The following is a 115,343-nucleotide window of genomic DNA, read 5'->3' on the forward strand; positions in this document are numbered from 1 at the left end:
CTTCGGGACTCGTCCCGTCATCGTTCGGTGCGAGCTGAGGCTGGAGAGCCGGGCGAGGGCCCGCTCGTGTGCCGGACGGGAGTTCGGTCTTCGGGACTTGTCCGGCCACAGCGGGTTTGGGACGTGTCCGTCACCGGCGTTCCCTTTCCCGGCCGGGAACCCCGAGTCCGCGCCTACCGGGCGGGCGGTCAGGGCTGCGCGAGTCGCCCGGCCGTCGACCGGCGCGTTCCGGCGCCCGGCGCGACCGGGCCGCTGTTCGCCGCCGAGTGGATGAGTGGGTGTGCCCGCCCGCCGGTGATGGCGAGCAGTTCGGGCTCGCGTTCGAGGCTCGACGAGTTCCGTGACTGTGGCGGCCCGGATGGTGGCCGCGACCCCACCCGCAGGACTCGGCGATTCCCGCGCCACATCGGTCTGAGGCGGCGCCGGGCCCTTCCGCCGCCCGCCGGCTCTCGCGTCTCGCTCCCCGCGACCCGCCCGGACGCCGCGGCGGCAGAGCAGCCGCACGGGCCTTCACCACTCCCGCGCGATTCCCGCCGGGACACGCCCGCGAGCCGTCGCCGTCAGGCGCGAGGCCGTCCCCCTCCCCACCCGCGAGGCGGCTGACACGGCGCGTTCCCACAGCGCGCCATCCGTTACGATCAGCCGCCATGTGGTGGGTGGTCGGAGTCGTCGCGCTGATAGTCCTGGCGTCTACCTACCTGACCTGGACCGCGACCCGTGTCGAGCGTCTCCACCGGCGCTCCGCCGCCGCTCGGGACGCCCTCGACGGGAAGCTCGACGCGCGTGCCCTCGCCGCCGCCGCGCTCGCCGCGAAGGCCCGTCCCGCCCTCGGCCGTTACGCCGACGCCCTCGACGCCGCGGCCCGTGCCGCGCTGGAGTCCGTCGACGGGCAGCGCGAGGCAACGCACAACGACCTCACCCGCGTCCTGCGCGAGCTGCCGCTCGAACCCGACGATCCCGAGCTCGCGGCGATCGCGCGCGCCAACCGGCGCCTGTCGATCGCCCGGCAGCTGCACAGCGACGTCGTCCGCGATGCCCGCTCCAGCCGCTGGCGTCCGTTGGTGCGCGTCTTCGGGCTCGCCCGGCGCCACCCCGAGCCGCGCTACTTCGACATCGACGATCCGGCGTGACCCACGGCACTCGCCCAGAGAGTGGCCAATGTCCTGGGTATTGGCCAGGCGGTGTGACCTAGATCAAGAAGTACGATGGGGGTGTTCGAAGACCCCCACCAGCAAGGAGTGCGGCCGAGTGTCCACCGACGACAGCACCACCGCGACCACCGGAACCGCCCGGGTCAAGCGAGGCATGGCCGACATGCTCAAGGGCGGCGTGATCATGGACGTCGTCACCCCCGATCAGGCGAAGATCGCCGAGGACGCGGGTGCGGTCGCGGTCATGGCCCTGGAGCGCGTCCCGGCCGACATCCGCGCGCAGGGCGGCCTGGCCCGGATGAGCGACCCGGACATGATCGACGGCATCATCGAGGCCGTCTCGATCCCGGTCATGGCCAAGGCCCGCATCGGGCACTTCGTCGAGGCCCAGGTCCTCCAGTCCCTCGGCGTCGACTACATCGACGAGTCCGAGGTCCTGTCCCCGGCCGACGAGGCCAACCACATCGACAAGTGGCCGTTCACCGTTCCGTTCGTGTGCGGCGCCACCAACCTCGGCGAGGCCCTGCGCCGCATCTCCGAGGGCGCGGCGATGATCCGCTCGAAGGGCGAGGCCGGTACCGGCAACGTCATCGAGGCGACCCGCCACATGCGCCAGATCCGCGCCGACATCCGTCGCCTGTCGACCCTCGACGAGACCGAGCTGTACGCCGCGGCCAAGGAGCTGCGCGCGCCCTACGAGCTCGTCGCCGAGATCGCCGGCTCCGGTCGTCTGCCGGTCGTGCTGTTCACCGCCGGCGGCATAGCGACCCCGGCCGACGCGGCCATGATGATGCAGCTGGGTGCCGAGGGCGTGTTCGTCGGCTCCGGCATCTTCAAGTCGGGCGACCCGGTCAAGCGGGCCTCGGCGATCGTGCAGGCCACGACCTTCCACGACGACCCCGACGTGATCGCCAAGGTCTCGCGCGGGCTCGGCGAGGCGATGGTCGGCATCAACGTGAGCACGCTTCCGGAGTCGGAGCAGTTCGCCAAGCGCGGCTGGTAGCCACCCGGTTCTTCTTCGAGGAGGGCGGTCCCGGCAGGGGCCGCCCTCCTCCGTGTTCACCAGATGAGCCAGGTGCGCGCGGCCGGGCGGTTCAGGGCGACGACGGTCGTCAGGGCGAGCGCGAAGACGACGAGTCCGCCGCAGATGAGCGTTGCCGAGCCGGCGTTCTGCGCGGGCAGGACGCCGACGGCGGTCGCGGCCATGGTGACGACCTGGGTGGCGACGGCGGTGCCGCGGGCGCGGCGGCTGCGGCGGCCGAGTCGGCGGAAGCAGGCGAGGTCGACCGCCGAGATCGTCAGGACGGCGGCGAGGATGAGCGCGATCAGGCCGGACGGGAAACCCGAGCGGGCCAGGCCGTTCCACAGGGCGGCGAGCACGCAGGTGGACACCAGGCCGATGGCCGCCTGTATCCACAGCGCGATCTGGGCGAGCCAGACCGCCGAGGGCTGGAAGTCGTCGTCGAGCATGCGCACCCCACCTCCGTAGCGCCGAGGATAGGGGTGCGGGATCCCTTGCGCCTCATCCGTTCGGGGTCAGGAAGCGGGAGAAGGGAAGAACCGGCGACGGGACTCGGGGCGCAGCAGACACCACGCGGTGTACGCCGCCGCGAAGAGGCCGGAGATCATCAGCGCCAGTGCGAGCGCGTTCATGACGACCTGGATCCGGAGCATGGTGCGCGCGTCCTTGACGGGCTTCGGGGCGCGGAGGGGGCGGTGGGCATGAGCACGGGGCACCTCGGGCGGGGGGACGCGGGTTATTCGCTGAACCATTTCCTCGCGGGCGCGCTGAACAGCATCCCGATGACGACCACCGGCAGGATCAGCCCCGCGAGGAGCATGGGGTTGCGCTGGATGAGCAGGGCGACCACGCCGTTGGCGATGACGAGGCCGGCCAGGACGAGGGCGAAGGTGCGCACCCATCGTTTTCTGCGGGGCACGTTGAGGGCGAGTACGCAGGCGGCGACGGCGAAGACGAGCGCGATCAGGGCGACGATCATGAGCCCGTCGACGTCGTTGTGGCTGAGCCCGGCCTTGGTGCGGTCGTCGGGCGACTCGTCCATGAACACCGAGCCGAGCGCGTTGAGCACGCCCGCGCAGGTGTTCAGGGCGAACATCAGCCACAGGCAGATCTGGACGGTCAGGACCTGGCCGGGCTTGGCGGGCGCCGCCGTCTTCTCGCTGGACACGAACTACCCCCCGACTGCCGGCCTAGTGGTGGAACCACCTGCGCGAGACGCGCGCGAGGAGGTTGCCGACCACGACGAGCGGGACGATCAGGCCGAGCAGGGCGCCGTAGACGGGCGAGTCGACGACCCAGATCGCGGCGACGTTCGCGGCCATCAGCGCGAACTCGGCGAGCAGGATCAGCACCCACAGGATGCGCTTCTGGGTGCGCAGGAGCAGGGCGAACAGCAGCCACAGCAGGGCGGCGACGCCGGCGGCGGCCACGACCGGCCAGTGCTGCTCGCGGACGAAGGCGGGCACGGCGTCGGGTACGGCGACACCGGCGGGGACGCCGAGGACGTGGACGGCGAACTTCTCGATGTTCGAGATCTCGCCGAGGCCGGTGACGACGGGCCAGGCGGCGACGCCGGTGAGGAGCAGTACGGCGATGCCCTGTACGTACATGAAGGTGCGAGCGACCTTCGCCTGCTGAGGCATCGGGTTGTACGTCTTGGCCATGACCGCTCCTTGAAGATGGACACTCGCTGATGTGGCAGGGTAGCGGGTCGCACAACAGAGCGCAGCCCGGGGAGGCGTGCGGAGGCCCCCTGCGTAGGCTGCGGGTGTGGATCTCACTATCGGTGTGCTCGCACTCCAGGGCGACGTGCGCGAGCACCTTCTGGCCCTCGCCGAGCTCGGTGTGCTGGCCAGGCCCGTGCGGCGGCCCGAGGAGCTGGATTCGGTGCACGCCCTCGTCGTTCCGGGCGGCGAGTCGACGACGATGAGCAAGCTGGCCGTCGACTTCGGGCTGCTCGAACCCGTCCGCGAGCGCATCGCGGCGGGGATGCCCGCCTACGGCTCCTGCGCGGGCATGATCATGCTCGGCACGACCGTCCTCGACGGCCGGCCCGACCAGCGGACCTTCGGCGGGATCGACATGGTCGTGCGCCGTAACGCCTTCGGGCGGCAGGTCGACTCCTTCGAGACCGACGTGGTCCTCGACGGCATCGAGGGACACGCGTTCCGTACCGTGTTCATCCGCGCGCCCTGGGCCGAAGAGGTCGGTCCGCAGGTCGAGGTGCTCGGGCGAATCGAGGGCGGGCCGGCTGACGGTAGGATCGTCGCGGTGCGCCAGGGCCGGGTGATGGCGACCGCGTTCCACCCGGAGGTCACCGGGGATCTGCGTGTGCATGAAGCCTTTGTTGACCTGGCGCGGGGCGTATTGATCGGCAGCGCGGACGAATAGGGGAACCATGAGCGGCCACTCCAAATGGGCCACCACCAAGCACAAGAAGGCCGTCGTCGACGCCAAGCGCGGCAAGATGTTCGCCAAGCTCATCAAGAACATCGAGGTCGCCGCGCGTTCCGGCGGAGGTGACCCCGCGGGTAACCCGACGCTCTACGACGCCATCCAGAAGGCCAAGAAGAGCTCGGTCCCCAACGACAACATCGACCGCGCGGTGAAGCGCGGTTCGGGTCTTGAGGCCGGCGGCGCCGAGTACATGACGATCATGTACGAGGGCTATGGTCCCGGCGGTGTCGCCGTGCTCATCGAGTGCCTCACCGACAACCGCAACCGTGCGGCGGCCGAGGTGCGCGTGGGCCTGACCCGCAACGGCGGCAACCTCGCCGACCCGGGCAGCGTCTCCTACATGTTCACCCGCAAGGGCGTGCTGATCGTCCCGAAGTCGGACGGTCTCACCGAGGACGACCTGCTGCTCGCCGTGCTCGACGCGGGCGCCGAAGAGGTCAACGACCTCGGCGACGCCTTCGAGGTCATCAGCGAGGCGACCGACCTGGTACCGGTCCGCACGGCCCTGCAGGACGCCGGTCTCGACTACGACTCCGCCGAGGCGAGCTTCGTCCCGAGCGTGACGGTCCCGGTCGACGCCGACGGCGCGCGCAAGGTCATCAAGCTGATCGACGCCCTTGAGGACTCCGACGACGTGCAGAACGTCTGGAGCTCGATGGACATCTCCGACGACGTCGCCAAGGAACTCGACGAGGACTAGCCTCGCGGCACGTTCTTCGCCCAAGCGGCTCCGGCGATCGCCGGAGCCGCTTCGGCGTGCCCGGGCCGTCGGCGGGTTAGCGTCCGCGCATGCGCGGGTCGAGGAAGACCGGTTCGTCGATGACGTAGAGCCAGCCGCCGTCGGGCTGCCGCCGGGCCACTTCGACGGAGGTGCCCGTCGTGGTGACCGGGCCGTCGGGGCCGTCCTCGACGGCCTTCCACTCGCCGGCGAGGAGGGCGATGTCGCCCGCCTGGACGATCCGCAGGGTCGTCTCCTCCAGTCTGGGCCGGTCGGCGAGCATCTCGGTGAAGAACTCGGCGATGCCGCCGCCGCGCCGGAGTCCGGCGTTGAGCGAGTGGTAGACGGCGCCGTCCTCGTAGAGGGCGGCGAGGGCTTCGGCGTCGCCGTCGTTGCTGTGGGCGACGAAGCGGGCGTGCAGGTCTTCGAGCCGTGGAACGCTCACCGTCGGGTCCTTTCGGGTGCGGGTCGGTGCGGTGAGGTTAGGCCGGTCCCGGGCGGCCCGGCTTGTAAGGAATTCGCCTCGCGCACGCAGCCGCAGGGCTGTGCCCGTTCGAGGTAGCGGCCGAGCGTGGTGCCGGTGAACTCCCGCAGGTCGCGCGCCAGGTGCGACTGGTCGAAGTACCCGGCGTCGAAGGCGGCCTGCTCCCAGCGGCCTTCTCGGCGGATCCGGCGCAGCACGCGGTTGAGGCGCACGAGGCGGGCGAAGGTCTTCGGCGCCGACCCGAAGTGGCGGCCGAAGCGCCGCGACAGGTGCTGCCTGCTCCAGCCGACCTCGGCGGCGAGGCCGGCCATCGGCACGCGCCCGCCGGTCTGGCAGATCCGCCGCCACACCCGGTCCAGTTCGGGGGCCGGTGCCGGGCCGCTCGCGTCGGCGAGGAGCCGGTCGAGGATCGGCCAGCGGTGCCGCCACTCGCCGGCCGCCCGCAGTGCCGCGACCAGGTCGTGTGCGCGGTGCCCGAGCAGCTCGGTGAGGTCGACGGCCTCACCGCGGGTCTCGGCGGCGCCCGGACCGAGGAGGCGGTACGCGCCGGGCGGGGTCAGGTGCACGGTGATCCATGAGCGCGGGCGGGCCGTCGTGCCGGGCACGACGCACGGGCGGCCCGCAGGCGTCACGAAGGCGTCGGGTCCCGTGTCGGGCTCGGTCAGGTTCACCACGATCGAGACCGAGGGTTCGGCGGGCACCAGGAGGCCGCCGACGTCGACGGTCTCCTCGGTGCCGCCGTAGCCGGGCGGGTAGACGAGACCGCGCACGGCCGGGTGGGGCGCGGCGGTGCGCCGGAGGGAACCGGTCATGGGAGTGCCTCCACCGGGTCGCCTTGCGGGATAAGGGATTGTCGGGGCTTGCGCGGGCCGTCTACCGTTCCGCCCATGGCAAAGCTCAATCAGATCATCGCCGTGGAGAAGAGCGTCAAGGCGAAGGCGGCGCAGGAGCTCGGCGACGCCCAGCGCGAGGTGCAGAAGCCCACGCTGCTCTCCGGTATCGCGCGCAATTACCAGCCCAAGGACGAGGAGGGCGAGCAACTGCCGCCGGAGTCGACCAGGGTCCAGGTCCGCGCCGACGAGGTCTTGAAGGGGCTGGGGTCCAGTCTCACCCGCCTGTTCGACGTGACCGCCTCGAAGGACGCCACGAACAGTGTCGCGACGGCCGACGTGGTCGTCGACGACGAGGTGCTGCTGTCGAACGTGCCGGTGACCTACCTGCTCTTCCTGGAGAAGCAGCTGACCGAGCTGCACGCCTTCGTGCGCAAGCTCCCGGTGCTCGACAACGCCGAGTCGTGGGTCTTCAACGACTCCGCCGACTGCTGGTCGACCGAGCCGGTCCGCACGGTCCGGACGAAGAAGGTGCCGTTCAACCACGTCAAGGCCGAGGCGACCGAGAAGCACCCCGCCCAGGTCGACGTGTACTTCGAGGACGTGGCGATCGGTTACTGGACGACCGTCAAGTTCTCCGGCGCCCTGCCGGCCAAGCGGGTCTCGGTGCTCATCGAGCGGATCGAGAAGCTGCAGCACGCGGTGAAGTTCGCCCGTGAAGAGGCCAACAACACCGAGATCCTCGACCGGAAGGTCGGTGACAGGGTCTTCGGCTACCTGCTGCGGTAGCCGTCATGTACTCCCCGGTGCGCCGTGAAAGCGCGCCGGGGTGCGCGAGAGCGCAAGCTGAAAATGAGTCTCACATCTGATCGCGGTAGAGATGGCGGTTCGAGTCCGCTCCCCGCCGCCACACGGCGGGGTGGCCCAACTGGCAGAGGCAAGCCGCTCAAGCTCAGATTCTCGCTCTAGATTCAGCATCGCCACCCGGCGCCGGACGACCCCGTTCCGGCTTCATCATCGAGGTTGCGGGTTCGACTCCCGTCTGGGCCTCCACCTGGCCCGGTAGCTTCAATGGCAGAGCGCGATGTGTTGTGACATCTGACCGGCACGGAAATGCGAGGCGCGGTACGGGTGGCCCAGGCCCCCAGGAGCCGGGAAAAGCTCCTGGGGGCCGCTTTGTCGCACCGGCCGGGTACTTTCGCCCGATGTCGTCGCCTTTTCTCCTGCACGAGGCCACCGTGCCCTCCGGGATCCTCGTCCACGCGGCGGAGCTCGCCGACGTGGGCGGTGAGCGTGTCGTCGTCTGCACCGAGGCGGCCGGGCGCGTCTCGACCTGGAACCCCTCGACGGGCGAGTGGCGGCCGGTCGGGCTCGCCCCTCCGGGCGACGTCGACGCGCGTGAGGTCGCCAGGTTCACCTCGGTGGGGGCGCTCGACGGGCGTGCGACGCTGCTGGCGGCCGGTGACGAGCACGACGGGCATGTCGTCGCCTGGGATCTGGAGACGGGCGCGGTGGTGCGCGGGCCGCTGGTGGGGGAGTACTTCGCGGGCGCGTGGTCGGTGCTGCTGGCCGAGGTCGAGGGCCGCCCCTTCGCGTTGGCCGGGAACGCCGGGCCGGGGCTGACCTTCTGGGAGCTGGACACCGACGGCGCCCAGGCGGTGCACCTGGCCGGTCCCACCGACGGGACGACCTCGCTGGAGTTCGGTGAGCTGGCCGGGGGACCGGTCGCGGTGTCGGCGGGCCATGACGGGGTCCGGGTGTGGGACCTGCGGAACCCGGGTGCGATCCGGAGCGTCTTCTACGCCGACGAGCACGCCTACCGGGGCGCCGGGATCAGCCGCGTGGACGGCCGGGAGATCGTGGTCGCCGCCGTCGGTTCGGTGGTCGAGCTGCTCGACCCGGAGTGGAACGAGCCGATCGGTGAGCCGCTGACCGGCCACGACGGAGTGATCACCGCGCTGGCCCTGACCGAGGTCGGCGGCCGCGCGCTGGCGGTGACCGCCGCTGAGGACCGGACCGCGCGGGTATGGGACCTCGCGGCGGGCGCCCCGGTCGGGGAGCCGCTGACCGATCACGGGAAGGCGATCGCCGGTGTCTCGACGGGGGAGCTGGCCGACGGCCGCGCCGTCGCGGTCACCGCTGGCGGCCGCGACGGCGTCGTGCGGATCTGGGATCTGGCGGCGATCGTGGCCTAGGACGCCGCGGCCCGCCGCCAAGGGGTGACGCGGGCCAGGGTGAGGCCGTAGGCGGCGATCCAGACGACCCACAGGAGCCAGCCGGTGAGTCCGATCAGCCCGAGCGGCCCGGCGTGGTCGATGACCAGCGCGGCCAGGCTCGCCGAGGTGAACTGGAGGGCGGCGCCGGTCATGCCGAGGGCGGCGTGCCAGCGGGGGATGAGACCGGCGCGCAGTCCGGCCAGGGACAGTCCGACCATGGCCAGGGCGAGGAAGGTCCCGTTGAGGGTGAACACGGCGTCGTGCAGCGACCACAGGGCCCGTGCGGCGTCCTCGGAGTGCTCGGTCGAGGCCAGTGCCAGCCGGATCGCGATGACGACGGCGAAGAGGGCGTTCTGCAGGATCAGGCCGGCCAGACCGGCGAGCGCCCAGGCCTGGCGGCGTTCGTGTTCGGCATCCCACAGGGCCCGGACCGCGCCCGCGCCGAACAGGGCGGCGAGCACCCAGGTGAGGGGCGTGAGGGCGGCGGCGAGGCCGACGGCGGTCCGTTCGCCGGCGAAGAACGCGAGGACCTCGCCGGTCTCGGTCCCGGTGACGGGCATCCCGGCGGGGACGAGGACGGCGTTGCCGAGGACGATCAGTGCGGCGAAGCCGACGCCGGCGAGGCCGTGACTCCGGGCGAGTTCCGGAGTATTGAGTTTACGTGGCATATATTGAATATAAGAAGCGGAAAGCTAAAAGGTCAAGGATGAGCGAACGCCGAAAATACGACTCGCTGCGCAGGACCGAACAGGCGCTGCTGACCCGCGCCGGGATCGCCGAGGCCGCCCGGCGGCTCTTCGTCGCCCAGGGCTGGGCCGCCACCACCGTCCGCGACGTCGCCAAGGAGGCGGGCGTGTCGGTACCGACGGTCTACTCCGTCTACGGCGACAAGCCCGGACTGCTGCGGGCACTCGCCGACTCCGCCGACCTCACCGCCGACCTCGCCGCGCAACTGACCGCGCTGGAGGACGCCGACGGCCCCGGCGCGCAACTCGCGGCCATGGCCGCCTACGACCGCCGCCTCTACGAACGCGCCGGCGACGTCATCGCCCTCATCCGGGAGGCGGGCCGGACCGACGACGCCTTCGCCGCCGCCTACCGCGACGCCCGCGCCCGCGGCGACCAGACCCGCGTACACGTCTTCACGTCCTGGCCACAGGGCGCGCTCCGCCCCGGCCTCGACGTGACCGAAGCCGTGGACGTGTACGCGGCGATCTGCAACATCGACGCCTACGCCACGCTCACCGTCGAACGCGGCTGGACGCCCGAACGCGTCGAACGCTGGTGGGCCGACGCGCTCGGACGCGAACTGCTCGCCTAAGCCGTCACCGTCTCCACCGAGCCCGACATCAGCGCGTGCGTATCGCGGTAACCCAGGCGCCGGTACAGCCGGTGCGTGGCGTCCTCGCCCTCCATCGAACCCAGCGACACGAACGGATGCCCGGCCGCCAGCAGCGTCCGCGTCACCCACGCCGTCATCGCCGAGGCCAGACCCTGCCGCCGAGCCGACGGATGCACCGTCACCGAGGCCAGGAACGGAACGTCCGGCGCCGGACCCGACACCGCCCCGCAACCGATCGGTGTCACCCCGTCCTCGCCGTAGACACCGAACCAGGCCTTCACCTGCTCATCGGCGGTCCGCGTCGACGCGTCGGCGAACGCCTCGTCGAGCAGCCGCTCGATCCCGGCCCGGCCCGCCTCGTCGTTCCGCAACCAGGTCACCCGCTCCTCGCCGGGCACCGGCTCGGGCGGCGTGTCGGTGTAGAACCAGCGCCACTCGCCGACCCGCGCCGGACGCAGGCTCTCCGGCAGCCGCAACATGATCTCGCGGGACATCATCATCCGCTGCGGCGGCTCATCCCGCAGCACGGCCTCGACCAGCGCCGCCGCGGCCGCGGGCTCCCCGTCGGCCAGCAGCAGCCGCCGCCCGTGATGCACACGGCCCCAGGCGATCGCCCCGTCGAGGGAGTACCCGTAACCGTCGTCGCCGGTGGTCGTGAAACAGGCGACGAAACGCGAATTGTTCGCCGCGGCCCGCACGGCGTCACAGCCGCGCAGCTTCGTGTAAGAGATGGACACGAATCTGATCCTTACCCCTGCCCGCGAAGATCGTCAATGGACGAAGGGCCGGTTGAGATTCACCGCACTGCCGCGCCGATCGCAACCGGGACAACAGGTGCGCGTCGCACGCGGCCCTGTCGGCCCGCACGGGTAAGGTCACGATCGAACCTGTGTACGCCAACGCCGCCCGGCGGCCGACGACGAGGAAGGGGATCGGGGTGCGGGTACTCGGCGTCGACCCCGGCCTGACCCGCTGCGGCGTCGGCATCGTCGAAGGCGAACCCGGCCGCCCCTGCCGCCTGCTCGTCGGCGGCGTCATCCGCACCGACCCGGGCGCCGAACTCGCCGACCGGCTCCTCGCCCTCGACGGCAAACTCGCCGCCCTCGTCGCACGCCACGAGCCCGACGCCGTCGCCGTCGAACGCGTCTTCAGCCAGCACAACGTCAGCACCGTCATCGGCACCGCCCAGGCCTCCGGCATCGCCATCCTCGCCGGCGCCCGAAGCGGCCTCCCCGTCACGACCTACACGCCCAGCGAGGTCAAGGCCGCCGTCACCGGCTACGGCGACGCCGACAAGAACCAGATCACCACCATGGTGACCCGCATCCTCCGCCTCGCCGAGGCCCCCAGACCCGCCGACGCCGCCGACGCGATCGCCCTGGCGATCTGCCACATCTGGCGCGGCGGCGCCAAGGCCAGACTCACACCGAAGACCGGCAAGACCGGCAGAACGGGAGTACGACAGTGATCGCGAGCGTCCGCGGGCAGGTGCTCGCCCTGGCCCCCGACGCGGCCGTGGTGGACGTCGGCGGCGTCGGCTACTCCGTGCGCGCCACGCCCGGCACCCTCGCCGGGCTCGCCGTCGGCACCGAGTCGACCCTCCACACCAGCCTCGTCGTCCGGGAGGACTCCCTCACCCTCTACGGCTTCGCCGACGCCGACGAGCGCGACCTCTTCGAACTCCTCCAGACCGCCAGCGGCGTCGGCCCGCGCCTGGCCCAGGCCGCGCTCGCCGTGCATCCGCCCAACGCCGTCCGCCGCGCCATCGCCACCGGCGACTCCCGCACCCTCACGCAGATCCCGGGCGTCGGCAAGAAGGGCGCCGAACGTCTCATCCTCGAACTCAAGGACCGCATCGGCCCCATCGCCGACACCGGAACCGCGCCCACCGCCCGCGAGGTCCGCCCGCAATGGCGCGAACAGGTCCAGCAGGGCCTCATCGCCCTCGGCTGGACCCAGAAGGACGCCGCGAGCGCCATCACGCGGCTCGCCGACACCGTCGGCACCGCCGAAGGCGAACGCCCCGACGTCCCGTCCCTGCTGAAGCAGGCGATCCGGATGCTGGGCAAGACGCGATGACCGACGACTTCGACGACATCCGCGAGTTCGAGTTCGACGACGGCGGCGGCGGCGAACTCGGCCTCGTCTCGGCGCGCGTCCAGCCCGGCGACAACGACGCCGAGGCGGGCGTTCGCCCCAAGACCCTCGACGAGCTCATCGGCCAGATGCGCGTCCGCGAGCAGCTCGAACTGCTCCTCGCCGGCGCCACCGGCCGCGGCACCCCGCCCGACCACATCCTCCTGTCGGGTCCACCGGGCCTCGGCAAGACCACGATGGCGATGATCGTCGCCGCCGAACTCGGCGTCGCCCTGCGCACCACCTCCGGGCCGGCGATCGAGCGTTCCGGCGACCTGGCGGCCGTGCTGACCAGCCTCGGGCACGGCGACGTGCTGTTCATCGACGAGATCCACCGCATGGCGCGGCCCGCCGAGGAACTGCTCTACACGGCCATGGAGGACTTCCGCGTCGACGTCATGGTCGGCAAGGGCCCCGGCGCCACCGCCATCCCCCTCGACCTCGAACCTTTCACGCTGGTCGGCGCCACGACCCGCTCCGGCCTGCTCACCGGCCCGCTGCGGGACCGCTTCGGCTTCGTCGGCCAGCTCGACTTCTACGGCACGGGCGAGCTGGAGGCGATCGTCACCCGCTCCGCCCGGATCCTCGACGTTCCCGTCGAACCCGACGGCGCCGTCGAGATCGCCGGTCGCTCGCGCGGAACACCCCGCATCGCCAACCGCCTCCTGCGGCGGGTCCGCGACTTCGCGCAGGTCCGCGCCGACGGCGTGATCACCCTCGACGTCGCCAAGTCCGCCCTGGCCGTCTACGACGTCGACGAGCTCGGCCTCGACCGTCTCGACCGCGCGGTCCTGTCGGCTCTGGTCGAGTCCTTCGGGGGCGGCCCGGTCGGCCTCAACACCCTCGCCGTGGCGGTGGGGGAGCAGCCCGACACCGTCGAAGAAGTCTGTGAACCCTTCCTGGTCCGGGCCGGCCTGCTCGCGCGCACCCCCCGGGGCCGTGTCGCGACCGCCCTCGGCTGGCGCCACCTGGGGAAGAACCCGCCCACCGGCCTGTTCGGCGTGGTCCAGGACGAGCTGTTCGACACCGGCTCGGATGGGTGAAACGGGTGACTTCGGCGACCCCGAAAGATGAAAGCCCTCTCTCCGGGCCCCGCGCGTGGTAATCGTGGCGAAGCTGTGACCCGTGTCGCTTCAAGCCGTGTTCGGGCGAGCGACTAGACTTCCCGCGATCGTTCGTAATCATCGAGTGCGTTCGGAAGGTAGTCGTGCTACAAGCTGCAGGTGAGTCCGGCGGGGGCAACAACTTCATTCTCATCGGGTTGTTGGCCCTGATGTTCATCGCGATGTACTTCTTCATGATCCGTCCCCAGAAGAAGCGTCAGCGCGAGCAGCAGGAGATGCAGCAGGGCGCGGGCCCGGGCTCGAAGATCGTCACGATCGGCGGCCTGCACGGCACCATCGTCGCCGTCGACGACGACACCGTGACCCTCGACATCAGCGACGGTGTCCAGGTCGTCTTCGCGCGTCAGGCGATCGGCCGGGTCCTGCCCGCCGAAACGGCCGACGAGACCGTCGACGAGGTCGAAGAGACCGTCGAGGAGACCGAGGCCGAGCCGGCCGCGGTTGCCGACTCCAGCGTGCACCCCGACGAAGCTCCGAAGAAGAAGTGAATCCGGCGCGCTACGGTTACTCCCCGTAGCGTCCGACATGGAAGCACCCCGTTCGCCGGTCCACCCCCATGGCCAGGCGCCACCCCCGTGTCGGTGAATGCGCGACGTACGCCGGACGCGCCCTTCGCCCTCGGGCGGGGCGACGTCGGCGCCGCGCCATGTCGCCGACCGAGACAGCAGCAAGGAGAGAGAAGACCGTGGCTCGTGGACCTTCGGGAACACCTCAGACCGGCCGGTTGAAGGTACTCCCATATTTCTTCGCCTTCGGTGCCTTGCTGCTGGTGCTGTGGCTGATCGCCGTGGGCGGCGCGGGATGGAAGTTCCCGACGCCCAAGCTCGGCCTCGACCTGCAGGGCGGCATGAGCATGACGCTCACGGCGACCCTTCCGGGCGGTGCGACGCCCGACGCGGAGAAGATGGAACTGGCCCGCCAGATCATCGACGACCGCGTCAACGGCACCGGCCTGGTCGAGCCCGAGATCGTCATCGAGGGCAGCAACAACATCGTCGTGAACGTCGCCGGCAAGGACGCCGACACCGATCAGCTGCGCAAGGTCGGTGACCCGGCAACGCTCCGCTTCCGCGAGGTGCTGAAGCAGACCGCCGGCTCGGGCACGCCCGAGGACATCGTCGACCCGTCGGCCTCCGGCGACCCGTCCGCGTCCGCCTCTCCCGGCGACGAGGACAAGGAGAGCGCCGACCCGGAGTCCTCGGCCGACGGCAGCGAGACGCCGCCCGCCGAGACCAAGCCGCAGGAGCCGACCGCCGACCAGGAGCAGATCCGCAAGGAGGTCGCCACCCTGGTGGGCGCGGACGTCTACGCGCAGGCCGAGGCGCTCACCGAGCCCGCGGCCACCGAGGCCGACCTGGAGATCTACAAGGCCTTCGGCGACCTGACCTCCGCGCAGGTCGCGGCGCTCCCGCTGAACATCCAGTACAACATCCCGACGATCACCTGCGACCAGCTCAACGGCCGCGCGCCGGGCGCGATCTCGGCTGTCGACCAGCAGGTCGTCGCGTGCAACAAGCCCGACTCCGAGGAGATCGCGAAGGGCCAGGCGGCGTTCGTCAAGTCGCTGCTCGACGTCGCCAAGGTGGTCGGTGAGGACGTCTCCGACGCCGGCGCCGGCCCCGACTCGCAGAACCCCGGTTCGTGGATGGTGAACATGGAGTTCACCGGCGGCGGTTCCGACAAGTGGTCCGCGCTGACGCAGGCCACCGTCGGCAAGCAGGTCGCCATCGTCCTCGACAACCTCGTCGTCTCCGACCCGGAGATCCGCGAGGCCATGAGCGGCTCGGCCCAGATCACCGGCAACTTCAACACCGAAGAGGCCAAGACCCTCGCCGAGCAGCTGAAGTACGGCGCCCTGCCCGTCGCGTTCAACGTCGACACCATCGAAGAGGTCAGCGCCACCCTCGGCACCTCCCAGATGGAGGCCGGCCTGCTCGCCGGCTTCATCGGCGTCGCGCTGGTCATCGTCTACTGCCTGCTGTACTACCGGCTCCTGGGCCTCGTCGTGATCGCCAGCCTCGGCGCCTCGGCGCTGCTGATCTACCCGTCGATCGCCCTGCTGGGCAAGCAGATGGGCTTCACGCTGACCCTCGCCGGCATCACCGGTTTCATCGTGGCCATCGGCATCACCGCCGACTCCTTCGTGGTGTTCTTCGAGAGATTGAAGGACGAAGTGCAGGAGGGCCGCTCGATCCGCAGCGCCGTCCCGCGCTCGTGGGCCCTGGCCCGGCGCACGATCATGTCGGCCAACACGGTCTCGATGCTGGCCGCGATCATCCTGTACTTCCTGGCGATCGGCGCGGTCAAGGGCTTCGCCTTCACCCTCGGCCTGTCCACCGTCATGGACATCGCCGTGGTCTTCTTGTTCACCCACCCCCTCGTGGCCTGGCTCTCCCGCTTCAAGCTGCTGGGCTCGCCGAAGCTCGCCGGCCTCGGGGTGGCCCGCCGACGGGCCGGCGGCACGATGCGCACGAAGGAGAGCTGACGTCATGTCGGACAAAGGCACCCCCCGCGTCAGCGTCTTCAGGAAGCTCTACCGCGGCGACACGCACTTCAACATCGTCGGCCGCCGCAAGACCTGGTACGTCATCTCGGCGGTCCTGCTGGTCATCATCGTGGCCAGCATGGCGATCCGGGGCTTCAACCTGGGCGTCGAGTTCGCCGGTGGCAACCAGTTCACCGTGCACACCGTCGAGGGCGTCTCGCTGACGGAGGCCGAGGAGTCGATCGCCGGCACCGGTGCCGAGGTCGCGTCCTCGCAGACGGCGGGTACGGGCGCCGACGCGAAGTACGTCATCAAGACCGGTCCGCTCGACGACGCCGAGAGCCAGGAGGCGCGCGCCGCCCTGGCCGAGACCCTCGGGGTCGACGCGGGCGAGATCACCGTCTCCGAGGTCAGCTCCTCGTGGGGCAAGAGCGTCAGCCGCCAGGCCCTCATCGCCCTCGGCGTCTTCCTGGTGTTCGTCGCCGGGTACCTGTGGCTGCGGTTCGAGCGCAAGATGGCCATCGCGGCCCTCATCGCCCTCGCGCACGACGTCCTGCTCACCGCGGGCGTGTTCTCCATCGTCGGATTCGAGGTGACACCGGGAACGGTGGTCGGCCTCCTGACGATCCTGGGTTATTCGCTCTACGACACCGTCGTGGTGTTCGACCGGGTTCAGGAGAACACCAGGGGACTGCTCGGCGAGTTCAAGTCCTCCTACGCCGAAGCGGCCAACAAGGCCCTCAACGAGACCCTCATGCGGTCGATCAACACGTCGATCATCGGTCTGCTGCCGGTGGCCGGTCTGCTGTTCGTCGGCGTGGGCATCCTCGGCGTCGGCACCTTGAAGGACCTGGCGCTCGTGCTGTTCGTCGGCATGCTGACCGGTGCCTACTCGTCGATCTTCCTGGCGACGCCGAGCCTGGTCGACCTCAAGTACCTTGAGCCGCGCGTCCGGGAGCACGACCGCAAGGTGCACGAGAAGCGCCGTGCGGCCGAGCGCAAGGCCGCCGCGAGCGAGGTCGCCGTCGAGGTGGCCGCCGAGGAGCCGGACGGCGACATCGAGGACGGCGACGGCGAGGTCATGGCGGGCTCCGGTTCGCGCAACGGAACGTCCCGCACGGCCGGTGCGGCGCCCCGGCCGGGCGCGCGTCCCGACTCGCGGAAGCGCCGGCCCCGCAAGCCCTGACGAGTACGCGTTAAAGGCCCCCTCCGTCCACGGAGGGGGCCTTCGCGCGTTCTCAGACGTTGCCGTAGGGGTTGCGGAAGTCGATGAGCCGCACGCCCCGGACGAGCTCGGCGAGGCCCGCGTCGACGCTCACGCGCGGGGTGAAGCCCTTCGCGCGGATCTTGGCGTAGGAGACCTCGTAGTCGCGCATGTCGGCGTCGGTGCCGACCTCGGCGAAGTGCAGGTAGTAGTCGACGTGGTCGAGGAGGCGGCGGGCCAGGTCTTCCTTGGTGAGGTTCATGTCCTCGCTGCCGACGTTGTAGGCCTCGTCGACGACGTCGTCCCAGCGGTCGAGGGCCCACACCATGGAGCGGGCGAGGTCGGACACGTGCAGGAAGGTGCGCTTGAAGCCGCGCTCGTAGACGATGAGGCTGCGGTTGGCGACGGCCTGGTAGGCGAACTCGTTGGGGAGCAGGTCGAGGCGCATGCGCGGGGACACGCCGAAGGCGGTCGCGTAGCGGAAGGCGACGGCGTTGCCGGCGTCGAGGATCGCGGTCTCGGCGGCGGCCTTCGTCTCGCCGTAGAGCGTGATCGGCGCCCGGGGCGTGCCCTCGTGGCACAGGTAGTCCGGGACGCGGCCGTAGATGCTGCCGGTGGAGGCGTAGAGGAGCTTCTGGTCGGGGCGGCGGGCCCGCAGGAGGGTGTGGGTGCCCTCGACGTTGACGCGGGTGGCGAGCCGGGGGTCCTTCTTGCAGGCCGGGTAGCCGACGATCGCCGCGAGATGGACGATCGCGTCGACGCCGTCGACGGCCGCCGTGACGGCCTCCTCGTCGCAGATGTCGCCCTGGACGAAGTCGAAGCGTTCGTCGGTGGCGGCGGCGAGCAGGCCGTGGCCGCCGTAGCGGAGGGAGTCGAGGACACGCACCCGGTGGCCTTGGGCGAGGAGCATCGGGACGAGGGTCGAGCCGACATAACCGGCTCCGCCTGTGACGAGGACACGCATGGACGGTGAGCCTATCGGGCGCCTTCGCCGCAGCCCACGGGCCCTGTCGGGGGCCGCCGCCGCGTTCGAAAAAACTTCGAACGAATGTTCGCGTGTCCCTTGCGGTTCTGTCGGACCCGGGGTTTACTATCAAGGTGTTCGAACAACGGTTCGAACACCTCCCGGGAAGAAGCTGTCGCGGGCCGAGGCCCGGGGGAATGCTCCACCAGTTGGCGAGCCGTACCGAGTGTGCCGCTTCGCCGGCCGGCCACCGCACCGATGGATCTGGTCCGCCTCCCACCGACCCCCGGCGGATCGGGTCCTTCACCCAGCGGTGGCTCGTCGGCCGCGGTCACGCCTGCGCGGCGGCCCGCTGCGGCCGGATGTAGCGGGGGAGAGACAACCCCGGGGAAGCGTTGCATCCGGCCGCGGCTCGCCAGCGCACTTCACCTTGCCGGTCGCCTCCACGGGCGAGGGGCGCACCTGTCCGGGTGCCCTTCGTGTCGTCGGCTCACCGGTCCTACACACCTGTCATCCATCACCAGCCTCAGACAGGGGGATCTTCCGTTGAAGACAGCCGTCACGCACCGCCCGGACGCGTACATCAACACCAGTCCGCACACCGAGTTGGCCGTGCCCGCTCATTCCCTACCGCAACGGTCGCCCCTTGAGCTGCTGATCCTTGCCCGGCGGGGCATCAGCGACGCGGTGGACGAGCCCCACGATGGGCTCCGGTACGCCACGGCGCACCTGGCCGCCCTGCGCGCCGCCGCCGCGGTCCTCGCCGCCCGAGCCCGCCCGGCCCCACGCCGCCGCAGCCGGCCCCAGAACGTGTGGGAGCTGCTGGCCACGGTGGCCCCCGAACTCAGAGAATGGGCGGACTACTTCTCGCACACCGCCCTCAAACGCGCCGCCGCCCAAGCCGGCGTCGCCCACGTCGTCACCGACCGGGAGGCCAACGACCTCGTCCGCGACGCCGACCGCTTCGCCGTGGTCGTCGCGGAAGTCCTCGGCCTCCGCAAGGCGTGAGCGCCGCGCCACCCCGCCTCCACCGAATCCTGGCCGGTGGGGGCGGGGTCGCGGAGGCGATGGCGGTGACTTCGATCGCGGGGGCGGCACCGGTGCGCGTGATCGCGACCTCGTGGGCCCCGCGGACTCCGTGGGGCAACGCGCCAAGGAGACCGCATCGCGACGGCGCCCTCGCGGGTTCCGCGCCGCACGGCTGCACGCGGACGGCCACGCCCCCATCGAGACCGCGTCCCCGCGGGCTCCGCTGGGGCGCGGCGGGCATGGCGCGGCCCGACGGTCCGGCAGCGCGCCCGGGGCTCGCCTTCGGCGACGCGTGCCCGGGCCGGTTCCCGTCGCCGCGATGTTCCGGCGCCGGGACACGGCGGCCAGCGCGGCTCGCGACTCGGCCCGCGTCGGGAGGCGTGATGACCGCTCGTGCGGGTTCCGGCGTGCGGTCCGGCACGGCGACTTCCCGCCGGCGTCGCGTTCGCGGCCCCGGCAGTCACTCGGTCGTCGGGTTCCACGAGGCGGGGCGATGTTCGGTGAGTCATCGGCTGGAACAGCGGCGGTTCCGCCGCTCCCTCCCGAACCGCACGGCGCCTGCCCGACGGGCGGTGGGGAGTCCACCACCGCGGCTGGTCCGGCGATCCCGCCGGACCGTCCCGAGCGGAGTCGCACGACCGCCCGCACGAAGGCGCGCCCACAGGTCACGGACCGACGTCCCCGGAGCATCGTGGCGGCGCGTTCGCGTCTCCAGACCGGGGCGAGGTGGAAGTCCGCCACGCGCGGCTGGTCCGCTTCGGGCCGGTGGTTCACCGAGCCTCCCGTCGTGGGAGTCGAGGTGACGCGGACGGCCCCGGGCACCCCCGTCGGCGGGTCCGGCATCCGGCCTCCAGGTCGAGGGCGACGCGGTGGATGGGGCCGCGCCCGCCCCACGACGTGAGACACGAGCACTAACGCGACGACGACACCCGGCACCCCCGCCGGTGGCACCCGCCGCGACGAGACGGCCGGGCGGTAGCAAGCCGCCCGGATGGGGAGGCGGCGGCCGTCGCCGGTGATGTCAGCTGACGGGGGTCACGCCAAGTTCGGTGGTTGCTTTGTCCGTGGTCGAAGAACGCGAGGAACCCGGGACACCCGTCCCGCCCCTCGCCACACCCACACGCCATCACCCGGCGACCTCCGACCTCACCGCCTACGCCGCCCTCACCGCCCGCACCGACCCGGCGAACAGCGCGGGCACGGCTCAGCCCGGCCGTCGTTTGCCGCCGGAACCCGCCGGTGTTCAGTTCGCCGCCTGCCATCGTTTGCCGCCGGTGTCCGGGGGCCGAGGCGCCGAGCGTCTTTCGGGGGCGGCCGTCGCCGTTTCGTCAGCGTTCGCGCCGAGGCCGCCTTCCGAGGCTTCCGCGTTCGACAGCCGCTCGGAAGCCGCCGCCGAGCCGGCTGAGGCTTCCCGGTCTGGGCACGACGGTCTGCGTCCGGGTGGCGCCTGGCCGGTGCACGCCGCGAAGTCGGGCGATCTCGCCGTGGAACCGTCTTCGGGCAACGGGCTTTCGTCTCTCGCCTCCGTCGAGGACCCCGTCGCGTTCGAAAGCGGTGGGGACGTCGAGAGGGTGGCGGCGGCCCTTTCGCGAGCGTCCTGCGGTTCCACCGCCGAACCATCCGCCATGCCCGCCATGCCCGCCGGCCCCGCCGCCTCCGCAGGCGTCGGTGAAGACGCACCCGGGGCAGGGCACGCCACCCCACCTCCCGGCTGGGTCACCGTCGCTCGGAGACAGCCGGGGACCGGCAGCCAGGCCGATCGAAACCAGCCTGCGGCGGGAACGCCCGCCAGGTGGAGCCATCCCGCGCCCGGAGCCCCGGTCGCCCGGTCCGCCACCGAACCCTCCGCCACCAACGCATCCCGTCCCACCCCCACCCCACCCCTCCGCCCGGGCCTTCGCGTTGTGCGTCCGCACGCGGACACGGGCATGGGCTCCTGGCCGGAAACCGTCACCCCCCTCCACCGTCGCCCCACCGCCCCGGCCACCCCGTCGCCGTCCCGCCCGGCGTCCGCCCCAACCCCCATCCCCACCACTACGGGCCCCCTGGCCACCGTCCCCCTACGCAGGGCCAGTGAGCTCCCCGCGCCGGACACCACCGACGGTTCCGCCCTCCCCGTCGTCGACGGGCTGGGCGGCCTCCTGCCGTGGGGCGGGCTGCGGCGGGGGGCCGTCGTCGGTGTCGCGGCGGGGGCCGCGCCGGGCATGACGACCCTCCTCCTCGCGTTGCTCGCGGGCCCTTCGGCGGCCGGATCGTGGTGCGGGATCGTCGGGGGTGGGGGCGAGCTCTCCGCCCTGGCGATCGCCGAGGCGGGCGTCGACGCGTCGCGCCTGCCCTTGGTGCCCGATCCCGGCGCGAAGTGGCCGGAGGTCACCGCGGCCCTCCTCGACGGGCTCGACGTCGTCGCCGTCCACGTCCCGCAGGGCCTCACCCCGCAGATGTCGCGGCGGTTGTCGGCGCGCGCCCGCAAGCACAAGGCCGTCCTCGTCCCCTACGGCGCCGACCCCGACCGGCTGGCGGGCGCCGACGTCGTCCTCCGCGTCGTCGGCGGCGAGTGGCGCGGTTTGGGCTCCGGGCGTGGACGGTTGAGGGAGCGGGACCTCGTCGTCTCCTCCCGGGTGCGGGGCCGGCCGGTGCGCGCGACCATGCGCGTTCCCGGCTTCGGCCCGGCCGAGGACATGGCGCGGGTGGTCTCGCTGATGAGAAGGGAGACCGGACGGTGACTCGGTCGATGGTGTTGTGGTGTCCGCATTGGCCCGCCGACGAGAGCTTCGAGCGCGTCGCCGCCGCGCTCGACGAGGCGACCCCCGGGGTGGAGATCCTCCGCCCCGGCCTGGCGGCGTGCCCGGCGCGCGGCCCCGCGCGCTTCTACGGCGGGGAGGAGGCCGCCGCCGAACAGCTCATCGACGCGGTGGTCGCGCTCGCCGGGGAGTACGACGAAGCGTCGGCGGCCGCGGCGAGCCTGCGGGAGTGCCAGGTCGGCATCGCCGACGGCCTCTTCGCGGGCTGGCTCGCCGCCCGCGCGGGCGTGATCGTCCCGCCCGGCGGCGACGCGGTCTTCCTGTCCGACGTGGACGTCGCCGCGTCGGGACGGCCGGAGCTCGTCGCCCTGCTGCGGCGGCTGGGTGTCTACACGCTCGGCGCCTTCGCCTCGCTGCCCGCCGCCGACGTCCTCGACCGCTTCGGTTTCGACGCCGCCTACGTGCACCGGCTTGCCGCGGGGGAGCCGCCGCGGCCGACGGTGACGCGCAAGCCCCCGCCGGAGCTGACCGTCGACGCCGAATGCGACCCGCCCATCGACCGCGTCGACGCCGCCGCCTTCACCGGCCGCGCGCTCGCCGAGCAGTTGCAGCGCCGCCTCGCCGCCTACGGCCTGGCCTGCACGCGCCTCATCGTGCAGGCCACGACCGAGGGCGGCGAGCAGCTGACCCGCACCTGGCGCCACGACGGGATCCTCTCGGCCGCCGCGGTCGCCGACCGGGTCCGCTGGCAGCTCGACGGCTGGCTCACCGGCGGCTCAACCGGCGACGGCGGCGCCCGCCCCACCGGCGGGATCGTGCGGATCACGCTCATGCCCGACGACGTGATCCCCTACTCCGGCACCCAGACCGGCCTGTGGGGGGAGGCGGGGGAGGGACGCGACCGCGCGCACCGGGCACTCACGCACGTCCAGGGCATCCTCGGTCCCGACGCGGTCGTCACCGCCGAACCCGGCGGCGGGCGCGGGCAGCGCGAGCGGACCCGCCGCGTCCCCTGGGACACCACCGACGGCGAGCCGGACACCTCCGGCGAGCCGTGGCCGGGCAGCCTCCCGGCGCCGAACCCGGCGGTGGTGCTGGCCGAGCCGCTGCCGGTCGAGCTGCTCGACGCCGACGGCGCGGCGGTCGGCGTGACCGGCCGCTGCCTGCTGACGGCCGCGCCGAGGCGGGTGCGGATCGGCCGCGGGGAACCGGTCGAGGTGACGACGTGGGCGGGCCCGTGGCCGGTCGCCGAACGCTGGTGGCGGTCCGACGCCCGCCGCTACGCCCGTCTCCAGCTGGGCCTGTCCGACGGGCGGGCGCTGCTGGTGCGCGTCGAGTCGGGTTCGTGGTGGATGGAGGCCAGCTATGACTGACCGCTACGCCGAACTCCACTGCCACTCGTACTTCAGCTTCCTCGACGGGGCCAGCTCGCCCGCCGAGCTGGTCGACGAGGCGATCCGGCTGGGCCTGACCGGTCTGGCCGTCACCGACCACGACGGTTTCTACGGCGTCGTCCAGTTCGCCGAGGCGGCCCGTGAGCGCGGCCTGCCGACGGTGTTCGGGGCCGAGCTCAGCTTCGAGCTGCCGTCGCGCCAGACCGGTGTGGCCGACCCGGCGGGGCGGCACCTGCTCGTCCTGGCCCGCAACCCGGAGGGCTACGCGCGCCTGTCGGCCGCGATCGCCGCCGCCTATGAGGAGTCGATCGGGGGCGCGAAAGGCCGCCCGGTCTACGACCTGGAGGCCCTGGCGGGGGAGGCCGGCGGCGACTGGCTGGTCCTCACCGGCTGCCGCAAGGGCTTCCTCCCCTCGGCCCTGGCCAGCGGCGGCACCGGCGGGGCGACGCGGGAACTGGACCGGCTCACCGCCCTCTTCGGACGCGGCAACGTCGCCGTCGAACTCACCGACCACGACCTGCCCGACGACGACGAACGCGTCGACGCGCTCGCCCGGATCGCCGCGAACCTCCAGGTCGCCACAGTCGCGACCAACAACGTCCACTACGCCCACCCCTCCCGCCAGCCCGTCGCCGCGACCCTCGCCTCCATCCGCGCGCGCAGCCCTCTCGACTCCCTCGACGGTCACCTGCCCGCCGCCGCGGGCGCGCACCTGCGCGGCGCCCGGGAGATGTACGCGCGCTTCGCCGACCACCCCGGCGCCGTCGAACGGGCCGCGGAGTTCGCCGCCGCGTGCGCCTTCGACCTGGACCTGATCGCGCCCCGCCTGCCGCTCTTCGCCCCCGAAGGCCACACCGAGATGTCCTGGCTGGCCACCCGCGTCCTGCAAGGCGCCCGCGAGTACTACGGCCCGCCCGGCTCACCCGCCGTCGAAGGCGCCTACAAACAGCTGGAGACCGAACTCGCCGTCATCGACGAACTCGGCTTCCCCGGCTACTTCCTCATCGTCGACGACATCGCCAAGTTCTGCCGCGACAACGGGATCCTCTGCCAGGGCAGGGGATCGGCGGCGAACTCGGCGGTCTGCTACGCCCTGGGCATCACCAAGGTCGACGCCGTCAAGTACGACCTCCTCTTCGAGCGCTTCCTGTCGCCCGACCGCGACGGCCACCCCGACATCGACCTCGACATCGCCTCCGACCGCCGCGAAGAGGTCATCCAGTACGTCTACCGCAAGTACGGCCGCGGCCACGCCGCCATGGTCGCCAACGTCATCTCCTACCGCCCCCGCTCGGCCGTCCGCGACGTCGCCAAGGCCCTCGGCCACACCGCCGAACGCGCCGAAGGGTGGAGCAAGCAGCTCGACCGCGGCAAACGCGTCACCGACTCCGAGGTCGACGAGATCCCCGCCGACGTCACCGCGCTCGCCGACGACATCGGCCGTTTCCCACGCCACCTGGGCATCCACCCCGGTGGGATGGTCATCTGCGACCGGCCGATCGCGCAGGTGTGCCCGGTGGAGCCGGCCACGATGCCCGACCGCACGGTCCTCCAGTGGGACAAGGACGACTGCGCCAGCGCGGGCCTGGTGAAGTTCGACCTGCTCGGCCTGGGCATGCTCACCGCCCTGAGCAAGGCCGTCGAGCTGGTCGAGCGCCACCACGGTGTCCACATCGACCTGGCGCTGCTGCCCAAGGACGACCCGGCGACGATGGCGATGCTGTGCGAGGCCGACACCGTCGGCGTGTTCCAGGTCGAGTCGCGGGCGCAGATGTCGACCCTGCCGCGCCTGCGCCCGGAGAACTTCTACGACCTGGCCATCGAGGTCGCGCTGATCCGCCCGGGCCCGATCCAGGGCGGCTCGGTGCACCCGTACCTGGCCCGCCGCGCGGGGGAACCGTGGCGGCACAAGGTCCCGAAGAAGCTGCTCGCGACCCTGGAGAAGACCTGCGGTGTGCCGCTGTTCCAGGAGCAGCTGATGCAGATGGCCATCGACATCGCCGACTTCGACGCCCGCGAGGCCGACGCCCTGCGCCGGGCGATGGGCTCGAAGCGCTCGGAGGAGCGCATGCAGGCGCTCAAGGCCCGGCTGTACGCGGGGATGGAGCGCAACGGCGTCGTCGGGGCGCAGGCCGACGAGATCTTCCAGCAGCTGCACGCCTTCGCCGACTTCGGTTTCCCCGAGAGCCACGCGATCAGCTTCGCCTACCTCGTCTACGCCAGCGCCTGGCTCAAACGGCACTTCCCGGCGGCCTTCACCGCGGCCCTGCTCAACTCGCAGCCGATGGGCTTCTACAGCCCCAACACCCTCATCGCCGACGCCCGCAGGCACGGCATCACCGTGCTGCGCCCGGACCTCAACCTCAGCGGAGCCGACGCCGTCCTCGAAGACCTGCCCGACACCGGCGAGCAGCCCGTCGCCGACCTGAGCCTCGACCCCTGCGCGCGACTCACCGAGATCACCGCCCGGCCCGTTCCCCAGCCCGCGATCCGCCTCGGCCTGTCCTCGGTCCGCGCGATCAGCACCGCCACCGCCGAACGCGTCGAGGAGGGCCGGCCCTACACCGGCATGACCGACCTGGCCCGCCGCGCGGGCCTGACCACCGCGCAACTGGAGAACCTCGCCGTCGCCGACGCCTTCGCCTGCTTCGGTCTCAGTCGGCGCGAAGCCCTGTGGGCGGCCGGTGCGGCGGCCCGCGAACGCCCCGGCACCCTCCCCGGCACCGCCACCGGTCTCACCGCGCCCCCGCTCCCGCCGATGAGCCAGGTCGAGCTCGCCGGGGCCGACTTCTGGGCGACGGGCGTCTCCCCGCAGTCGCATCCGGTGGAGTTCGTGCGCGCGACCCTCGACGAGGCGGGCGTCCTGCGCGTCGCCGACCTCGCCGAGGCCGGTGACCGGATCCGCGTGCGGGTCGCGGGACTCATCACCCACCGCCAGCGCCCGCCGACGGCGGGCGGGGTCACCTTCCTGAGCCTTGAGGACGAGACGGGGATCCTCAACGTGGTCTGCTCCGCCGGGTTGTGGCGGCGGCAGCGCAAACTCGCGCGGACCGCCGTGGGCGTGATCGTGCGCGGGATGGTCGAGAAGAAGATCACCCATGGCGCCGAGGACGACGCACGGCCGCCCGGAGTGGTGATCAACCTCGTCGCCGACCTCCTCGAACCACTCGATCTGCCGCTGCGGCCGGGACCGTCCCGCGACTTCCAGTAGCCGTTCGAGTGCTGTCCGATGTGCGTCATATAGGTACGACTACCAGGTGTCACCGCAGTTGAGGGGCTTGTCAACGGTCATCGCGGGGCTGAACGCTGTCGGATCCTGCATTGTGGGCGAGCGCGCACGCTGGCGAAACTGTGAGGCCGACCGAGTGTCCACGACCGACAAACCACCTCCTGCCCCCTCCTGGAGGCCCCATGACACCGGTAGCGCCGCCCGGGCGGGCCCAGTACCCGCCCGGTCCCGACGACAGACCGATGCGAGCCGACGCACGCCGCAACCGCGCCAGGATCCTGGCCGCAGCCGAAGAAGTGTTCACCGCCAAAGGATCCGGAGCCTCCACCGAGGAGGTCGCCCGGCTCGCCGGAGTCGGGATCGGCACGGTCTTCCGGCATTTCCCGACCAAGGAGGACCTGCTCAAGGCCATCGTGACCGCCAGCGTTCTGCGCCTGGCCGAACAGACCCAGACGCTGCTCGCCGAAGGCGAACCGCAGGAGGCGTTCTTCGCCTTCTTCGCCGGGATGGTCGAGCAGGCCGCGGGGAAGAAGGCGATCGTCGACCTGCTCGGCGACGCCGCCGCCGACCTCGATTCGGCGAATCCCGTCAACGCCTGGCGACAGGCGATCGAGGCGCTGCTCTCGCGCGCGCAGCGCTTCGGGGGAGTACGTGACGACATCGGGCCGCCGGAGGTCCTCGCGGTGCTCCTGGGCACCTGCCAGGCGGCGCTCTCGGTGGGGTGGGACGACGCGCTACAGGAGCGTGTCCTGACGATCGTCTTCGACGGGCTGCGGCCGCGCTGAGCGGCCGGATCCTTGGTGCGCGGGGAATCGAGCCGAAAAACTACACGAACGATCGTGCTAATATTTCGGCGAAGGAACCACCCCGTGCACCAAGGAGACCCCATGAGCCTCGCCATCGCCCTCGTCGGGGGCACCTTGAACACCACGTCCCTCGCCAGCCGCCGCCTCGCCGGGCGGGGCGCCTTCGCGCTGTTCAGCAGGCCGCTGCGCCGCGGGCGGCTCCGGGAGGGCGAGACCGAGCGGATCGCCGAGGCCCGCACCTCGACGATGACCGTCGAAGGCAAGACCGTGCGCACCTACCGATGGGGCGACGGTGCGCGCCCGGTCCTGTTCGTGCACGGCTGGTGGTCGCGGGGTTCTCGCGTCGCGCCCTTCGTTCCGGGCCTGCTCGCCCGCGGATACAGCCCGATCTCCTTCGACGCGCCCGGGCACGGCGAGTCGAGCGGCCGCAGCACGACGATCCTGGAGTACCGCGACATCATCCGCCGCCTGCACGCCGAGCACGGCCCCTTCGAGGCGGTGATGGCGCACTCCTTCGGGCTCGCAGCGTCCTTCTTCGCGCTGCGCGACGAGGTGAAGGCCGGCCGCCTCGTCGGCATCAGCGGGGTCGGCGAGTTCGGTTACCTGCTCGACACGTTCTCCGGGGCGCTGCGGCTGCGGGAGACGGTGTCGGGGGAGTTGCGCCGGCGGATCGAGGAGGACCTCTTCCCGGGGCGCCCGGAGATCTGGCGGCGCTTCTCGGCGACCTACCGGCCCGAGGAGGTCGCGCTCCCGATCCTGCTGATCCACGACGACGGCGACGCGATGGTCTCCGTCGAGCAGTCCCGGCGGGTCGCGGCCGCCTACGGCGAGCAGGTGAGGCTGATCGTCACCAACGGCCTGGGGCACAACAAGATCGTGACCGACCCGGCGGTGGTCGACACGGTGCTGGGATTCATCGAGGGCTAGCCCCGCGCCGCCCCAGTATCCGCGTGATGGCCCGCGTCGCCCATTCATAGGGACGCGGGTCGTTCGCGTCGCGCAGCAGGGAGTCGCCGTTGGCGCCCTCCATGATCGCGATGAGCTCGAAGGCCACCTGCGGGCCGTCCGGGTCGGCGGGCAGCTCGCCCTTGGCGATCGCGGCCCCCACGGTCGCCTCGACGAAGTCGGTCCACTCGATGCGGGCGGCGACGATCGCGTCGCGCACGGGACCCGGCCGGGAGTCGAACTCGGCGGCCACGGCGAAGAAGAAACAGCCGCCGGGGAACACCCGCGTGCGCGAGTAGGCGAGCCAGTTCTCGCACAGCGAGCGCAGGCGCGGCAGCCCGTCGTCGAACTCCATCGCGGGCACGGCGATGTGGTCGAGGAAGATCCGCCGGGCGGCGCGGACGGTCGCGAGCTGGAGCTCCTCCTTGGAGCCGAAGAGCGCGAAGACGCCGCTCTTCGACAGCGACAGCTCGCTCGCCAGCCGGCCGATGGTCAGGCCGCTGAGGCCCTCGACGGAGGCGAGGTCGGCGGTGTGGCGCAGGACCAGGCGGCGGGTCTGGTTGCCGCGCTCGACGCGTCCGTCCGCCGATGGGGTGTCCACGACCGGCCTCCTTTCCAAGGGATGGGTCAAGCCTAGTGAACGAACGGTCGTGCCCACGGGAGTGTTCCCGGTAGGGTACCCGTCGTCCCGGGCTCAAGTACTTGAACAGGCTTCAAGTAGTTGCTACATTCCTTGTGGCGAAAGGAATTCCCATGACAGACCTGCCCGCCCGCGAGGCCCTCGCCGAAGTCGCCCGAGTCCGCCGCCGCATCCGCTCCCTGCGCTGGTGGCACGTGGCCGCGGGCCTCGTCACCGCCGTCAGCCTCACCGTCTACTACGTCGCCATGGCGGCCTGGCCCGACGAAGTCGACGTGTTCGTCCTGCCGTGGCTGGCGGTGACGGCCGGGATCCTGCTGCTCATCCGATGGCGGATGCGCGCGGTGCCGCGCGAGGCGGCCCGGCTGGAGGAGAAGGCCGTGTGGATCAGCGTCGGACTGGCCCTGGTCACCATCGCCGTCAACAACCTGCTGCTGCCCCCGGGCCTGTCGGTCTGGATCGTCCTGACGGGCGTGCTGCCGGCGCTGCCGTTCCTCTACGCCGCCTGGCGGGTGGGCCGCCGGTGAGTCACCCGCGCCATCGCCTCGACGAGGTGATCCACACTCCCGTGCGACTGTCGATCATGGCCGCGCTCGACGCCGCCGAGCGCGTCCATTTCGGGCTCCTGCGGGACACCGTCGAGGTCAGCGACTCGCTGCTGTCCAAGCACATCGTCAACCTCGAAGAGGCCGGATACGTCACGGTCACCAAAGGCCACGAGGGCAGACGGCCGCGGACCTGGTACGCGCTCACGCCGCTCGGGCGCGAGGCCTTCGCGACCTACCTGGCCACCCTCGACGAGATCGTCGGCCGCGTGTCTCAGCCGCCGTTGAGGTAGGCCAGTACGGCCAGGACCCGCCGGTTGTCGTCCTCCGACTGCGGCAGGTCGAGCTTGCGGAAGATGTTCGCGGTGTGCTTGCCGACGGCCTTCTCGGTGATGAACAGGCTCGCCGCGATCGACGCGTTCGACCGGCCCTCCGCCATCAGCCCCAGCACCTCGCGCTCGCGGGCGGTGAGCGCGTCCATCGCGTGCTGGCCTCGGCCGCTCAGCAGCTGCGCGACGACCTCGGGGTCCATGACCGTGCCGCCGGAGGCGACGCGGTGGACGGCGTCGATGAAGGTCGCGATGTTCGACACGCGGTCCTTGAGCAGGTAGCCGACGCCGCCGGTGCGGTCCGACATCAGCTCGCGCGCGTAGAGCTGCTCGACGTACTGGGACAGCACCAGCACGGGCAGGCCGGGGATCTGCTGTCGCGCCTCGATGGCCGCGCGCACGCCCTCGTCGGTGAACGTCGGGGGCAGCCGCACGTCGACGACGGCGACGTCGGGCCGGTGCGTGAGCAGCGACTGCTGCAGTGAGGGGCCGTTGTCGACGGCGTCGACGACCTCGATGTCGTGGGCCGACAGGAGACGGATCAGTCCGTCCCGCAGCAGGGCGTGGTCCTCGGCCAGTACCGCTCGCACAAAGACTCCATCGGTCGGTGTCAACGCTTAACGACCGAAGCGTATCCACTCCCCGCGCACGCCTGTACGGGCCTTAGCCGCCTGCCCGAACGGGCGAGGTGCGGGGCATGGACGACCGCCCGAACGGACCGTCGGCCAACCCGGGCGCGAGCCGAGACTGGAGGGGTGACGCGGAGCCCGCGAGGCCCGGTCCGGCGGCCCCCGGTGATACCGGCGCGCACCGCTGTGAGCGGTGACGCCGGGCCCTTCGCGCGCCTGCTCGTCCTCCAGCGCACCGCCGGGAACCGCGCGGTGACCCGCGCCCTCCAGCGCTGCGGCCCGGCGAAGCCCGACTGCGACTGCTCACCGGAGGAACACGAACGCGCCGAAGCCCCCGTCCAGCGCCTCACCGCCGAGGAGAAGGCCGCATCCCTCACCTCACCCGACTTCGCCGGCGAACCCCGCCTGGAAGCGGCCTTCGACAACAGCCCGCCGATGCGCTCGGGGGAGCGCGGTGACCCGGTGGGCCGAATCCAGGGCGTCCTGGTCTCCGACGGTTTCGGCATGCCCCGGTCCACCAAGCCCGACGGGAGCATGGACGGCGTCTTCGGCGGCGAGACCCGTGACGTCGTGCGCGGCTTCCAGGAGAAGCACGAGCTGCCCGCGCCCGACGGCGTGATCGGCCACCAGACCCTCGGGAAACTCGACGTGCTCGCCGGGAAGAAGGGGAAGGGCGGTGGCGGCAAAGGACCGGCGCCGTGCCCGCCGGGAGGCACCGTCGACCCGGGCACCGACCTGCCGCCCGGGATCGGGACGCCGACGGTGAACCTCATGTCCCCGAACGCGATCGCCTCGGCCGTCGGCAAGCCGGGCGCGCCTCCGCTGGCCGCCCACCGCGTCAACGGCGGTAAGGAGTTCACGTTTCCCCCGGTGGCGGTGACGGCCGTGGACACCGGTGGATCGTGCAAGAAGTGCGTCGCCGACTGGGCGCCGCCGGTGCCGCCGGTGGAGCTGTTCATCGGCACCGGCACCTTCACCGACGGCAAGCGCTTCTTCGTGGGGCGCCCGGGCGACGCCTCGGGCTGCGACACCGGCCCGCTGCCAGACCTGCTCGACGTCCGCAAGGTCATCGACCCCGCGCTCACCGGGAAGCTGCTCGCCGGGGAGATGGAGCACTGGACGGACTTCCTGCGCTCCTGGCAGCTGGTCGTCGGGCGCCTGCTCGGCAACGTCCGGCGCCTCACGCCCGCCCGCAGTCACCTCACCGGCGCCGACCTGGCCGACTGCCGCGGCAAGGTCGGCGACTTCCTCCTCGACGCCAACGGCTTCCCCGCGGGTGCCGCTCCCGGCACCACCGTCGTCGACGGCTTCGGCGGCTTCGTGCCGGGGCCGCTGGGCGACACCGACGCTCAGGGCGCGGCCGTGCGCGACGCCCCCAACGGACCGCACCGGGCCACGTCGACACCGCCGGGAAGCCGTCCCGAGCGGCCCAACATCGACACCGCGAAGAACCCCTTCGGCTGCAAGGCCTTCTTCGCCGCCTTCAAGGCCGACGCCCTGCCGGGCGTGCCCGGCGCGCCGAGCACCGACGTGATCAAAGACCTCGGCGACCCGCCGAAGCAGCCCTGGCACCTACTCTGAGCCGCGCGGCGGCAGCAGGTCGACGTCCAGGTCGCAGGGGATCTCGATGGTCACGATCGTCGGCCCGCCCGCCGGGCTCTTCACCGACAGCGTCCCGTCGAAGGCCGACAGGCGCTTGGCGACACCGTCGAGACCGCCGCCGGGCGTGATCGCGGCCCCGCCCGGTCCGTTGTCGCCGACCAGGATCGCCAGCTCGCCGCGCACGTACATCACCCGCACCCAGGCGCGTTCGGCGTGGCCGTGCTTCGTGGAGTTGGTCAGCAGCTCGGCGATCGCGAAGTAGGCCGCCGACTCCACCGGCTGCGGCGGCCGGCCGCTGAGGCTGATGTCGACCTCCACCTCGCCGGAGTGGTTGAGCGCCAGCGCGCGCACGGCCCCGTCGAGGCCGCGGTCGGCCAGCAGCGGCGGGTGGATGCCGCGGACGAGGTTGCGCAGTTCGACCAGGGCCTCGACGCTGTTGTCGCGGGCCTCGGCGAGGAGTTTCGCGGCGGTCTTCGGGTCGCGCTCCATCATCTCCTCGGCCATGCCGAGGCTCATGCCGAGCGCCACCAGGCGGGCCTGGGCGCCGTCGTGCAGGTCGCGTTCGATGCGGCGGATCTCGGCGGCCTGCGTGTCGACGGTCTCGGCGCGCGAGACGGTCAGCACGCGGACGCGGTCGGCGAGGCGCGTCTCGGTCGTCGGGCCGAGCAGGGAGGAGGAGAGCAGCCCGTAGGAGCGCATGATCTTCGGGCTGAGCCAGAACCACAGCCCGAGGTAGAGCAGGCCCATCGGGATGCCGTAGACGGCCGCGGAGGTGGTGTCGTGCACCTCCAGCAGGCCGGTGATCCCGAACATCTCCACGGCGGCGTTGTCGGGCAGCGCGTTCCACCACACGGGCATCGTCAGCGCGCCGAGCGCGGCGACGAACAGGGTCCAGTTGATGATCATCAGGCAGATCCCGGCGGTCCCGTTGACCCACAGCCACGCGTGGTCGCGCCAGGTGGCGGGGTCCTTCAGGGCGGCGAAGACGCGGGCGTGCAGGCCCCGGTCGGGGTCGCGCAGGTAGGGGCGCTCGATGCGGATGCCGAGGCGGTTGCCGATCCACAGCCGGTGCAGGTCGGTGAAGTTGCGGGTGAACAGCGCCAGGGCCAGCAGGAGGGGCAGGCCCACCCACGCCGTCACCAGGCCGAGCGACACGATCACGAAGATCGCCAGCACGATGCCGCCGATCGAGGTGAACGTGAGCATGAACGACATGCCCAGCAGCTCAAGCCGGCCGGCCGTGCGGACGCGGTCTTCGGGGATCGGGTCGGTCTTCACATCGTTCATTGTTCCCGTCAGGCGTCACCGGCGGCGGTGGGCCTAGCCCCCCTGGTGTTCGGGCGCCTGAGCCCCGGGCGATAGGGCGCCTGAGCCCAGTGGCGCGTCCCTGTTCCCCGGCGAGTCTTGGGCGCGACACCGGAGTTTCGTCCACTGGGGACGGTCGGAGGGGAGCAATACGATGAGCAGGTCCGTGACCACGCGCATGGCGCAGTGGAGCGCACGGCACCCGGGCTGGGCGGTCGGACTGTGGCTGGTCTTCGTGGCCGCCACGTTCGCCCTCGGCAGCGTGATGGAGACCAGGCAGGCCACCGGTTCGGAGAACGGCGTCGGCGAGTCCCAGCACGCCGACCAGATTACGGAGTCGGGCGACTTCCCCGACCCCGACACCGACAACGTACTGATCACACCGCTCGCGGGAGGCTGGGACGCCCAACAGGCCACCGCCGCGGCCGAGGACGTCGCCGCCCGCATCGACGCCCACCCCGAGGTCGCCGAAGTCGGCGCCCCCGTGCCCTCCCCGGTCGGTGAGGGCGTGCTCGTGCCCATCACCTTCGGCGAGGACGTCGACGGAGAGGAGACCCTGCCCCTCCTCGACCCCGACATCGCCGCCGTCGCCGCCCAGAACAGCGACCTGCGCGTCGAACTCATCGGCGGCTCGTCCATCGACAAGGGCATCAACGACCTCGTCGACAGCGACCTCGGCAAAGCCGGCATGATCAGCCTCCCGCTGACCCTCGGCATCCTGCTCCTCGCCTTCGGCGCCATCATCGCCGCCGGCGTGCCGCTGCTGCTCGCGCTGTCGGCCGTCATGTCGGCGATGGGCCTGTGGGCCGTCGCCTCCCAGGTCTTCCCCGACCCGGGCACCGTGATGCACGTGATCCTGCTGGTCGGCATGGCCGTCGGCGTCGACTACTCACTGTTCTACCTCAAGCGCGAACGCGAGGAACGCGCCAAAGGCCGCGCCCACCTCGACGCCGTCGCCATCGCCGCCGAGACCTCCGGCCGCTCGGTCATCGTCTCCGGCCTCGCCGTCATGGTCTCCATGGGCGGCCTGTACCTGGCCGGCGACCCGGTCTTCAACGGCCTCGGTTCCGGCGCGATCATCGTCGTCGCGGTCGCCATGCTCGGCTCGCTGACCGTGCTCCCGGCCGTCCTCTCGAAGCTCGGCCGCGCCGTGGACCGTCCCCGCGTCCCCTTCATCTGGCGCCTCACCAACCGCGCCTACAACGCCGACCACCAGCCCCGCCTGTGGCCCACCCTCCTCAAACCCGCCCTGCGCGCGCCCAAGACGACCCTCGTGCTCGCCCTGGCCGCGATGGCCGCCCTCGCCTTCTTCGCGCTGGACATGCAGCCCAAGAACAGCGAGCTGGAGGACTTCCCGCCCGACATGCCCACCATCCAGGCCTACGAGCGGCTCACCACGGCCTTCCCCAGCGAGGGCAACACGCACTGGATCGCGGTCAAGGCCGACGCCGCCAGCGCCGAAGCGGTCGCCGACGCCCTCACCGACCTCAACACCAGGGCCGCCGGTGGCGAACTGTTCGCGCCCGCGGCCGAACCGGACCTGGAGGTCTCGGGCGACCGGACCGTGACCGTCATGGCCCTCCCCGTCCCCTTCAGCACCGGAACCACCGGTGCGGAGGACTCCCTCCACACACTGCGCGACGAGCTCGTGCCCGCCACGGTCGGGAAGATCGCCGGAGCCGACGTCGCCGTCGGCGGCGGCATCGCCGGCGACATCGACTACGTCGAGCACCAGCGGCGTGCGCTGCCCCTCGTCATCGGCTTCGTCGTCCTGCTGACCTTCCTGATGATGGCCGTGGCCTTCAAGTCCATCGTCGTCGCGCTGGTCACCGCCGCCCTCAACCTCGTCTCCGCCGCGGCCGCCTTCGGCGTCCTGGTCCTGGTGTTCCAGAAGACCTGGGCGGAGAACCTGCTCGACTTCAACTCCAACGGGCACGTGGTCACCTGGATCCCGCTGTTCCTGTTCGTGATCCTCTTCGGCCTCTCGATGGACTACCACGTCTTCGTGGTCAGCCGCATCCGCGAGGCCGTCAAGCAGGGCATGAACACCCGCGACGCCGTCGCCTACGGCATCACCCGCACCGCCGGCGTCGTCACCAGCGCGGCCATCGTCATGGTCGCCGTGTTCGGGGTCTTCGCGACCCTGAGCATGCTGGAGATGAAGCAGATCGGCGTCGGACTGTCGGTGGCCATCCTGATCGACGCCACCGTCATCCGGATCTTCCTGCTCCCGTCGATCATGACCCTGCTCGGCCGGGCCAACTGGTGGCCCTCGCGGCTCGGCCGCTTCACCCCCGGGACCCCGGCCGCGCCCGAGCGCGTCGAGGCCCTCGCCGGAGCGGGCCGCTGACCCCCGCTCCACACGCCGACCGCGGCCCGGGCACCGGGCCGCGGTCGGCACGTCACGCGAACCTGCCAAAGTAGGGCGATGACAACTGCGCCCAACGCCGTCACCGCGCTCTTCCGCGCCGCCATCGGCGGCGACAGCGATGGCATCGACGCCGCCACCAAGAGACTCGACGGGGACGGCTGGGCCGGCTCCGTCCGCCACGTCTTCGCCGTCTTCGGGCAGGCCGTCCAGCGACGCTTCCCGCCCGGCTACACCCGCGCCGACATCGTCCACTTCGTCGCCGACGTCCGCGCCGCCAGCCACGACCCGGGCTCCATGTCGGCCGACATCGCCGAGGAACTCGTCCGCGTCGCCCTCGGCGAAGCCGACCTCGACCCCGAACTCGGCTTCGAAGAGGTCATCACCCCGCAGATCTCCCTGGCCGTGGCGATCCTGCGCGAAGAACGCCTCAGCGACGCCGAACTCGACGAGTTCTTCACCGACGTCGAACTGCAGGTGGAGGGCTGGCTCGCCGCCGACCGCGAAGCCTGACGACGCAGCGCGCGACGAGACCCCGGCGACCGGTGAGCGGATAAGCTGCCCAGCAGCAGCCGCATCGCCGAAAGGGAGCCAAGTGCACCGCATCCTCGCGCACACAACCCCGCGCAACGTGGTCGTCTGGTCGGTGCTCGACGCAGAACTCGCCGCGCACGACGAACCCCTGACCATCGTCGACGTCGGCGGCGGCACCGGCGGCATGGCCGTCCCCCTCGCCGAGGCCGGCCACGCGGTCACCGTCGTCGACACCAGCCCCAACGCACTGGCCGGGCTCACCCGCCGCGCCACCGAGGCCGGTGTCGCCGAGCGCATCCAGGCCGTCCAGGGCGACGCCGACGCGCTCGCCGACGTGATCGAGCCGTCCTCGGCGCACCTCGTGCTCTGCCACAACGTCCTGGAAATGGTCGAGGCGCCCGACAAGGCCATGGGTTCGGTCGCGTCGGTCCTGCGGCCCGGGGGAGCCGTCAGCGTCCTCGTCGCCAACCGCGCCGCCGCCGTCCTCGCCCGCGCCCTCGGCGGGCACCTGCGGCTCGCCCAGGAGATCCTGACCGACGCCGACGGGCGCGCGGGCAACCGCGACACTCTCTCCCGCCGCTTCGAACTCAGCGGGATCACCGCGCTGGTCGAGCAGTCGGGTCTGGTCGTCGAACAGGTCCACGGGGTTCGCGTCATCGCCGACCTCGTGCCCGGCGGCTCCGACACCGAAGGCGCCACCGCCGACGCCCTGCGCGACTTCGAACTGGCCACCGCCGCCCGCCTGCCCTACCGCGACATCGCCAGCCAGCTGCACATCTTCGCCCGCCGGCCGCTGCCCACCGGGGACGGCGCATGACCGAGCTCGACACCTTCCCGCCCAGGTACGGGACGGGAAGCCTCGCCGACATCCTCCCGTCGGCCCTGGCCGTCCTCGGTGTCCCCGGCAACCCCGACGCCCTCGGCCTCGGCGAAGGGCCACTCTCCGGCGTGCGGCGGATCGCCGTGCTGCTCGTCGACGGCCTCGGCTACCGGCTGCTGAAGTACGCCTCGGCCGTCGCGCCGACGCTCGCCGACTTCACCTCCGGCCGCATCGGTGCGCTGCGCCCGCTGACCGCCGGCTTCCCGTCGACCACGCCCGTCAGCCTCGTCACGCTGGGCACGGGCATGCCCCCGGGCGCGCACGGCGTCGTCGGTTTCACCCTCAACATCCCCGACACCGAGCGCGTCCTCAACCACATCCGCTGGAACGGCGACCCCGATCCCATGCTCTGGCAGCCCCTGGACACGCGCTTCCAGCGCGCGGCGGCCGACGGCGTGGCGGTCACGGTCGTCAGCCGGCCCGAGTACGACGGTTCCGGCCTGACCACCTCGGCCTTCCGCGGCGCCCGCTACCGGGGCGCGTCGGGGCCCGACGAGATCGCCGCCGGGATGCGCGAGGCCCTCGCCGAGGGCGACCGGTCCTTCGTCTACGGGTACATCCCCGACGTCGACGCCAACGGCCACTACCACGGTGTCGACTCCCCGCAGTGGCGCTCGGCCGTCGCCCGCGTCGACCGGCTGCTGACCATGCTCGCCGACGGGCTGCCCGCCGACACCGCCCTCATCGTCACCGCGGACCACGGCATGATCGACGTGCCCGACGAGGCCCGCGTCGACATCACCGCGCACCCCGAGATGCGCCGGGGAGTCCGGTTGATCACCGGCGAGCCGCGCGTCCGCTACGTCCACACCCTGCCGGGCTCCGCCGGTGACGTCGGCGACACCTGGCGCGCCGTCCTCGGCGACCGCGCGCTCGTGCTGACCCGTGAGGAAGCGATCGACACCGGCTGGTTCGGGCCCGTGCCGCCCGGTAACGCCGCCCGCCTCGGGGACCTCATCGCGGTCTGCACCGGGCGCAACGTGATCCTCAACGTGCCCGAGGCCGACATGGAGGCCACCTCGCTGCTGCGCGCCTACCACGGCTCGATCACCGCCGCCGAGATGGAGATCCCCCTGCTGACCTTGCGCGGAACCGTCACACCCCCGGGCTAGATTGCGCAGGTGACCAGCGGGATCCTGCACGTCGACATGGACGCCTTCTTCGCCTCGTGCGAAGTCGCGCGCCGCCCCGAGCTGCGCGGCCGGCCCGTCATCGTCGGCGGTCTGGGCGCCCGGGGAGTCGTCAGCGCCGCGAACTACCCGGCCCGCGCCTACGGCGTGCACAGCGCGCTGCCCATGGCGATGGCCCGGCGCCGCTGCCCGCGCGGGGTGTTCCTGTCGCCGGACTTCACCGAGTACAAGCGCGTCTCGGACTCGGTGATGGCGATCTTCCGGGACGTCACGCCGCTGGTCGAGCCGCTCTCGGTGGACGAGGCCTTCCTCGACGTCCGGGGCGCCCGGCGGCTGTTCGGCGAGCCCCGCGAGATCGCCGAGGGCATCCGCGAGCGTATCTTCGCCGAACACGACATCACCTGCACCGTCGGCGTCGCGCCCACGAAGTTCATGGCCAAGCTCGCCTCCACGAAGGCCAAACCGGACGGGCTGCTGGTCATCGAGCCCGACGGAGTGCTCGCCTTCCTTCACCCCCTGCCCGTCTCTGACCTGTGGGGTGTCGGGGAGAAGACGGCCTCGTCGCTGGCCAGGCTCGGGCTGCACACCGTCGGCGACGTGGCCGCGCTGCCCGTCGCTCGCCTGCGGGCCGCCGTGGGGCAGGCCGCCGCGCTGCACCTGCACGAGCTGGCCTCCGGCCGTGACCCGCGCACGGTGAATGTGACGCGCGAGGAGAAGTCGGTCGGCGCCGAGACGACCTTCGACACCGACGTGTCCGACCCCGACGTCCTGCGCCGGGCGCTGCTGGAGCTGTCGAACAAGGTCGGCTCGCGCGCCAGACGCGCCGGGTACGTCGGCCGCACCGTGACCGTCAAGATCCGCTTCGACGACTTCCGCACCATCACTCGCAGCCGGACCCTGCACACCCCCACCGACGTCGCCCGCGAGTTGTTCACCCTCGCCAACGCCCTGCTGACGGAGCATTCGGGCGGTGCCGCGCTGCGGCTCATCGGGGTCCGGCTGGAAGGACTCGTCGAGACCGGACGGGTCGCCAGGCAGCCCGCGCTGGGTGAACGCGAACACGGTTGGCGGGACGCCGAGCAGACCGTCGACAGCCTCCGGGAGCGTTTCGGGGCGAAGGTTGTCCGACCAGCTAGCCTGCTAGACCCCGCGGCGGGCGATCACTAGGTAAAGTCGCATTGACATCCGGGTACCGGATGCGTGTGACCGACCGTAGACTGGCGTGTAGACACCCCAACAAGGTGCCTACGCTCCAACGTTCCCTGTCGGATGGCCGACGTCGCAACCGGGGAGGAGTGCCGTGCCGCTTTCCGAGCATGAGCAGCGATTGTTCGAGGAGATCGAGCGGTCGCTCGCCGACGACCCCAAATTCGCCTCCGCGGTCCGCGCAAGCGACCCACGTCATCACGCCAAACGCCGACTCGTCGTCGCAGGCCTCATCGTGCTGGCCGGACTCGCCCTGCTCGTCCTGGGCGCCGTCAACCGGTTGATCCCCCTGGGCGTCGCCGGCGCCGTGGTCATGTTCGGCGCACTGTTCGTCCTGCGCCCCCCACGCCGCAACCGCAAGGGCCGCCTGCGCTCCGTCGGCGGGACCGCGTCCCGAAGGACCTCGCGCCGGGGATCCCTCGCCGACCGTCTTGAGGAGAAGTGGCGCCGCCGCGGACTGCGGTGAGGCCAGGGGAGTGGTGAGGCTCAGCGAACCGGTGGGTTCCGCGGGCCTCGCGGTTTCTGGCGGTGGGTCGGCGCCGTGGTTCCCACCGACCGTGAGGGACCGATCGGATCAACGACGGTGCGCGGCCGCACACCCCGCCTCCGGCTCAGGAGTCGAGCCCTTCCACCTGCTCGGCGAAGCCCGGCCCTGGTACGTCCTGAACAGCACCGGCACGGCGTGGGTCCCTTGCACATACGGCTGACTCGACACGCACCCGGGCAACGCCCGGCCATGACGGTTCCGCGCAGCCGCTGCCATCGGTGGAACACCCCCGACGCCCAGGCCGCCCAGGTCCCCACCCGGGCGGCCCGCTGTCGTCTCGCGTCTCTTCGCCGCGTGCCCCTGTGCGCGGCGGTGCGGCCGGTGCGGCCGCCTTGCCCGATCCGTCGGGCCACCGCGGTCAGAACGCCGCCGTGGCCAGTTCGCCCACCGCCTTGTCGACGGCCGAGAGGATCTCGCGGATCGTCGGCGTGTGGCGGTCGGCGATGGCGAAGAGCTGCTTGCGCAGCGCCGCTCCGCCCGTCGAGAGGTGCAGCGCCCCTTCGAGCTGCATCACGTACAGCAGCCCGCAGAGGGCCGCGTAGCCCGCGTCGGGCGCCACCACGCCCGTCACGGTCCTCCGGAGCGCCCCTCGTGCCCTCGACACGTACGCCTCCTGTGTGGGCACGTGCCGGGTCACCGGCAGCAGCCCCAGACGGCGGGTCGTCTTCGGCATCAGGACGCCGACGGTGACCATCTCCGCGCACACGCGCTCGTACATCCCGGGGTGCCACGTCATGATCCAGTCATAGGCACCACGTGTGCTGCCGGTTCCCCGGATCTCGGCGACGGCCTGTCCCTCCATGCCCTCGCCGATGAGCCCGGGGGCCGGCCGGTCGCCGGCCTGATCCCGCTGCCACGCGCTGATCCGGCCGTGCGTGCCGTCGATCAGGCCCCGCAGGGCCAGATCGATCAGCAGCGACCCGGCCAGTCCCGCCGACAGCGAGGGCACGTGGATGAGCGGCTTTCCGCTTTCTTCGTGTGAGAGCAGGAACAGCTCGTCGCGCACCGGCAACCGGTCGTCCACCGTTTACTCCCGTCCGTGCTCGCGGCCGATTCCCCGCAATCGGTCGTGGGTCCCCTGGTACGCGCTGATCCTTGGCAGATAAGCCTTCTCGACGCTAGCCACCATTGTGTAGTTGGGGTCGCACACATTGCCGACCGGGGCCTGCCCCGCCTGCCCGACGAGCTGGTAGGCGTCCAGCTGCTCCAGACCGGTGAGGTCGCCGACCCAGCCGACGAGGTCGTGTTGGCTGATCCGGAACGCGTCCTCCAGTGGACGCGCCGAACCCGTCGACATCAGCTCGGTGTCCGACTCGAACCGCGGCCAGGGCGTGCTCACGCCCTTGATCAGGTCCACGACGACGACCGTGTTCATCGCCGCCTCGACGGCGACGCCGGTGACCTCTCCGGCTCCCTGGCGGCAGTGCCCGTCGCCGAGGGCGAAGAGCGCGCCGTCCACGTTCACTCCGAAGTAGACGGTCACCCCGGCCCGCAGCTGCGGGCTGTCCATGTTCCCGCCGTGCGCGTCGGGCACGATCGTCATGCGCGACTCGCCCGCGCCCGGAGCGACGCCGACGGTGCCGTGCATCGGATCCAGCGGCAGTTCGACGGTGAAGTCGGACTTGCGCGCGTGGTAGCGCACGACGCCCGCGGCGACGTCCACGTCGTACTTCCACACCCGCTCTTCGAGCGGCGCCTGGAGCGTCGCGGTGTGCGAGGTGCTCGTCAGCGCGCCGAAGTGGGGGAACGTCGACGACACGGCCCAGTCGCGCGCGGGCGTGATCGACGCGAAGTGCAGGGCGAGGGTGTCGCCCGGCTCGGCGCCGTTGACGTGGAACGGCCCCGACACCGGATTGAGGTATGGGAACGTGCACACCTGCGTCGGCAGGTCGTCGACGCCTCGCACGGCCCCACCGAAGCAGTCCTCGGTGTAGACGCGCAGGACGTCGCCGGGATTGATCCGCAGGACCGGCTCCCGGTTCCCACCGAAGGTGTACGCGAGCTGTTCGAGCGTCGGGCGGTAGGTGTGGACCTCGGTCATGCGCTCTCTCCGCTGAAGGCCGGACGTTTGTCGGGTTCCGGGCTGTCCCCGCCGGTGATCGGCGCGGGCAGCTTCGGGCCACGGCCCATGATGTACAGCGTGATCAGGACGATGAAGCCGAGGCCGAGCCAGCAGAGCCCGACGATCTGCGCGGCCAGGTTCGCGTGGATCACCACGGCCGTCAGAATCCCGAAGCCGATGACCGGCATCACCAGGTGCGCGAAGTAGCGCTTGCTCTTCAGGCGCCCGATGTAGTGCCACACCACCGAGACGTGCAGGGCCAGGAACGCGATCATGGCACCGAAGTTGATCAGCCCCGACAGCGTGCCGATGTTGTCGCCGATCTTGTCGGCGTCGACCACCGCCCACAGGCCCACACCCAGCGAGACGGCGGCGACCAGCAGGATCGAGTTCGTCGGCACACCGTGCTTCACCGACACCTTCGACAGGAAACGCGGCAGCTGACGGTCCCGCGACATCGCGTACAGCAGACGCGAGGTCGCGACCTGCGCGACGAGCGAGTCGGCGAAGCCCCAGGCGATCGCGGTCGCGGCCAGCGTCAACGTGGCCAGCCACTTCCCGCCCGCGGCGAGCTGGGCGGCGTCGTAGAACGCGACACCGTCGGCGTCACCGTTGGCGATGATGTCGGCGGCCTTCTCGGCCGGGACGTACATCGCCGCCACCCAGGTCTGCGCGACGAACAGCAGGCCCGCGAGGCCGAGCGCGCCCGCCATGGCCCTGCCGATCTGGCGCGCGTTGCCCTTGCTCTCCTCGGCGAGCATCGAGATGCCGTCGAAGCCCAGGAAGGACAGCACGGCGACCGACGCGGCACCGAAACCGACGCCCCAGGTGAAGGTGTCGCTGTTGTAGAAGGCGTCCCACGAGAAGCCCTCACCGCGGCCTTCGATGAGCCCGTTGATCCCGATGACCAGGAAGATCGCCAGCACTGCGAGCTCGCCGAGCAGGAGCAGTCGGGTGACGCCCATGGTCAACTTGATGCCGAGGATGTTGACGATCGTGTTGAGGAGCAGGAAGCCCACCAGCCAGGCCCACACGGGCACCGAGGTGACGATCCCGTTCATCGCGACGCTGGCGATCACGTACAGCAGCGACGGCACGAGGATGTAGTCGAGCAGGATCGACCAGCCCGCCAGGAACCCGACCGGCGGCTTGATGCCGCGCCCGGCGTAGTTGTACACCGACCCGGCCATCGGGAAGGCCTGCACCATCTGCGAGTAGGACCAGGCGGTGAAGATCATGGCGGCCATACCGACGAGATAGGCGAGCGCGACCATGCCGTGCGCGGCCTGGAACACGCTGCCGAAGATGCCGAACGGCGCGATCGGGACCATGAAGATGAGGCCGTAGAACATCAGATCGGCGAAACCTACCGTCCGCCGAAGCTCCTGGCGGTAACCGAACCTCTCGATCCCTTCGGGGTGAGTCACGAAGTGGATCCTTTCTTGTCGAGGGGGGAAGACACGACAACGCGCCACCCCCGTTGGGCTGTCCTCCCAGGTGAGAAGTGGCGCGGATCGGAACGTGTTCGTGCGGTTGCTGAATCTAGCTATCACTTACCGGATAGGGAAAGTTGGAGGATCCGCTATGGACAGTCCAAGCTGGACACGTCTGGGCAGGTGAACGGAGGGATGTTGACCGGAAGGCGGATTCTATTCACTGAATAAGGTGCGATCACCGAGTGATTCACCGGATGCGCGCGGTGTCGGGAGCAGGACGCGAACAGGGCGTGGAACCGACCCGGTTCCACGCCCTGACCTCGCCTTTCACGCTCCGGTGGCGCTAGGCCCGCCGGAAGCCGCGCGACACCTTCCGCGCCAGCCGCATCCGTGCGCGGCTGACGGAGTTGACCGTCCTGGCCACCGCGCGCGAGACGTTCTGCCGCCACGAGCGGAGCACCGACGGCGGTGCCAGCCGGATCCACATCCCGCGTCCGCGCCCGGTGTGCGTACCGAGCTCGGCGCGCACCGACTTCAGCGCGCTCGACAGGTCCTGCCTCGGCGGCGGTTCCGCCGCGTAACGCGCCTGCTCCTCCGCCGAGGCCAGGAACCTGACGCCGTCGGCGGCGGCTCCGGTGAGCTTCGGTCTGGCGATGAGCCGGTCGGCGGTGCCTCGCGGCGTCTCCGAGGGCCCGCCGGGGAAGTCGTAGTCCACAAGCGTGTCCTGCAACTCCAGCCACGCCTGATGCGCCGCCTCGGCCGGGTCCTCACCGGCCCGCAGCCGGCGTCTGCGCCGCGACGCGCGGTTCAGCGACGGGGTCGCCAGCAGGAACAGCGCGGCCACACCGCCACCGAGCCAGTACGGCCACACCGGCGGCTTGTCCGCGCCCGCGCCGGCCGCGCCGGCACCGGTGTCGCCCAGGGCCGGGTCCAGGAAGTCGGTCGGACCGCCGCTGGGGCCCCCGGCCGGGTTGTTCGGGTCCTGGGACGGACCGCCGTTGCTGTTGCCGGTCTCGTCGTCGACGCGGTTGGGGTCCGGCGCCCACGGGGTGTCGACCGGGCCGCGGACACCGCTCGACGGCGTCGGGTCGAAGGAGACCCAGCCGTAACCGGGGAACCAGACCTCGACCCACGCGTGGGCGTTGAAGTTGGTGACCACCAGCGAACCGTTGACCGGGTTGCCCTTGGTGAAGCCGATGACCGCGCGGGCCGGGACGCCCGCCGAACGCAGCAGCCACACCATCGCCGCCGCGTACTGCTCGCAGAAGCCGCGCTTGTTCTCCAGGAAGTCCTCGATCGCGGTCGCGGCCGAACCCTTCTCGGTCGTCTTCTGGTAGGCGAAGCCGTTCTCGATCGAGAAGTGGTCGTTGATCGCCATGGCCCGGTCGTAGTCGTTGGTCATGCCCTCGGTCAGCCGGTCGGCCAGCTGCTGCACCGACTCGACGTTCTCGACTTGCGTGTTGAGCTCGTAGAAGTCGGTGCCCGACTGCGTCGAGGCCGCCTCGCGCAGCAGGTCCGGCGTGTAGTTGTAGCGCCGGAAACCGAAGGAGTAGGTCAGCCCCTCGGTGTTGCGCGAGTTCGAGAAGACCGTCTCGGTGCTCGGGTTGTACAGCCACGACCGGTTGATGTCCACCGACGTCGTCCCGGCGTACAGGGGCAGCGTGCTGCTGTTCATGCTCAGCACGTTCACCTGCGCCTGGTAGTCCTGCCACGTCAACGCCGGGTCGTACTCCGGTCCGGCGATGCCCTCGGCCACCGGATAGGCGCCCTGGTCAGGCGCGTCCGACGGCTTGATGACGTCCCCGGTGAGCGTGTCCAGCACGTACAGGCGCAGGTAGTTGGGACTCGGGTCGTTCGTGGTGACCTGGAGCATCGCGGTCGTCTCGGACTGGTTGAGGTCACCGCGGAGCTGCAACATCGGGTCGATGCGCGTGGCGCCGTTGCCGCCCGAGCTCCCGTCCCCGTTGCCGCCCGTGCCCGTCCCGAAGGAGTCGAGCAGCCCGGCGGTGTTGATCCCCGGCATGATCACCGGGAACAGCAGCGCCAGCACGATCCCGACCGCCGACAGCCAGCGCCCGGTGCTCGCCAGCGGCGAGGGCTCCCACATGTCGATGTTGCGGCCGTCGCCGGTGAAGCGCCTGCCGAAACGGCGGACCCGGTGGATGTTGTCGGTCAGGAGCAGCCACAGGTAGCCCAGCGCCCCCGGGATGAACAGCACCCACGGAACCGGCTCCTGCATCACCGTCATCGGGACGACGTAGAGCACCAGCATCGGCAGACCCGCCAGCGCGGGCGTGCGCAGCCCCATGGTGAACAGGTCCACCAGCACGGCCATCACCCCGACGCCGAGGACCGCCACGAAGATCAGGCCCGGCGAGTCCTGCACCGGGATCGTCGACTCGGCCGCCGACTTCCCCGCCTCGGAGAACAGCTCCCCGAAGTTGCCCGCCGTGGCCCCCGTCGGGATCAGCCCGAGAACCGCGCCCTTCGACGCGCTCGTCCACGTCAGGAACAGCCCGAGCGCGACCAGCTGCGCGCCCAGGACCGCGAGGAGCGGCGCCCGCAGCGTGCGCAGGCCCATACCCGTGCCGACCACGATCGCCACCGCGAACACGATCGGCAGGAACCACTCGAACAGCCCGGCGAAGATCAGCGTCAGCGGGGCCGTGGCGAGCAGGATCGCCGCACCGCCGACCATGGCCACGTTGTGGCGCCGGTTCATGGCGTTCCTCCAGAAGTCGGTCCCGCGGGCGCCGCCGACCCGCCGAGGTGTGTCGCGGCCTCGGCCATCGCCGCCCGGATCGCGAAGCCCTGCCCGGTGCGCCCGACCAGCGGCCACAGGTGCGCCAGGTCGTCGCCGCGCCGGACCGGCACGACCTTCCAGCCCGTCCGCATGAGGCTCAGGACGGTGCCGTGGAAGGCCTCGTCGGCGATCTGCCGCTGCGGGGGAGGCAGCGGCAGCCAGGTGCTGGAGTCGATGAGCAGCGCGATACAGCTCGCGCCCGACATCCGCAGTCCCGCCAGCCGCTCGGCCTCAGCGCCGTCGAGACGGCCGATGACACCGATGATCAGCCCGCCGTGCTCGCCCTGGCGGACCTGGTGGACCAGCTCGTCGAGGTCGCCGTGCTTGCGCAGGCGAACCTCGGCCAGGTGGTCGAGGATCTCGCCCTCGCCGCCGAGTTGCCCGTCCAGGTCGACGGTCTCGGTGACCATGCGCAGCTTGTAGCCGGCACCCTTGAGGTGCAGCGCGATGCTCGCCGTCGCGGCCACCGCCCATTCGAAGCTCGACGTGGGGCCCTCGCCCCGGTGCCCGGCGCCGCGCACGTCCAGCAGGACCGTGGCCCGGCTCTCCCACGGCTGTTCCTCGCGGCGGACCATCAGCTCGCCGGCGCGGGCCGTGGAACGCCAGTGGACCCGGCGCAGGTCGTCGCCGTAGCGGTACTCGCGGGTGGCGACGTCGTCCTCACCGTGGACCGCGACCGACCGTGAACGGCTCTCACCGCTGCCGGCGTACTCGCCGGTGAGGCGGACGTGCGGCAGCGCGGTGATCTTCGGGGTGACCGTCAGGCGGTCGGTGGTGGGGAAGGAACGGGTGACCTCGCACAGTCCGAAGGGGTCGGTCATGCGGATCACGAGCGGGCCGACGTCGTAGCGCCCGCGCGCTTCGGCGCGGACGGTGTACGACACCGAACTGCCCATCAGCCCCGCCAGGCGCTCCAGCACCAGGCGCGGGCGTGACCCAAGGGCGTAGGGCAGCCGGTCCTCCAGCATCAGCGTGCCGGTCGGCATGCGCGCGGAGTTCCGCAGGCGCAGCACGACGCGGGCACTGTGCCCGACCTCGGCGCGCTGCGGGTCGAGCACCCGCGCGCTGATCAGCTTGTACCGGGTCCGCGTCAGGGCGAAGGCGGACAGCAACGGCATGGCGGCGATGAGCGCCGCCACGCGCATGAGGTCCTTCTCGCCGACGACGAGGGCCACCAGCCCGATCGAGACCGCCGCGGCGAAGAAGGCCTTGCCCCGGGTCGTCAGACCACGCAGCGACTCCCTCATGAGCTACCTGCCGTGACCGGCGCGCTGCACGGGGAGGCGGTGCACGAGGTCGGCGACGATGGCGTCGGTGGTGCGGCGCGCGAGCTGTGCCTCCGAGGTCGGCAGCAGGCGGTGGGCGAGGACGGGTACCGCGAGGGCCTGGAGGTCGTCGGGCAGGACGAACTCGCGGCCTTCGAGGGCGGCGACGGCGCGGGCCGTGCGCAGGAGCTGGAGCGCCGAGCGCGGGCTGGCGCCGAGACGAAGGTCGGGTGCCTCCCGGGTGGCGTGGACGAGCGCGACGGCGTACTGCTTCACCGCGTCGGACACGTGCACGTGCCGGGCGGTGTTGATCATCCGGCGGATCACGTCGGCGTCGACGACCGGTCCGAGCTCGTCGAGCGGGTCGGCGCCGCCGTGCACGTTGAGCATCTCCAGCTCGGCGGTGGTGTCGGGGTAGCCGATCGCGACGCGTGCGGTGAAGCGGTCGCGCTGCGCCTCGGGGAGGGGGTAGGTGCCCTCCATCTCGATGGGGTTCTGCGTCGCGATCACCATGAACGGCGTCTGCAGCTGGTAACTGTGGCCGTCGACGGTGACCTGCCGCTCCTCCATGCATTCCAGGAGGGCGGACTGCGTCTTCGGGGACGCGCGGTTGATCTCGTCACCGACCACGAGGTTGGCGAAGACGGCGCCGGGCTTGAACTCGAAGTCGTGGGTGTCCTGGTTGTAGATGGACACACCGGTGACGTCGCTCGGCAGCAGGTCGGGCGTGAACTGGATGCGCCGGACGGTGCAGTCGATCGAGCGGGCGAGGGCCTTGGCGAGCTTGGTCTTACCGACCCCGGGGACGTCCTCGATGAGCAGGTGGCCCTCGGCGAGCAGCACCGCGAGCGACAGCCGGACGATCGCGTTCTTGCCCTCGATGACGCGCTCGATGTTGGCCACCACGGAGTCGGCGGCCGCCTTGAACTCGTGCAGTGCCATCGGTGCTCCAAGATCCTGCCACTGGCCGCTCCGGGTGGGATGAACGGTCATTCGGCCTCCTCGACACGGGGCGCGACGGACACAGGTAGTCGTCGTGCCGTTTCATGGGGGGCAGCGTGCCATGACCGCGCCAGCCGTCCTCCCCGTACGGACTTCTCTGAATAATGTCAGCAACCACCCAGGAAGATGAAACGCCGAAGCGGTCATTTGTTCATAACGAGTTGGGCGACAACCGAAAGGTCGCGACCAGCTGCGATCAAGGGGTCGCTCGGCGTGAGATCCCAGGTGGGGCAGGGGTTCGGGGCCCCCGGGAAAGCCTACGCGCGGTGACCGGATTTCGGGGGGCGCGCGGACGGGGCCCGGGACCGGCCGGCAGGGGGCGCGGCGCGGGGCCGCATTCCGGATAGAGGCCCTGGTCGCCGCGCGCTACACTGCACGCATGAAGGCGGCCCGGCTGCTCCTTAGTAGGCCGTGCTGACGCGAGGCTCATTCCGCGACGGCACGGCATCCCCTCCTGCGCGAGGGGATTTTTTATGCCCTTGAATCGACCTGTCTGTTGAGGTGACAAGACCATGAATGACGTCAATCCCGGCGACATTCCCCCGCACCGTTACGACGCCGGCCTGGCCAACTCCATCGAGGCCCGCTGGCAGGAGCACTGGGCGCAGCACGGGACCTTCGACGCGGTGAACCCGTCAGGACCGCTGTCCGACCCCTCCCATCCGCGCGCGGGGGCCGAGAAGCTGTTCGTGATGGACATGTTCCCCTACCCCTCGGGTGCGGGACTGCACGTCGGCCACCCGCTGGGCTACATCGCCACCGACTGCTATTCGCGCTACAAGCGCATGGCCGGATACAACGTGCTGCACCCGATGGGTTACGACGCCTTCGGTCTGCCCACCGAGATCTACGCCGTGCAGACCGGCCGCCACCCGGCCGGGATCACCGAGGAGAACATCGCCCGCTACCGCGGCCAGCTGCGCCGCCTGGGCATGGGTTACGACACCAAGCGCACCTTCGCCACGTCGGACCCCGAGTACTACAAGTGGACCCAGTGGATCTTCCTGAAGATCTTCAACTCCTGGTACGACCCGGCCGCCGACGCCGCTCGCCCGATCGAGGAACTGGTCGCGTCCTTCGCCGACGGCACCCGTGCGGTGCCCGGCGGACGTTCGTGGGCGGAGCTGGACGAGGTTGAGCGCCGCGAGATCGTCGACGGGCACCGCCTGGTCTACGTCGACGAGGCCCCGGTGAACTGGTGCCCGGGCCTGGGCACGGTGCTGTCGAACGAGGAGGTCACCTCCGAGGGCCGCAGCGAGCGCGGGAACTTCCCGGTCTTCACCCGCAACCTGCGCCAGTGGAAGATGCGCATCACCGCCTACTCCGAGCGTCTGCTGGCCGACCTGGAGGGCGTCGACTGGCCCGACCCGGTCAAGGCGATGCAGCGCAACTGGATCGGCCGCTCGGTCGGCGCGCACATCGACTTCGGCACGTCCGCGGCCCCGATCCGGGTGTTCACGACCCGCCCGGACACGATCTTCGGCGCGACGTACATGGTCCTGGCGCCCGAGCACGAGCTGGTCGACGGGCTGGTACCGGCGGCGTGGCCCGAGGGCACGCACGAGGTGTGGACCAACGGGCACGCGACTCCCGCCGAGGCCGTGGCCGCCTACCGCAAGTTCGCCGCCGCGAAGACCGACGTGGAGCGCCAGGAGGGCGCCAAGGACAAGACCGGCGTGTTCGTCGGGTCCTTCGCGGTCAACCCGGTGACCGGCGCGCGAGTCCCCGTCTTCATCGCCGACTACGTCCTGGCCGGTTACGGCACGGGCGCGATCATGGCGGTGCCCGGACAGGACGAGCGCGACTGGGACTTCGCCGAGGCGTTCGAGCTGCCGATCGTGCGCACGGTACAGCCGACGGAGGGCTTCGAGGGCAAGGCCTTCACCGGTGAGGGTCCGGCGATCAACTCCAGCGCCGAGGGTGTCAGCCTGGACGGCCTGGGCGTCGTCGAGGCGAAGGCCCGCATCATCGCGTGGCTGGAGGAGAAGGGCGCCGGTGTCGGCGCGATCAACTATCGCCTGCGCGACTGGCTGTTCTCCCGCCAGCGCTACTGGGGCGAACCCTTCCCGATCGTCTACGACGAGACAGGCATGCCGGTGGCGCTGCCGGAGTCGATGCTGCCGGTCGAGCTGCCCGAGATCGACGACTTCTCCCCGAAGACCTTCGACCCGGACGACGCCGACACCGCACCCGAGCCGCCCCTGGGCCGCGCCACGGAGTGGGTCGAGGTCACCCTGGACCTGGGCGACGGGCCGAAGAAGTACCACCGCGAGACCAACACGATGCCCAACTGGGCCGGGTCGAGCTGGTACGAGATCCGCTACATCGACCCCGGCGACGAGAACGAGATGGTCTCGCCCGACAACGAGCGCTACTGGATGGGGCCGCGCGACGGCGGGCACATCGGCGGCGTCGACCTGTACGTCGGCGGTGTGGAGCACGCCGTCCTGCACCTGCTGTACGCGCGCTTCTGGCAGAAGGTCCTGTTCGACCTGGGCTACGTCTCGACGGCCGAGCCCTTCCACAAGCTGATCAACCAGGGCTACATCCAGGCGTACGCCTACACCGACAAGCGCGGTGTGTACGTCCCGGCGGCCGAGGTCGAGGAGGTCGACGGGAACTTCTTCTACGAGGGCGAGCGGGTCGAGCGCGAGTACGGCAAGATCGGCAAGTCCCTGAAGAACGTCGTCACGCCCGACGAGATGTGCGACGAGTACGGCGCCGACACCTTCCGCGTCTACGAGATGTCGATGGGCCCGCTGGAGGCGTCGCGCCCCTGGGACACCCGTGCCGTCGTCGGCTCGCAGCGTTACCTGCAGCGCCTGTGGCGCAACGTCGTCGACGAGAACACCGGGGCGGTGCGCGTCGCCGACGCCGAACCCGCCGAGGAGACCTGGAAGATCCTGCACCACACCATCGCCGGTGTGCGCGAGGACATGGAGCACCTGCGGCTGAACACCGCGATCGCCAAGCTGATCACGCTGAACAACCACGTGACCGGCCTGGCCGAGGTGCCCCGCGCGATCGCCGAACCGCTGATCCTGATGACGGCGCCGATCGCGCCGCACATCGCCGAGGAACTGTGGAACCGGATCGGGCACGGCGGCTCCCTGGCCAACACCGACTTCCCGGAGGCCGACGAGGCCTACCTGGTCGTCGAGACCGTCACCTATCCCGTGCAGATCAACGGGAAGGTGCGCGGACGGGTCGAGGTCGCCGCCGGCGCCACCGAGGAGGCCGTGCGCGAGGCCGCGCTGGCCGAGGAGAAGGTCGTGGCGGCCCTGGGCGGCAAGGAGCCGCGCAAGGTCATCGTGATCGCGGACCGGATGGTCTCGATCGTCGCCTGAACCGCGTGAGAACGAGGGCCGCCGGGGAAACCCCGGCGGCCCTTTCCGTCACACCAGGCCGGCGACCTCGCCGTAGCCGGGAAACAGTCCCGCGTCGACCGTCCCGTCGGCGACCGCGGCCATCGTCGCGGTCAAGGCGTGCAGGGTCGCGCGGAACAGCAGCGACCCGGTGCTGATCCGCGCGACGCCCAGCTCGGCCAGCCGCGTGGGGGAGTGGCGTCCGTAGACGAGGTTGAGCGGGGCGCCGGCTCCCGCGACGACGGCCTCGATCTCGCGCTCGTCGTCGAGCGCGGGCACGTAGACACCGTCGGCCCCGGCCTCGGCGTAGACACGCACCCGGCGCAGCGCCTCGGCGAGCGGCGCCAGTTTCAGCCAGTGGGTGTCGGTGCGCGCGTTGACGAACACGCCCGGCGCGGCGGCCTTCACGGCCTTGATGACGGCGACCATGTGCGCGTCGGGGACCAGGCGGTCTTCGCGGCCGTCCTCGATGTTGACGCCCGCGACGCCCAGTTCGGCGAGCTCGGCGACGTGGGCGGCGACCTCACCGGGGTCCTCCGAGAAGCCGTTCTCGATGTCGACGGTGACGTGGACGGGCAGGCGGGTGATGCTCCGGGCGAGGGCGGTGTTCTCGTCGCGGGTCACCCCGGCCGCGTCGGGTTTCCCGGCCGCGACGGCCACGCCGAGGCTCGTGGTTCCCAGCGCGGCATGGGACCGGGCCAGCACGGCGGCGCTCGCGTAGTCCCAGGCGTTCGGCAGGAGCAGGGGTTTCCCGGGGACGTGGAGTTCGGCGAAGGAGGTCATCGCGCCCGCACCGCCTCGACGATCCCCGCGACCAGGGCCACGGCCTGCGCCTCGGCCGGGCAGGGCCGCCGTCCGGTCCCGAACGCGGTCTCCCGCGTGATCGGGCTCAGCACGAGTTCCGCGCCCGCCGGGATCGTCTCACCGCCGACGACCGTGTCGGCCGCCGAGATCCGGCGCAGCACCGGAACCGGCCGGTCCTCGGTGAAGGCCAGGTCCACCGCCTCCTCGACCGGACCCGGCGCCGAGGCGAAGCCGAGCGCGGTCGCGGCCAGCTTCGCCGTCGCCGCGTAGGCCTGGAGCGGCAGCGAGACACGTGCCGCGACCTCCTCGTCGCCGCCGGGCCCGAGCTGAGCCCGCAGCACCTCGACGGCCGCGTCGGTCTCCGCCGAAGGCTCACCGCCGGTGAGGTACCCGGCCGCCACGACCGGTACCGCGGCGGCGAAGGCGTCGAGATCGGTGGCGCCCAAAGCCTCGCCGAGGACCCGCGCGGTCACCTCCCCGGGCAACTCCGCGAGCGGCGTACCGGCGACCAGCAACCCGGCAGCGGTGTCGCGCGCCGCCGTCCGCAACGCCGTGGGATCGAGCGCCGCGATCTCCGCGACGGCGAGGGCCCGCCTCCGGCGATGCGGTTCGCCCTCGGCGAAACGGCCGACGTTACGGCGCACCCACGCCAGCCCGCCGGACTCGTCCTCGCGCGGGGGGACCACGGTGAAACGCTCGTCGTGAAGGACGGCGGCGATCCGTTCGGGATCGGTGACGGTGAAGGTCTCCATGCCCCGAACCCTAGGTCCGGGACACTTCGGCGCACGCCGAACTACATCAGCTCCATGGCGTTGTTCGCGTCCGGAGGTAACTGTTTCGGATTGACCGCCGCCAGCCGCTCGTTGCGCAGCGCCGTCGGCCACGTGTCGTCGAGCGGCACCAGCTGCGAACCGGTCACCCAGCTCAGCAGCAGATCGGCCAGCAGCGGATTGCGGGCCAGCGCGGGCCCGTGCAGGTACGTGCCCATGATCCGGCCCGCCCACGCGCCCTCGGTCGTGCCGTCGTTGCCGATCCCGTGCGTCACCTTCGCCAGCGGCGCGGCGTTCGGCCCGATGAAGGTCCGGCCGCCGTGGTTCTCGAAGCCCGTCAGCGTCGGGACGTGCAGCCGCGGGTCGATCTGCCCGGCGAGCTCACCGACCGCGCGCTTGTCGCCGCGCTGGGAGTGGATGTCGAGCAGGCCGAGTCCGGCGTGCTGCTCGCCCTTCGCCATGAAGCTGGTGCCCATGATCTGGTACCCGGCGCACACCGAGAAGATCACGGCGCCCTTGTTCACCGCGCGGGGAAGGCTTCCGTCGGCGCGGAGCCGGTCGGCCGCGAGCGCCTGGGGGCCGTCCTCGCCACCGCCGATGAGGTAGATGTCGCCCTCGGTCGGCATGTGCTTGTCACTGGTGACCTCGACGATGTCGACGTCGATGCCGCGCCCGATGGCGCGGTAGGCCAGGACCTGGAGGTTGCCCCGGTCGCCGTAGGTCGACAGCAGGTCCGGGTACAGCCAGACCAGGCGCAGGGTGCTCAGCGACGGCCTAGTTGACACGGTCGAACTCCGATCGGATGTCCTGGAAGGCGGTGTAGTTGGCGATGACCTCGACGTTGCCCTCCGGTGCCGCGCGGAGGGCCGCCGCGAAGTTGTCGACGACCGTGAAGTCGATCCCGTTCACCTGGAGACGGACGGCGAGGTCGAAGCGGCGGTCGCCGGTGACCAGGACCTGGCGGCCCAGGACGGGGGAGTAGTCCACGTCGTAGATCCACGAGGTGTCGTAGCCGTCGACCTCGCGCGCGTTGAGGCACAGCGTCACCGGGACGCCCGGGTCGAGCATGTCGAAGGCCTCAAGCCAGCCCGCGGGGTTCTTCGCCAGCAGCAGGCGGGCGCGGCGGCCGTCGCGGCGGACCACGGCGTAACGGCCGGCGATCGAGCGGACCTTCGACAGTTGCGGCACGGCCTCGGTGAGCGGGACGCCGAACTCGGCCGCGATGGCCAGGGCCGTCGCGGCGTTGTTGCGGTTGACCTGGCCGGGCAGCTGGAGACTCAGGGTCGCGCGCTGGCCGGTCGGGTCGACGACCTGGTCGCCGTCCACCGACCACTGCGGCGACGGGCGGGTGAGACCGCAGTTCGTGCAGCGCCAGTACTCGCCGTAGCGGTCGAGGCGTTTGCCGCACTCGGGGCAGGCCCAGGAGTCCTCCTGCCAGCGCTGGCCGCCGGCCACCCACGTCACGCGCGGGACGGCCTGCGCGGCCCAGGTGACCATGGGGTCGTCGGCGTTGGCGATGACGTGGACGTCGGGGTGAGCGGTGAGGGCCGTGCGCCACTTCTCCGCGAGCATCCCGACCTCCATCGCGCGGTCGAGCTGGTCGCGCGAGAGGTTCAGCAGGGCGACGACGCGGGGCTTGGACTCCAGCAGCAGCTGGGCCAGGTAGTGCTCGTCGACCTCCAGGACGGCGTTGCTGGCCTCGGGGGCCTTCGCCAGGGCCGTGGTGTGGCCGGTCGGCATGTTCGCGCCGAAGCTGTTGGTGGCGACCGGCCCGAGCGCGCCGAGGGCGGCGGCGGTGAAACGGGTCGTCGTGGTCTTGCCGTTCGTGCCGGAGATCAGCGCGACCTGGCGGTTCTCGGCGAGGAGGGCCAGGAGACGGGGCTCGACCTTGAGGCCGACGCGTCCGCCGATGACGGAGCCGTCGCCGCGACCGCTCACGCGAGAGAGGGTGGCGGCCGTGCGGAGCAGGGCGGTCGCCAGTCGTGCTCGGGGCGACAGGTTCGTCATCGGTACCGGTCCTTCGAAGAGGCGTCGTGATGCCACGGGAAGTCTGACACACGACGGCCGGACGGCCGCCCGACGGCGGGATAAGGCGGGATAAGAGGACTCAGGTGGAGAGGGAGTGGGCGGGGTCACCGGGGTGGGGACAGGCGGGTGGGCGGGACGGCGAGGGTGCACCGGTCGGTGAGCGCGCGGTGGGGTGTGCGGGACGCACGGAGTGGGACGGGGTGTGCGGCGGTGTCGAAGCGGGGCCTCAGATGGCGGGGTCTGCGGGAGGCACGGGCCGAGCCCCGGGGTGGTGGAGAGGGCTTTCGTCGCCCGGACTCGCGCGTGGTGGTGGCCTCGAGGTCGGCGAGCCGAGCGCTCGGGCGGCGGAGAGCGTGCTGCCGGCCCTCATTTCCTCCCGCGCGGGCGAAGCGAGTGAGGGCGGGCTGAGCGCCCGTGTCGGCAATGCCCATTTCCTCCCGCGCGGGCGAAGCGAGTCCTGGGATTGCGGTGTCCACGGGGTGTGCGAGCCGGAGCGTCGGGAGATGGGGAGGCGTACGGACGCCTCACCCGCTTTCGTGCGGTGGGGTCTCCGGGCGCGAGCCGGGGCCACGTGGGCTTGGCGGCATGCCACCGCCCTCACCTCGCTCTCGCGCCGGGTGACGCGCGGGGTGTGCGAGCCGGGCCTCGGATGGCGAGGGCTCACGGATGGGTGAGGCTGGGCGCGTCGGGGTGGGGTCGGCGCATGGGCGGGCGAGCCGTGCGACGGCGGCGCCGTGGCAGGCGCAGGCCGAGCCCGCGGCCGGCGCGTGTTCACGGATGTGCGAGTCGAGGGCCGGGCGGTGGAGCCTCGCCACGAACAGGCGCCGGGTTGCAGGGGCGGGGTGGCGTGCCCCGGCCGCGTGAGCCGGGTCCTGGGCGGCGAGGGCTCACGGCGCCGCGGGAACCGCCTCTTCGGCCCGGGCCGCGGACAGCCGGTCCCTGCCCCACTCCCCACGCGCCCCCACTCTCCTCCCACACCGCCCTCCACTTCCCTCCCGCGTTTTCCTCCACATCCCTCCCCACCCCGCTCCCCGCACCTCTCCCACCCCCTCCCGCGATCCGCGAGCGCCCGCCACGCCCGCTCGCGCCCATTCCGCCGATCGGGCCATTCCCGGGGTGTGTCCGCCCGCCCGGAGCGCTTTGATCCCTTGCGTCCAAAGCGATCCCGGGTATCGCGAGTCCTCCCCGTTCGCTCGATCGGGTGACGTACCGGTTGTCAACCCGCAGTAGGGCTGTTGATCACAACCCACTTCCCTCCACCGCTCTGACCTGCGCGGATACCCGAACCGCCGGTGAGATTTCGCCGAATTGGCCCTTGTGGGTGGAGGGAAGTGGAGTACAGTGGGGCGAACTGGTGGAGCCGGGAGGCGCCGCCGGCCTCCTCGTTGAAACGCATTGGGGGAAGGGGGAACCGATGTTTCTCGGGACCCACACCCCGCGTCTCGACGAGAAAGGGCGGCTGATTCTCCCGGCGAAATTCCGCGAGGAGCTGGCCGGCGGTCTGGTCATGACGAAAGGGCAGGAACGCTGCCTCTACGTCTTTCCGACCATTGAGTTCACGCGCCTGGCGGAGGAGTTGCAGCAAGCACCGTTGACGAGCAAGGCAGTACGGGCGTACAACCGCGTGTTCTTCGCGAGCGCGCACGACGAGATCCCGGACAAACAGGGTCGCGTCACCATCCCGCAGAGGCTTCGGGAGTACGCCGGACTGAACCGCGACCTTGTCGTGATCGGTGCCAGTACGCGAGTTGAGGTGTGGGACTCCCAGGCGTGGGAGGCCTACCTGGCCGAAAACGAGGAGGCTTTCGCCGACATCGAGGAGGGGGTTCTGCCCTCCGGCCTCTGACGTCGGTTCTCCGGTAACAGGAGACGGCGACCGCGGACGCACCGGATGAAACCGGCGCGTCGAGTCGTCACGAGGGCTCGGCACGACGCGCGACGCGACGGTACGACGGTCACGGACAGGGCCGGCGGACCGCCTCGGCGCCATCGGGCCCGAAAGTCTGGACTGGCAACGAGTTTCGAGTGGTCTCGGCGATGAGCGAACGACAGCGACATAGGGGATCGTCGGGGCCGGCGTACCGCCTGGTCTCCAGCCGCCGAAGCCGGCACCTGGCACTTCTTCCCCGGTGCCAGGGAACGGCTGAAGCGGATGGGGACCAGGCGGTATGACGCGAAAACAGCGGGGGTCCGCCCCCGCTGTTCTCCGGACGTACGGCACAACGCGACACGGGCCACCCGGCCCGTGTGCCGTATGTACCGCCCGGGGATACCTGAGGAACGGCGATGATGGGGGTCGAGATGGTGGAGCGCGCCGTGCACGTGCCGGTGATGCTCGAGCCTGTCCTCGGGCTGCTCGGCCCCGCCCTCGAAGGCGGCCCCAAGTTCTGCGTCGACGCCACTCTCGGCCTCGGCGGGCACAGTGAGGCCCTGCTGACCCGCTTCCCCGAGCTCACCGTGATCGGCCTCGACCGCGACCCCAACGCCCTTCGGCTCTCCACCGAGCGCCTCGCCCCCTTCGGCGAGCGCTTCCGCGCGGTGCACGCCGTCTACGACCGCATGCCCCACGTCCTCGAAGACCTCGGCGTGCCCGCCGTCGACGGGATCCTCTTCGACCTCGGCGTCTCCTCCATGCAGCTCGACGAGGCCGAACGCGGCTTCGCCTACGCGCAGGACGCGCCGCTCGACATGCGGATGGACCCGACCACCGGGATCACCGCCGAGCAGGTCGTCAACACCTACGAGGCGCGCGACCTGGCGCGGATCCTGCGCGAGTACGGCGAGGAGAAGTTCGCGCCGAGGGTCGCCAAGGCCATCGTCAACGCGCGCGCCAAGGAGCCCATCACCTCCTCGAAGTTCCTCGCCGAGCTCGTTCGGGAGGCCATCCCGGCCGCGGCCCGGCGGACCGGCGGCCACCCGGCCAAACGCGCGTTCCAGGCGTTGCGGATCGAGGTGAACGCCGAGCTGGAGGTCCTCGCCAGGGCCCTCCCGGGCGCCTTGAGCTCCCTGGCGGTCGGCGGGCGGATCGTGGTGCTGTCGTACCACTCCCTCGAAGACCGCATGGTCAAGCGGGCCTTCGCCCCGCTGACGAAGTCGAGTTCACCGGCGGACCTGCCGGTCGAGCTCCCCGGTACCGAGCCGACCTTCCGGTTGCTCACTCGCGGCGCCGAACTTCCCGGCGACGACGAGACCGCGACCAACCCGCGGGCGGCATCGGCGCGCATGCGCGCCGCCGAACGCGTACGAGCCGACCACCACAGGCACGTGGACTTGGGGGAGGACCAGTCATGAGCGTGAACAAGAAAGGTACGAACCTGGCCCGGGCCGACCACGACGAGATCGTCAAGGCGGCCCGTCGGCGCGCCAGGGCCGCCGACTCGCGCCGCCGCGCGCTGGCCGGCGACGCCTCCGCGCCCGTGACCGACGGGCCCCTCGCCCTTCAGCCGCGGATCATCGAGCCGGAGGTGGCGCCGCCCGCCCCGGCCCCGGTCGCGCCCGAGCCCGCCGCCCCGAAGCGGAAGGCCCCGGCGAAGCGGCCCGACACCGTCGCGCCCCCGGCCCCGGTCACCACGCCCCGGACGCCTTTCGTGGTGTTCCTGATCGGGTTGGTGGCCGCCGGGATCGTCGGCCTCCTCCTGCTCAACACCGCGATCAGCGAGGACGCCTTCGCGCTGCACGACCTGCGCGCGGCCCAGGGCGAGCTCGACGCACACGAGCAGCAGCTGAAGGACGAACTGGCCGAGCTGTCCTCCCCCGGCAACCTCGCCGCGGCCGCGAAGCGGCTCGGCCTGGTCCCGGCCGAGGAGGTCACCTACATCCGCCTCCCCGACGGACGGGAGCTGACCATGCCGAAACCCGGCGGGAACTAGGACCGGTGGCAGAGGACGGCAAGCCCCGCCGCGGCAGCGGCAAGAACGGCGACCGCCGCGTCGTCCCCCTCGACAAGAACCGTCGGGGCACGGGCGACGCGGCTCGCCGTCGTACCCGCGAACAGAACGCCGAACCGCGCGTCGACCCGCCCCCGTACCGCCGCCGGACCACGGTCCGGCGCGTCGACCGCGACCCGTTCCGTCCGGCGCTCCAGTTGCTCGACGGCGGTTCGCCGAAGACCTCGCGCGGCGGTAAGGGCGGCACCCAGGCCCGCAAGACGCCGGCCCGCGGCCGCGGGACGCCGACGCAGCGGCAGCCCCCGCGCAACCCGGTCCGCCGTAACCGCTCCCAGCCCGCCTCGCGTAAACGGCGGATGGTCAAGCGGCGCCTTCCGCGCCTGGCCAGCCCGAACAAGCGCCTGCGGATCGGCACCGTCCTGGTCCTGCTGGTCTTCGTGGTGATCGGCGGCCGGCTCGTCGAGCTCCAGGTGACCGACGCGGCCGCCTACGCCGCCGCGGCCCTCGACCAGCGTCTCTATGAGGAGATCGTGCCCGCCGAACGCGGCTCGATCCTCGACCGGGACGGCAACGCCCTCGCCTTCAGCGCCGACGCGCGCTACGTCTACGCCGACCCGGAGATGATCAGCGACCCGCAGGCCGTCGCCGACCAGCTCTCGCCGGTCCTCGGCGTCCCCGCCTCGGAACTGCTGCCGAAACTCCAGCGGCAGAAGAACGACAACGGCGACGCGGTCCGCTTCGTCTACCTCGCCCGCGGTGTCGACCCCGAGGTCGGCGACCGCGTCACCGCGCTGGCCAACCCCGCCGTGCGCGTCCGGCACGACGAGCGCCGGGTCGTCCCCGGCCACGACCTGGCCGCCAACATCCTCGGCTTCACCGGCGACGAGACCAAGGGCCTGGCAGGCCTGGAGGCCCAGTACGACGACCTCCTGCGCGGCGTCGACGGCAAGCGCACCTACGAGGTGACGCCCGGCAACGACCCGCAGGAGATCCCCGGCGGCTTCAACCGCGAGGAGGCGGCCCGCCCCGGCTCGTCGCTCCAGCTGACCATCGATCAGGACCTCCAGTTCCGGGCCCAGCAGATCCTCACCGAGCGGATGAAGAAGGCCAACGGCACCTTCGGGGCCGCGGTCATCATGGACGTCAAGACCGGCGAGGTCGTCGGGCTGGCCAGCGCGCCCTCCTACGACGCCGCCGACCCGTTCAAGTACGACGCGAAGCTGATGCAGGACTGGACGGCCAACGCGGTCCTGGAGCCCGGCTCGGTGCACAAGGCGATCATCGTCAGCGCCGCCATCCAGGAGGGCCTGATCAAGCCCGACGAGACGATCGTCGTCCCGCCGACCCTCAAGGTCGCCGACAACGTCTACGAGGACACCCACTACCACACCAAGCGCCCGATGACGCTCGGCGGAATCCTCGCCTACTCCTCCAACGTCGGCACCATCGAACTGGCCGACATGCTCGGCCCGGAGAAGGTCTACGAGTACCAGCAGCGCTTCGGTCTCGGCTCGCCGACGGGCGTCGGCGTCGCCGGTGAGGCCGAGGGCATCGTGCGGCCCTCCGACACCTGGCAGGGCAGCGATCACGGCTCGATTCCGATCGGGCTCGGCGTCGCGGTGACGCCCCTCCAGATGGCGGCGGCCTACAACGCGATCGCCAACGGCGGGACCTGGATCCAGCCCTCGCTGATCAAGTCGACGATCGCGCCCGACGGGACCGTCACGCAGGCCCCGGCCCCGGCCACCCGGCAGGTCATCTCCAAGGAGACCTCCGACGCGATGCGGCACCTGCTCCAGGCGCCGATCGCCGTCCCGGACGGGACCGGCCACACCGCGCACCTCGACGGCTACCTGATCGGCGGCAAGACCGGTACCGGACAGCTGGCCAAGGACGGCGGCTACGCGCCCGGCGAGGTCGCCGGTTTCGTGGGCTTCGCGCCCGCCGACGACCCGAAGTACACCGTCTCGGTCTTCATCTACACCCCCGGCGGCGGTGGCGGCGCGGTCGCCGGCCCCGCCTTCCGGGACATCATGGCCTTCACCATGGGCCACTTCCGGGTGCCGCCGTCGACCGAGGCGGAACCGGAGTTCCAGATCTATGGCTGAACGGCCGCCGAACGCAGACTCCCCGCCACCGGCGGTGGCGGGGAGTTCGAGTCTCGGCGGTCAGGCCTTGGTATCGCCCTTGCCGGTCATGCCCTGGATCTTGTCCTTGGCCATGTCGACCTTGTCGGCGTACTTGTCGTTGGTCTTCTCGTTGATGAAGTCCGCGGCCTTCTCAACACCCTCGTCGACCTTTTCGTCCTGGCCCGACACGGTCTCCTTGACCTTGTCGAAGCCTTCCTTGATCTTGTCGCCGATGCCCATGTTGATCCCTCCTGAAGATCACTTCGATCCCATTGAAGCGGGCGCGCGACCGGGCCGCAGGTATTCACGGAATCTGGTGCCCCGCTGGCGGGGTGACCACGGTTCCGCGCGCTCGGGGAGGTAGGGTCTCGACGTGTCTGGCTACCCTCGTCCCCGTTCTGTGCGGCCGTGTCCGCTAAGTGATCTCGCCGACGCGCTGTCCGTTCCGTCCCCCTCGCCCACGGTCGAGGTGACGGGCGTGACGCTCGCTTCGCGGGAGGTGCGTCCGGGCGACCTGTACGCGGCCCTGCCGGGCGCGCGGCGGCACGGCGCGGAGTTCATCGCCGACGCGGCCGCCTCGGGCGCGGTGGCCGTCCTGACCGACGCCAGGGGAGGCGCGGTCGCCGCCGAGCACGGCCTGCCCGCGCTCGTCGTCGACGACCCGCGCGGAGTCCTCGGGGGAGTGGCCGCCCGCGTCTACGGCGACCCGACCGCCCGCCTGCGGGTCCTCGGGATCACCGGCACCAACGGCAAGACCTCCACGGCCTACCTCATCGAGGCCGGCCTGCGGGCCGCCGGGCGAACGACCGGGATCATCGGCACCGTCGCCACCGTCATCGGCGGCGAGACCCTCACCAGCGTGCGCACGACCCCCGAGGCCCCCGACCTCCAGGCCCTGTTCGCCTACGCCCTTGAGCAGGGCGTCACCGACGTGGTCATGGAGGTCTCCAGCCACGCCCTGGCGCAGGGCCGCGCCGACGGGACCACCTTCGCCGTCGGCGGTTTCACCATGTTCGGCGTCGACCACCTCGACTTCCACGCCGACATGGAGGACTACTTCGCCGCCAAGGCCAAGCTCTTCGACGGGCGCTGCCGCAGCGAGGTCGTCAACTTCGACGACCAGTCCGCGCGCCGCCTGATCAAAGCGGCGACCGTCACCTACTCCGTCCCCGACGGCACCGGCGAGTCCACCACGAACTGGACGGCCACCGAGGTCACCGGTGAGGGCTTCGACCAGCGCTTCACCGTCAACGGCCCCGGCGGGTTCCGGCACGCCGGCTCGGTCCGCCTCCCCGGCCGCCACAACGTCTCCAACGCGCTGCTCGCCGTGGCGATGCTCGCCGAGGCGGGCGTCGACCCGGCGACCGCCGTCGACGGTGTCGCGACCTGCCGCGGCATCCCCGGCCGGATGGAGCGCGTCGGCGACGGCCCGATCCTCGGCGTCGTCGACTACGCGCACAAGCCCGACGCGATCCACGCCGTCCTATGCGCCCTGCGGGCCATCACCCCGGGCAAGGTCATCGCCGTCATCGGCGCCGGAGGCGACCGTGACCAGGGCAAACGCGTCCTGATGGGCAAGGCCGCCGCGCACGGCGCCGACCTGGTCATCGTCACCGACGACAATCCCCGCACCGAGGACCCGGCCGCGATCCGCCGGGGCGTGATCGAGGGCGTCGGCGACGACGGGCATCTGGAGATCGCCGACCGCGCCGAGGCCATCGCCGCCGCGGTCGCGCGGGCCGTGGACGGCGACACCGTCGCCGTTCTCGGCAAGGGCCACGAGCAGGGCCAGGAACTGGCCGACGCGGTGATCCCCTTCGACGACCGCGTCGTCCTCGCCGAGGCCCTGGGAGGAGCGCGATGATCAGTCTTTCCCTCACCGAGATCGCCGACGCCGTCGACGGCCGCCTGCACGGCGTGGCCGACCCGTCGGTCCTCGTCACCGGCTCGGTCGAGCACGACTCCCGCAAGGTCGCCGAGGGCGGCCTCTTCGTGGCGATCGCCGGTGAACGCGCCGACGGCCACGACTTCGCCGCCGGGGCGATCGCCGACGGCGCCCGCGCCGTCCTCGGCACCCGCGCCGTCGACGGTGTGCCGACGATCCTCGTCGCCGACCCGCTCATCGCGCTGGGCAGGCTGGCGCGGGCCGTCGTCGACCGCCTCGACAAGCTCACCGTCGTCGCGATCACCGGCTCGCAGGGCAAGACCTCCACCAAGGACCTGATCGCGCAGATCTGCGCCCGGCTGGGCCCGACGGTGGCCAACCAGGGCAACCTCAACAACGAGCTCGGCTACCCGTACACGGTCCTGCGCGCCGACGAGTCGACCCGCTACCTGGTCGTGGAGTCCAGCGCCCGCGCGATCGGCGACATCGCCTACCTCTCGCGCATCGCGCCCCCGCGCGTGGCCGTCGTCCTCAACGTCGGCATCGCGCACATGGGCACCTTCGGGTCCCTGGACAACATCGCCGTCGCCAAGGGCGAACTCATCGAGGCCCTGCCCGCCGAGGGCCTGGCGATCCTCAACGCCGACGACCCGAAGGTGTCGGCGATGGCGCCCCGCACGAAGGCACGTGTCCGCACCGTCGGGCGTGCCGAGGGCGCCGGGCTGCGCGCCGCCGACGTGGTCCTCGACGCCGCCGGGCGCGCGAGCTTCGAGCTGCGCGGTCCCGAAGGCGCCGTGCCAGTCCGGCTGGCCCTCAGCGGAGCCCACATGGTCGGCAACGCCCTCTCGGCGGCCGCGGTGGCCCTCGAACTGGGCATGCCCTTCGCCGAACTGCCCGAGGCCCTCGGTGCCCTGCGCATCGCCTCGGAACGGCGCATGGACGTCTTCGACCGCGCCGACGGCGTGACCGTCATCGACGACAGCTACAACGCCAACCCCGACTCCATGGCCGCCGCGATCGGCGCCCTCGGCGCGATCGGGGAAGGCCGCCGCAAGCTCGCCGTGCTGGGCTACATGGCCGAACTGGCCGAAGGCGAGCTGGAGTGCCACCGCCGGGTCGGCGACCAGGCGGCCGACGCGGGCGTGTCCCTGCTGATCTCGGTGCAGGACATCGCCGCGCCGATCACCGACGCGGCCGCCGAACGGGGCGTGGAGGCCGTCAACGTGCCCGACCAGGAGACGGCGATCGACCGGCTCCTCGGCGCGCTGCGGCCCGGCGACGTCGTACTGGTCAAGGGTTCCAGATACCGTACGTGGATCGTCGCGGACGCCCTTCGCGACGCCGAGGTGGACGATCGGTCCAAGGCGGAGGTCGAGTGAGGTCGGTAATCGTCGCCGCGTTCGTGGCGTTCGGGATATCGCTGTTCGGCACGCCGCTGGCGATCAGGGGTTTCACGCGTCTCAAGGCGGGCCAGCCGATCCGCACCGACGGCCCGGCCGCGCACCTGGCGAAGAAGGGCACGCCCACCATGGGCGGTGTCGTGTTCATCCTCGCCACGATCGTCGCCTACGTCGTCGGGCACCTGGTGCTCCTGACGATCCCCGAGGTCCCGGGCCGTCCCCGCGGTTACACGCTCACCGGCGTGGTCCTGCTCGGGCTGCTGTTCTTCATGGGCCTCGTCGGCTTCCTCGACGACTACCTCAAGGTCCGCCGTCGCAACTCCGGCGGCCTCAACAAACGCGGGAAGGTCCTCGGGCAGCTCATCGTCGGCGCCTTCTTCGGGTACCTCGCGCTGTACTTCCCCAGCGACTACAAGCCGTACACGACCGTCGGCAGCCAGTTCATGTCCTTCGTGCGGGACATGCCCTACCTGGACTTCACGAAGATCGGCGCGGTCGTGCTGTTCGTCTTCGTCATCATCGCCACCTCCAACGGCGTGAACCTCACCGACGGTCTCGACGGCCTGGCCACCGGCGCCTCGATCATGGTGCTGACGGCCTACGCGGTGATCGCGTTCTGGCAGTACCGGCACTGGTGCGGCGAGCCCGCCACCGACCTCTACTGCTACGAGGTCCGCGACCCCCTGGAGATCGCGCTGATCGCCGGGGCCGCCGCCGGGGCCTGTTTCGGCTTCCTGTGGTGGAACGCCTCTCCGGCCCGGATCTTCATGGGCGACACCGGCGCGCTCGGCCTCGGCGGCCTCATCGGCGGCCTGGCGCTGACCACCAAGACGATCCTGCTGCTGCCGATCGTCGGGCTGCTCTTCGTCATCATCACGATGTCGGTGATCATCCAGATCATCTCCTTCAAGACCACCGGGCGGCGGGTCTTCCGCATGGCACCGCTCCAGCACCATTTCGAGCTTGCCGGGTGGAGCGAGGTCAACATCGTGATCCGCTTCTGGATCATCGCCGGCATCGGCGTGGCGATCGGGCTGGGACTGTTCTACGCCGACTTCCTCAGGGTGGTGGGATGAGCATGAAGGCTCTCGTCGCCGGCACCGGCATCGCCGGCACCGCCAGCGCGGAGGTCCTCCTCGCCCGCGGCGCCGAGGTCACCGTCTACGACCGCGTCGACGGACCCGCCCTCGAAGCGCTCCGGGCGGCCGGTGCCCGCGTCGTCCACGGCGAGGAACCGCCCCTGGCGGTCCTCGACGAGGTCACCGACGTCGTGCTCTCACCCGGTTTCGCTCCGCACCACCCCCTCGCGGCGGCCGCCGTCGCCCGAGGCCTCGACGTGTACTGCGAGCCCGAACTCGCCTGGCGCATCCGCCCGGAGGGCGGGGCGCCGTGGCTGGCCCTGACCGGCACGAACGGCAAGACGACGGTGGTCACGATGCTCGCGGCGATCCTGTCGGCCGCCGGTCTCAACACCGCCGCTCTCGGCAACTTCGGCGTCCCGCTGGTGACCGCCGTCGACGCCGGGTACGACGTCCTCGCCGTCGAGCTGTCCAGCTTCCAGCTGTACTGGTCGCGGGACCTGGCACCCGAGGCCGGGGCGATCCTCAACCTCGCCGAGGACCACCTGGAGTGGCACGGCGACTTCACGTCCTACGCCGCCGCCAAGACCAACATCTGGCGCGCGGGGGCGTGCATCGGCAACCTCGACGACGAGCTCACCGCCGCCGCCCTCGGCGAGGCGAAGGGCCTGCACGTCGGCTTCACCCTCGGACACCCGCCGGCCGGTTCCTTCGGCGTCATCGACGACGTACTCGTCGACCACACCGGGCCCGAAGCCGTCGAGCTGTGCCGCACCTCCGACGTCCACGTCCCCGGGCGGCACAACATCGCCAACGCCCTCGCCGCGGCGACCCTCGCCCGGCTGCACGGCGTCAAACCCGCCGCCATCGCCGCGGGCCTGCGCGGTTACACGCCCGAGCCGCACCGGATCGCGCACATCGCGACCGTCGGCGGCGTCGACTACATCGACGACAGCAAGGCCACCAGCCCGCACGCCGCGAACGTCTCCCTGGAGGCCTACGAGCGGATCGTGTGGATCGCCGGCGGGCAGCTCAAGGGCGTCGACGTCAACGAACTGGTCGCCGCGCACGCCCACCGCCTCCACGGCGTCGTACTCCTGGGCGTCGACCGCGCCGAACTCGCCGCGGCCGTCGCGAAGCACGCGCCGGGCGTCCCGATCGTCGACATCGCGACGACCGCGCCCGAGGAGGCGATGACCGAGGCGGTCACCGCCGCCGCCCGCATGGCCCACGACGGCGACACGGTCCTCCTCGCGCCGGTCGGGGCCTCGAAGGACATGTACCGGGGCTATCCGCACCGGGGCATGGCCTTCGCCGAGGCGGTGGAGGTCTTGAGCCGATGAGCGAACGGTCGCAGCCCCTCGCCGCCCTGCGCGGCCTGCTCGACCGCCCCCTCGCCTCGTATTACCTGCTGCTCTCCTCGGCGGGCCTGCTCGTGCTCATCGGCCTCGTCATGGTGTTCTCCGCGACGATGGTCGAGGCCTACGCCGAGGTCGGCAGCTCCTTCGCCGCGATCGCCAAGCAGGCGACCTGGGCCGTGGTCGGCGTCTTCGGCTTCTGGTTCGCGCAGCGCCTCCCGGTGCGCACCTACCGGGGCATCGGCCGGCCGCTGCTGGTCGCCTCGGCGATCCTGCTCGCCGTCCTGGTCGTCTTCCCCTACATCAACGCCGGGCCGCTGCGCACCGAGGAACTGTGGATCATCCTCGGCCCCGTCCAGGTCCAGCCCTCGGAGATGGCGAAGTTCGCGCTCCTGCTGTGGGGCGCCGACCTGCTCGTCCGCAAGGGCCCGAAGATCGCGCTGTGGCGCGAGCTGGCCGTCCCGCTGTTCCCGACCACCGCGATCATCCTGGTCCTGGTCGGTTTCCGCGACCTGGGCACCATGCTGATCATGCTGTGCATGTTCATGGGCCTGCTGTGGACCGCGGGCGTGCGCCTGCGGCTGCTCGGCGGCATGCTCAGCGCCGGTTTCGTCGGCGCGATGGTCCTGGTCGTCCTCGCCAGCCACCGCATGGAGCGCTTCGTCTCCTTCCAGAACCCCGAGGACTACGCCGACGACTGGGGCTACCAGGCCATCCAGGGCTACTACGCCATCGCCGACGGCGGCTGGTTCGGCGTCGGGCTCGGGGAGAGCAAGCAGAAGTGGGAGTGGCTGCCCAACGGTCACAACGACTTCATCTTCGCCCTCATCGCCGAGGAACTGGGCCTCGTCGGCTGCGCGGTGATCCTGGCCCTGTTCGCCGTCCTCACCTACGCGGGACTGCGCATCGCCCGCCGCGTCAACGACCCCTTCCGCCGCCTCGTGGCCGCCGGAGCGACCTTCTGGCTCGCCGGGCAGGCCGTGATCAACATCGGCGGCGTCGTCGGGCTCATGCCCATCACCGGCGTCCCGCTCCCGCTGATCTCCGACGGGGGCAGCGCGCTGGTCGTCACACTCGTCCTGCTGGGCATGCTGGCGTCCTTCGCGCGCGCCGAACCGGAGGCCGCGGCCGCCCTGCGCGCCCGCAATCCGGGCAAGTGGGTGCGCGTACTCTGGGCACCTCTGCCGCCCCTGCAACGTGGCGGCGACCAGCGACCCGCCCGGCCCGGCAAGCCCACGAAGACCACCCGGAGCCGGACCAAGTAGCCCCACCCCTCGCCGCGGCCCGCCGTGGCGCGAGACGACAGAAGGAGTGCATGCAGATGACCCCGATCCGTTCCGTGGTGCTCGCGGGCGGAGGCACGGGAGGGCACATCTACCCTCTGCTCGCCTACGCCGACTGCCTCCGGCGGCACGACCCGAACATTCGGATCACCTGCATCGGCACGCCCAAGGGCCTTGAGGCCGACATCATCCCCAAGCACGGTTACGACCTGCGGATGGTCCCCGCCCACCAGCTGCCGCGCAAGGTCAACATGGATCTCGTGCTGACCCTGCCGCGCATGGCCAAGGCCCGCAAGGTCACGCGCGAGCTGCTCGACGAGGTCGCCGCCGACGTGGTCGTCGGCTTCGGCGGTTACGTGTCGGTCCCGGCCTACATGGCCGCCAAGGCCCGCAAGACCCCCATGGTGATCTTCGAGTTCAACGACCCGCCGGGCTTCGCCAACAAGCTCGCCATGCGCTACAGCGACAACCTCGCCATCGGCTTCGAGCACCTGACCCGCACGGTCCCGACGCTCGCCGGCGGCACCGTCACCGGCGTCCCGCTCCGCCGCGACATCTCCACCCTGGACCGGGCCGCGCAACGCGCCGCCGCCCGCCAGCACTTCGGGCTCGACCCGTACCGGCCGACGCTGTTCGTCTTCGGCGCCTCGCAGGGCGCGCGCTCGATCAACAACGCCGTCCTCGGCTCGGCCCGCGCGCTCACCGACGCCGGGATCCAGGTCCTGCACGTCATCGGCGCCCGCCGCGACGACCCGGTCGAGGTCCCCTCGGGCCTCGCCGCGCCCTACATCACCATGCCCTTCCTGTCCGAGATGCACCTCGGCTACGCCGCCGCCGACCTGGTCATGTGCCGGGGCGGGGCGATGACCTGCGCCGAGGTCGCCGCCGTCGGCCTCCCGGCCGCCTACGTGCCGCTGCCCTGGGGCAACAAGGAGCAGTACCGCAACGTCCGGCCCATCGTCGACTCCGGCGGCGGCCTGCTCGTCGAGGACGGCGACCTCTCGCCCGACCTCGTCGTGCGCGACCTGATCCCGCTCCTGCTCGACCCGACCCGCCTGGCCCAGATGGGCGCCGCCGCGCGCGCCTTCGGCCGCACCAACGGCGACGAGTCGCTGCGGCAGTTCATGTACGAGGCGGTGGCCCGTGGCTGAGACCTACGAACGCAGGCCGATCGAGCCGATGCACTCGCCGACCGACGACGGCGTGACCGCCGAGGATCTCGGCCGCGTCCTGTTCATCGGGATCGGCGGCGTCGGCATGAGCGGCCTCGCCCGCCTCTACGCCACCCGCGGCCTGCCCGTCAGCGGCAGCGAGCTGCACGACTGGCCCTCGCTTCCCGAGCTGGCCGCGCTCGGTGCGACGGTCCACCGCGAGCACGTGCCGTCGAACCTGGACGGCGTCGACACGGTGGTCCGCTCCAGCGCGCACCCCGACTCGCACCTGGAGATCGCCGAGGCCCGCCGTCGCGGCATCCGCGTCTACCACCGCTCCGAGGCCCTCGCCGCCGCGATGACCGGCCGCCGCTCGGTGGTGATCGCCGGGACGCACGGCAAGACCACGACCACGGCGATGACCACCGAGATCCTCGAAGGTTGCGGCCTCGACCCGTCCTATGTGAACGGCGGCGAGGCCTCCGTGTCGGGCAGCAGCGGGCGGCACGGCACGGGCGACGTGATGGTCATCGAGGCCGACGAGCACGACCGGACCTTCCTGCGCTACCGGCCGCACATCGCGATCATCACCAACATCGACGCCGACCACCTGAACAACTACGGCGACATCGACAACCTCGAAGCCGGGTTCGCCGAGTTCGGCCGCGCCACCGACGCCGACGGCGTCGTGATCGTCTGCGCCGACGACGAGCGCGCCCGACGTGTCGGGGAGACCCTGCGCGCCGAGGGCCGCGAGGTCGCGACCTACGGCACGGCCGCCGACGCCGACCTGCGCATCGACAAGGTCCACTCCACCAGCGACGGCGTCTCGTACCACGCGACCTACGGCGACGCCCAGCTCGGCGAGTTCTTCGTCCCCGTACCGGGCGCGCACCTCGGCCTCAACAGCGCCGCCGCGGTCCTCGCCGCGCTGCGCCTCGGTCTCGAAGCCGACCGGATCCGGACAGCGCTGGCCGCGTTCAGCGGCGTCCGCCGCCGCTTCGAGCTGCGCGGCACCGTCGGCGGTGTGCGCGTCTATGACGAGTACGCCTATCACCCGACCGCGATGAAGGCCGCGCTGTCGACCCTGTCCGGCATTCGTGAAGGCGGGCGCCTGATCGTGGTGTTCCAGCCCTACCGGGCCTACCGGACCAGGGATCTGCGCGCCGAGATCGCCGAGGCCCTCGCCATCGCCGACCAGGCCGTCGTCATGGAGGTCTTCGGGCCCGGTGAGGACATCCCGGTCAGTGAGGGCGGGATCGCCCTGCACGCGGCCGTCGCGCTGCCCGAGGAGGACAAGGTCTTCGTCCCCGACTGGAACGACGTGCCCGGCGAGGTCGCCGCGCGCGCCCGTCCCGGCGACCTGGTGGTGACCATGGGGGCCCCACCGCTGTCGCTGATGCCGCCGGAGATCCTCGCGGCACTGGGCGGTCCGTCTACCACTTAGGACACCGACACACAGGGGGCGCGCGTGCGCGACTGGCAATTGGTCAAACTGGCCCGGGCCACGAAACTCCCGCGCGTCAGCCGCGCGATGCGCTTCGGGATCCTGGCGGCGGTGATCCTCGCCGCCGCCGGAGCCTGGGTCCTCTATGGATCGAGCGCCTTCGCGGTCACCGAGGTGCTCGTCAAGGGCGCCACTTTCGTGGAGACCGCACAGATCCGGGAGGCCACCGAAGTAGCGAAGGGGACGGCTCTCGCGGCGGTCGACACCGACGAGGTCGCCGCGCGGGTGCGCGGTGTCGCGCCGGTCGCCGACGCGACCGTTTCGCGCGACTGGCCGCACACCCTTGTCGTGGAGATCACGGAGCGCACCCCTTATCTCGCCGTTCCGGGTGATTCGGGAGTGGGTCTGGTGGACAGTTCCGGAGTGGCGTACCGCACGGTCGAGGAGATTCCGCCGGGAATCTGGCCGGTCGAACTGAAAACGCCGGGCCCACAGGATCCGGCCACGCTCGGTGTCCTGAGTGTTCTGTCCTCATTGAGCGATGACTTGCGAGCCGAACTGGAGACCATCTCGGCACCCGCTCCGACCCGTATTGAGCTGCGGCTTCACGGCGGACGGACTATCTTCTGGGGAGACGCCACCGACTGCGCGGAGAAGTCGGCGGTGGCGACCGTCCTATTGGCACGGTCGGCCGATCATCTCGATGTCAGTGCCCCCGGGGTGCCGACAGTCCGCGATTAGGGGAATATGTGCGAAGATCGGCGACACGCCGGGGCGCATCCTTGGCTGCCGGGGATGAGCACCATACTTTGCGGACAGGCACGTATTGAACATGACCGCCCTATTGGGACCCACCAGGATCTAGAGCTTGCGAGTCGAGCCCACCTCTCACCATCGGGCCGGCCAGGGGAAGGGAAGGCATCCGATGACACCTCCACATAACTACCTAGCGGTCATCAAGGTTGTCGGCATCGGTGGCGGTGGAGTCAACGCGGTCAACCGGATGATCGAGGCGGGGCTCAAGGGCGTCGAGTTCATCGCGATCAACACCGATGCGCAGGCCTTGCTGATGAGCGATGCCGACGTCAAGCTCGACGTCGGCCGGGAATTGACGCGCGGACTCGGCGCGGGTGCGAACCCGGAGGTCGGCCAGAAGGCCGCCGAGGACCACCGTGATGAGATCGAAGAGGTGCTCAAGGGCGCCGACATGGTCTTCGTGACATGCGGCGAGGGTGGTGGCACGGGCACCGGCGGGGCGCCGGTCGTGGCCAACATCGCCCGCAAGATCGGCGCCTTGACCATCGGTGTGGTGACCCGGCCGTTCTCCTTCGAGGGCAAACGCCGCCAGTCGCAGGCCGAGGAGGGAATAGACTCCCTCCGCAACGAGTGCGACACCTTGATCGTCATCCCGAACGACCGCCTGCTGCACATGGGCGACCGGGGCATCTCCATGATGGACGCCTTCCGGCTCGCCGACCAGGTGCTGCTGTCGGGTGTCCAGGGCATCACCGACCTGATCACCACCCCTGGCCTGATCAACCTGGACTTCGCCGACGTCAAGAGCGTGATGAGCGGGGCCGGTTCGGCCCTCATGGGCATCGGCAGCGCGCGTGGTGAGAGCCGGGCGGTCGAGGCCGCGCAGGCCGCGATCTCCAGCCCGCTGCTGGAGCAGAGCATGGACGGCGCCCGCGGGGTCCTGCTGTCCATCGCCGGTGGTTCCGACCTGGGTCTGTTCGAGATCAACGACGCCGCCCAGCTGGTCACCGACGCCGCGCACAGCGACGCCAACATCATCTTCGGCGCGGTCATCGACGACGCCCTCGGCGACGAGGTGCGGGTCACCGTGATCGCCGCCGGATTCGACAGCGGCGAGCCGACCTACAAGCCGGTGGAGATCGCACGGCCGATCCCGACCGAGCGGACCGACCCGGCACCGGTGGAGCCCGTGCGGCACCACCCGCCGACGCAGCCGTCGAAGGTCCTCTTCGACGACGTCGACGTCCCCGACTTCCTGAAGAACGGGGCATGACCGGCACGGAGCTCACGGGGGAGGAGCGGCGGTCGGAACTGGCCGCCAACCTCGCCGAGGTCCGCGCCCGGATCGACGCGGCCTGCGCCGAGGCGGGACGTTCACCCGAGACGGTGAAGCTGATCGCGGTGACCAAGACCTTCCCGGCCGGCGACGTCATGTCGCTGGCCGGGCTCGGTATCACCGACATCGGTGAGAACCGTGACCAGGAGGCCGCGGCGAAGGCCGTCGCCCTGCGCGAGGCCGGGATCGACGTCCGCTGGCATTACATCGGGCGGCTCCAGCGCAACAAGGCGAAGTCGGTGGCCGCCTACGCGCACATGGTCCACTCGGTGGACCGGCCCGCCCTGGTCACCGCTCTCGCCGACGCGGCCTCCCGGGTCCGCGAGACCCCGCTCGGCTGCCTGATCCAGGTCAGCGTCGACGGGGACACCTCCCGTGGCGGCGTCGCCGAAAAGGATCTTCCGGCCCTTGTGGACAGCGTCACGTCCCGGTCCGAGCTCGCGCTGCGCGGGATCATGGCCGTCGCCCCGCTGGGGTGGGCGCCCGAGCGGGCGTTCGAGCAGGTCGCGGCACTGTCCGAAAAGGTCAGAGGCGCTGTCCCGGACGCACGGGAGATCTCGGCCGGAATGAGCGGAGATTTCACCCGGGCGATCGGTTTCGGCGCGACACTCGTACGGATCGGCTCAATACTGCTCGGATCCCGGTCACATCTCAGGTAGCCTGGCGGCGAGGATCGAACTACACAGATGTGTTTTTCCCTCCTCGCTCGACCACGGGGCCGCACCGGTCCCCGCTCAACCTGCGGCACGGGAGGGAAGGTCCGATGGGCGCGATGCGCAAGGCAGGTGTCTGGCTCGGCCTCATCGAGGACGAGGACGACCGCCACTACTCCAATGACCGTTACGACGACGGTTTCGACGGCGACGACGAGTTCGACGACGCCGAACCGCAGCAGCAGCGGCCGGTCGCCAGCACTCGCACCTCGCGGGTCCGCCGGATCGAACCGGTGCAGCGAGGCAACGTCCGCTCGCTCCCCCGAGGTGGGGGATCGGTGACGCCGCTGACGCGGGACAACCTCGCGCTGGCGCCGCAGCTGACCTCGGAACGGTCGCCGATGGCCGAGGAGAGTGCCGGTTACCGGATCACGACCCTCCACCCGACCACGTACAACGAGGCGCGCACCCTCGGTGAGCACTTCCGTGACGGGGTCCCGGTGATCATGAACCTGTCGGAGATGGACGAATCGGACGCCAAGCGTCTCGTCGACTTCGCCGCCGGGCTCGTTTTCGGCCTGCGTGGTAGCTTCGAGCGCGTGACCAACCGCGTGTTCCTGCTCTCACCGGCCAATGTTCAGGTCACCGCGGAGGACAAGGCCAAGATCGCTGGGGGCGAGTTCTTCAACCAGAGCTGAGACGAGGACGCCGCCTCCCATGGGGATCTTCTGGCAGGTTCTCTACCTGTGTCTTTACTTCTTTTTCATGCTCCTGATCGGGCGACTCGTCGCCGAACAGGTGCTCGCGTTCGCCCGCAGGTGGCATCCGGGGCGCCGTGCCGCCATCGGGATGGAATTGGTCTTTAGTGCTACCGACCCTCCCCTGAAAGTATTGCGACGGATGATTCCGCCGCTTCGGCTTGGTACGGTGTCCGTTGACCTCGCCTTCATGGCGTTGCTGCTAATCGTGTACGTGCTGAAGCAGGTGGTCGTGAGGCCGCTGATGGATTCGGCGATGGGGTGACGACACTCCACTGTCGACTCCCGGCGGCCGCGGCCGGCCCGCAGGCTGACCCAAGGAGTTTCGATGCCGCTGACCCCGGCCGACGTTCACAACGTCGCGTTTAAGAAACCCATGCTCGGGAAGCGAGGGTACGACGAGGATGACGTCGATACCTTCCTTGACGAGGTGGAGCGTGAGCTCGCCCGACTGATCGAGGAGAACAGCGAGCTGCGTGCGCAGGTCGAGCGTCTTCGTGCGGGCGCCGGTCCCGGCGTCGCCGACAACGCCGAGATGGCCGCCCAGCTGGAGCGCGTGCGCTCCGACAAGGCCGCCGCCGAGCAGCAGCTGCGCGCGACGCAGCAGGAGCTGGAGCAGGTTCGCGCCGCCGGACCCGGTGTGGGCGGCGCGGTCAGCGCGGCCGACGCCGAGCAGGGCGAGCAGCAGGCGCTGCGCCTGCTGATGGTGGCCCAGCGCACCGCCGACGACCACGTCGACAGTGCCCGCCGTGAGGCCGACAAGGTCCTCGGCGAGGCGCGCGCGCAGTCCGAGGAGTTCGTCCGCGAGGCTCGCGCCAAGTCGGACAGCCTTGAGCGTGAGGCCCGTCAGCGTCACCAGGAGGTCATGGGCACCCTGGAGACGAAGCGCGCGGCGCTGCAGAAGCACATCGAGGAGCTCAAGGCCTTCGAGCGCGAGTACCGCACGCGTCTCAAGGCTTACCTGGAGAGCCAGCTGCGCGACCTCACCGGCCGTGGCGACGGCGTCATCGACGCCGCCGAGGTCGGGGCCGTCGAAGGCGGCCGCAACGGTGCCGCCGCGGGTGCCGCCCTCACCGGTGCGTTCAACGGCCGGGGTGGCCTGCCGACGGACTAAATCGGGCATGTAGTTCAATGTGACGATGGTTACGTGTGGTCGGTGTGTGGCGATTGGCGTTGATGCCGGGGGGCGTCGGCGTGCCGCCACCACCGCACACCCGTCGTCCCGTAAGGGGGGTACGTAATGATCGTCGGCAGTTTACTGGTTCTGGTGGGCGCGGCCGGTCTACTGGTCACGGGCCTGATGAACCGCAGCAACATGTTCCTCGTGGGTTCGATCGTGGCGAGCGTCATCGCCGGCGTCGGCCTGTACCTGGGCGCCCGCTCCGCCGGGCGTGACGGGGAAGAGGAGGAAGACGAGGCCGAGGCCGCGGAGTACGAGGAGCCGCGCGGCCGGTCCGGTGGCCGCCGGATCCCCGAGCGCCGCCAGGTGCGGGAACCGGCCTACGCGGGCGGCGATCGCTACGCCGACCTCAACGACGATGTGGATGACGTCGATCGTGGGGAGAGCATCGAGCGTTTCGACCGCTCCGACCGGCTGGACCGCCTCGAAGCCCTCGAACGTGAGCGTGACCGCGAGCGGGAGGCCCTCGAACACGAGGAGCATGAGACGCCCGTGCGGCGGACCGCCGCTCCCGTGGACGCCGGCGGCGACGACGGCGACGCCGACGACGAGCTGGCCGACGAGCCGGGGCCGATGTCGATCACCCGCATCGACCGCACGCGCCTTTCCGGGCTGACCGTGCCGGTGCAGGTCGTCGACGGCCGCCCGAGGTACCACCTCGCCGGGTGCGTGCACCTCCTCGGCAAGGAGGACGAGCCGCTCGCGGTGAACGAGGCCGTCGAACTCGGTTTCACGCCCTGTGGGCTGTGCGAGCCGACCGCCGACGTGCTGGCCGATCTGAGCGTGCGCAGCGGACATTAGGCGGGGCGCGGGTCCGGGGTGATCTCCCCGTGATCCGCCCCCGCCTTCGTCATGCCCGGATCCTGTTCGCCGCGTCACGGTGCGCGGAGTCACGCGGGGGCGCGCCCGGGCCCGGCATCGTCCACCTCGCACTGTCCTCAGTGGATCTTCCTCGGCTCCGTGGCCGCTCAGGAAGGGTGCGGGCGATACGACATCGCGGATCGGTGACGCCGGTGTCGCGTGAGGTGATTGTGTAGCGGTGGGGTGTGGGCGTATTATGTGTCCTCACGCGCGGCACATGCCGCGCTCTGTTTTATACCTGCCGGGGGGCGGCCATGGGCGATCGGAAATCGGGTACGGCTACGCAGAAGAAGGTCGCGAGCGCCGCCACCGGCCGGTCGGCGGCGAAGAAGACGGCCGCCAAGTCCGCCCAGACGTCCACCGCCGAGAAGCCCACCTCCGCCGGGGCCGCGACCGCCTCCCCGTCGTCGTCTCGGGCCACGAAGGCCAGCGCGAAATCCACCCCCACCAAGACCCCTCCGGAGAGCGCAAAAATGCCAGCTGCGAAGGCGACCGGCGGTACGCCGGCCAAGAAGACCGTTGCCACGAAGAAGGCGGCCGTGAAGAAGCCCACCGCCTCCACCGGCGGAGACGTTGCCCAGCAGCGCAGCCCCGAGGAGACCGAGCAGATCCGGGCGCAGCTCACCGAGCGCCTCGAAGAGCTGCGCACCGAGTACTCGCAGACCGTCACCGAGCTCGCCGAGATCCAGCGCGACCGGCTGACCGACTCCGCGGGCGACGACCAGGCCGACACCGGCTCGAAGACCCTGGAGCGCGAGCAGGAGATCACCCTCGCCAACACGATGCACGAGCGGGTCATCCAGGTCGAGCACGCCCTGGAGCGCCTGGACGCCGGCAGTTACGGCATGTGCGAGCGCTGCGGGAAGCCGATTCCGGCCGCTCGGCTCGCGGCCTTCCCGTCGGCTACCCTCTGCGTGGACTGCAAACAGCTCGAAGAACGCCGGTGACCGTGACCCCGTGAGGTCCTCCACCGGCCGGTGGCAGCTTGGAGGAGCGCGCTGAGTACGCCAGAGGTGCCGGCCGGCACGACCGGTGAGGACGAACAGGCCACGATCGACGCCGCCCCCCGGCCGGGTCGTGCGCGCCGTGTCATCCTGACCCTGTTCTTCGCCGTCGGCCTGGGTTCGATCGCCCTCGACGTGATCACCAAGACCATCGCGGTGTCGAGCCTCCAAGGGCGCGAGCCGGTCGAGCTCCTCGGCGGCCTCATCTACTTCGACCTGATCCGCAACGGCGGCGCGGCCTGGGGGATGGGCAGCGAGTACACGTGGGTCCTCTCGATCGTCGCGATCTGCGTGAGTGTCGGCATCGCCGCCTTCGTGTGGCGCGTGAAGTCGGCGCCGTGGGCGGTCGCCTTCGGGCTGATCTTCGGCGGCGCGCTGGGCAACATCGTGGACCGCGTGTTCCGGGCCCCGGCGGCCTTCCACGGTCACGTCGTCGACTTCATCAGCCCTTTCGAGCCCGGCGGGCAGGCCTACCCGGTCTTCAACCTCGCCGACTCCTCCCTGGTCATCGGTGTGTGCCTGGTCGTCCTGCTGGAGCTGACCGGCCGCCGCATGGACGGGACCCGCTACTCCAAGGACGCCGGGAAGAAGGCCGCCGAACCCGCGAAGGAAACCGCCGGTGAGTAGCGTCGAACGGTCCCTGCCGGTCCCCGACGGTCTTGAGGGCTCCCGCCTCGACCAGGCCGTCGCGCGTCTGTTCGGTCTGTCGCGGACCACCGCCGCCGAACTCATCGAGCAGGGCGACGTCCTCGTCGACGGCGCCGCCTGCGCGAAGTCGGAACGCGTCACCGGCGGTTCCTGGCTGGAGGTCAGGCTTCCACCGCCGCCGGGCGCCGTCGAGGAGACCGAGCCCGAGGCGGTCGACGGTCTCGCGGTGATCTACTCCGACGACGACATCGTCGTCGTCGACAAGCCCGTCGGCGTGGCCGCGCACCCGAGCCCCGGCTGGACCGGGCCGACGGTGACCGCCGGCCTGGCCGCGCTCGGGCACCGCCTCTCCAGCCACGGTCCCGCCGAGCGGCAGGGCATCGTGCACCGCCTCGACGTCGGCACGACCGGGATCATGGTCGCCGCGAAGAGCGAACGCGCCTACAGCGCGCTCAAGCACGCCTTCAAGGAGCGCGAGGTCGACAAGCGGTACCACGCGGTGGTCCAGGGACATCCCGATCCGCTGCGCGGCACCATCGACGCGCCCATCGGGAGGCACTCGAACCACGACTACAAGTTCGCGGTCATGGCGGGCGGCAAGAACTCGGTCACGCACTACGACACCGTCGAGGCCTTTCCGGCGGCGAGTCTGGTCGACGTGAAGCTGGAAACGGGCCGCACGCACCAGATCCGGGTGCACTTCTCGGCGCTGCGGCACCCCTGCGTCGGCGACCTGACCTACGGCGCCGACCCGACGCTCGCGGCGAAGGTCGGCCTGTCCCGGCAATGGTTGCACGCGCGAACCCTTGCGTTCACCCATCCGGGTTCGGGACAGTGGGTGGAGTTCCACAGCGACTACCCTCGGGACTTGGCGAACGCGCTGGACATCCTGCGCGGCTGACCCCGACACCCGGCATGCCGGGCCGCCGCCGCGACCATCGCTCTCTACTTCGGAGGGTGCCCCCTCATGGGCCGACGAAGCCTGCTCCGCCGCGTCGACGACCTCCTGCTGCCCCCGATCGGGCGCGGCATCCGATGGCTCCAGGCCGGTACCGGCCGCCGCCGTGTGGTGACGTCGACGGCGCTGATCGCGTGCGCTCTGCTGGTCGTGGCCGCCGTGTGGTCGACCGACCGGCCGACGCAGCACGTCGACGACAGCGGGCCGGTCGTCCACGTCGGCGTCAACGAGGGCGAGTCGATCCCCGACTACGCCGCGGACTCGCACGGTGAACTGGTGCTCCTGGCGAAGAACTCGACGGCGCCGACCTGGGCGCTGGTGTCCTTCGCCGCCTACGTCGGCCCGGAGAAGGTCACCGAGGTGGCGGAGGGCCAGGCCGTCGCCCGCGTCTACGCCCGCGTGCCGATGCCGCGCGCGCCGACCGAGATCGTCCAGCTCAACGTGACCGACCTTCCCGGCGGCCTGCTCGACGAGATGGACCGGGTCGCCGACCGCAAGGACGCCGACGCCGCCGGGTACGCCGACCTGGCCGGGAAGCTCAGTGGCGCGAGCGAGCAGGAGATGCGCCAGCGCGAGGTGTACCGGACCGCGCAGGAGCTGGCCGAGGCGGAGGCAGACGCCTACCGTGCGCACTGCGAGTGCGCGTACGCGCTGGTCGTGCGGTCGACGCCGCAGGAACTGCTGGAGCTGTCGGACCGCGGTGTGGTCCGCGCCGTCGACGCCGCCCCGGAGATGGAGGGCTTCGAACGGGCGGTGTTCCTGCCCGCGCTTCCCGAGCAGCCGGGCATCGCCGGACCGCCTGGCAGCGCCCTCAGCGACGACGAGCCACCGGTCGGGAGTCCACCCGCGTCGGAGCCCGTCGGGTGAGCGTTGGAGAATTCACCGGCGTGGGGTCGTCACGCCAAGTTATTTTCCCGTCCAATTCGTCCCAAAGCACGCGGGCCGGGTGCGAGGTGCGCCCTGGCATCCGTAGCCTTGGGCATTACGTGAACGCAGGCGGGAGGCGAGTGTGGAGTCGATAAGGACGCCGTACGGCCAAGACGAGTCGGTGCCGCAGCCTCGGTGGCGGGCGCTGTTCGACCGTCGCGCCCGCAGCCATCGTGCTCCCGAGCCGCCGCCGGCCCCTCAGGTACCCATGCAGCCCGGCCCCTACGACCGAGGCCCTTCGCGGCACGCGCTGCCGGTGGCGACCGTGGTCATGGAGGAGCTCCGCCGCGACCTCGGCCGGTGCCGGGTCGTGGCCTTCGCCAACCCGAAGGGCGGCGTGCACAAGACGACGGCGACGGTCCTGGCCGCCGCCACCCTCGGCACGGTCCGCGGGCGCGGTGTCGTGGCCTGGGACAACAACGAGCTGCGCGGCACGCTCGGGCTGCGCGCGGGTTCCGCGCGCCACGCGCGGACCATCCGCCACCTGGTCAACGACCTGATCCAGGTCGAGGCCGCCGGCCCGCAGCTCGCCGAGCTCATCGACGACTACCTGCGGCACTCCTCCGACGGCACCTTCGACGTCCTCGCCGGCGACGAGGACCCGAAGCTGGCGGGGAAGCTCGACCCGGCGACGGTCCTGCGCGTCCTCGACGTGCTCACCCGCACCCACGACATCGTCTGCATCGACACCGGCAACAATGTCGAGAGCCCGAACTGGCGGACGGTCATCGAGGCCGCCGACCAGCTGGTCATCACCACGGTCCCGCGCGAGGACGCCGCCTTCGCCGCCGACTGGATGCTCGACCTGCTCATCGAGAACGGCCACCGCGATCTCGTCGCCAACGCCGTGACGCTGCTGTCCTGCCCGACGCCGAACCCGGGCAACCTGCTCACCGACCTCACCGCCCACTTCAACACCCGCACCCGCCGGGTCGCGGTGGTGCCCTACGACCCGACCCTTGAGGCCGGTTCGAGCATCCAGTACTCGATGCTCCAGCAGCCCACCAGGGACGCGTGGATCACCGCCGCGCACGCGATCGTGGAGCGGATCGGGTGACCGGCGCCGTGGTGCGGCGCGGGTCGCGCGGGCATGGAAGGATCTACGCGTGACAGCCGCCGAGTCCTCGCCGGACGAGCCGGGATCGGCACGATCGCCGTCCTCGCCCACGCAGACCAACGCCGCTCCTCAGGACACCGACACCGTCGGCGAGACCTGGGCGCGTCCGTACGGCCCGCCTCCCGAGGTGGGCGGCGCGGGAGCCAACGGCGCGAGCGCCGCACCGGTCTTCGGGGGACTGACCCCACTGCCGGTGGCGACGGCCCCGGAACGTTCCCTCGGCCGTGAGTTCGCCTTCGGCGGGCTCGTCCTCGGCGTGCTGGCGGTCCTGGGCATCCCACTGGGACTGCTGTGGCAGGCGATCGCTCCCCGCGTGGAGCTCGTCGCCACCGAGAACAGTTTCCGCTACACCACCGAGAGCCCCGAGGGTTACGCCGGGGACGACGGCGTGTTCACCTTCCTCGGCCTGGGCCTCGGCCTGCTCGCCGCGATCGCGGTGTGGGCGCTGCTGCGCCGCCACCGCGGCCCGGTCCAGGTCGCCGCGCTGGTGCTCGGCTCGATCGCCGCCCAGGTCGTCGCCTGGCGCTTCGGTGAGTGGTGGGGCCGAATCGGTTTCGAGGCCCTGCTCGACAACGCCCAGCCCGGCGAGCACCTCTTCCGCCCACCACGGCTTCTGATGATCAACTTCGATCCGGGTGAGGCGTGGGACACGCTGCTGGCGGGCAAGGTCCTCGACGTCGGTGGTCACCTCCAGCTCGGCGTGCTCGCCACCATGGCCCTCGCCTCGGTCTTCGTGTACACCGTCCTCGCGGGTTGGTCGCGCTACCAGAGCCTCAGCCGCGAGACCGAACCACGCCTTCCCACGATGCAGACCACGACCCCGGATGCCGGGAACGAAACGGCGGGTCGTCTACCCTCGTAGGGTGCTGAACCGCATCGATCTTCGAGGTACCGCGTCCATCCCGCGAGGCGTCCTGCCCCGCGCGACCTTCGACGTGGCGGCGGCTCTGGAGGAGATCCAGCCGCTGCTCGACGCGATCCGGCATCACGGCGCCGCACCGATCCGGAAGATCACCGCCGAACGCGACGGCGTCGAACTGGACTCCCTCCGCGTGCCCGCCCAGGCCCTCACCGACGCCCTCGACGCGCTCGACCCCGAGCTCCACGAGGCCCTCACCGAGGCCATCGCACGGGTCCGCAAGGTCCACTCCGACCAGCGCCGCACCGACCTCGTCACCGAGTTCCGTGTTGGCGGGACAGTCCCCGGCGGCACCGTCACCGAGCGCTTCATCCCGGTCGGCCGCGTCGGCCTCTACGTGCCCGGCGGCCTCGCCGTACTCGCCTCCAGCGTCGTCATGAACGTCGTCCCCGCCCAGCTCGCCGGCGTCCCCGACGTCGCCGTGGCCAGCCCGCCGCAGAGGGACACCGGCCTGCCCGACGCCACGACCCTCGCCGTGTGCGCGATGCTCGGCGTCGACGAGGTCTACGCCGTCGGCGGGCCCGCCGCCATCGGCATGTTCGCCTACGGCACCGACGAATGCGTCCCCGTCGACATGATCACCGGCCCCGGCAACATCTACGTCACCGCCGCCAAACGCGCCGTCCGCGGCCTGGTCGCCATCGACGCCGAGGCCGGGACCACCGAGATCGCCGTCCTCGCCGACGACACCGCCGACCCCGAGCACGTCGCCGCCGACCTCATCAGCCAGGCCGAGCACGACCCCAAGGCCGCCAGCGTCCTTGTCACGCCGTCCACCGAACTCGCCGACGCCGTCGACACCGCGCTGACCGGGCAGGTCGCCGCCGCGAAGCACTCGGGACGCATCAGCGCCGCCCTGTCGGGCGAGCAGTCGGGCACGATCCTGGTCGACGACCTCGAACACGGCCTGCGCGTCGTCGACGCCTACGCCGCCGAGCACCTGGAGATCCAGACCAGGGGAGCGCGCGAGCTGGCCATGCGCGTCCGCAACGCCGGCGCGATCTTCGTCGGCGCCTACTCGCCGGTCTCGCTCGGCGACTACTGCGCCGGGTCGAACCACATCCTGCCGACCGGCGGCTGCGCCCGGCACTCGCCGGGCCTGTCGGTGCAGAGTTTCCTGCGCGGCGTGCACGTCGTCGACTACAGCGAGGAAGCGCTGCGCGAGGTCGCCCCGTACGTCACGACACTCGCCCTGGCCGAGGACCTGCCCGCCCACGGGACGGCCGTGACGATCCGCTTCGACAAGCCGGCGGCGTCGTCATGACCTCGATCGACGACCTGCTGCGCCCCGACCTGCGGGGACGCAGCCCCTACGGCGCGCCCCAGCTCGACGTGCCGGTGAAGCTCAACACCAACGAGAACTCCCACCCGCTGCCCGACGAGGTCGCCGCCGACATCGAGAAGGCGCTCGCCTCGGTCGTGCGCGGCCTGAACCGCTACCCCGACCGCGACGCCGCCGGCCTGCGCGCCGACCTCGCCGCCTACCTGGGCCACGGTCTCGACGTGTCGCGGGTGTGGGCCGCCAACGGCTCCAACGAGATCCTCCAGCAGCTCCTCCAGGCCTTCGGCGGTCCCGGCCGCGTCGCCCTCGGCTTCACCCCGGCCTACTCGATGCACCCGATCATCGCCGCCGCCACCGGCACCCGCTGGGTCGACGGCCGCCGCGAGGCCGACTTCGACATCGACCCCGCGCACGCCGCGGCGCAGATCGCCGAGCACCGGCCCGACGTGGTCTTCCTGTGCTCGCCGAACAACCCGACCGGCACCGCCCTGCGCCCCGACGTGCTCGCCGTGGTGCTGGAGGCCGCGCCGGGGCTCGTCGTGGTCGACGAGGCCTACGCCGAGTTCGCGCGCGAGGGCACGAAGAGCGCGCTCACGTTGCTCCCGGGCCGCGAGCGGCTCGTCGTCACCCGCACGATGAGCAAGGCCTTCGCCTTCGCCGGCGCCCGTCTGGGCTACCTCGCCGCCGATCCGGCCGTGGTCGACGCCCTCCAGCTGGTCCGGCTGCCCTACCACCTGTCGGCGCTCACCCAGGCCGCCGCGCGGGCCGCGCTCGCGCACGCCGGGGTGCTGCTGTCGACGGTCGACGAGATCAAGCGGCAGCGGGACCGGATGGTGACCGCGCTGACCGGACTGGGTCTGCCGGTGGTCCCGAGCGACGCCAATTTCGTACTCTTCGGGGGCCTGGCCGATTCCCGCGCGGTGTGGCGCTCGTTGGTAGATAGAGGTGTGCTGATCCGTGACGTCGGCCTCGACGGCTGGCTGCGGGTCACCGCGGGGACCGCCGCCGAGGTCGACGCCTTCCTGACCGCGATCACCGCGGTCGTCGCCGCCCTGCCGGTTTCGGAGAGCGGCGCGTGAACGACGCGCCCACACACGCGCGACACCCTTGGAGGAGTGAGCAGATGAGCCGGACCGCCGTCATCGAGCGGAAGACCGGGGAGACGAAGATCCGGGTGGCCCTCGACCTCGACGCGCCCGGCGCGGTCGAGGTGTCGACGGGCGTGGGCTTCTTCGACCACATGCTCCACCAGCTCGGCAAGCACGGGGGCTTCGGCCTGAGCGTGCAGACCGACGGCGACCTGCACATCGACGCGCATCACTCCCTTGAGGACACCGCGATCGCCGTCGGGCAGGCCTTCGCCGAGGCCCTCGGCGACAAGGTCGGCGTGCGGCGCTTCGGCGACGCCACCGTCCCGCTCGACGAGGTCGCCGTGCGCGCGGTCGTCGACCTGTCGGGCCGCCCGTACGTCGTGCACGAGGAGCCGCTCGACCTGGCGCCGATGATCGGCCCGCAGTACCCGACCAGCATGACCCGCCACATCTGGGAGTCCTTCGGGCACCACGCGCGCATGACCCTGCACGTCTCGGTGATCCGCGCCTCGAACCCGGGGCAGAAGCCCGACGCGCACCACGTCGTCGAGGCGCAGTTCAAGGCGGTCGCCCGCGCCCTGCGCGACGCCGTCCGGCTCGACGGCACCGCCGGTGTGCCCAGTACGAAAGGCATCCTGTGACCTCGGCCCTCCCCATCCTGCTGCTCGGCCTCGGTGGTCTCCTCGGCGGCGGCGCCTACTCCGTGCACAAGCAGGGGGGCAGTAAGTTCGCCATCGTGATCCTGGTGCTCGTGGCCCTCGTCGCCGTCGGCGGCGGGGTGCTCTGGATGCTCCCGGACGGCGGAAAGTGACCGCGAACGTCGTCGTCGCCGACTACGGCAGCGGCAACCTCCGCTCGGTGGAGCGGGCCGTGGCCCGCACCGGAGCGAAGGTCACCGTCACGGGCAGCCTCACCGCCGCCCGCGAGGCCGACGGTCTGGTCGTGCCCGGCGTCGGCGCCTACGCCGCGTGCATGGCGGGCATCGAGGAACTCGGGTTCGGGCCGGTCATCGCCGAACGCGTCGCCGCGGGCGCGCCCGTGCTGGGCATCTGTGTCGGGATGCAGATCCTGTTCGAGACCGGCGAGGAGCACGGGGTGGTCACCAAGGGCCTCGGGCTGCTACCCGGGACGGTGTCCCGCCTCGAAACGGCGCTGCTCCCCACGGTTCGCGTGCCCCACATGGGCTGGAACACCGTCGAACGCGACGCCGACTTCGGCCTCTTCGACGGCATCGCCGCCGACGAGCGCTTCTACTTCGTGCACTCCTACGCCGCGCCGCCCGAGGTGCCCGGAGCGCAGACCGCCACCACCGTCCATGGTGGACGGTTCCTCGCCGCGGTGCGCAAGGGCGCGCTGTCGGCCGCACAGTTCCATCCGGAGAAGTCCGGCGACGCGGGCGCCGCCCTGCTCGCCAACTGGGTAGGGGAAATCTCGTGACACTCGAACTGCTGCCCGCCGTCGACGTGACCGGCGGCCAGGCCGTGCAACTCGTTCAGGGCGTCGCCGGGAGCGAACGCCGGTACGGTGATCCCCTGGAGGCCGCCCGCAACTGGCAGCGCCAGGGCGCCGAGTGGATCCACCTCGTCGACCTCGACGCGGCCTTCGGGCGCGGTGACAACGCCGAGATCCTGGCCGAGGTCACCGCGGCCCTCGACATCAAGGTCGAGCGCTCCGGCGGCATCCGCGACGACACCTCGCTGCGGCGGGCCCTCGACAGCGGCGCCGCCCGCGTCAACATCGGCACCGCCGCCCTGGAGGACCCCGACTGGTGCGACCGGGTCGTCGCCGAATACGGCGACCGTGTCGCCATCGGCCTCGACGTGCGCGAGGGACGGCTCGCCGCGCGCGGCTGGACCCGTGAGGGCGGGGAGCTCTTCGAGGTGCTCGCGCGATTGGAGAAGGCCGGGTGCGCGCGGTACGTCGTGACCGACGTGCCCTCCGACGGCATGCTGTCGGGGCCGAACCTGACGCTGCTGCGCGAGGTATGCGACCGGACCGACAAGCCGGTCGTGGCCAGCGGCGGCGTGTCGACGCTCAACGACCTGCGCGCGCTGTCGGCGCTCGCGTCCGACGGCGTCGAGGGCGTGATCGTCGGGACCGCGCTGTACGAGGGAAACTTCTCGGTGACCGACGCGCTGCGCGTCCTGCGGGAGTCGGCGTGACGATCCGCCGCATCGACTCCGGCGGGCGGTGGGAGCAGCAGTACGGCTACTCCCGGGCCGTCGCCGTCGGGCCGTGGGTGCTGACCTCGGGCAGCACCTCGACGGTGAACGGGGTCGTCGCGCATGTCGGCGACCCGTACGCGCAGGCGCGCGAGGCCTTCCGTATCGCACTGGACTCCCTGGTGGAGCTCGGTGCGGGTGTGGCCGACGTCGTGCGGACGCGGATGTACGTGACGGCACCGGAGTACAGCGAGGCCGTCGGGAAGGCGCACGGCGACCTGTTCGGCGTGGTCCGGCCGGTGGCGACGCTGGTCGTGGTGTCGCGGCTGCTGCATCCCGACCACCTCGTCGAGGTCGAGGTCGAGGCGTACCGGGAGCCCCGGGAGGAAGAGCGGGCGTAGGCGGTTCGGCGACCCGAAGCGTCACGGGAGTGCGTTCGCGAGTCTAGGCCTTGAGCACCTCGGCCACCTGAAGCGTCAGCGTGATACGCGCGGTGAGCGACGGCGGCCCGCCGATCGCGGCGAGTCGCTCCCGCAGCCGGGTCAGGGGGTCCCCGTCGGTGCGGCCGTTGAGCATCCCCGCCATCCCCGCGGCGTCGCCGTCGCGGCCGCGGGCCAGGAACTTCGCGGCGATCGGGATCATGGCCAGCGCCGAGGTGTCCGGATCGACGCTCTTCGGTGTGGCGCCCCGGCCCAGTCTGTCGAGGGCCGGGGTCAGCGGCAGGTCCCCGGGCCGGTCCTCACCGGTGAGGAGCCGGGCCTCGACCGGGACGGGCGTGTCGGCGGGCCACGTGTACCAGTCGACCCAGACGAGCAGCGGGCCGGTGAGGTGCGCGGCCCCGGTGTAGCCGCCTTCAGCGGGGCCGTTGGGCGGGTAGTCCATGGTGAGCGCGGCTTCGTCGAGCAGGCACGGGCCGCCGGTCACCACCAGGTCGAGATCGCTCCAGTCGTCACCCCGGCCTTCGGCGAACGACCCCACCTGCCAGAGTGAGCGGCCGGACTCCGCGGCGGCGGTGGTGAGCCGCGCCAGCAGCGCGTCCCTCGCGACGGCGTGCGCGGTCAGCAGCTTCGTCGCCTCATCTCGGTTCACGCCGGTCACGCTATCGAGGCGAGGATTCGATCGCCGCCCGATAAAACGCACTAGAAACCGTTGCCATCCAACATGATCGGCAACTATTGACAACACATCCCCGCTCCGGCACGGTATTCGGAAAGCGCTTTCACGTGGCAAGGGAGCTCTCAGTGAAACCGATTTCTATCCGGCTCGCGCGGACAATCCGCCTCGTCCCCACGGCCGCCTTCACCGCCGTCCTGCTCACCGCGGCCTTAGTCCCCGCCGCCGCCCACGCCGGGCCCGCGATCCAGGCCCGCGCCTACTACGTCGACTGCTCCGGCAACGGCGGCGACGGCAGCCAGGCCTCCCCGTGGAGCAGCCTCGCGCAGGCCAACGCCGTCACCCTCGCGGCCGGCGACCAGCTCCTCCTCAAGCGCGGCGTCGCCTGCGCGGGCGGGCTGGCCCCGAAAGGCTCGGGCACGGCCGGTTCCCCGATCACGATCGCCGCGTACGGGACCGGCACCGCCCGTCCCGTCGTCAACGGCGGCGGCACCGTCTACGCCGGCGTCCACCTGCTCAACACGCAGCACGTCGTCGTCCGCGACCTGGAGATCACCAACAAGGGCGCCACCGTCGCCGAACGCAACGGCCTGCTGGTCGAGATCGCCGACATCGGCGTCGGCCGCGACTACCGCGTCGACGACGTCTTCGTGCACGACGTCAACGGCGGCGACTCCAAGGGCAGCAACGGCATCCAGTTCCGGGTCAGCGGAACCGCCGCACCCACCCGCTTCGACGGCGTGATCGTCGAGAACAGCGAGATCCGCACCGTCGACCGCGAAGGCCTCACCACCGGATCGAGCTGGGGCTGCCGCGCGATCTACGGCTGCACCGGCACCGAGAACTGGCTCGCCTCCACCAACGTCGTCTACCGGAACAACGTCATCCACGACATCGCCGGCGACGGCCTCGTCATGCGCGTCGCCGCCGGCGCCCGCGTCGAGGGCAACGAGGTCTACGACGTCGCCCTGCGCTCACCGGGCAACAACGCCGGACTATGGACCATCAACAGCGACGACACCATCGTCCAGTTCAACGAGGTCTACCGGGTCAACCGCGTCGCCGGGACCAACGACGGCATGGCCTTCGACTCCGACTTCGGCAACCGCGGGGTGATCTTCCAGTACAACTACAGCCACGACAACGAGGGCGGCTTCATGCTGTTCTGCGGCGCCTGCGGAGGCTCGTCGAGCTCCACCGGGACCATCGTGCGCTACAACCTCTCGGTCAACGACGGCTCGCGGATCCTCTACGCCGTCGGCGAGAAGGCCGCGCAGATCTACCACAACACCTTCTACCTGCCGGCGGGATCGACGACCGCGATCATCCAGGACGGCAGCGGCAGCACCTACACGACCTGGTCGAACAACATCGTCTACAACCTCGGCAGCGGCGGCTACACCGGCGGCGCCGACCACACCTGGCGCAACAACACCTTCTACGGCAGCCACCCCGCCGGCGAGCCCGCCGACCCGGGCAAGAGCACGGCGAACCCACTCCTCGTCGCGCCCGGCGGCGGCCCCGACGGGTACAGGCTTCAGCCCGCCTCACCCGCCAAGGGCACCGGCACGGTCGTGCCCGGCAACGGCGGCCGCGACTACTTCGGCGGTCCCGTACCCGCCGTCTGCGCGCCCGACCGGGGAGCCCACCAGGCCTCGACCTTCAACGACGGCACCTGCCAGGCCCCGAACCTGGTCGCCAACGGCGGCTTCGAGACGGGTACGACGGCCGGCTGGACCCCGTGGAACAGCGCGACCGTCACCACCACCGCCGCGCACAGCGGGACCTACGGACTGCGTGCCGGACCGGCGCCGGCCTCGGTCGAGCAGACCATCACCGTCGAACCCGGTACGACCTACGTGCTGTCCGGCTGGGGTCGCGTCAGCGCCACCGGAACCGAGCTGGTGATCGGTGTGAAGAACCACGGCGGCACCGAAGCGCGCGTGCCAGCCTTCACCACGACCACCTACGGCTCGGGCAGCGTCACCTTCACCACGGGCGCGTCGAACACGACGGCCCGCATCTACTGCTACACGCGTCTGGGCACCGGCGAAGGCCGCTGCGACGACGTGACCGTCCGCGCGGTGTGATCAGACCGGCTCGTCGAGTACCTCGGCGAGCCGGAACCACACCAGGACCAGCGGCGTCTCCTCGGTGACGACGAAGCCGGGATCACCGATGGCCTCACGGAACTCGTCGCTGTGCCAGAAACTCTCGTGGGCCGCGAGCCAGCCCGCGACGTCGTCGTAGCCCTCACCCTCGGCCGCGGCGAAACGGTCGTCCACTTCGGACATCGGCGCGATCCGGGCGCCGGTCGTCTCGATGACGGCGATCCTCCGCCCGTCGGAGTCGACCACCGCCGACCGCTCGCCGATGCGCGGCATCGGGTCGCCGCAGTGCACGTAGTCGGCGAGCACACCGGTGGTCGTGGTCTTCGCGCCGGACAGGATCGCCGCGTTGAGCTCGTCGCGCAGCGGGCCGGGGAAGCCGAACTCGGCGAGGGGGAGAGAAGAGACGTCGGTGGTCATGGTCGGCACGTTACGGGAGGCGCGAACCTCAGGCCACCGGCTTTCGGCCGCACGGTGAACACTCGCGCGGGACCTGGTGCCGAGGTTGTACCCGTCAGTAGTCTGGCGGCCCCGCAACCCCTTTGGAGCCTGCCGTGAAGATCAGGACCGCGCTCGCCGCCACGGTCGTGGCCACCGCTTTCGCCGCCTTACTCCCGGGCGCCGCCGTCGCCGCCGTGAGCGACGCCGCTCTGGCCGCCCGCTGGGCACCGGTGCACTACCAGGACACCGACTCCTCCGACTACGACGCCGACTACCTCTCGGCGGTCGACTTCGACGCCGACTGGGACGCCAAGAACAACTGGGAGCACCAGGACGACGCCGTGTCGCGGCTCAAGGGCGCGGTGTACTACTCGGTGGTGGAGACCCCGACGCACTGGTTCGTCGTCTACTCCTACTTCCACCCAAGGGACTGGGAGGACTTCGCCGACCCGCTCGGGCTCTACACCCACGAGAACGACATGGAGGGCGCCCTGCTCGTGGTCCGCCGCGACGGGAGCGAGTTCGGGAAGCTGGAGGCGATGGTGACCGTCGCCCACAGCGACTTCTACTCCTACGTCCCCGCCGGGAGCCCGTTCACGTCCGGCCGGGAGAACATCGACGGCACCGTCGTCATGCGCACCGTCGACGGCGTTTCACGGCCCACGACCCGCCAGGAGGCCAAGGGCCACGGCGTCTACGCCTGGAACAACGCCGGCTTCCCCGGCGGCGACGGCGTCGTCTACCACCCCGGCACCGGGGAAGTCCCCGGCGGCGGCAACGACGCGTCGACTGAATACTCCCTTGTGGACACGTTCGCCGGTGGCGGCCTGTGGGCGCACCGCTTTGACGGCCTGACCTTCGCCTCGCCCGGCACCTTCCGCGGCGACAACGGCAAGGACAACGCCGCCAACACCGCCTGGGGCTGGGACGACGCCAACGACGGGAGCGACCTTCAGCGCGGCCTGCTCGCCACGGACCCGGCGAAGCTGGTCGCGGCGTACTTCGACGGGACGGGGGAGTTCGCGACGGGGTACACACGGAACGGGTACCGGTAGGACGGCACAGGCGCCCGGCGACGCCGGGCGCCCGCACCCGCTCGTCACGCCTGGCGCATCGAGGTGACCCCGAGAACACCGAGCGAGGCCAGCAGCACGACCGCACCGGCCACGCCGACGGCACCGATGCGCTCGCCGAGCAGTATCAGCGCGATGAGGCTCGCGGCGAGCGGCTCCAGCAGCGCGATCACCGCGGCCGTGGCCGCCGGCACCGTGGCGAGTCCGGCGAAGAACCACCGGTAGGCCAGCGCGGTCGGCACGATCCCGAGGAACAGCAGCCATCCGGCCGCGGCGGCCGGAGCGCCCGTCGCCGGAAGGAGACCCTCGATGAGGGCGAACGGCGCCAGCAGGACCGTGCCCGTGAAGTAGGCCGCGGGGCCGGCACCGCCGCCGCGACTCCGGCGCGCGTGGAGGATCACGGCGCTGTAGGCGAAGGCCGACACCAGCGCCAGACCCACGCCGAGCGCCGGAGCCGATCCGGCCGGACCCGAACGCCCGGCGAGCAGGACGAGCCCGCCGACGGCCGCGCACAGCACGGCAGCCTGCACGCCGCGGACGCGCTCGCCCAGCAGGAACCTCGCGCCGAGCGCGATGAGCACCGGCGAGGCGCCGATCGTGACGAGCGTGCCGACGGCGAGTCCGGCCCGCCCGACGGCGGCGAAGTACGCGGCCTGCGACAGTGCGAGACCGGCGCCCGAGAGGACGGCCGCGCGAAGGTTTTCGGCGGTGTTCCCCACGGGCCGCAGCAGCCGCAGGGCGACGACCGCGACCGCGGCGACCGCGAAGCGCCAGAACGAGACCGCGACGGGACCGAGACCGTGCCGGTCTTCGAGGACGACGGCCACGGCGCCGCCGGTTCCCCAGGCGAGCGCGGCGACGGTCAAGGAAAGGACACCACGCCTGTGGGGCGTGATGGGCAGAGCTGTCATCTGTGTTCTCCACGATTGATCGCCGGACGGTTTCCGCGTGAGCGGGCGGCGTCCGGCGCCCCGGCGCATCTGCCGGGGTTCGCGGAGGGCGGCCCGCTAGCGGACCGGGGGCGAACAGATGTGGAAGCTCATGGCCGCGACCCTACGCACGTGCGCGTGGACCTCCAAACGAATAGGACGGTGACGGGTTCCACCAGATGGGCGCCTCCCCGGGAGGCGCCCATCCACCCCGTACCCTGGCCACATGCCAGTCGCCGTGCGTGTCATCCCCTGCCTCGACGTGGACGCCGGGCGGGTCGTCAAGGGCGTCCGCTTCGCCGATCTGCGTGACGCGGGGGACCCCGTCGAGCTGGCCCGCGCCTATGGCAAGGCGGGGGCCGACGAGCTGACCTTCCTCGACATCACCGCGAGCGTCCACGGGCGCGAGACGACCTACGACGTCGTCCGGCGGACGGCCGAGACCGTCTTCATCCCGCTCACGGTCGGCGGGGGAGTCCGGTCCGTCGCCGACGTCGACGGGCTGTTGCGGGCGGGGGCCGACAAGGTCGGCGTGAACACCGCCGCGGTGGCCCGGCCGGAGCTGATCGGCGAGATCGCCGAGCGCTTCGGACGGCAGGTCCTCGTCCTCTCCCTCGACGTGCGGCGGGCCGAGGGGACCGACTCCGGCTTCGAGGTAACGACCCACGGCGGCCGTCAGGGCACCGGCATCGACGCGGTGGAGTGGGCCGCGCGGGCCGCGCGCGACGGCGCCGGTGAGCTGCTGGTCAACTCCATGGACGCCGACGGGACCACCGACGGCTTCGACGTCGAGCTCATCGAGGCCGTGCGGGCCGTCGTCGACGTCCCCGTGATCGCCTCCGGCGGCGCGGGCAAGGTCGCCGACTTCCCCGCCGCGGTCGCCGCGGGCGCCGACGCGGTCCTCGCCGCCAGCGTCTTCCACTTCGGCACGCTGACCATCGGCGAGGTCAAAGGCGCTCTCGACGACGCCGGTTATCCCGTCAGGCTGTAGACAACTCGCCGGTAACAAGGCCATGCTGACGCGATGACCGCCTACGACGTCGTCGTCATCGGGTCCGGCTTCGGCGGCTCGGTGGCCGCCCTGCGGCTCACCGAGAAGGGTTACCGCGTCGGCGTTTTCGAAGCGGGCCGCCGCTACACGCCCGACACGCTGCCCCGCAGCTCCTGGGACCTGCGCCGCTTCCTGTGGGCACCACGCCTCGGTCTCTACGGCGTCCAGCGCATCCACCTCCTCCGCGACGTCGTGATCCTCGCCGGAGCGGGCGTCGGTGGCGGATCCCTCAACTACGCCAACACCCTCTACGTCCCGCCCGCCGAGTTCTTCGCCGACCGGCAGTGGGCCGCGATCACCGACTGGCGCGACGAACTCGCCCCGCACTACGACCAGGCCCGCCGCATGCTCGGCGTGCGGACCAACCCGACCGTCACCGCCGCCGACACCCATCTGCGCGCGGTCGCCGAGCGGCTCGGCGCCGGGGGCAGCTTCACGCTCACACCCGTCGGCGTGTTCTTCGGCGACGGGAAGGACGCCGACGGTGGGACCAGGGCCGCGCCCGGCGAGGAGACGCCCGACCCCTACTTCGGCGGCAAGGGCCCGCGCAGACGCGCGTGCCTGGAGTGCGGCGAGTGCATGACCGGCTGCCGCCACGGCGCCAAGAACACCCTCACCGAGAACTACCTCCACCTGGCCGAGTCCGCCGGGGCCGTGATTCACCCGCTCACCACAGTGACCGGGATACGCGAGGAGGGCGAGGGTTTCGCCGTCGAGACGCGTCCCACGACCGGAGGCCGCCCCGAGACCGTCCACGCCGGACAGGTCGTCGTCGCGGCCGGTGCCTACGGCACCCAGACGCTCCTGCACGCCCTGCGCGACAACGGAAGCCTCCCGCGAATCTCGCGGCGGCTCGGCGAGCTGACCCGCACCAACTCGGAGGCCCTCGCCGGAGCCCAGACCACCACCCGCCGCTACGGTTCGCGACCCGACTTCACCCGCGGGGTAGCGATCACGTCCTCGGTCCACGTCGACGCCCACACCCACATCGAACCCGTCCGCTACGGCCGCGGCTCGAACGCGATGGGCCTGCTGTCGACCATCCAGGTCCCCGGCGGCGGCCGCGTGCCGCGCTGGCTGAGCTTCCTCGCGGCGGCCGCGCGACGCCCCGGACCGTTCCTGCGTTCGCTGTCGGTGCGGCGCTGGTCGGAGCGGACCATCATCGCCCTGGTCATGCAGACCCACGACAACTCGCTGACCACCTACCGCCGCTCACGGTGGCCCGGCAGAGGGCGTCTGACCTCGCGCCAGGGCCACGGGGCGCCCAACCCGGGGCACATTCCCGAGGCCGAGCACGCGGTGCGGCTGCTCGCCGAGGAGATCAACGGCTTCGCCGGCGGCTCGGTCGGCGAGGTCCTCGACGTCCCGATGACCGCGCACTTCCTCGGCGGCTGCCCGATCGGCGCCGACCCCGACCAGGGCGTCGTCGACCCCTATCACCGGCTCTACGGGCACCCTGGTGTGCACGTGGTCGACGGCTCGGCGATTTCGGCGAACCTCGGGGTCAACCCTTCGCTGACGATCACCGCGCAGGCCGAACGCGCCTTCGCGGCCTGGCCCAACAAGGGGGAGCCCGACCCGCGTCCGGCGCAGGGGGAGCGGTACGCGCGGGTCGAGCCCGTCGCGCCCCGTTCACCGGCGGTTCCGGAAGGCGCCTACGGTGCGCTGCGTCAAAAGTGACCAAGCTTGACGCGGAAGTGACGTCACTATAAGGTCAGCGCATGACGAACGCCCTCTCCACTCGACTGCGCCCCGCCCTCGCCGAGATCTTCGACGCGCGCACCGAGCCCGTGCCCGCCGTCTCCGTCGCCGTCCTGCTCGACGGCGAACTCGCCACCGTCTCCTTCGGCGCCCGGCCCGCCGCCCGCTTCCAGGCCTGCTCGATCAGCAAGCCGATCGCCGCCGCCACCGCCCTGAGGCTGGGACTCGACCTCGACGCCGACGTCAACGACTACCTCAAGTCCTGGCGACTGCCCGCCCCCGCCGACTGGCCCGCGGTCGTCACCGTCCGCCACCTCCTCAGCCACTCCGGAGCCCTCACCACCCACGGCTTCCCCGGCTACGCCGAAGGCGCCCCACTCCCGAGTCTCGTCGAGATCCTCGACGGCGAAGGTCCCGCCAACACCGGCGCCGTCCGCATCGACGGTGTCCCCGGCGTCATGACCCGCTACTCCGGCGGCGGCTACCAGATCCTCCAGCTCATCCTCGAAGACCTCAGCGGCACGCCCTTCGCCGAACTCGCCCGGCGGCTCGTCCTCGACCCCCTCGGCATGGACACCGCCGGCTACGACGTGCCGCCCGAGATCGCCGAAGCCCACGACAAGGGGGAGCGGATCGAAGGCGGCTGGCACACCTACCCCGAACAGGCCGCCGCCGGCCTGTGGTGCACCCCCGCCGACCTGGTCCGCTTCTTCACCGCCCTGCGCGAGGCCGCCGACGGCACCGGCGACTTCCTCCCCGCCGAACTCGCCCGCGAGGTGCTGAGCGAGGTCGTCCCCGGATTCGGGCTGGGCGTGCAGCTCACCACCGACCCGCTCGGCGACCGCTTCGGTCACGGCGGCAGCAACGAGGGCTACCGCTGCGGCGCCGAGGCCTCCCGCGACGGGAACTGGGCGATCGCGGCCATGACCAACGCCAACGAAGGCGACGCCCTCACGCTCGCCATGCTCACGGCCGTCGCCGAGACCCTCGGCATCCCGCGGACACCGAAAGAGCCCGGGAACTTCGACTACCCCGCCTGGCTCGCACGCCACACCGGTGAGTACCGCACCAGCGCCGGCACCGTCCTGCACCTCGACATCGTCGACGGGGACCTGCACCTCGTCCTCGACGGCCAGCCGCCGCTGATCTTCGGGCCGATGAGCGACGCGACGGCCTACGCGCCCTACGCGCACGCCGAGCTTCGTTTCGCCTACGCCGACGACCGCGTCGAGTCCGTGACCCTTCATCAGTTCGGCAGCTCCATCCTGGCCGTTCGTCAGTCAGTGGACGGCTGACCGGCCCCTACCCCCGGCCTCTCCTGGCCGATCTTCGAATTGCGGCGGTAGCCTCGCATCCAGTGCTCGTATCAGCGGCCGGTGCCGGCAGTCCCTCGGACGCCGGACTCCGGCCGTCCCCAAGCCCCCCGACGACCCCTTTCGCGAGGCGCCGACCGGCGCCCGCGGCTCCCCGGTGATCACCGTCCGGCCTTGAAAAGGTTGCGGTGAGATAGCGGTTTCCATGCGCCCCAGGAGCCCGAAAGTGTTCGTGGTCACGTTCTGGTTGTAAGGACCCGTTCGGGCTTGCGGTACGGACACGCGAAGGGCAAGGATTGCCCGCGGAGATCAGCGGACACATGGAGGGCGAGTGCGAGACCAGGGTGTGGTCGGCAAGGGACTGCGCGTGCTCAGGCAGGCGATCCGCGAGGAACCGGGGCCTTTCGCGGTGGGCGTCGCCGGGGCGGTGCTGCACAGCCTCGTCACCATCGGCAGCTCTTTCGTCCTCGGCGCGATCGTCGCGCGGATCGCGGTGCCGGCGATCCAGGAGGGCCGCGTGTCGGCGGGTGCGATCGCCCTCGCGGTCGCGGCGATCCTCGCGGTCAGCGCGCTGAAGGTCTCGGGCATGATCGCCCGCCGGCTCGGCGCCGGCGCCATGCAGTTCCGGCTCCAGGCCACCTACCGCCGCCGCGTCACCCGCCGGTACCTCCGGCTTCCGCTGTCGTGGCACCACAAGCACTCCACCGGCGAGCTGCTCTCGAACGCCAACGCCGACGTCGAGGCCGTCTGGTTCCCCATCGCGCCGTTCCCCTTCGCGGTCGGCACCCTGGCGATGCTCGTCGTCGCCGGCGTCGCCCTGTTCGTCACCGACTGGGCCATGGCGCTGGTCGGGCTCGCGGTGTTCCCGCTCGTCTTCGCGCTCAACGTCATCTACTCCCGGCGCATGTCCCCGCGCGTCACCCGCGTCCAGGAGCTCCGCGCCGACGTCTCCACGATCGCCCACGAGAGCTTCGACGGCGCCCTCGTCGTCAAGACCATGGGCCGTGAGACCGAGGAGACCACCCGCTTCGCCGCCAAGGCCGACGAGCTGCGCGACGGCCTGATCCGCGTCGGCCGCATCCGGGGCGCCTTCGACCCGCTCATCGACTCGCTGCCCAACATCGGCACCCTCGCCGTCCTCGTCGTCGGCACCTGGCGCATGTCCACCGGCGCCGCCGACATCGAGACCGTCACCAGCGTCGTCTTCCTCTTCACCGTCCTGGCCTTCCCGATCCGCGCCATCGGCTGGGTCCTCGGCGAGCTGCCCCGCTCCGTCGTCGGCTGGGAACGCGTCACCAAGGTCCTGTCGGCCACCGGCGACATGGAGTACGGCCCGCGCGAGACCGAGGGCCACGGCACGCCCGCCACCCTCGAATTCCGCGACGTCACCTACACCTACCCCGACGGCTCCGAGGTCCTCCACAGCGTCAATCTGGAGATCCCCGCCGGACGCACCGTCGCCCTCGTCGGCCCCACCGGCTCCGGGAAGTCCACCATCGCCTCCCTGGCCACCCGCCTCGTCGACCCCGACGACGGTCGCGTCCTCCTCGACGGCAACGACGTCCGCGAACTCGGCCACGGGGCCCTCGCCGACAACATCGCCCTCGTCCAGCAGGTCCCCTTCGTCTTCGACGACACCATCGGCGGCAACATCACCCTCGCCCGCGACTCCGTCGACGGCGACGACGACGTGTGGACCGCCCTGCGCACCGCCCAGGCCGACGGCTTCGTCGCCAAACTCCCCGACCAGCTCGACACCGAGGTCGGCGAGCGCGGCCACAGCCTCTCCGGCGGACAGCGCCAGCGCATCACCCTGGCCCGCGCGCTCGCCGGCGCCCCGCGTCTGCTGGTCCTCGACGACGCCACGAGCGCCGTCGACCCGCGCGTGGAGTCGGCGATCCTCGGGGCCTTGAAGAAGTCGAAGAACCCGGCCTCGGTGCTCGTCGTGGCCTACCGGCGCGCGACGATCGCCCTGGCCGACGAGGTCGTCTACCTGGAGCACGGCAAGGTCGTCGCCACCGGCACGCACCTCGACCTGCTGGACAACGTGCCCGGGTACGCCAACCTGGTCACCGCCTATGAGCGCGAGGAGGCCGAGCGGGCGAGGGAAGGCGCGTTCATCGAGGCCGAGGACACCGAGGAAGAAGAGGTTTCGGCGTGACCACAGTGGACGCCGCCGTCGGCAAAGAGCAGGACGGCTCCTGGCAGACCTTCAAGCGCGGTCTCGCCCTGTCCCCGGAACTGCGCACCGGCCTCGCCGGGACGCTCGCGCTGGCCGTCGTCGCCACCGTCGGCCGCATCGTCGTGCCGGTCGCGATCCAGCAGGGCATCGACCGGGGCATCACCGCGCCCGGCGGTCCGTTCCCCGGGGTCGTGGCCACGGTCGCGCTGATCAGTCTCGGGGTTCTCGCCATCACGGTGTGCACCTCCTACCTGATGAACGTGCGTCTCTTCCGGGTCAGTGAGACGGCCCTGGCCAGCCTGCGTGCGCGGGCGTTCCGGCACGTGCACGACCTGTCGATGCTGCACCAGCAGTCGGAACGGCGCGGCACGCTCACCTCGCGGGTGACCACCGACATCGACCAGATCAGCCAGTTCCTGCAGTTCGGCGGGCTGATGCTGCTCATCTCCGGCGGCCAGGTCCTCATCGCCACGGTCGTGATGTTCACGTACTCCTGGAAGCTCGCGCTGGTCGTGCTGGTGACCTTCCTGCCGCTGATCTGGATCGTCCGCGCACTCCAGCGTCGCCTCGCCATCGCCTACCAGGCCTCGCGGGAGAAGGTCGGCGTCATGCTCGGCACGATCGCCGAGACGGTCGTGGGCGCCGCCGTGATCCGCGCCTACGGTGTGCAGCGCCGGACCGAGGAGCGCCTCGACGGCTCGATCGAGGACTTCCGGGGCGCGCAGTTCCGCGCGCTGCGCCGCAGCGTCCTGAGCTTCTCCTCGGGCGAGATCACCTCCGGCATCTGCCTGTCCGGCGTGGTCATCGTCGGCGTCCTCCTGGGCGTGGACGACCAGATCACGATCGGGCAGCTGACGGCCTTCCTGTTCTTGACGACCCTGTTCGTGCAGCCGGTCCAGATGGGCACCGAGATCCTCAACGACGCCCAGAACGCCATCGCGGGCTGGCGCCGGGTTCTCGACGTGCTCGACACCGAGCCCGACGTCGCCGACCCGGGCGAGAACGGCCAGGACCTGCGCCTCGGCCCGGTCGCGGTCAGCTTCGACAAGGTGCACTTCGCCTATCCCGGCGGCCCCGAGGTCCTCAGCGAGATCGACGTGACGATCCCGGCGCAGGCCCGCGTCGCCGTCGTCGGCGAGACCGGCAGCGGCAAGACGACCTTCGCGAAGCTCCTGACCCGCCTGATGGACCCGGCGAAGGGGCAGGTGCTGCTGTCGGGCGTGTCGCTGACCGACCTGCGCTTCGCCTCGCTGCGCCGCCGTGTCGTGATGGTCCCCCAGGACGGTTTCCTCTTCGACGCGACCGTCGCCGAGAACGTCCGCTTCGCCAAACCGGAGCTCAGCGACGCCGAACTCTATTTGGCCTTCACCGAACTGGGACTGGCCGACTGGGTCGACGGGCTGCCCGACGGGATGAACACGCCCGTCGGCGAGCGCGGTGAGGCCCTGAGCGTCGGTGAGCGTCAGCTCGTGGCCCTCGCGCGCGCCTATGTCGCCGATCCCGATCTGCTGGTCCTCGACGAGGCGACCTCCGCGGTCGACCCCGCCACCGAGGTCCGGCTGGCCCGTGCCCTCGACGCGGTGACCCGCGGCCGCACGACCGTCGCGATCGCGCACCGGCTGTCCACGGCCGAGGCGGCCGATCGGGTTCTGGTGTTCGACGCCGGGCGGATCGTGCAGAATGGCCCGCACGCGGAGTTGGTCTCGCAGACCGACTCCGTTTATGCGAAGCTCCACTCAAGTTGGGTCGAGCAGACGCGCTCGACCTGATCAGGACCGTCGCCTCGACCCTAGGATCCGCCGTGCCCGAGCTGCACCTCGACACCCTGCACCTGCCGGTAGCGCCGCTCGGGCCGGAGTCCCCGCTGCCGCCGCTGCCCGGCCCGACCGACGTGCACGCGCGGGCGGACCTGGGCGCGGTGTCCGGTGAGATGTTCGACCTGGCCTACGGGCGCGTCCCGAGCGTGCTGCCGTACACCCTGCAGGACGGCTACGGCCGCGAACGCGGGCCGGGCGGACTGCGGGTCGCGGTCCTGGAGAACGAGCACCTGCGCGCGACCGTCGCACTGGACCTCGGCGGACGCCTGTGGTCCCTGGTGGACAAGGAGACCGGGCGCGAGCTGCTGTACCGCAACCCGGTCTTCCAGCCGGCCAACCTCGCCCTGCGTGGAGCGTGGTTCTCCGGTGGCGTCGAATGGAACCTGGGCACGACCGGGCACACCCCGCTGACGTGCGCGCCGATGCACGCCTCCCGCGTGGACACCCCGGACGGGCCGGTGCTGCGGGTATGGGAGTTCGAGCGGCTGCGCGAGGTTCCGTACCAGATCGACTTCTGCCTGCCCGACGGTTCGCGCTTCCTGTACGTGCACGTCCGGATCGTCAACACCCAGGACGTCGACGTGCCGATGTACTGGTGGTCGAACATCGCCGTGCGGGCCGGGGAGGGCACGCGCGTCATCGCGCCCGCCGACGCCTCCTACCGCTTCGCCTACGAGGGCAGCCTGGAGCTGATCGACGCACCGGTCCACAACGGACTCGACTACAGCTACCCCGAGCACGCCCCGCACGCCGCGGACTACTTCTTCCGCCTGGAGAACGGCCGACGGCCCTGGATCGCCGCCGTCGACGCCGACGGGCGCGGACTGCTCCAGGCCTCCACGGCCCGCCTGACCGGCCGCAAGCTCTTCGTGTGGGGCGAGAACGCCGGCGGACGCCGCTGGCAGGACTGGCTCACCGAGCCCGGCACCGGCGGCTACCTGGAGATCCAGGCCGGGCTCGCCCGCACCCAGCTCGAACACCTCCCGATGAGCGCGGGCGACACCTGGGCCTGGGTCGAGGCCTACGGCGCCCTCGACGTCGACCCCGCCGTCACGCACGCCCCCGACTGGGCGGCCGCACGCGACGCCGTCCAGGCGCAGCTCGACGAGCGGCTTCCCGTGCCCGCGCTGAACTCCCGCCTCGACGAGTGGACGCGCTGGTGCGACCTGCCGCCGGCCGAGCGCCTCTCCACCGGTTCGGGCTGGGGCGCGCTGGAGCGCCGCCGCCGTCAGGCCGTCGGCGCCAAGCCCGCGGACCTCCCCGGTATCCCCTTCCGCGACGACACCCTCACCGCCGAGCAGGAGCCCTGGCTCGCCCTCCTCGACGACGGTGCCCTCCCCACGGCCGGCCCGGCCGTGCCGCCCGCCGCGCACATCAGCGGCCCCGGCTGGCTCGGTCTCCTCGAAGAGGCCGCCGCGACCGCCGACTGGCACGGCTCCTACCAACTCGGCCTCGCCCGCGTCGCCGCCGGTGACTCCTCCGGCGCCCGCGACGCCTGGGAACGGTCCGCCGAGGCGACCCCCAACGCCTGGGCCCTGCGCGCCCTCGCCCACCAGGACCGCACCGACCCCGCCGTCCCCGGCGAGCGGGCCGCCGACCGCTACCTCGCCGCCCACCGCCTCGCCCCACCCTCCTGGCAGTTCGCCGTCGAGGCCTGCGACGCCCTCCTCGCCGTCGGCCGCCTCGAAGACGCCAAGGCCGTCCTCGACGAACTCCCCGAACCCGACCGCACCCACGGCCGCGTCTCGGTCTGCCGCGTGCGCGTCGCCCTCGCCGGGGGTGAACTCGACCAGGCCGCCGCCGTCTTCGCCGAGGGCTTTGACGTCCCCGACTTGCGCGAAGGCGAGATCTCCCTCGACGGTCTGTGGAACGAGGTCGCCGAACGCACGGTCGCCGGGACCCTGGGACTCGACGTGAACGACGAGCAGGTCCGCGCCAAGGCCCGGCGGGACTTCCCGCTACCCGGCCGCTACGACTTCCGCATGACCGGCGAGTAACCCTCACGGCTTTTCGGCCAGGACCGAACTCCGGGCGCGCCCGGACCTCGACCGGCGCTTTCTCGCCGGCCCGTGCCCCTTATGTCCGCGCGGGACGGCGCACGAGCCAAGATCCGTGATTGCATGTTATGACGGGCGCCCCGCCGGACGGGGCGGGGCGCCCGTCCTTCCACCCCTGTGGCCGGACTGTGGCCCCACTGTGGCCCCGGCTCCTAACGTCGCCTCAACCGACGAAGGGAGATTCAGTGAAGATCGTCAACCGCATCGCCGACCGCCTCCTCGCCCGCGTGGCACCGGCCACGACGGCCGCGGCGGCACCGTGCCTGACCTGCACCATGAGGTGCGTCAACGGCCTGGTCAACAAATGCTGCACCGACCGCTGCCTCGGCAAGACCAAGTGCACCCCGCGCCGCGAGCAGTGCTGACCCGCGCACCGGCCGGACCGCGCACCGAGGCCCGCACGCCGTCACGGGAACGTCGCCAGGCCGACCGCGCGGTACCTGGGCCGCACCACGCCGGCACCGGTCCGACCCCGATCCCGTGAAGGTCCCGTCCGGACCGTGTCGGGGGAGAGTGCCCGGCCTCCCCGCCACGCACCGTCCGGACCGTCGCCTTCCCTCGCGGTCGCCCGCGAGGGAAGGCACCACCTCACACCCCTCGCGCCTCAACCGGCACCGGTGAGGTCAGATACCCCTGGACGGTCGGCCCGATCATCGCCACGACCGCCTCGGGTTCGGCACTGGCGAGCGGCTCCAGCTTCAGGATGTAGCGCGCCATCGCCAGCCCCAGCAGCTGCGAGGCCACCAGCGTCGCCCGGAACGGCCCGTTGTCGAGTTCCGAACCCAGCTCCTTCAACGCCGTCTTCACCACCCGCGACACGAAGAACTCCCGCACCAGCCGCACCAGCAGCGGCTGCGCCACCGCCGAACGCAGCAGCACGGCACCGCGCTTGCCCCCGGGACCGTCCCACACCGCGATGAACGCCCGGACCAGGCGCTCGCCGACGCCGTCGATGCCTCCCGCGACGATGCCGGGCAGCACCTCCTGCGGGTCGAAGGGCGCGTCGATCGTGGCCAGCAGCAGCTGGTCCTTGCTGCCGAAGTAGTGGTGCACGAGCGCGGGGTCGACTTCGGCGGCCTGCGCGATCTGCCGGATCGTGGCCCGCTCGAAACCGCGTTCGGCGAAGGCGTGCCTCGCCGCATCGAGGATCTGCTCGCGGGTGTCGGGGTTGCCCCGGCGTCGGCCGGTCCGGCGGTTGCTCACGAAGTCGACCTTACTTTCCGCGGGGGCGCCCGCCTCCTACATGGTGCGCAACCACACCGCGAAGCTCAGCGGCACCGCGTTGAGTTCGTAGCGGGGCAGCACGTCCGGGCCGCACGACGCCGAACCGAGACCCCGGTGGACGTGGTCGATGTGGAGGTGGAGTTCGCCGGAGTCGGCCAGGTCGGTGGTGTGCTTGGCCTCGGCGAGCGCCTTCGTCGGCCAGCGCCGGACGGTCAGCGAGAAGTGCGGTTCGCCGTGCAGCTGGAGCCCGCGTCCGTTGTGGCCGGTGATGCGGGCCCAGCGGACCTCCGCGCGGGCGCCGTTCTCCTGGGGGCGCACGTACGGGGTCTGAAGCCGGTCGACGGTGGAGGTGTAGTGGCCGATGCGGGCGGCGGCGATGCTGTCGGGGTAGGCCTCGCCCGGGCCGCGGCCGAACCACTCGACGTTGTCCCAGGCGGCGGGCAGGCCGAGCTTGAAGCCGACGCGGCCGAGCGGCACCGTCCACTCCCCTTCGGGGAGCATGGTGATCTCCAGCCGCAGCCAGTTCCCGAAGGCCTGCCAGCGGTAGGTGTTGGCCATCGACGCGGTGCCGCCGGCGGGTTTGACCTCGGTGTGCACGACGTAGCTGTGGTCGTAGGCTCCGGCGCGGATGAGCCGGTGGCTCAGGTCGTCGAGGCCCACGCGCTCCCAGCGGTCGGCGACGGAGGGGTTCTTGCCGCGGTCGTTGTCGGTCGGCGCCCGCCACAGTTCCAGCGACGGGCAGCCGATCTCGATGTCGCCGACCCGCAGCAGGGTCCCGTCGGAAGCGAACTCGGCGGGCCCGAGCAGGACCCGGCCGTCCTCGACGACGACGGGGGCGGTCGGCTCGTCGGCGTCGAAGGGGCGTTCGGCGATGACGTCGTCGGTGCGGCCCTGGTGCCAGGCGATCTCGTGCCCGGCCGGGGCCCAGGCGGTCTCGGCGGCGAGCACGGCGCGGACGGTCCACCAGTGCTCGAAGGGCGGCAGCCCGGCCCGTTCCGGCGGGAAGATCGGCAGGGTCAGGTCGGCGCTCTCCCCGGGCCGCAGCACGGGCAGGTCGAGCGGGCCGCCGTCGGTGTGCTGGCCGTCTATCGCGAGTTCCCAGCGGAAGGCGAGGTGGGAGGTGTCGCGGAAGTCGTGGCGGTTGGTAACGCGCACGGACCCGTCGGGCTGGGTCTCGAAACGGATCGGCTCGACGACCTTCTTGAACTCGACGAGTCCGGGGGAGGGCGTGCGGTCGGGGAAGACGAGGCCGTCGATGATGAAGTTGCCGTCGTGCACGGTCTCGCCGAAGTCGCCGCCGTAGGCGTAGTGCGCGCGACCGTCCGGTGTGGACACCGGGATGCCGTGGTCGAGCCACTCCCAGATGAAGCCGCCCGACAGTCGCGGGTAGGTGTCGAAGAGCCGCTGGTATTCGCTGAGGCCGCCGGGCCCGTTGCCCATGGCGTGCGCGTATTCGCAGAGCACGAAGGGCATCGCGCGACGGCGGGCGTCGAGACCCGGGTCGTCGAGGGGCGCCTCGATGCGCTTGCCGATCTGCTCGACCTCGGTGACGCCGGCGTACATCCGGCTGTACACGTCGGTGTAGGCGCAGGTCCAGTCGCCCTCGTAGTGGATGAGGCGCGTGTCGTCGCGATGCTTGGCCCACGCGGCCATCGCGGCGAGGTTGGCGCCGGTGCCCGACTCGTTGCCCAGGGACCACATGATGACGCTGGGGTGGTTCTTGTCGCGCTCGACCATGCGGCGCATGCGGTCCAGGTAGGCGTCGGTCCACAGGGGATCGTCGCTGGGGTTGTCGCGCCAGTCCTGTAGTTCGAAGCCGTGGGTCTCCAGGTCGCACTCGTCGATGACCCACATGCCGAGCTCGTCGCACAGATCCAGGAAGGCCGGGTGCGGCGGGTAGTGGCTGGTGCGGACGGCGTTGATGTTGTGCCGCTTCATGAGCGTCAGCTCCGAGCGGGCGGTCTGGTACGGGACCACGCGGCCGGTGCGGGGGTGGAACTCGTGCCGGTTCACGCCGCGCAGGAGGACGGGCGAACCGTTGACGAGCAGCCGTGCGTCCTCAATGGACACTGTCCGGAATCCGACATGCACCGCGACGGTCTCGGTCGCCGAGCGGATCTCGGCGGCGTAGCGGCGGGGCAGTTCGGCGCTCCACGGCTCCACGAACGGGATCGTCACCGGAGTACCGGACTCGGCGTCGACCTCCAGTTCGGGGATGACGACGCGCACGCCCTCCGCGGCCTCCAGCAACAGACTTCCCGAGCCGCCGACGTGGTCGTACCCGGCGCGCACGAAGAAGTCCCCGACGGCGCCGTCGGGCCGGTGCCGCAACGTCACCTCGCGGAAGATCCCCGGCAGCCACCACATGTCCTGGTCTTCGAGATACGTCGCCGAGGACCACTGGTGCACGCGGGCGGCCAGCACGTTACGCCCGGGGCGCAGCGCCACCGTCGCGTCGAACTCGACGGGAAGCCTGCTCCCGCGGGAGATCCCCAGCTCCACACCGTTGCACCACACGCGCAGCGAGGAGTCGGCGCCTTCGAAACGCAGCACCGTGCGGCCCGTCTGCGGCCAGCCCTCCGGCAGGTCGAAGACGAGCCGGTGATCGCCGACCTGGTTCTCCGCCGGGACCCTCGGCGGATCAACGGGAATCGGATAGACCACGTTGGTGTAGATCGGCGCCCCGTGACCGTGCATCGGCCAGCTCGACGGGACCGGGATGTCGGACCACCCGGCGTCGTCGAAGTCCGGATCCCAGAAGCCCTCCGGAGCCTTGTCCTCCGATCCCGCCAGGTGGAAACGCCAGGTGCCGCTGAGGTCCACCTGCGCCGCGTCGGTCCGCCCGATCGCACGCGGTGGAAGCGCTCCGAAGCCGGGGGAGGGGTCTTCGAAGTACGCCAGGGGACGTGTCATCGCGGCTTTGCCTCTTCTTCTCGCCGGTACGCCTTACGGCAGGCAAGTATTCGTCTGTCGTGTGTGGGTGTCAAACAAGGATCGTTACAGGGACCGCCAAGGAAGATTACCTTCCGTCTACCATCCGCTGACCCTCCGTACTTCATCGCATCCGTCGATCGGGGCAACCGGGGACACACGCGGACCAGATCATCGCGCGCGATCGTGGTGAAGGCTGTTGAATTTTCCGGGGTTCCCACAGAGTGGCCGTTGCCGTACGCTCGGCCGAAGATCCGGGTCGATACCGGACGCATCTCGTGCAAATCCACGAAGGAAGGAACGATCATGCGTTTAGGGCAATTACCCAGAATCCTCGCGGTGAGCGTGCTCGGCGCCGCCGCCCTCACCGCCCTCGGCGGAGCGACGAGCCTGCTGCCCGACCCCGCGCCCGCGGCCGCGTCCCCCGCGGAACCGCAGATCGAGCGCGTCGGTGCCGAACAGGCCGCCGCGATCAGCGTGGACTACTCCGTCTCCTCGAACGTGACCTCGCAGACCGTACGCCATCCCGGTGCGACGTACGTCAAGGTCCACTTCCAGAAACTCGCGCTCGCCGCCGGGGACTACGTGACCGTCTCCGACCCTTCGGGGGCCGAAACCTATACCTACCACGGTGCTCCCGGCCGTGGGCTGCGTTCGGGCGACTCGGGTTACACCGTGCACGGTGACACCGGCTTCGCCGCGATGTCGGTCGAGGGCGACACCGCGATCGTGACCGTCCACCGCGAGTCGGACAAGGGCCTGGCCGCGATCGGCGCTGGCGGGTCGGTCGTGACGATCGACAAGTTCTGGCGCGGCTACGACGAGGCCGAGTACAACGCGGCCAACATCGGCCTGATGAGCGTCTGCGGCAGCGACGCCCGCCGTGACGTGGTCTGCTACCAGACCAGCCACCCGACCCAGTTCGCTCGCTCGAAGCCGGTCGCGCGCCTGCTCATCGGCGGGACGAGCGCCTGCACCGGCTGGCGCGTCGGCGACACCAACCGCGTCCTCACCAACAACCACTGCACCTCGACGCAGGCGGGCGTGACGAGCACCGAGACGCAGTTCAACTACCAGTGCCAGACCTGCGGCGGGAACAACCCCTTCACGCCGACCAAGGTCAGCGGCGCCACGCTCGTCAAGACGAGCGCGAGCCTGGACTACACGCTGTACTCGGTGAACAACTTCGCCACGATCAGCTCCTTCGGCACGCTCTACATCGAGTCGCGCCAGCCCGTCTCGCACGAGACCATCTACATCCCGGGTCACGGTGACGCCACGGCCAAGCGCCTGTCGATCTACGAGACGGCCGGCGGCGCCCTGTGCGACATCGACACCGTGAACCTCGACTCGGTGAACACCGGCTACCTGTGCGACACCTCGGGCGGCAACTCCGGTTCGCCGGTCCTGGCGGCGTCCTCGCACAAGGTCATCGCCCTGCACCACCTCGGCGGCTGCCAGAACGCCGGCACCCGGATGAGCCTGATCTACCCGCAGATCATCAGCCTCATCGACAACACCCCGTAGCGCGCGTGCCGCGACGGTGAGACTCCCGAACCGGCGGCCGCCTCGTCTCGAACGAGGTGGCCGCCGGTTCCTTTCGCGTGAGACGCGGGATGAAAGTTCTTGCAGGAGCCGCTTTCAGGCCGCGCGGTCCAGTGCGTGACCGCACGCCGCCCTGCTGCGGTCGCGCCCCACCGGCGGTCGGGCCGCTTGCAGCCGCCTCGCGGTTCCCGCAAAGGGAACCCGCGCAATCCGGGCATTGCGGACCGGTGGTGTCGCCGGGCTTCCTTGACCCTCCTGAAACCCGGCGATAGCATCCCTGAAACCTTGCGCAAGGCTTTGCACGGCCGACACCTGGCCGGGGGCACCGGTACCGCCTCCGGCCGCACATCCCCTAGCGAGGAAACATGCGCACCCGGCAGCTCCCCACCCCTCGTCCCCGATCCCTGTACGCGTTCGCGGCCGCCGCCGTGCTGGCCGCCGCGGCGTTAATACCCGGCGACGGCACCGCCGCCGAACCGGTGGCGGCGACCGACGTCGCGGTCACCGCGGCACCCGGTAACGGCGACGCCGTCCTGCACCTGTTCGCCTGGCCCTGGAAGTCGGTCGCGCAGGAGTGCACCACCGTCCTGGGACCGGCGGGCTTCCCCGCCGTCGAGGTCTCGGCGCCGCAGGAGCACGTCGTCCTGCCCGGCAGGTCCTATCCGTGGTGGCAGGACTATCAGCCCGTCAGCTACAAGCTGGAGACGAGACGCGGTGGCGCCGCCGACTTCGCCGCGATGGTCGCCGCCTGCGACGCCGCGGGGGTCGAGGTCTACGTCGACGCCGTCGTCAACCACATGGCGGGCGGCGCCTCCACCGGAACCGGCAGCGGCGGCAGCGCCTACACCCACTACGGCTACCCCGCCGTGCCCTACGGCAACGACGACTTCCATCACTGCGGCCGCAACGGCAACGACGACATCGCCAACTGGACCGACCGCTGGGAGGTCCAGAACTGCGAGCTGCTCGATCTCTCCGACCTCAAGACCGAGTCGGAGAACGTCCGCGCGAAACTCGCCGGGTACCTCCAGCATCTCGTCGACCTCGGCGTCGACGGCTTCCGCGTCGACGCCGCCAAGCACATGCCCGTCGCCGACTTCCAGGCGATCTTCGGGCGGCTGTCGGGCTCACCGAAGATCTTCCTTGAGGTCATCGAGGGCGGCAGCGGCGAGATCAGTCCCACCGAGTACACCGGGCTGGGACGGGTCACGGAGTTCCGCTACGGCGATCAGGTCGGCGCACGCTTCAAGGACGGCAATCTCGCCGCCCTGTCGGGGATCCAGTCGCACCTGCTGCTCGCGTCGGAGGCCGCCGAGACCTTCATCGACAACCACGACACCCAGCGCAGCGGCCGCGCCCAGCTCACCTACAAGAACGGCGCCCGCTACATCATGGCCGAGGCCTTCGCCCTGGCCCACGGCTACGGCTCACCGCAGCTCCTCTCCGGTTACGCGTTCACCGACCCCGAGGCCGGGCCACCGTCCACATCGAACGGCACGACGACCCCGGCGGTCAACGCCTCCGGGGCCTGCGCGACCGGCTGGGAATGCTCGCACCGGCAGCGGGCGGTCCTCAACCTCGGCGCCTTCCGCGAGGCCGCCGCGGGTCAGGCCACGACGCACTGGTGGAGCAACGGCTCGAACCAGATCGCCTTCGGCCGTGGGAACCGCGCCTTCGCCGCCTTCAACGCCGGCGGCGCCCTCACCCGCACGTTCGCCACCGGACTGGCCGACGGCGTCTACTGCGACGTCGCCAACGGCGACCGCAAGGCCGACGGCACCTGCACCGGCCCGAGCTACCGGGTCAGCGGCGGCTCGTTCACCGGGACGGTTCCGGCCGACGGAGTGCTCGCACTGCACGTCAACGCCATGGTCGGCGGTGACCCCGGCCCGGGGCCGGGGACCTGCGCGAGCGGCGTCGCGGTCACGTTCACCACGACGGCGACGACCTTCTACGGGCAGAACGTGTACGTCACCGGCAGCGTCCCGCAGCTGGCGAACTGGTCGCCGCAGAACGCCGTGCCGCTGACCACGACCGCCTCCACCTATCCACAGTGGACGTCGGCGGCGGTGACACTGCCCGTCGGGACGGGCTTCCAGTACAAGTACGTCAAGCGTCACAACGCCGACGTGGTCTGGGAAAGCGACCCGAACCGCACCTTCACGGTGGCGGCCTCCACCGGATGCGCCGTCACGATCCGCGACACCTGGCGATGACCGACGACGGGCCGGAGTCCACAGGGGACTCCGGCCCGTCTCCTCAGGGGGTCCGGCGCCGGAGCGTCGCCGCGCCGAGGATGAGCGCGAGCAGCGCCACACCGAGTACGACGGCCAGGTCGAGCCACATCGTGTTCGTCGGCGAGGTGTGCGCGCCGACCTCGGTCAGCGCCTCCACCGCGTAGGTCAACGGCATGACCTCGCTGGCGCCCTGGAGCCAGCCGGCCATCTCCTCGCGCGGCCAGATCAGGCCGCACAGCAGCATCTGCGGGAGCACGACGGCGGGCATGAACTGCACGGCCTGGAACTCGCTCGTCGCGAACGCCGACAGCAGCAGCCCGACCGCGACGCCCAGGACGGCGTTGGCGACGGCGAGGCCGCCGATCAGCCACGGACTGCCCGCCGTGTCGAGGCCGAGCAGCCAGTACGAGGTCGTCGCCGCCAGGCCCGCCTGCACCGCGGCGGCGAGCGCGAAGGCGATGCCGTAGCCGAGCAGCAGGTCGAGCTTGTGCAGGGGAGTGGTCAGCATCCGTTCGAGGGTGCCGCTGGTGCGTTCCCGCAACATGGCGACGCTCGTGACCAGGAACATCGAGATGAAGGGGAAGACGCCCAGCATGACAAGGCCGACCCGGTCGAAGATCATCGGCGCGGAGTCCATGACGTAACGCAGAAGGGTCAGCAGCAGCGTCGGGACGAGCAGGATCAGCGCGATCGTGCGGCGGTCCCCGGCCAGCTGGCGGAGGATGCGCGCGGTCGTGGCGGCGGTGATGCGGATCGACATCAGACGCGTCCCTTCTCCTGCTCGCGGATGAGGCGGAGGAAGGCCTCGTCCATATCGCGGGTGCCCGTCGACTCGCGCAGACCGTCGGGAGTGTCATCGGCGACGATCGCGCCCTCGCGGATCAGGAGGATCCGGTCGCAGCGCGCGGCCTCGTCCATGACGTGGCTGGAGACGAGGAGGGTCGTGCCTTCCGCGGCGAGCCGGTTGAAATGCCGCCACAGGTCGTAACGCAGGACGGGATCCTGCCCCACCGTCGGCTCATCGAGGACCAAGACCTCCGGGCGCGCGACCAGCGCACACGCCAGTGACGCCCGCGCCCGCTGCCCACCCGACAGATTCCGCACGAGCTGCCCGGCGGCCCCGCCGAGCCCCACGTCGTCGAGCGTCTGCTCGACCTCACCACGCCCCACGCCGTAGAGCGTCGCGAAATAGCGGAGATTCGCCCGCACCGACAGATCCGAGTACACCGACGGCGACTGCGTCAGATAACCCACCCGATGCCGCAACCCGGCAGAGCCCGCCGGCTCACCCAGGACCGAGACAGAACCGGAACGCACCTTCTGGACACCGACGATCGCGCGCATGAGCGTCGTCTTGCCACTGCCACTGGGACCCAGCAGACCAGTGACGGCCCCGGCGGCGATGGAACAGGAAAGGCCGGGCAGGACGCGCCGGCGCCCCCGCTCGACCACGAGATCGGACACGGTGATGGCGCTTCGCATGGGGACTCCCGGGGGAGGAACTCAACGTGTGGTGAATTATAGCCGGGCTTGTTTGGGTGGCGCGAACGAAACCGCCTGAGGGGTACGGGTTCGGACTGCGGCCCGCCGCCGGTGCCAGGTTCCCGGGCTGCGGGGGAGCCACGCCCCCGTCCTCACCCCCGCAACCCCCGCCGAACCCCCCACCCGCCCGGCACGACACAATCGGTTTCCATGGCGCCACCCTCAGCCCTCGACCCCGCGATCGCCGCCCGGCTCAAACGCGACCCGGCCGGCCTCGTCGCCGCCGTCGTCCAGCAACACGGCAGCGGCGAAGTCCTCATGCTCGCGTGGATGGACGACGAGGCACTCCACCGCACCCTCACCACCGGCCGCGCCACCTACTGGTCCCGCAGCCGCCAGGAGTACTGGGTCAAAGGCGCCACCTCCGGCAACGTCCAGCACGTCCACTCCGTCGCCCTCGACTGCGACGGCGACGCCCTCCTCATCACCGTCGACCAGACCGGCCCCGCCTGCCACACCGGCACCCGCACCTGCTTCACGGGCCGCGAACTTCCCGTCCACACCCCACCAGGAACGGACGACCCCTCATGAACCCCCGGAGACAACTCGGCACCGCCATCCTCGGCGGCGTCGCCGGCGCCGGACTCGCCTGGTACGCCGCCACCCGCGTCTGGTGGACCGAGACCATCCCCCGCCGTGAACCGCTCCCGCCCACGACCACCGACCACACCGGCGCCGACCTCGCCGCCTGGATCGTCCCCCTCGCCATCGTCGCCCTCGCCGGAGCCGTCGCGCTCTACGCGACCCGCGGCGCCGCGCGCACGACCCTCGCCGCCGTCATCGCCCTCGCCGGGCTCGCCGTCACCATCGGCGGCGGCTACGGCCTCACCCGCGAACCCGGCGTCTGGCCCGCCGCCACGACCCTCGGCGGCCTCGCCGTCGTCGCCGTCGCCGTCCTCGCGCTGCGCACCGGCGCGCGCTGGCCGCACATGTCCAACCGCTACGAGCGCGCCTCGCGTCCCCGAGCCGCCACGACGTCCCTATCAGACGACCCCGTCGCGATGTGGAACGCCCTCGATCGCGGCGAGGATCCGACATCGCTTAACATCGGCAAAATGGCACCCGGAGAGGGGAGTTCCGGATGAGTGTGCTCGACGACATCGTCGCCGGCGTCCAAGAAGAACTGGCCCGGCGCGTCCAGCAGGTGTCCCTGGACGAGATTCGTGAACTGGCGGCCGCCGCGCCACCCCCGATCGACGCCCTCGCCGCGCTCAAGGCGCCCGGCGTCGGAGTCATCGCCGAAGTGAAGCGCTCGTCGCCGTCGAAGGGTCAGCTCGCCGAGATCCCCGACCCCGCCGAACTCGCCACCGAGTACGCCTCGGGCGGCGCGCGGGCGATCAGCGTCCTCACCGAGAAGAACTACTTCAAGGGATCCCTCGACGACCTCGACGCCGTCCGCGCCCAGGTCTCGATCCCCGTGCTCCGCAAGGACTTCATCGTCTCCAGCTACCAGGTCCACGAGGCCCGCGCCCACGGCGCCGACCTCGTCCTCCTGATCGTGGCGGCCCTCGACCAGAACACGCTGACCGGACTGCTCGACCGCGTCGAGTCGCTCGGCATGACGGCGCTCGTCGAGATCCACACCGAGGAGGAGGCCGACCGCGCGCTGGAGGCCGGGGCCAAGGTCATCGGCGTCAACGCCCGCGACCTGCACACCCTCCAGGTCGACCGCTCGGTCTTCGAGCGGATCGCACCCGGCCTGCCCAACGACGTCGTCAAGATCGCCGAATCCGGCGTCCGCGACGCCCGCGACCTGATCCGCTACGCCGGGTTCGGCGCCGACGCGGTCCTCGTCGGCGAGGGCCTCGTCACCAAGAAGAGCCCGCGCGACGCCGTCGCCGACCTCGTCACCGCGGGCAGCCACCCCGCGACCCCGAGGCCGGTCCGGTGACCGCCGGTCCCGACCCCACCGGGCACTTCCGCAACGCCGACGGCACCGACTTCGGCGGACGTTTCGTCCCCGAAGCCCTCATCGCCGCCCTCGACGAGCTCGACACCGTCTACCGCAAGGCCTTCGAGGACCCGGCGTTCCTCGCCGAGTTCGACCGGCTCCTGCGCGAATACGCGGGAACCCCGAGCATGCTCTACGACGCCACGCGCCTCTCCGAGGTCGCCGGGCGCCGGATCCTGCTCAAACGCGAAGACCTCAACCACACCGGTGCGCACAAGGTCCGCAACGTCCTCGGGCAGGCCCTGCTCACCAAGCGCATGGGCAAGCCGCGCATCATCGCCGAGACCGGCGCCGGCCAGCACGGCGTCGCCAGTGCGACCGCCGCGGCCCTGTTCGACCTCGAATGCACGGTCTACATGGGCGCCGAGGACACCCGCCGCCAGGCGCTCAACGTCGCCCGGATGCGGATGCTCGGCGCCGAGGTCGTGCCCGTGACCACCGGATCCCAGACCCTCAAGGACGCCATGAACGAGGCGCTCCGGGACTGGGTGTCCAGTGTCGACACCACGCACTACCTGATCGGCACCGTCGGCGGACCGCACCCGTTCCCCGTCATGGTCCGCGACTTCGTGCGCGGTATCGGCGACGAGGCCCGCGCGCAGTCCCTGGCCCAGATCGGGCGCCTGCCCGACGCCGTGTGCGCCTGCGTCGGCGGCGGCTCCAACGCCATCGGCGCCTTCCACGCCTTCGTCGGCGACCCCGGGGTCGCCCTCTACGGCTTCGAGGCGGGCGGCGACGGCGTCGAGACCGGCCGCCACGCCGCGACCCTCTCCGGCGGCGCGCCCGGCGTCCTGCACGGGGCCCGCACCTACGTCCTCCAGGACGAGGACGGCCAGACCGTCGAGTCGCACTCGATCTCGGCCGGTCTCGACTACCCCGGCGTCGGACCCGAGCACGCCTACCTCCACGACACCGGCCGCGTGAACTACGAAGCGGTCACCGACGCCGAGGCCATGGACGCGATGATGACCCTCACCCGCACCGAGGGCATCATCCCGGCCATCGAGAGCGCCCACGCCGTCGCCGGGGCCCTGCGCCTCGCGCCGACGCTGCCCGAGGACGCCGTCATCGTCGTGTGCCTCTCCGGCCGCGGCGACAAGGACATGGACACCGCCGCGCGGTGGTTCGGCCTCTACGACGACGAGCCCGCGTCGTGAGGCCCGCGAGGGTGAACCGGGCGAACGAGGAGAAGCAGTCGTGAGCGTCGCCCCCACCCTGGCCAAGACCCGCGCCGCCGGACACTCCGCGCTCGTCGGCTACCTGCCCGCGGGTTTCCCGACCGTCGCCGACGCCACCAACGCCGCACGCGCCATGGTCGAGGCCGGCGCCGACGT

At 71.3% G+C, this 115,343-nt stretch carries 103 protein-coding genes and 4 pseudogenes (1 of these 107 running past the window's edge); 76 read left to right on the top strand and 31 right to left on the bottom strand.

Going from position 1 to position 115,343, the window contains the following annotated elements; all coding sequences use genetic code 11:
* The first annotated feature begins 647 nt into the window (after window positions 1-647).
* The gene (locus HNR73_RS02695; protein ID WP_184785582.1) at window positions 648-1,130 is read left to right on the top strand and encodes a hypothetical protein; all 483 of its coding nucleotides are present in this window, start codon (window positions 648-650) and stop codon (window positions 1,128-1,130) included.
* Window positions 1,131-1,248: 118 nt separating this feature from the next.
* A complete protein-coding gene (gene pdxS, locus HNR73_RS02700) occupies window positions 1,249-2,154 on the top strand; it encodes a pyridoxal 5'-phosphate synthase lyase subunit PdxS (protein ID WP_275414561.1) in 906 nt (301 codons plus the stop codon).
* A gap of 56 nt (window positions 2,155-2,210) precedes the next feature.
* On the opposite strand, the gene HNR73_RS02705 is transcribed toward pdxS, so the two are convergent.
* The 4 genes from HNR73_RS02705 to HNR73_RS02720 form a co-directional block, all read right to left on the bottom strand.
* Window positions 2,211-2,621, bottom strand: a complete 411-nt coding sequence (locus tag HNR73_RS02705) for a hypothetical protein (protein ID WP_184785584.1) — start codon at window positions 2,619-2,621, stop codon at window positions 2,211-2,213.
* A 66-nt stretch (window positions 2,622-2,687) separates the two neighbouring features.
* The gene (locus tag HNR73_RS02710) at window positions 2,688-2,825 is read right to left on the bottom strand and encodes a hypothetical protein (protein ID WP_184785585.1); all 138 of its coding nucleotides are present in this window, start codon (window positions 2,823-2,825) and stop codon (window positions 2,688-2,690) included.
* Window positions 2,826-2,908: 83 nt separating this feature from the next.
* On the bottom strand, window positions 2,909-3,340 hold the full coding sequence (locus tag HNR73_RS02715; RefSeq protein WP_184785586.1) for a hypothetical protein: 432 nt from the start codon (window positions 3,338-3,340) through the stop codon (window positions 2,909-2,911).
* 22 nt (window positions 3,341-3,362) lie between these two features.
* Window positions 3,363-3,836, bottom strand: coding sequence for a hypothetical protein (locus HNR73_RS02720; protein ID WP_184785587.1), 474 nt, complete (start codon window positions 3,834-3,836; stop codon window positions 3,363-3,365).
* Between the two features lie 106 nt (window positions 3,837-3,942).
* On the opposite strand from HNR73_RS02720, the gene pdxT reads away from it, so the two are divergent.
* Window positions 3,943-4,563 carry a pyridoxal 5'-phosphate synthase glutaminase subunit PdxT gene (pdxT, locus tag HNR73_RS02725; protein ID WP_239122079.1) on the top strand — a complete coding sequence of 207 codons (621 nt, stop codon included), beginning with the start codon at window positions 3,943-3,945 and terminating at the stop codon, window positions 4,561-4,563.
* A 7-nt stretch (window positions 4,564-4,570) separates the two neighbouring features.
* A complete protein-coding gene (locus tag HNR73_RS02730; protein WP_184785588.1) occupies window positions 4,571-5,329 on the top strand; it encodes a YebC/PmpR family DNA-binding transcriptional regulator in 759 nt (252 codons plus the stop codon).
* A 76-nt stretch (window positions 5,330-5,405) separates the two neighbouring features.
* Here the strand turns inward: HNR73_RS02730 and HNR73_RS02735 are convergent, their stop codons facing one another.
* Window positions 5,406-5,792 carry a YybH family protein gene (locus HNR73_RS02735; protein ID WP_184785589.1) on the bottom strand — a complete coding sequence of 129 codons (387 nt, stop codon included), beginning with the start codon at window positions 5,790-5,792 and terminating at the stop codon, window positions 5,406-5,408.
* Entirely contained in the window at window positions 5,789-6,643 is an 855-nt protein-coding gene (locus HNR73_RS02740; protein ID WP_184785590.1) for a helix-turn-helix domain-containing protein, read from the bottom strand. The genes HNR73_RS02735 and HNR73_RS02740 overlap by 4 nt, the downstream gene beginning before the upstream one ends.
* A 75-nt stretch (window positions 6,644-6,718) precedes the next feature.
* Here HNR73_RS02740 and HNR73_RS02745 point away from each other — a divergent pair, with 75 nt between their 5' ends.
* Together HNR73_RS02745 and HNR73_RS02750 are read left to right on the top strand one after the other, a co-directional pair.
* A complete protein-coding gene (locus tag HNR73_RS02745; RefSeq protein ID WP_184785591.1) occupies window positions 6,719-7,450 on the top strand; it encodes a DUF7873 family protein in 732 nt (243 codons plus the stop codon).
* A gap of 416 nt (window positions 7,451-7,866) precedes the next feature.
* Entirely contained in the window at window positions 7,867-8,856 is a 990-nt protein-coding gene (locus HNR73_RS02750) for a WD40 repeat domain-containing protein (RefSeq protein ID WP_184785592.1), read from the top strand.
* On the opposite strand, the gene HNR73_RS02755 is transcribed toward HNR73_RS02750, so the two are convergent.
* Window positions 8,853-9,545 carry a DUF4386 family protein gene (locus HNR73_RS02755; protein ID WP_184785593.1) on the bottom strand — a complete coding sequence of 231 codons (693 nt, stop codon included), beginning with the start codon at window positions 9,543-9,545 and terminating at the stop codon, window positions 8,853-8,855. The genes HNR73_RS02750 and HNR73_RS02755 overlap by 4 nt on opposite strands.
* A 38-nt stretch (window positions 9,546-9,583) precedes the next feature.
* Here HNR73_RS02755 and HNR73_RS02760 point away from each other — a divergent pair, with 38 nt between their 5' ends.
* The gene (locus HNR73_RS02760; RefSeq protein WP_184785594.1) at window positions 9,584-10,198 is read left to right on the top strand and encodes a TetR/AcrR family transcriptional regulator; all 615 of its coding nucleotides are present in this window, start codon (window positions 9,584-9,586) and stop codon (window positions 10,196-10,198) included.
* On the opposite strand, the gene HNR73_RS02765 is transcribed toward HNR73_RS02760, so the two are convergent.
* On the bottom strand, window positions 10,195-10,956 hold the full coding sequence (locus HNR73_RS02765; RefSeq protein ID WP_184785595.1) for a GNAT family N-acetyltransferase: 762 nt from the start codon (window positions 10,954-10,956) through the stop codon (window positions 10,195-10,197). The genes HNR73_RS02760 and HNR73_RS02765 overlap by 4 nt on opposite strands.
* 200 nt (window positions 10,957-11,156) lie before the next feature.
* On the opposite strand from HNR73_RS02765, the gene ruvC reads away from it, so the two are divergent.
* From ruvC to secF, 6 genes are all read left to right on the top strand, one after another.
* Complete coding sequence (gene ruvC, locus HNR73_RS02770) at window positions 11,157-11,687, top strand: crossover junction endodeoxyribonuclease RuvC (protein WP_184785746.1); 531 nt, start codon at window positions 11,157-11,159, stop codon at window positions 11,685-11,687.
* Window positions 11,684-12,298 carry a Holliday junction branch migration protein RuvA gene (gene ruvA, locus HNR73_RS02775; protein ID WP_184785596.1) on the top strand — a complete coding sequence of 205 codons (615 nt, stop codon included), beginning with the start codon at window positions 11,684-11,686 and terminating at the stop codon, window positions 12,296-12,298. The genes ruvC and ruvA overlap by 4 nt, the downstream gene beginning before the upstream one ends.
* Window positions 12,295-13,398 (top strand): Holliday junction branch migration DNA helicase RuvB, encoded by a 1,104-nt coding sequence (gene ruvB / locus HNR73_RS02780; protein ID WP_184785597.1) that lies wholly within the window; start codon window positions 12,295-12,297, stop codon window positions 13,396-13,398. Before ruvA ends, ruvB begins: the two co-directional genes overlap by 4 nt.
* Window positions 13,399-13,562: 164 nt before the next feature.
* Window positions 13,563-13,967 carry a preprotein translocase subunit YajC gene (gene yajC, locus HNR73_RS02785; RefSeq protein WP_275414560.1) on the top strand — a complete coding sequence of 135 codons (405 nt, stop codon included), beginning with the start codon at window positions 13,563-13,565 and terminating at the stop codon, window positions 13,965-13,967.
* Window positions 13,968-14,203: 236 nt separating this feature from the next.
* Entirely contained in the window at window positions 14,204-15,964 is a 1,761-nt protein-coding gene (secD, locus tag HNR73_RS02790) for a protein translocase subunit SecD (RefSeq protein WP_239122078.1), read from the top strand.
* Window positions 15,965-15,968: 4 nt separating this feature from the next.
* Window positions 15,969-17,150 carry a protein translocase subunit SecF gene (gene secF, locus HNR73_RS02795; protein WP_184785599.1) on the top strand — a complete coding sequence of 394 codons (1,182 nt, stop codon included), beginning with the start codon at window positions 15,969-15,971 and terminating at the stop codon, window positions 17,148-17,150.
* 52 nt (window positions 17,151-17,202) lie between these two features.
* On the opposite strand, the gene HNR73_RS02800 is transcribed toward secF, so the two are convergent.
* Window positions 17,203-18,132: an NAD-dependent epimerase/dehydratase family protein gene (locus HNR73_RS02800; protein WP_184785600.1), complete on the bottom strand. Its 930-nt coding sequence runs from the start codon at window positions 18,130-18,132 to the stop codon at window positions 17,203-17,205.
* 582 nt (window positions 18,133-18,714) lie between these two features.
* Between HNR73_RS02800 and HNR73_RS39415 the strand changes: the two genes are divergently transcribed.
* From HNR73_RS39415 to HNR73_RS02830, 6 genes and pseudogenes are all read left to right on the top strand, one after another.
* On the top strand, window positions 18,715-19,140 hold the full coding sequence (locus tag HNR73_RS39415; protein ID WP_239122080.1) for an SAV_6107 family HEPN domain-containing protein: 426 nt from the start codon (window positions 18,715-18,717) through the stop codon (window positions 19,138-19,140).
* Window positions 19,141-21,089: 1,949 nt separating this feature from the next.
* On the top strand, window positions 21,090-21,884 hold the full coding sequence (imuA', locus tag HNR73_RS02810; protein ID WP_184785602.1) for a DnaE2-dependent mutagenesis accessory factor ImuA': 795 nt from the start codon (window positions 21,090-21,092) through the stop codon (window positions 21,882-21,884).
* Window positions 21,881-23,275, top strand: a complete 1,395-nt coding sequence (locus HNR73_RS02815; RefSeq protein ID WP_184785603.1) for a DNA polymerase Y family protein — start codon at window positions 21,881-21,883, stop codon at window positions 23,273-23,275. The genes imuA' and HNR73_RS02815 overlap by 4 nt, the downstream gene beginning before the upstream one ends.
* Window positions 23,259-26,507: pseudogene (locus HNR73_RS02820) on the top strand (error-prone DNA polymerase); the annotation flags it as partial. The gene HNR73_RS02815 and the pseudogene HNR73_RS02820, both read left to right, overlap by 17 nt.
* Before the next feature lie 260 nt (window positions 26,508-26,767).
* Window positions 26,768-27,310, top strand: a complete 543-nt coding sequence (locus tag HNR73_RS02825; RefSeq protein WP_203686065.1) for a TetR/AcrR family transcriptional regulator — start codon at window positions 26,768-26,770, stop codon at window positions 27,308-27,310.
* Between the two features lie 102 nt (window positions 27,311-27,412).
* Window positions 27,413-28,258, top strand: a complete 846-nt coding sequence (locus HNR73_RS02830) for an alpha/beta hydrolase (RefSeq protein ID WP_184785606.1) — start codon at window positions 27,413-27,415, stop codon at window positions 28,256-28,258.
* On the opposite strand, the gene HNR73_RS02835 is transcribed toward HNR73_RS02830, so the two are convergent.
* Window positions 28,245-28,877 (bottom strand): TetR/AcrR family transcriptional regulator, encoded by a 633-nt coding sequence (locus tag HNR73_RS02835; protein WP_184785607.1) that lies wholly within the window; start codon window positions 28,875-28,877, stop codon window positions 28,245-28,247. The two genes, HNR73_RS02830 and HNR73_RS02835, sit on opposite strands and share 14 nt — an antisense overlap.
* A gap of 152 nt (window positions 28,878-29,029) precedes the next feature.
* Between HNR73_RS02835 and HNR73_RS39420 the strand changes: the two genes are divergently transcribed.
* A complete protein-coding gene (locus HNR73_RS39420; protein WP_239122077.1) occupies window positions 29,030-29,440 on the top strand; it encodes a hypothetical protein in 411 nt (136 codons plus the stop codon).
* A complete protein-coding gene (locus tag HNR73_RS02840; protein WP_239122076.1) occupies window positions 29,437-29,751 on the top strand; it encodes a winged helix-turn-helix domain-containing protein in 315 nt (104 codons plus the stop codon). Before HNR73_RS39420 ends, HNR73_RS02840 begins: the two co-directional genes overlap by 4 nt.
* Here the strand turns inward: HNR73_RS02840 and HNR73_RS02845 are convergent.
* Window positions 29,733-30,377: a LuxR C-terminal-related transcriptional regulator gene (locus HNR73_RS02845; RefSeq protein WP_184785609.1), complete on the bottom strand. Its 645-nt coding sequence runs from the start codon at window positions 30,375-30,377 to the stop codon at window positions 29,733-29,735. The genes HNR73_RS02840 and HNR73_RS02845 overlap by 19 nt on opposite strands.
* A 225-nt stretch (window positions 30,378-30,602) precedes the next feature.
* On the opposite strand from HNR73_RS02845, the gene HNR73_RS02850 reads away from it, so the two are divergent.
* On the top strand, window positions 30,603-31,997 hold the full coding sequence (locus HNR73_RS02850; RefSeq protein WP_184785610.1) for a peptidoglycan-binding domain-containing protein: 1,395 nt from the start codon (window positions 30,603-30,605) through the stop codon (window positions 31,995-31,997).
* Here the strand turns inward: HNR73_RS02850 and HNR73_RS02855 are convergent.
* Window positions 31,989-33,296: a sensor histidine kinase gene (locus tag HNR73_RS02855; RefSeq protein ID WP_203686063.1), complete on the bottom strand. Its 1,308-nt coding sequence runs from the start codon at window positions 33,294-33,296 to the stop codon at window positions 31,989-31,991. The genes HNR73_RS02850 and HNR73_RS02855 overlap by 9 nt on opposite strands.
* Window positions 33,297-33,477: 181 nt before the next feature.
* Here HNR73_RS02855 and HNR73_RS02860 point away from each other — a divergent pair, with 181 nt between their 5' ends.
* From HNR73_RS02860 to HNR73_RS02880, 6 genes are all read left to right on the top strand, one after another.
* Entirely contained in the window at window positions 33,478-35,673 is a 2,196-nt protein-coding gene (locus HNR73_RS02860; RefSeq protein WP_184785611.1) for an MMPL family transporter, read from the top strand.
* 78 nt (window positions 35,674-35,751) lie between these two features.
* Window positions 35,752-36,204, top strand: coding sequence for a hypothetical protein (locus HNR73_RS39425; protein WP_239122075.1), 453 nt, complete (start codon window positions 35,752-35,754; stop codon window positions 36,202-36,204).
* Between the two features lie 82 nt (window positions 36,205-36,286).
* Complete coding sequence (locus tag HNR73_RS39430) at window positions 36,287-37,042, top strand: methyltransferase domain-containing protein (protein WP_239122074.1); 756 nt, start codon at window positions 36,287-36,289, stop codon at window positions 37,040-37,042.
* Window positions 37,039-38,217, top strand: a complete 1,179-nt coding sequence (locus HNR73_RS02870) for an alkaline phosphatase family protein (RefSeq protein WP_184785613.1) — start codon at window positions 37,039-37,041, stop codon at window positions 38,215-38,217. Before HNR73_RS39430 ends, HNR73_RS02870 begins: the two co-directional genes overlap by 4 nt.
* Before the next feature lie 9 nt (window positions 38,218-38,226).
* Window positions 38,227-39,402 (top strand): DNA polymerase IV, encoded by a 1,176-nt coding sequence (gene dinB / locus HNR73_RS02875; protein ID WP_373316603.1) that lies wholly within the window; start codon window positions 38,227-38,229, stop codon window positions 39,400-39,402.
* A 133-nt stretch (window positions 39,403-39,535) separates the two neighbouring features.
* Entirely contained in the window at window positions 39,536-39,907 is a 372-nt protein-coding gene (locus HNR73_RS02880; protein WP_184785614.1) for an SCO2097 family morphological protein, read from the top strand.
* Between the two features lie 439 nt (window positions 39,908-40,346).
* Here HNR73_RS02880 and HNR73_RS02885 read toward each other — a convergent pair whose 3' ends face one another.
* The 6 genes from HNR73_RS02885 to HNR73_RS02910 all read right to left on the bottom strand — a co-directional run bounded on the left by HNR73_RS02885 (window position 40,347) and on the right by HNR73_RS02910 (window position 48,496).
* On the bottom strand, window positions 40,347-41,012 hold the full coding sequence (locus HNR73_RS02885) for a GOLPH3/VPS74 family protein (RefSeq protein ID WP_184785615.1): 666 nt from the start codon (window positions 41,010-41,012) through the stop codon (window positions 40,347-40,349).
* 3 nt (window positions 41,013-41,015) lie between these two features.
* Window positions 41,016-42,029, bottom strand: a complete 1,014-nt coding sequence (locus tag HNR73_RS02890; RefSeq protein ID WP_184785616.1) for an acetamidase/formamidase family protein — start codon at window positions 42,027-42,029, stop codon at window positions 41,016-41,018.
* Window positions 42,026-43,477: an APC family permease gene (locus HNR73_RS02895; RefSeq protein WP_239122073.1), complete on the bottom strand. Its 1,452-nt coding sequence runs from the start codon at window positions 43,475-43,477 to the stop codon at window positions 42,026-42,028. The genes HNR73_RS02890 and HNR73_RS02895 overlap by 4 nt, the downstream gene beginning before the upstream one ends.
* Window positions 43,478-43,829: 352 nt before the next feature.
* Window positions 43,830-46,208, bottom strand: a complete 2,379-nt coding sequence (locus HNR73_RS02900) for a transglutaminase TgpA family protein (RefSeq protein ID WP_184785617.1) — start codon at window positions 46,206-46,208, stop codon at window positions 43,830-43,832.
* The gene (locus tag HNR73_RS02905) at window positions 46,205-47,536 is read right to left on the bottom strand and encodes a DUF58 domain-containing protein (RefSeq protein WP_184785618.1); all 1,332 of its coding nucleotides are present in this window, start codon (window positions 47,534-47,536) and stop codon (window positions 46,205-46,207) included. Before HNR73_RS02905 ends, HNR73_RS02900 begins: the two co-directional genes overlap by 4 nt.
* Before the next feature lie 3 nt (window positions 47,537-47,539).
* The gene (locus tag HNR73_RS02910; RefSeq protein WP_184785619.1) at window positions 47,540-48,496 is read right to left on the bottom strand and encodes an AAA family ATPase; all 957 of its coding nucleotides are present in this window, start codon (window positions 48,494-48,496) and stop codon (window positions 47,540-47,542) included.
* Between the two features lie 572 nt (window positions 48,497-49,068).
* Here HNR73_RS02910 and leuS point away from each other — a divergent pair.
* Window positions 49,069-51,903 (top strand): leucine--tRNA ligase, encoded by a 2,835-nt coding sequence (gene leuS, locus HNR73_RS02915; protein ID WP_184785620.1) that lies wholly within the window; start codon window positions 49,069-49,071, stop codon window positions 51,901-51,903.
* Between the two features lie 48 nt (window positions 51,904-51,951).
* Here the strand turns inward: leuS and HNR73_RS02920 are convergent, their stop codons facing one another.
* Genes HNR73_RS02920 through HNR73_RS02935 form a run of 4 tightly spaced genes read right to left on the bottom strand, consistent with a single transcriptional unit; the run spans window position 51,952 to window position 55,502 of the window.
* Window positions 51,952-52,704, bottom strand: coding sequence for an isocitrate lyase/PEP mutase family protein (locus tag HNR73_RS02920; RefSeq protein WP_184785621.1), 753 nt, complete (start codon window positions 52,702-52,704; stop codon window positions 51,952-51,954).
* Complete coding sequence (locus HNR73_RS02925) at window positions 52,701-53,477, bottom strand: cytochrome P450 family protein (protein WP_184785622.1); 777 nt, start codon at window positions 53,475-53,477, stop codon at window positions 52,701-52,703. The genes HNR73_RS02920 and HNR73_RS02925 overlap by 4 nt, the downstream gene beginning before the upstream one ends.
* Window positions 53,478-53,518: 41 nt before the next feature.
* A complete protein-coding gene (locus HNR73_RS02930) occupies window positions 53,519-54,280 on the bottom strand; it encodes a type 1 glutamine amidotransferase (RefSeq protein WP_184785623.1) in 762 nt (253 codons plus the stop codon).
* On the bottom strand, window positions 54,270-55,502 hold the full coding sequence (locus tag HNR73_RS02935) for a MurT ligase domain-containing protein (protein ID WP_184785624.1): 1,233 nt from the start codon (window positions 55,500-55,502) through the stop codon (window positions 54,270-54,272). Before HNR73_RS02935 ends, HNR73_RS02930 begins: the two co-directional genes overlap by 11 nt.
* Window positions 55,503-56,937: 1,435 nt before the next feature.
* On the opposite strand from HNR73_RS02935, the gene mraZ reads away from it, so the two are divergent.
* From mraZ to HNR73_RS02955, 4 genes and pseudogenes are all read left to right on the top strand, one after another.
* On the top strand, window positions 56,938-57,369 hold the full coding sequence (gene mraZ, locus HNR73_RS02940; protein ID WP_184785625.1) for a division/cell wall cluster transcriptional repressor MraZ: 432 nt from the start codon (window positions 56,938-56,940) through the stop codon (window positions 57,367-57,369).
* Window positions 57,370-57,812: 443 nt separating this feature from the next.
* Window positions 57,813-58,875: pseudogene (gene rsmH / locus HNR73_RS02945) on the top strand (16S rRNA (cytosine(1402)-N(4))-methyltransferase RsmH); the annotation flags it as partial.
* Window positions 58,811-59,392, top strand: coding sequence for a cell division protein FtsL (ftsL, locus tag HNR73_RS02950; RefSeq protein ID WP_184785626.1), 582 nt, complete (start codon window positions 58,811-58,813; stop codon window positions 59,390-59,392). The pseudogene rsmH and the gene ftsL, both read left to right, overlap by 65 nt.
* Before the next feature lie 5 nt (window positions 59,393-59,397).
* Complete coding sequence (locus HNR73_RS02955; RefSeq protein WP_184785627.1) at window positions 59,398-61,518, top strand: peptidoglycan D,D-transpeptidase FtsI family protein; 2,121 nt, start codon at window positions 59,398-59,400, stop codon at window positions 61,516-61,518.
* A gap of 60 nt (window positions 61,519-61,578) precedes the next feature.
* Here the strand turns inward: HNR73_RS02955 and HNR73_RS02960 are convergent, their stop codons facing one another.
* Window positions 61,579-61,779 (bottom strand): antitoxin, encoded by a 201-nt coding sequence (locus tag HNR73_RS02960; protein WP_184785628.1) that lies wholly within the window; start codon window positions 61,777-61,779, stop codon window positions 61,579-61,581.
* Between the two features lie 133 nt (window positions 61,780-61,912).
* Between HNR73_RS02960 and HNR73_RS02965 the strand changes: the two genes are divergently transcribed.
* From HNR73_RS02965 to HNR73_RS03030, 14 genes and pseudogenes are all read left to right on the top strand, one after another.
* The gene (locus HNR73_RS02965) at window positions 61,913-63,403 is read left to right on the top strand and encodes a UDP-N-acetylmuramoyl-L-alanyl-D-glutamate--2,6-diaminopimelate ligase (RefSeq protein WP_184785629.1); all 1,491 of its coding nucleotides are present in this window, start codon (window positions 61,913-61,915) and stop codon (window positions 63,401-63,403) included.
* Complete coding sequence (locus HNR73_RS02970) at window positions 63,400-64,803, top strand: UDP-N-acetylmuramoyl-tripeptide--D-alanyl-D-alanine ligase (protein ID WP_184785630.1); 1,404 nt, start codon at window positions 63,400-63,402, stop codon at window positions 64,801-64,803. Before HNR73_RS02965 ends, HNR73_RS02970 begins: the two co-directional genes overlap by 4 nt.
* The gene (gene mraY / locus HNR73_RS02975) at window positions 64,800-65,900 is read left to right on the top strand and encodes a phospho-N-acetylmuramoyl-pentapeptide-transferase (protein ID WP_184785631.1); all 1,101 of its coding nucleotides are present in this window, start codon (window positions 64,800-64,802) and stop codon (window positions 65,898-65,900) included. The genes HNR73_RS02970 and mraY overlap by 4 nt, the downstream gene beginning before the upstream one ends.
* On the top strand, window positions 65,897-67,246 hold the full coding sequence (murD, locus tag HNR73_RS02980) for a UDP-N-acetylmuramoyl-L-alanine--D-glutamate ligase (protein ID WP_275414559.1): 1,350 nt from the start codon (window positions 65,897-65,899) through the stop codon (window positions 67,244-67,246). The genes mraY and murD overlap by 4 nt, the downstream gene beginning before the upstream one ends.
* A pseudogene (gene ftsW, locus HNR73_RS02985) lies at window positions 67,243-68,576 on the top strand (putative lipid II flippase FtsW); the annotation flags it as partial. The gene murD and the pseudogene ftsW, both read left to right, overlap by 4 nt.
* A 6-nt stretch (window positions 68,577-68,582) precedes the next feature.
* The gene (gene murG, locus HNR73_RS02990; protein WP_184785633.1) at window positions 68,583-69,695 is read left to right on the top strand and encodes an undecaprenyldiphospho-muramoylpentapeptide beta-N-acetylglucosaminyltransferase; all 1,113 of its coding nucleotides are present in this window, start codon (window positions 68,583-68,585) and stop codon (window positions 69,693-69,695) included.
* A gap of 28 nt (window positions 69,696-69,723) precedes the next feature.
* Window positions 69,724-71,142 carry a UDP-N-acetylmuramate--L-alanine ligase gene (murC, locus tag HNR73_RS02995; protein ID WP_184785753.1) on the top strand — a complete coding sequence of 473 codons (1,419 nt, stop codon included), beginning with the start codon at window positions 69,724-69,726 and terminating at the stop codon, window positions 71,140-71,142.
* Window positions 71,143-71,166: 24 nt separating this feature from the next.
* A complete protein-coding gene (locus HNR73_RS03000) occupies window positions 71,167-71,883 on the top strand; it encodes a cell division protein FtsQ/DivIB (protein ID WP_184785634.1) in 717 nt (238 codons plus the stop codon).
* A 184-nt stretch (window positions 71,884-72,067) separates the two neighbouring features.
* Window positions 72,068-73,171 carry a cell division protein FtsZ gene (gene ftsZ, locus HNR73_RS03005; RefSeq protein WP_184785635.1) on the top strand — a complete coding sequence of 368 codons (1,104 nt, stop codon included), beginning with the start codon at window positions 72,068-72,070 and terminating at the stop codon, window positions 73,169-73,171.
* Entirely contained in the window at window positions 73,168-73,893 is a 726-nt protein-coding gene (locus HNR73_RS03010; RefSeq protein WP_184785636.1) for a YggS family pyridoxal phosphate-dependent enzyme, read from the top strand. Before ftsZ ends, HNR73_RS03010 begins: the two co-directional genes overlap by 4 nt.
* A gap of 104 nt (window positions 73,894-73,997) precedes the next feature.
* Window positions 73,998-74,585 carry a cell division protein SepF gene (locus HNR73_RS03015; protein WP_184785637.1) on the top strand — a complete coding sequence of 196 codons (588 nt, stop codon included), beginning with the start codon at window positions 73,998-74,000 and terminating at the stop codon, window positions 74,583-74,585.
* Between the two features lie 19 nt (window positions 74,586-74,604).
* Window positions 74,605-74,910 carry a YggT family protein gene (locus HNR73_RS03020; RefSeq protein ID WP_184785638.1) on the top strand — a complete coding sequence of 102 codons (306 nt, stop codon included), beginning with the start codon at window positions 74,605-74,607 and terminating at the stop codon, window positions 74,908-74,910.
* A gap of 63 nt (window positions 74,911-74,973) precedes the next feature.
* Complete coding sequence (locus HNR73_RS03025; RefSeq protein WP_184785639.1) at window positions 74,974-75,759, top strand: DivIVA domain-containing protein; 786 nt, start codon at window positions 74,974-74,976, stop codon at window positions 75,757-75,759.
* Between the two features lie 126 nt (window positions 75,760-75,885).
* The gene (locus tag HNR73_RS03030) at window positions 75,886-76,626 is read left to right on the top strand and encodes a hypothetical protein (RefSeq protein WP_184785640.1); all 741 of its coding nucleotides are present in this window, start codon (window positions 75,886-75,888) and stop codon (window positions 76,624-76,626) included.
* A gap of 292 nt (window positions 76,627-76,918) precedes the next feature.
* Here HNR73_RS03030 and HNR73_RS03035 read toward each other — a convergent pair whose 3' ends face one another.
* Window positions 76,919-77,239, bottom strand: a complete 321-nt coding sequence (locus HNR73_RS03035; protein WP_184785762.1) for a hypothetical protein — start codon at window positions 77,237-77,239, stop codon at window positions 76,919-76,921.
* Here HNR73_RS03035 and HNR73_RS03040 point away from each other — a divergent pair.
* From HNR73_RS03040 to HNR73_RS03100, 13 genes and pseudogenes are all read left to right on the top strand, one after another.
* Entirely contained in the window at window positions 77,160-77,633 is a 474-nt protein-coding gene (locus HNR73_RS03040) for a TraR/DksA family transcriptional regulator (RefSeq protein WP_184785641.1), read from the top strand. The genes HNR73_RS03035 and HNR73_RS03040 overlap by 80 nt on opposite strands.
* Window positions 77,634-77,699: 66 nt before the next feature.
* Window positions 77,700-78,317 carry a signal peptidase II gene (gene lspA, locus HNR73_RS03045; RefSeq protein ID WP_239122071.1) on the top strand — a complete coding sequence of 206 codons (618 nt, stop codon included), beginning with the start codon at window positions 77,700-77,702 and terminating at the stop codon, window positions 78,315-78,317.
* On the top strand, window positions 78,310-79,239 hold the full coding sequence (locus tag HNR73_RS03050; protein WP_184785642.1) for an RluA family pseudouridine synthase: 930 nt from the start codon (window positions 78,310-78,312) through the stop codon (window positions 79,237-79,239). The genes lspA and HNR73_RS03050 overlap by 8 nt, the downstream gene beginning before the upstream one ends.
* A gap of 66 nt (window positions 79,240-79,305) precedes the next feature.
* The gene (locus HNR73_RS03055) at window positions 79,306-80,163 is read left to right on the top strand and encodes a hypothetical protein (protein ID WP_184785643.1); all 858 of its coding nucleotides are present in this window, start codon (window positions 79,306-79,308) and stop codon (window positions 80,161-80,163) included.
* Window positions 80,164-80,326: 163 nt separating this feature from the next.
* A pseudogene (locus HNR73_RS03060) lies at window positions 80,327-81,280 on the top strand (MinD/ParA family ATP-binding protein); the annotation flags it as partial.
* A gap of 49 nt (window positions 81,281-81,329) precedes the next feature.
* Window positions 81,330-82,202 carry a DUF2567 domain-containing protein gene (locus HNR73_RS03065; RefSeq protein ID WP_184785644.1) on the top strand — a complete coding sequence of 291 codons (873 nt, stop codon included), beginning with the start codon at window positions 81,330-81,332 and terminating at the stop codon, window positions 82,200-82,202.
* Between the two features lies 1 nt (window position 82,203).
* Window positions 82,204-83,523, top strand: a complete 1,320-nt coding sequence (hisD, locus tag HNR73_RS03070) for a histidinol dehydrogenase (RefSeq protein WP_184785645.1) — start codon at window positions 82,204-82,206, stop codon at window positions 83,521-83,523.
* Window positions 83,520-84,620 carry a histidinol-phosphate transaminase gene (locus HNR73_RS03075; protein ID WP_184785646.1) on the top strand — a complete coding sequence of 367 codons (1,101 nt, stop codon included), beginning with the start codon at window positions 83,520-83,522 and terminating at the stop codon, window positions 84,618-84,620. The genes hisD and HNR73_RS03075 overlap by 4 nt, the downstream gene beginning before the upstream one ends.
* Before the next feature lie 44 nt (window positions 84,621-84,664).
* Window positions 84,665-85,273 (top strand): imidazoleglycerol-phosphate dehydratase HisB, encoded by a 609-nt coding sequence (gene hisB, locus HNR73_RS03080; RefSeq protein ID WP_184785647.1) that lies wholly within the window; start codon window positions 84,665-84,667, stop codon window positions 85,271-85,273.
* Window positions 85,270-85,443, top strand: coding sequence for a CG2302 family histidine operon protein (locus HNR73_RS03085; protein WP_184785648.1), 174 nt, complete (start codon window positions 85,270-85,272; stop codon window positions 85,441-85,443). The genes hisB and HNR73_RS03085 overlap by 4 nt, the downstream gene beginning before the upstream one ends.
* Window positions 85,440-86,069, top strand: coding sequence for an imidazole glycerol phosphate synthase subunit HisH (gene hisH / locus HNR73_RS03090; RefSeq protein WP_184785649.1), 630 nt, complete (start codon window positions 85,440-85,442; stop codon window positions 86,067-86,069). The genes HNR73_RS03085 and hisH overlap by 4 nt, the downstream gene beginning before the upstream one ends.
* Window positions 86,066-86,794, top strand: a complete 729-nt coding sequence (priA, locus tag HNR73_RS03095; RefSeq protein ID WP_184785650.1) for a bifunctional 1-(5-phosphoribosyl)-5-((5-phosphoribosylamino)methylideneamino)imidazole-4-carboxamide isomerase/phosphoribosylanthranilate isomerase PriA — start codon at window positions 86,066-86,068, stop codon at window positions 86,792-86,794. Before hisH ends, priA begins: the two co-directional genes overlap by 4 nt.
* Window positions 86,791-87,195, top strand: a complete 405-nt coding sequence (locus tag HNR73_RS03100; protein ID WP_184785651.1) for a RidA family protein — start codon at window positions 86,791-86,793, stop codon at window positions 87,193-87,195. The genes priA and HNR73_RS03100 overlap by 4 nt, the downstream gene beginning before the upstream one ends.
* 43 nt (window positions 87,196-87,238) lie before the next feature.
* Here HNR73_RS03100 and HNR73_RS03105 read toward each other — a convergent pair whose 3' ends face one another.
* Window positions 87,239-87,883 (bottom strand): hypothetical protein, encoded by a 645-nt coding sequence (locus HNR73_RS03105; protein WP_184785652.1) that lies wholly within the window; start codon window positions 87,881-87,883, stop codon window positions 87,239-87,241.
* A gap of 152 nt (window positions 87,884-88,035) precedes the next feature.
* Here HNR73_RS03105 and HNR73_RS40600 point away from each other — a divergent pair, with 152 nt between their 5' ends.
* Window positions 88,036-89,997, top strand: a complete 1,962-nt coding sequence (locus HNR73_RS40600) for a carbohydrate binding domain-containing protein (protein WP_184785653.1) — start codon at window positions 88,036-88,038, stop codon at window positions 89,995-89,997.
* Here the strand turns inward: HNR73_RS40600 and HNR73_RS03115 are convergent, their stop codons facing one another.
* Window positions 89,998-90,435, bottom strand: a complete 438-nt coding sequence (locus HNR73_RS03115; protein WP_184785654.1) for an ASCH domain-containing protein — start codon at window positions 90,433-90,435, stop codon at window positions 89,998-90,000.
* A gap of 134 nt (window positions 90,436-90,569) precedes the next feature.
* Between HNR73_RS03115 and HNR73_RS03120 the strand changes: the two genes are divergently transcribed.
* On the top strand, window positions 90,570-91,511 hold the full coding sequence (locus tag HNR73_RS03120; protein ID WP_239122070.1) for a hypothetical protein: 942 nt from the start codon (window positions 90,570-90,572) through the stop codon (window positions 91,509-91,511).
* 44 nt (window positions 91,512-91,555) lie between these two features.
* On the opposite strand, the gene HNR73_RS03125 is transcribed toward HNR73_RS03120, so the two are convergent.
* Window positions 91,556-92,440, bottom strand: a complete 885-nt coding sequence (locus tag HNR73_RS03125; RefSeq protein WP_184785656.1) for a DMT family transporter — start codon at window positions 92,438-92,440, stop codon at window positions 91,556-91,558.
* Between the two features lie 244 nt (window positions 92,441-92,684).
* Between HNR73_RS03125 and hisF the strand changes: the two genes are divergently transcribed.
* From hisF to HNR73_RS03160, 7 genes are all read left to right on the top strand, one after another.
* Window positions 92,685-93,449 carry an imidazole glycerol phosphate synthase subunit HisF gene (hisF, locus tag HNR73_RS03130; RefSeq protein WP_184785657.1) on the top strand — a complete coding sequence of 255 codons (765 nt, stop codon included), beginning with the start codon at window positions 92,685-92,687 and terminating at the stop codon, window positions 93,447-93,449.
* A gap of 33 nt (window positions 93,450-93,482) precedes the next feature.
* Window positions 93,483-95,189, top strand: coding sequence for an FAD-dependent oxidoreductase (locus HNR73_RS03135; protein ID WP_184785658.1), 1,707 nt, complete (start codon window positions 93,483-93,485; stop codon window positions 95,187-95,189).
* A 41-nt stretch (window positions 95,190-95,230) separates the two neighbouring features.
* Window positions 95,231-96,505 (top strand): serine hydrolase domain-containing protein, encoded by a 1,275-nt coding sequence (locus HNR73_RS03140; RefSeq protein ID WP_184785659.1) that lies wholly within the window; start codon window positions 95,231-95,233, stop codon window positions 96,503-96,505.
* 364 nt (window positions 96,506-96,869) lie between these two features.
* Window positions 96,870-98,684 (top strand): ABC transporter ATP-binding protein, encoded by a 1,815-nt coding sequence (locus tag HNR73_RS03145; protein ID WP_184785756.1) that lies wholly within the window; start codon window positions 96,870-96,872, stop codon window positions 98,682-98,684.
* Complete coding sequence (locus tag HNR73_RS03150; protein ID WP_184785660.1) at window positions 98,681-100,474, top strand: ABC transporter ATP-binding protein; 1,794 nt, start codon at window positions 98,681-98,683, stop codon at window positions 100,472-100,474. The genes HNR73_RS03145 and HNR73_RS03150 overlap by 4 nt, the downstream gene beginning before the upstream one ends.
* Window positions 100,475-100,506: 32 nt before the next feature.
* Window positions 100,507-102,519 carry a DUF5107 domain-containing protein gene (locus tag HNR73_RS40605; RefSeq protein WP_203686061.1) on the top strand — a complete coding sequence of 671 codons (2,013 nt, stop codon included), beginning with the start codon at window positions 100,507-100,509 and terminating at the stop codon, window positions 102,517-102,519.
* Between the two features lie 245 nt (window positions 102,520-102,764).
* The gene (locus HNR73_RS03160; RefSeq protein ID WP_184785661.1) at window positions 102,765-102,944 is read left to right on the top strand and encodes a hypothetical protein; all 180 of its coding nucleotides are present in this window, start codon (window positions 102,765-102,767) and stop codon (window positions 102,942-102,944) included.
* A 223-nt stretch (window positions 102,945-103,167) separates the two neighbouring features.
* On the opposite strand, the gene HNR73_RS03165 is transcribed toward HNR73_RS03160, so the two are convergent.
* Window positions 103,168-103,782, bottom strand: coding sequence for a TetR/AcrR family transcriptional regulator (locus tag HNR73_RS03165; protein WP_184785662.1), 615 nt, complete (start codon window positions 103,780-103,782; stop codon window positions 103,168-103,170).
* Between the two features lie 36 nt (window positions 103,783-103,818).
* Entirely contained in the window at window positions 103,819-106,716 is a 2,898-nt protein-coding gene (locus tag HNR73_RS03170) for a glycoside hydrolase family 2 TIM barrel-domain containing protein (RefSeq protein WP_184785663.1), read from the bottom strand.
* Window positions 106,717-107,073: 357 nt separating this feature from the next.
* Here HNR73_RS03170 and HNR73_RS03175 point away from each other — a divergent pair, with 357 nt between their 5' ends.
* Window positions 107,074-108,261 carry a trypsin-like serine peptidase gene (locus tag HNR73_RS03175; RefSeq protein WP_239122069.1) on the top strand — a complete coding sequence of 396 codons (1,188 nt, stop codon included), beginning with the start codon at window positions 107,074-107,076 and terminating at the stop codon, window positions 108,259-108,261.
* A 383-nt stretch (window positions 108,262-108,644) separates the two neighbouring features.
* Window positions 108,645-110,495 (top strand): carbohydrate-binding module family 20 domain-containing protein, encoded by a 1,851-nt coding sequence (locus tag HNR73_RS03180; RefSeq protein WP_184785665.1) that lies wholly within the window; start codon window positions 108,645-108,647, stop codon window positions 110,493-110,495.
* A 43-nt stretch (window positions 110,496-110,538) separates the two neighbouring features.
* Here the strand turns inward: HNR73_RS03180 and HNR73_RS03185 are convergent, their stop codons facing one another.
* Both HNR73_RS03185 and HNR73_RS03190 read right to left on the bottom strand, forming a co-directional pair.
* Window positions 110,539-111,276, bottom strand: coding sequence for an ABC transporter permease (locus HNR73_RS03185; protein ID WP_184785666.1), 738 nt, complete (start codon window positions 111,274-111,276; stop codon window positions 110,539-110,541).
* The gene (locus HNR73_RS03190) at window positions 111,276-111,998 is read right to left on the bottom strand and encodes an ABC transporter ATP-binding protein (protein WP_184785667.1); all 723 of its coding nucleotides are present in this window, start codon (window positions 111,996-111,998) and stop codon (window positions 111,276-111,278) included. Before HNR73_RS03190 ends, HNR73_RS03185 begins: the two co-directional genes overlap by 1 nt.
* 210 nt (window positions 111,999-112,208) lie before the next feature.
* Here HNR73_RS03190 and hisI point away from each other — a divergent pair, with 210 nt between their 5' ends.
* The 5 genes in view from hisI to trpA are tightly spaced (at most 40 nt apart) and all read left to right on the top strand, a layout consistent with a single transcriptional unit that may run on beyond the window.
* On the top strand, window positions 112,209-112,589 hold the full coding sequence (gene hisI / locus HNR73_RS03195) for a phosphoribosyl-AMP cyclohydrolase (RefSeq protein ID WP_184785668.1): 381 nt from the start codon (window positions 112,209-112,211) through the stop codon (window positions 112,587-112,589).
* Window positions 112,586-113,143 carry a Trp biosynthesis-associated membrane protein gene (locus HNR73_RS03200; protein WP_184785669.1) on the top strand — a complete coding sequence of 186 codons (558 nt, stop codon included), beginning with the start codon at window positions 112,586-112,588 and terminating at the stop codon, window positions 113,141-113,143. The genes hisI and HNR73_RS03200 overlap by 4 nt, the downstream gene beginning before the upstream one ends.
* A 2-nt stretch (window positions 113,144-113,145) precedes the next feature.
* Window positions 113,146-113,949 carry an indole-3-glycerol phosphate synthase TrpC gene (trpC, locus tag HNR73_RS03205; RefSeq protein WP_203686067.1) on the top strand — a complete coding sequence of 268 codons (804 nt, stop codon included), beginning with the start codon at window positions 113,146-113,148 and terminating at the stop codon, window positions 113,947-113,949.
* Window positions 113,946-115,166, top strand: a complete 1,221-nt coding sequence (trpB, locus tag HNR73_RS03210) for a tryptophan synthase subunit beta (protein WP_184785671.1) — start codon at window positions 113,946-113,948, stop codon at window positions 115,164-115,166. Before trpC ends, trpB begins: the two co-directional genes overlap by 4 nt.
* 40 nt (window positions 115,167-115,206) lie before the next feature.
* Window positions 115,207-115,343, top strand: partial view of a tryptophan synthase subunit alpha gene (gene trpA, locus HNR73_RS03215; protein WP_184785672.1) — the beginning only. The gene runs 655 nt beyond the window's last position; only the first 137 of its 792 coding nucleotides appear in the window; the start codon lies at window positions 115,207-115,209; its stop codon lies beyond the right edge, outside the window.

Origin of the sequence: Phytomonospora endophytica, assembly GCF_014202425.1 — a bacterium.
GTDB lineage: Bacteria > Actinomycetota > Actinomycetes > Mycobacteriales > Micromonosporaceae > Phytomonospora > Phytomonospora endophytica.

Excerpts from the sequence above, each read along its gene's own strand:
- HNR73_RS02695 (WP_184785582.1), top strand. The coding sequence starts at position 648 with ATGTGGTGGGTGGTCGGAGTCGTCGCGCTGATAGTCCTGGCGTCTACC.
- HNR73_RS02705 (WP_184785584.1), bottom strand. The coding sequence starts at position 2,621 with ATGCTCGACGACGACTTCCAGCCCTCGGCGGTCTGGCTCGCCCAGATC.
- HNR73_RS02710 (WP_184785585.1), bottom strand. The coding sequence starts at position 2,825 with ATGCTCCGGATCCAGGTCGTCATGAACGCGCTCGCACTGGCGCTGATG.
- HNR73_RS02720 (WP_184785587.1), bottom strand. The coding sequence starts at position 3,836 with ATGGCCAAGACGTACAACCCGATGCCTCAGCAGGCGAAGGTCGCTCGC.
- HNR73_RS02730 (WP_184785588.1), top strand. The coding sequence starts at position 4,571 with ATGAGCGGCCACTCCAAATGGGCCACCACCAAGCACAAGAAGGCCGTC.
- HNR73_RS02740 (WP_184785590.1), bottom strand. The coding sequence starts at position 6,643 with ATGACCGGTTCCCTCCGGCGCACCGCCGCGCCCCACCCGGCCGTGCGC.
- HNR73_RS02745 (WP_184785591.1), top strand. The coding sequence starts at position 6,719 with ATGGCAAAGCTCAATCAGATCATCGCCGTGGAGAAGAGCGTCAAGGCG.
- HNR73_RS02750 (WP_184785592.1), top strand. The coding sequence starts at position 7,867 with ATGTCGTCGCCTTTTCTCCTGCACGAGGCCACCGTGCCCTCCGGGATC.
- HNR73_RS02755 (WP_184785593.1), bottom strand. The coding sequence starts at position 9,545 with ATGCCACGTAAACTCAATACTCCGGAACTCGCCCGGAGTCACGGCCTC.
- HNR73_RS02760 (WP_184785594.1), top strand. The coding sequence starts at position 9,584 with ATGAGCGAACGCCGAAAATACGACTCGCTGCGCAGGACCGAACAGGCG.
- ruvB (WP_184785597.1), top strand. The coding sequence starts at position 12,295 with ATGACCGACGACTTCGACGACATCCGCGAGTTCGAGTTCGACGACGGC.
- secF (WP_184785599.1), top strand. The coding sequence starts at position 15,969 with ATGTCGGACAAAGGCACCCCCCGCGTCAGCGTCTTCAGGAAGCTCTAC.
- HNR73_RS02800 (WP_184785600.1), bottom strand. The coding sequence starts at position 18,132 with ATGCGTGTCCTCGTCACAGGCGGAGCCGGTTATGTCGGCTCGACCCTC.
- imuA' (WP_184785602.1), top strand. The coding sequence starts at position 21,090 with ATGGGCTCCTGGCCGGAAACCGTCACCCCCCTCCACCGTCGCCCCACC.
- HNR73_RS02825 (WP_203686065.1), top strand. The coding sequence starts at position 26,768 with ATGCGAGCCGACGCACGCCGCAACCGCGCCAGGATCCTGGCCGCAGCC.
- HNR73_RS02830 (WP_184785606.1), top strand. The coding sequence starts at position 27,413 with ATGAGCCTCGCCATCGCCCTCGTCGGGGGCACCTTGAACACCACGTCC.
- HNR73_RS39420 (WP_239122077.1), top strand. The coding sequence starts at position 29,030 with ATGACAGACCTGCCCGCCCGCGAGGCCCTCGCCGAAGTCGCCCGAGTC.
- HNR73_RS02860 (WP_184785611.1), top strand. The coding sequence starts at position 33,478 with ATGAGCAGGTCCGTGACCACGCGCATGGCGCAGTGGAGCGCACGGCAC.
- HNR73_RS39425 (WP_239122075.1), top strand. The coding sequence starts at position 35,752 with ATGACAACTGCGCCCAACGCCGTCACCGCGCTCTTCCGCGCCGCCATC.
- HNR73_RS02870 (WP_184785613.1), top strand. The coding sequence starts at position 37,039 with ATGACCGAGCTCGACACCTTCCCGCCCAGGTACGGGACGGGAAGCCTC.
- HNR73_RS02890 (WP_184785616.1), bottom strand. The coding sequence starts at position 42,029 with ATGACCGAGGTCCACACCTACCGCCCGACGCTCGAACAGCTCGCGTAC.
- HNR73_RS02900 (WP_184785617.1), bottom strand. The coding sequence starts at position 46,208 with ATGAACCGGCGCCACAACGTGGCCATGGTCGGCGGTGCGGCGATCCTG.
- HNR73_RS02905 (WP_184785618.1), bottom strand. The coding sequence starts at position 47,536 with ATGAGGGAGTCGCTGCGTGGTCTGACGACCCGGGGCAAGGCCTTCTTC.
- HNR73_RS02910 (WP_184785619.1), bottom strand. The coding sequence starts at position 48,496 with ATGGCACTGCACGAGTTCAAGGCGGCCGCCGACTCCGTGGTGGCCAAC.
- leuS (WP_184785620.1), top strand. The coding sequence starts at position 49,069 with ATGAATGACGTCAATCCCGGCGACATTCCCCCGCACCGTTACGACGCC.
- HNR73_RS02920 (WP_184785621.1), bottom strand. The coding sequence starts at position 52,704 with ATGACCTCCTTCGCCGAACTCCACGTCCCCGGGAAACCCCTGCTCCTG.
- HNR73_RS02925 (WP_184785622.1), bottom strand. The coding sequence starts at position 53,477 with ATGGAGACCTTCACCGTCACCGATCCCGAACGGATCGCCGCCGTCCTT.
- HNR73_RS02935 (WP_184785624.1), bottom strand. The coding sequence starts at position 55,502 with ATGACGAACCTGTCGCCCCGAGCACGACTGGCGACCGCCCTGCTCCGC.
- mraZ (WP_184785625.1), top strand. The coding sequence starts at position 56,938 with ATGTTTCTCGGGACCCACACCCCGCGTCTCGACGAGAAAGGGCGGCTG.
- ftsL (WP_184785626.1), top strand. The coding sequence starts at position 58,811 with ATGAGCGTGAACAAGAAAGGTACGAACCTGGCCCGGGCCGACCACGAC.
- HNR73_RS02960 (WP_184785628.1), bottom strand. The coding sequence starts at position 61,779 with ATGGGCATCGGCGACAAGATCAAGGAAGGCTTCGACAAGGTCAAGGAG.
- HNR73_RS02970 (WP_184785630.1), top strand. The coding sequence starts at position 63,400 with ATGATCAGTCTTTCCCTCACCGAGATCGCCGACGCCGTCGACGGCCGC.
- murD (WP_275414559.1), top strand. The coding sequence starts at position 65,897 with ATGAGCATGAAGGCTCTCGTCGCCGGCACCGGCATCGCCGGCACCGCC.
- murG (WP_184785633.1), top strand. The coding sequence starts at position 68,583 with ATGACCCCGATCCGTTCCGTGGTGCTCGCGGGCGGAGGCACGGGAGGG.
- murC (WP_184785753.1), top strand. The coding sequence starts at position 69,724 with ATGCACTCGCCGACCGACGACGGCGTGACCGCCGAGGATCTCGGCCGC.
- ftsZ (WP_184785635.1), top strand. The coding sequence starts at position 72,068 with ATGACACCTCCACATAACTACCTAGCGGTCATCAAGGTTGTCGGCATC.
- HNR73_RS03010 (WP_184785636.1), top strand. The coding sequence starts at position 73,168 with ATGACCGGCACGGAGCTCACGGGGGAGGAGCGGCGGTCGGAACTGGCC.
- HNR73_RS03015 (WP_184785637.1), top strand. The coding sequence starts at position 73,998 with ATGGGCGCGATGCGCAAGGCAGGTGTCTGGCTCGGCCTCATCGAGGAC.
- HNR73_RS03020 (WP_184785638.1), top strand. The coding sequence starts at position 74,605 with ATGGGGATCTTCTGGCAGGTTCTCTACCTGTGTCTTTACTTCTTTTTC.
- HNR73_RS03025 (WP_184785639.1), top strand. The coding sequence starts at position 74,974 with ATGCCGCTGACCCCGGCCGACGTTCACAACGTCGCGTTTAAGAAACCC.
- HNR73_RS03030 (WP_184785640.1), top strand. The coding sequence starts at position 75,886 with ATGATCGTCGGCAGTTTACTGGTTCTGGTGGGCGCGGCCGGTCTACTG.
- HNR73_RS03040 (WP_184785641.1), top strand. The coding sequence starts at position 77,160 with ATGCCAGCTGCGAAGGCGACCGGCGGTACGCCGGCCAAGAAGACCGTT.
- HNR73_RS03055 (WP_184785643.1), top strand. The coding sequence starts at position 79,306 with ATGGGCCGACGAAGCCTGCTCCGCCGCGTCGACGACCTCCTGCTGCCC.
- HNR73_RS03075 (WP_184785646.1), top strand. The coding sequence starts at position 83,520 with ATGACCTCGATCGACGACCTGCTGCGCCCCGACCTGCGGGGACGCAGC.
- hisB (WP_184785647.1), top strand. The coding sequence starts at position 84,665 with ATGAGCCGGACCGCCGTCATCGAGCGGAAGACCGGGGAGACGAAGATC.
- HNR73_RS03115 (WP_184785654.1), bottom strand. The coding sequence starts at position 90,435 with ATGACCACCGACGTCTCTTCTCTCCCCCTCGCCGAGTTCGGCTTCCCC.
- HNR73_RS03125 (WP_184785656.1), bottom strand. The coding sequence starts at position 92,440 with ATGACAGCTCTGCCCATCACGCCCCACAGGCGTGGTGTCCTTTCCTTG.
- hisF (WP_184785657.1), top strand. The coding sequence starts at position 92,685 with ATGCCAGTCGCCGTGCGTGTCATCCCCTGCCTCGACGTGGACGCCGGG.
- HNR73_RS03135 (WP_184785658.1), top strand. The coding sequence starts at position 93,483 with ATGACCGCCTACGACGTCGTCGTCATCGGGTCCGGCTTCGGCGGCTCG.
- HNR73_RS03140 (WP_184785659.1), top strand. The coding sequence starts at position 95,231 with ATGACGAACGCCCTCTCCACTCGACTGCGCCCCGCCCTCGCCGAGATC.
- HNR73_RS03170 (WP_184785663.1), bottom strand. The coding sequence starts at position 106,716 with ATGACACGTCCCCTGGCGTACTTCGAAGACCCCTCCCCCGGCTTCGGA.
- HNR73_RS03180 (WP_184785665.1), top strand. The coding sequence starts at position 108,645 with ATGCGCACCCGGCAGCTCCCCACCCCTCGTCCCCGATCCCTGTACGCG.
- HNR73_RS03185 (WP_184785666.1), bottom strand. The coding sequence starts at position 111,276 with ATGTCGATCCGCATCACCGCCGCCACGACCGCGCGCATCCTCCGCCAG.
- HNR73_RS03190 (WP_184785667.1), bottom strand. The coding sequence starts at position 111,998 with ATGCGAAGCGCCATCACCGTGTCCGATCTCGTGGTCGAGCGGGGGCGC.
- hisI (WP_184785668.1), top strand. The coding sequence starts at position 112,209 with ATGGCGCCACCCTCAGCCCTCGACCCCGCGATCGCCGCCCGGCTCAAA.
- HNR73_RS03200 (WP_184785669.1), top strand. The coding sequence starts at position 112,586 with ATGAACCCCCGGAGACAACTCGGCACCGCCATCCTCGGCGGCGTCGCC.